Source organism: Oligella urethralis DSM 7531 (assembly GCF_000372065.1).
GTDB lineage: Bacteria > Pseudomonadota > Gammaproteobacteria > Burkholderiales > Burkholderiaceae_B > Oligella > Oligella urethralis.
Genome location: NZ_AQVB01000001.1, coordinates 1 through 115,343 on the forward strand (window position 1 = coordinate 1; position 115,343 = coordinate 115,343).

The following is a 115,343-nucleotide window of genomic DNA, read 5'->3' on the forward strand; positions in this document are numbered from 1 at the left end:
CCAGAAAAAGCAGTCGAGTTCATGGACTGGTTCGAGAAGGAGTTCCCGGATGACGTTGGTGAGCCCGCGTTTCTCTTATATGCTGCGTTGGCCTATTACCNGGTGGGGTCTCTGGGGAAAGCGCGGGGATACCTGCTGGATACGATGTTAAGCAACATTTACCTACTCCCCTATCTGTTTTCGCGACCAATGCCCAAGCAAGACATGTGGCACTCATCTAATTGGGCACAGCCAGACTACATCGAGGAGATTGAAGAACTTCTGGAAGGGCCAACGAGTCAGGAGCGGGAGTGGTTTCAAGAACAGTTCGAGAATGAACTCTTCACGAGCATTCGAAGCAAGTGCATAGAAACATTTCACGCATTACAGCATGCAAAAGAGTTGGATTCCCGCCGTCGTATTCTTGGGGAGTGGCGGGACTATGTTTCATCTTGTCGTGCAAACGAGATATAACCAGTGGCAGCACGGTGACCGCTTTTCCGCCGCGCTGCGGCTCCAAACCGGCACGTGTGCCAAGCGTTATGCCCTTTGGTCCGGGGCAGCCTCTGTCGCTAAATGCCGCCAATAAAAGTACAATACGTTTTTTATCGATAATCAGTAAGGTCGGAAATGTCAGCAGAAATAGATAAGTGGCTTGAAGCCCAAGAATTCCAAGTCCCATTAAATGAAAAAGGCCTAATAGTCGATTATTTGGAGCCAGAAAAGACTCGTGAAAATAAGCCTGAGGAACGAGTTCGTCAGAAAACTACTCATATTCTCCACGAGGAAATGGGCTACCCCAAGGAGCTAATTGCTCATGAAAGAACAATAAATATGGGGAGAGAAAAAAAACGTGCAGATATTATCATTTATGAAAATAAAAGAGCCTGTATAGAAAATGATCAAGGCCAAATTAAGCTAATTATCGAGGTTAAAGCACCGAATGAGAAAGAACCGGATGGCCAGCTTCTCGGATATATTTCTTCTACATCGGCTGACGGAGGTTTTTGGACAAACGGGGAAAAAATCGTCTACTTTAAGAAAGATAGCTCAACGAATAATGTTTTAAAGTGGATTGGGATTCCCCGTTTTGGACGAACCTGGGATAGCATCGGTCGTTTTACTAAATCTGAATTAATTGCACCTGTTGACCTTAAGTTGGCATTTAAGCGTTGCCATAATGCCATCTATAGAGCCGGCATTGATTCTGAAGATGTAGCTTTGGACATGGTTCGAATAATCCTAGCCAAACGCGAGGATGAATCTAGTGCTGAAGAAGAATGTAAATTCTATATCACGCCCGAAGAATTTGAAGATGATAAATTAAAGCGAGCCGCCTGTGCACGCGTTAGAACGCTATTTTCTTTAGTGAAAGATCAATACCCAGATGTATTCTCTGAGCATGAAAAAATTACTGCCTCGGATAGCCAGCTGGCAACAGTAATATCTTATTTGCAGCAGTATTCATTCTTGGATGCAGAACACGACGTCATTGGGACGGCGTATGAGGTATATGTTGCATCTCACCTAAAAGGAGAGAGAGGTCAATTTTTTACGAATCGTCTCGTAGTGGATATGATGGTAAAAATGCTTGACCCTGATGATAAAACAGTGCTTCTAGATCCATCTTGCGGTTCTGCTGGATTTTTAATAACCTCGATGAATTATGTCTTTAGAAAAATTGATAGCTCAAAAAGATCAGATTCAGCTAAGGAAATACTGAAGCGAAATGTAGTGCATCAGCTCTTTGGTTTGGACATATCTCCAAAGCTAGTTAAGATTGCTAAAGCAAACATGCTCATCGGAAAAGATGGCCATGGCGGTATTGAACAAGCAAATAGCTTAGATTCTGTAACTAAACTGTCAGCTAGCTTTCAAGAAAAAGCTGGGCTGGAGAAGCCTTCTATGATTCTTACTAACCCTCCATTTGGAGCAGGTCACGATTTAAGAATTAAGGAGCCAACAATTCTTGCTCAGTATGACAATGGTTATGTTTGGTCAACGAGTGAAGATGGGAAAATTGAATTTGATGACAAGCTAAACTCTAAACAGGGTTTAGCACCTGAAATATTGTTTTTGGAAAAGTGTGTTCGGTGGCTAAAGCCAGGGGGAGTTCTTGGTATAGTCATGGCAAAGGGTCAGCTTGATAATAGAGAAGCCCTAAGTATAAGAAAATGGGTTTTAGAAAAATCACAGCTACTTGCTGTAGTGAATCTGCACGAAGATACTTTTGAGCCATTTTGTGGATCAAAGGCATCCGTTATATTTCTTAAAAAGAATGATAAAAAGCCGACCAAAAGTTATAAAGTTTATATGGCTATTTCAAATAAGGTTGGTCAAACAAGCCGAGGGGAGCCGATTTTCAAGAGGGATTCTGAGGGGAAGCCAGTTGTTGTCAATGGCGGCTTTGTAATTGATCAAGATTTATCTTTGATTGCCGATGACTTCAAAGCTTTTCAAGGCGGAACCTTGGATGAAAGCGCATTTAGGTTTTCGGTTGATATAAGTGCAATAAAGACTGATAGCTACTCATTTAACCCCATACAGTATCTTCCAAAACATAGTGCTGCATTTGAGAAAGTTCTCAAGCTTGGAGATAGAGACGATTTTGAAATCCATCGATTAGCAGATTTGGGATTAGTTTTTAACGGCCCTCGTTTTAAAAGACCTTATGCGGAGGTAGGAGTAACAGAAGGACCGACTATACGGAAGTATTTTACAGGTACAGCTTTAACTCAATTAAATTCAGATAACGTTAAATATTTAGATGAGTCTGTTGCTAATAAACAAACAAAAGCACATTTAGAAAAGTTAACTATATATAAAGGTTATATCCTAATTTCCGACTCAGGTACCTTAGGTAGGGTTACATATGCGTTAAGCCAGCATGATGGCCATGTGGCAACGAACAACTTAATACGCGTTGTAATTGATGATCTTGCTCTGAGGGGCTATGTATACCAGTTTTTGAAAAGTGAAATTGGCCAAAGCCTAATGCTCAAAAGCGCTTACGGTACAAACCAAGAGCATTTAGAGCCAGATGTCATTGGAGAAATACCTATCCCTGTCCCTAAGTCGAGAAATGTAATTGACAAAATCGGTATGCAGGTAATTAGGTCCATCGACGAGCTTGAGGCTTCAATTAAGGACAATACCGAGTCGCTAAACTCCCTCCTTGATATACTTGAGTAATCTGGCATAACAAGGCGCTGCACGCGGATAAATTACTCGCTGCGCTCTCAATTTACCGGTGAACGCGGTGTTATGTCTAAAATGAGAATTCAATGTATGCGAAAGAAATAGCACTTGCCGTTTTCGATGGTGTCGTGTCCATACCTATTGATTTAGCATATGGGGTTAGAAGAACATTTGAGGACTTTGGAGGTAGTGGAAGCGCAACAAGAGTTGCCAATATGGCTGAGAATAAGAGGGTGGCTAACATTATTGAAAATGCCATCAAGTTTGCTAATACAGATGCTGGGCCTATCACTAAAATACTTAAGGTGATTTTAGAAGAATTCTATCGAGATCTCCCTGATTCTGTTATTGAAAAGGCGGCAAAAAAAGCAGGTGTCGGAGCAACCTACATGACATCTCGTGTATCTACACAAGCGGCGTTGGTAAACCTAATTGCCAAAAAATTAACTGCACAAATTACAGCGAAAGTAATCGCACGTCGACTAGCAAAAATGGGTGTGGGTTTTGCGTTGGGTGCTTTGATCATACAGGGTATGATTGAAAAGGCTTCAGAATCAGCAAAAAGACTAAGGCTAAAGCATCCTCTAATATACAACAAATTGAGGGCGCAAAATGTTGATATGGCATATTTCTTAGTAGAAGACTCGGTCATCCACATCATGGATGCAATTGCTAAAAAATCGGGAAATCCTGAGGCGTTTAAAAAACTGTTTGAAGAGATGGAAAATGAAATCCTGGGTAACTAAGTTAGCTTCAGAATTACTAGATACCATATTAATCGTTATAGGGTCGGTTGTTGTTATTGCGTCTTATATATTCGCCAGTGACGGTTTATTCGGAATTCCTGCATCACCATGGGCCGGTCTACTAGGAGTTATAGTTGCACTTATTGTTTTGCTTTTCCCATACTACCTTTTCTTAAGGCTAAGACATAACAAAAAAATGCAGCCGACGCAAAAATCGCGCGGCTGATTTTGGCGTTAGATTTTTTATAGGAGTGAATAAATGGGTTATTTTTCAATTTGGCATTGGCTTATTGTTTTAATTATGTTCTCCCCGGTCATTCTTGGCTTTGCCATAATGGGCCCCCAAAAATCTGTAATGGTCAAACATGGCGCATCCGGATTAGTAAAAAAAGGATATTTCGGCTATTGCTGGACATACCTTCTTTTCGGATGGCTTGTTCCAATAATTAGAGGAGAAATTGGTGTCGGCGTACTTCACCTCATACTAACAGCCGTCACCTTTGGTCTATTTCAAATTGTTATGCCATTTCTTTACAACAAGCAGCATATGACTAGACTTCTGACTTCCGGTTGGCAACTTAATGACGAGCCAGAAATCAACCGAATAGCACAACTAAAACTCGGCATTGCACAATAAAAATTCTAACTGAGCAGTCAAGCCGACCCTCCTTCGGCGGGCGGCTTACTTACGTTCGTTATGCTTCACAAACCGTTTTATCAACCAAGGAGAAAAAAATGGCAAGTTATGTAGAGGGTGCCCTGACGAAAGGGGAGCAAGTAGTTTATAAAGGTAAAGTCAGCATCTGGTCGCTCGCGCCGTTGTTGCTTCTAGGGTTCATATTCCTAGCGTTTTACGGGCTAGGCCTTCTGTTTTGGGCAGTCGCCGCAATCAGGTATTTGACAACAGAGTTGGCCATCACAAACAAACGTGTCATCGCCAAATTCGGCCTTATCAGTCGATCAACGATTGAGATCAACCTTCAGAAGATTGAGAGTATCCAAGTTAATCAAGGTATTCTTGGTCGCATTTTTAATTTTGGCTCCATCGTTGTTTCTGGTGCAGGTAATCCGCAAGCCCCTATTCCAGGTATATCCAGCCCCCTTCAGTTCCGTCGTGAATTTGTCGACACGCAGGAAAGCAATGGGCAACCCCAAGTCGCTGTACAATCGGCACAAGCCTAACAAGACGCTTAAGTCGTTCGCGTCGCTCACTGGGACGGGCTAAAGCCCGCCCCTTAGCTTAGCGTTAGATTTACCCAATAAACATAACAGGAGTGATATAGATGGAAGTGGCTCAAAAAAACGATCAGCAATTATTCGAAAATGCGATTAGAGCATTAGAGGCTGAGATAGCAAATATAGGTACTCATTTGACTATTGATGCAAGTGCAAGGCAGGCCTATGCAAGGCAAATACGTGCAATGTCGAATGAGCTTAGAATGATGGCTCAGACTGGAAGAATCACCTGGCTTCAAGCCGCCGAGCAGGCATCGGAAGCTAGAAACCTCATTATGAAAGTAATAAGAACAAGAAGCACTCCGGTTGGTCTGTCAATCGCGCAGAAGATTAAGCAGCAAGGAAAAACGCTCAATGAAATAGTAGCCATAAAATCCCAAAAGCTGTATGGCGCCAGTGTTTCGTTTGATAATCTCACCGCTCAGCAGCAAAACAAAGTATATCTAGAGGTCGTAAAATCGGCAGGAAAGTCTCGGCCAGAAGTCACTTCGGCTATGAAAAAGCTATCACATGCTGGAAGAGGCCTAATTCTTTTATCTATTGCTCTATCTGTCTATACAGTTGCGACAGCTGAAAATAAATTTGACGCGGCGGGCAAGGAAATTGCTATTACCGGAACCGGCATTGGTGGTGGTATAGCTGGAGGAGCATTAGCCGGATTCGCGTGTGGCCCTGGTGCTCCTGTATGCGTTACCGTTGGAGCATTCGTTGGTGGAGCTCTTGCTGCTTTTGGAGTGGGATTAGTTTGGTAGGTATAGCCATGAAAATCATTAAAAATGATGATGTTAATTTAAAAGTCATATCCGAGGCTACAGAAGCTCAATCTCCAAAAAGTGAAATTACTATCGAGGGCACCAAGCTAAAATTAATCATCAACGGAGTTGATCTCGAAGCATGCATTCAATATGACGAATGTTATCTAGTCTTCACTACTGATGATTGCCCTTTTGAAGAGTCACTCAACATCTATTTGCTAAGTGGCGAAAACGAAATTATAGATAGTGCCACTGCTTTTTGGCCATACGGTACCGGCTCATTTAAGTTGCTTGGTATTACAGATCCAGATTTGGTTCAATTCAAATTTTTTGGCGACAAAGATTGGCAGATTAAAATATTCAAAAGTAAGAGATTTCACATTCCCTATATTTCAGAACCTTCTGGTGTATGGCGTAAGTTCAAATTTTGGAGGTCTTTCGGTGTATCGGAAGTTTCTTCTCAATAGCCAACCAAAGAAATCTAACAAATTGCTGCACTCGGACACATACTGCTACGCTCGCTTTTGTGTGTCGCTACGCTCCATATTACACAAAACGCTCTCCGCAGCATGTGCCGGTGAGCAAGGCGTTAGCCAGATGGAAATACTGTAATGAAAGACACGGACATGACATACAACGAGCTTTCTGAGGCGGTGGTTGGCTTGAGCTATAGAGACAAATTCAGATTGGCGCAATTACTTATCCAGCTCGCCCGAAAAGAGGAAGAGGAGCAGTATCCACAGAAGCGAGCACCTGTTGCGTCAAATGTGGGGACCCCATCCGAGCTTACGTTGTATGTCGCAGAACGTATTAAAAAGCTGCGCCCCGCAAAAAAGTCGACGCTTCTAAATTCAATCCTAGCAGACAAGTCACCATTCACCCACACATAAATATTTATCATTCTCATTAAGAAAATGCATAAACAAGAAAAAACGCCCATCACTTTTAGCAACGGGCGCATCTTATTCCATTAAATAGAAAATATTATTTAATCGGGGTCAAACCTAAAGGATAGATACTTGGCTCCATTTGACGCGCTATATCTCGCAGTGCAGTCTGTACCAACTCCTCAACCACTGGATGATAGAAAGGCGTATCGAGCAACTGATACACATCGAGCTTTTGAGTCAAAGCCAAAGCTAAGAATTGTGCAATATGCTCTGCACGTGCACCAATCATACTCGCGCCTAATAATTTGCCATCTTTGCGATCAACATAGATGCGCAGCACACCCTGCTTTTTACTCAAAATGCGGCTACGACCATCTGTTTCAGTTAGTGCCTTACCAATAAAGATATCGTCTTCTGATAATTGATCAAAACTTGTTCCTACACTCACAATATCAGGCTGAGTAAAGGCAATAGCTAAAGGTACTTTACGCTCAAAGGCTTGAGCCTCATCACGACTTGCATTAAAACCCGCTACAGCGCCCTCAACTGCCGCTTCGTGCATTAAGGTACGGTATCCATTTGCATCACCAACCACATAAACAGGGTGATCTTTGACTTTGAGGGTCTCTTCATCGAAATGCGGCATACCTTTATCATCTAGCTCAAAGCCTGCTTCTGCTAAATTAAGCTGGTCTAAATTAGAGCGTCGACCTAAAGCCACTAAGACCTTATCAACTGTCACACGATTTTCACTACTAATTAGCTGAACGCCTTGCTCAGCAGCTTCTAAATTAGCAGCCTCACCCAAATACATTGGAAATTCATCAGCAAATGCCTCTTGAGCGTATTTAGCAACCTCAGGGTCACGAATGCCACCTACTGAATCAGCCATATCCGCACCAACCACTTCCACGCCAAGGCGTTGCATGGCTAACCCTATCTCCAGACCAATGGCACCCAAGCCTAAGACACCGAGTCGCTTTGGCAACTCTTCTAATTCAAAGAGCTCATCGGTAGTGATTAAATGATCTTTAAAAGGAACTAAAAAGCCCGGTACCACAGGACGAGAGCCCACGGCAATAATAACAGCCTTAGCTTCGATACGCTCAGTACCCTCTTTACCTAGCACCTCAATCACGGTAGGCTCAATAAATTTCGCCTCACCCATTAATAAATGCTCGCCCCCAGCTTTAACAGCGTTGCTACTAGCGCCAGCAGCGAAATCATCGCGCATGCTACGCACTTTAGCCCAAGCGGCTTGGCGGTCAATCTCAAGATTATCGGTACCTGAGATACCGTACTCTTTTTGCTCTTCACGCATCGACCAAAGCTCTGCGGCATGTAAAGCCACCTTTGATGGCATGCAACCCACTCGGGCACAAGTAGTACCTAAAGGCCCACGGTCAATTAATACAAAACTCTTTTTAGCGCGCCTAACTTCACGCAATGCATATAAACCGGCCGTACCGGCCCCAATAATAGCAACATCAACTTGGCGTTTTTTCATGATTGACCTCATTTCTGGTTGTGATTTATATATTAGACATAACTAATATATAACATAGATTAAGACTTAAACCAAGTTAAATATTGTGATAATTTATGTTTTAGGGAAAAACAGAACTAGCTGTAACGCCAGTTATCTCAAAGCTTTCTAATGCTTTTTCTAGTTGTTTTACAAAAAACAGAATATCTTGCTCAGTATTAAAACGACCTATGCCTACGCGAATTGTGCCCTCTATTTTCTCTCGACTTAAGTCCAAAGCCTTTAAAACATAAGATTGCTGAATTACCCTCGAATTACATGCAGCGCCAGTAGAAACTGCCACTTCAGGTTGAAGTTTTTGTACCAACAAATCGTTTTGATAACCAATAAAAGAAAGGCTTAAATTACCGGGGTGTCGATGCTCCATCGAACCATTAACAGAATACTCAATGCCCTTGTCGTCAAGTTTTTTAAGTAGTAACTTCCTAAGGCTTTCTAAATATGACCTTTCCTCGGCTCGCTGCTTTTGCACTTTTTTGATAGCAAAACTTATTGCCTCACAAAGATATAAAGGGATAGTCCCAGAACGAACACCAACCTGTTGTAATCCACCATGAATTAGAGGAACAGGTTTCAAATCTAGCATTGAGTCGACAATTAGAACGCCTACTCCCGTAGGGCCATAAAGCTTACCACCCGAAAGACTTAACATATCGATGTTGCTTTCGATAATATCAATATCCTCATAAGCAGATTGTCTGCGTCCATATGAAAAATTGCACCAACCTCTCTACATAAACGTCCTATCTCTGAATAAGGTTGAACTGTACCAACCTCATTACTGACAGCCATCACAGACACTAAAAGCACATCATTTGATAAATGCTGTTTTAAGACGTCCAGGTCAATCAGCCCATCAAGTTTTACAGGAATAACAATGAGCCTGTAGATAGTTTTGTGTAATTGCAACAGTAATATCCTACACTACTCTTACTTATTCAACACTATCGGCTCACCCGCTTCTGCACGCTTTAACAAGATGATAATCTGTTCTTCACTCTTACGTTTGCTCATAGTAAAACTNCTAAATATAAATTAATTGTAAAGGAAAACTCTACATTTGAGCTGTGTTAATTTAGGGGGTGGTTACCGTGCCACCTGACCAAAGCGCTGAATTGCCTTAGTGCGCAAGGTGTCCATCCCCGCTCGTAAATCTGTCGCCTCACTCACCAGGATGATTTTATCTAGTGCCAGTAGGCTAGACGCTTGCTCTTGAATTCCCACTCGTTGGGCGGTCTCGATACGCATTAAAGACGGCATTGATTTCTCCTAACATACACAAAACCTTAGTGTCGCGCAATTTAGGAGGAATGAATGCATGTGTTCACCGGACGCTTACGTTATAGGCGCCACGTTGTGAGCCTAAAACAAGAGGCCGATATCTTAAGGTATCGGCCTCTTGCTTGATAAAGCCCCTTAAATGGACTTAATGGACTGAGTGGACTTAGTCCGCAGTGCTTAGCTTAATCAGCTCGGCGCCTTCGGTGACTTGTTCGCCGACGTCAAAGAACAGCTCTTCAACCACACCGGCCTCATCTGCAGTAATGGAATGCTCCATTTTCATTGCTTCCATCACGAGCAGTACGTCACCTGCTTTAACCTCATCACCAACCTTAACTAGGATGTTAATGACTTTACCAGGCATCGGGGCTGTCAGACCGCCACCACCTACTTCTGCGCCATCAGCGGCATGCGCTAAGCTATCCGGTAGTTGTAAACGCAGTTGACCCTCTTGTGCGTAGAGATAGAGATCCTCACCATCAAAGACTGCTTTCGCTTGACTGAGCACACCATCTAAACCTAATTTAATATCAAACTGAGTCGCACTGTCTAAGGTGCTCGCTTCCCATTCTAGGCGCTGCGCAGTGCCGTCAATCATCAGTGTCCACTGATCTTTGGTCGTTTGTTGCAGCTGTAGGACGTAGTCCTGATGGCCGTCATTAATGGTGATGCTGGTGCCGTCACCCTGACGTACACGCCAGTAATCGGCGGCTGCCCATGGATCCACATAGCGAGTGGCGGTATTTTTAGCTGCACGGCTATGTTTGAGTCCGTGTTTCGCTAAATACGCCACGGCGGCGGTGGCCAAGGCTTTGCTTGAGGTTGGACGCGCCGGTGGGAAGAGCGAGGCCTGATTTTTCTCAATCAAGCCGGTATCTAAGTCGGCATTCACAAAGGCATCATTGCACATCAAACGATACAAAAAGTCAACGTTAGTGTGCAGACCGATAATATGCGTTGCTAATAAGGCTTGACGCATACGTGCAATGGCTTGCTCGCGATCGTCACCCCACACAATGAGCTTGGCAATCATCGGATCGTAGAAAGGACTGATGCTATCGCCCTCACGAATACCGCTATCTACTCGTACCGGTGCATTCACAAAGCTTTGATGTGGCGGGAAACTTAAATGGTTTAATTGACCGATGGAAGGCAGGAAGTCATTATCCGGATTTTCCGCATAAATACGTACTTCAATGGCATGCCCCTGAATCGCCAGATCCGCTTGCTGCACTGGAATTGCTTCATTATTGGCGATGCGTAGCTGCCATTCGACTAGGTCGTAGCCAGTAATCATTTCAGTCACCGGATGCTCTACCTGGAGACGGGTATTCATTTCCATAAAGTAGAAGGTGCCGTCTTGTTCGGCAATGAACTCAACCGTACCCGCACCCACATAGTTAACGGCACGTGCAGCATTAACCGCTGCTTCACCCATGGCGCGACGACGTTCCTCCGTCATGCCTGGCGCAGGCGCTTCCTCGATCACTTTCTGGTGACGGCGTTGTACCGAGCAATCACGCTCAAATAAATACACGTAATTACCATGTTCATCACCAAAGATTTGAATCTCAATATGACGCGGTTTATTGACATAGCGTTCAATCAACACATGGTCATTGCTAAAGCTGCTACGCGCTTCACGCTGACATGATTCCAACATGCTGATAAACTCATCGCTACTGTTAACAATGCGCATCCCCTTGCCGCCACCGCCAGCACTGGCTTTAATCAATACGGGGTAGCTAATGGCATCGGCTTGGGCGTGTAAAAAGGCCGGATCCTGATTGTCACCGTGATAACCGGGCACTAAAGGCACGCCGGCTTTTTCCATTAAGGCCTTGGCGGCAGACTTGGAGCCCATGGCTTCCATAGCTGCGGCAGAGGGGCCGATAAACTTAATGCCGGCTTGATTACATGCTTCTACAAAGTGACCGTTTTCTGCTAAGAAGCCATAACCTGGGTGAATGGCTTCAGCGCCTGTTTGTTTGGCGGCCTCAATAATGGCATCAATACGTAAATAGCTGTTAGCAGGCTCTGAACCGCCGATATACACAGCCTCATCACACGCTTGTACATGGGCCGCATGACGATCGGCATCTGAATAAACCGCAACCGTAGCAATCCCCATTGCTCGAGCGGTACGGGCAACGCGGCAAGCAATTTCACCGCGGTTAGCAATTAAAATCTTTTTAAACATAAAGCAACTCCGGTGTGATTAGATACGGAAGATACCGAATTTCGTATCTTCAATAGGGGCATTGAGGGCAGCCGATAAAGCTAGGGCTAATACGCGACGGGTATCCGCCGGCTTAATGATGCCGTCATCCCACATACGCGCTGTGGCGTAATAAGGGTGACCCTCATGCTCGTATTTATCACGGATCGGTGCTTTAAACGCAGCTTCCTCTTCCGCTGACCAGGTCTCGCCTTTTTGCTCAATACCGTCACGCTTAACCGTGGCTAACACACTGGCAGCCTGCTCGCCACCCATTACGGAAATGCGGGCATTAGGCCACATAAATAAAAAGCGTGGACTAAAGGCGCGACCACACATACCGTAGTTACCAGCGCCGAATGAACCGCCAATGAGGACGGTAAATTTAGGTACTTTAGCCGTTGAGACGGCAGTTACCATTTTGGCACCGTGACGGGCGATCCCTTCATTTTCATACTTACGACCGACCATAAAGCCAGTGATGTTTTGTAAGAAGACTAATGGTATGTTGCGCTGGCAGCATAACTCGATAAAGTGCGTGCCTTTTTGCGCAGACTCGGAAAATAAAATACCGTTATTAGCAATAATACCGACTGGCATGCCTTCAATATGTGCAAAGCCACATACTAAGGTCGGACCGAAGCGCGCTTTGAATTCATCGAATTCTGAACCGTCCACAATCCGAGCAATCACTTCACGTACATCAAAGGGCTTGCGCGTATCGCTCGGGATAATACCGTTTAATTCCTCACTATCGTATAAAGGGGCACGCGGTTCCACGGTTAGCAGCGGGTTAGTTTTTTTGCGATTTAAGCGTGATACGGCTTGACGTACTAATTGCAAGGCATGACTGTCATTTTGAGCTAGATGGTCAGCGACACCCGAAAGACGTGTATGCACATCACCGCCACCTAGGTCCTCAGCGGTCACCTCTTCACCCGTGGCTGCTTTAACTAAGGGTGGGCCACCAAGGAAGATCGTGCCTTGGTTATTAACAATAATGGATTCGTCTGACATCGCTGGCACATAGGCACCACCCGCTGTACAAGAGCCTAGTACGGCGGCAATCTGGGGAATGCCTTTAGAGGACATCACCGCCTGATTATAGAAAATACGACCGAAGTGATCGCGATCTGGAAATACCTCATCCTGCTTAGGTAAGAAAGCACCGCCGGAGTCGACTAAATACACACAAGGTAGGTTATTTTGCTCGGCAATTTCCTGCGCGCGGATATGCTTTTTCACCGTCATCGGGTAGTAAGTACCACCCTTGACCGTTGGGTCATTACAAACAATTAAGCACTCCACACCGCTAATACGACCAATACCAGTAATCAGACCAGCCGCTGGTGCGTCATTGTCGTACATATTTAATGCGGCGAGTGGTGAAAGCTCTAAAAAAGGACTGCCCGGATCAAGTAGTTTTTCAACGCGGTCACGCGGCAGCAATTTACCGCGCGCCAGGTGCTTTTGGCGAGAACTCTCGCTACCGCCTTTATACGCAGTCGCTAGTTTCTCATTCAGATCATCGATCTGCGCCTGCATCGCTTGGGCATTTTCCTGAAAGGATTGGCTACGAATATTAATTTGACTCTTGATAATAGGCATGTCGCTCCTCCAAAACTTAGTTGTGCCTATTTAAAAAAGCTTGCTTATAGTGAGTGCGATAAGCAAGCTTTATGATAGATTGCTGTTGGCCTTTGATTAAGCCATTAGTCGACCATCTCAACCGCTAGGGCTACGGCCTCACCACCGCCGATACAAAGGCTGGCCATACCCTTTTTACCGCCGGTTTTGCGTAAGGCGGCAATTAGGGTCACCAAGATACGAGCGCCGGAGGCACCGATAGGGTGACCTAAGGCCGTCGCACCGCCGTGAATGTTGACTTTGGCGTGGTCTAGCTCTAGATCTTTGATGGCACCCATGGTTACGCAAGCAAAGGCTTCATTAATCTCATAGAGATCCACCTCGTCTTTGGTCCAACCCGCTTTATCCAAGCATTTTTGCATGGCGCCAACGGGGGCGGTTGTAAACCATTCAGGCTCATGGGCATGCTCAGCATGGGCTACCACACGGGCGAGTGGCTTAACACCGAGCTTGTCAGCGGTGGAAGCACGCATCATCACGAGTGCAGCAGCACCGTCAGAGATGGATGAGGCATTTGCCGCTGTAACTGTACCGTCCTTTTTGAATGCGGGACGTAAGCTAGGAATACGATCTGGCTTGGCGTTACCCGGCTGTTCGTCGGTATCAACCACCACATCTCCGCGTCGAGAGCTGATAGTCACGGGGGTGATTTCCCACTCGAAGCTACCGTCTTCAATGGCTTTGAGGGCGCGGTTAAGGGATTCAATGGCGTAGTTATCCTGATCCTCACGCGTAAATTGGTACTCCTCAACCATTTGCTCGGCAAAAATACCCATGGCTTGACCACGCTGATAGGCATCCTCAAGGCCGTCTAAGGCCATATGGTCGTACACGGTGGAATGACCATAGCGATAGCCGGAACGGCCTTTTAGTAGCAAATAAGGGGCATTAGACATGCTTTCTTGACCGCCAGCAACCACGACCTCAGCGCTTTCCGCCTTGAGCATATCGGTGGCTAACATCACGGTTTTGAGACCGGAGCCGCAGACCTTATGTACGGTGGTGGCAGCTGCCGATTTAGCTAAACCGGCGCCAAGCGCGGCTTGACGAGCAGGGGCTTGACCCTGACCCGCTTGTAGGACATTACCCATCAATACTTGATCGACCAAATTAGGATCAATACCAGCGCGCTCGACTGCAGCTTTAATCGCCGTAGCACCTAATTCATAAGCAGCGGCACTGGATAAAGCGCCCATCATACCGCCCATGGGTGTACGGGCAACGGAAACAATAACAATAGGATCAGACATAAAAAACTCCTAAAAGCTTTATATATTAAGCAGTTTCATTAAATAGTTCGCGACCGATGAGCATGCGACGGATTTCGCTGGTGCCGGCACCAATTTCATAAAGCTTGGCATCACGCCATAAACGACCAGCAGGGTACTCATTGATGTAACCATTACCACCGAGAATCTGAATACCGTCACCGGCCATTTTGGTTGCCATTTCCGCCACATAAAGAATTAAGGCAGCGCAGTCTTTGCGCACGTGACGAGCATGACCCTCGCCTAAGCTGTCTAACTGCTTACCGACCGCATAGGCATAAGCACGGCTGGCTTGTATACCGGCATACATATCGGCTATCTTGCCTTGGATTAATTGGAACTCACCGATGGACTGACCAAATTGCTTACGATCGTGAATATACGGTACCACCATATCCATCACGCTTTGCATAATCCCAAGTGGACCGCCGGATAGCACAGCACGCTCATAGTCTAAGCCGCTCATTAAGACCTTCACACCACCATTTAACTGGCCGAGAATATTTTCTTCTGGTACTTCACAGTCTTGGAACACTAACTCACCTGTGTGCGAACCGCGCATACCTAATTTATCAAGCTTTTGTGCAATCGAAAAGCCCGGGAAATCCTTTTCAATGATAAAGGCAGTAATACCTTTAGGGCCGGCATCCGGCTCGGTTTTGGCGTAGACTACAAGGGTATCGGCATCGGGACCGTTAGTGATCCACATCTTGCTGCCGTTTAATACATAACGATCGCCTTTTTTCTCAGCCCGTAATTTCATGCTGACAACGTCGGAACCGGCACCTGGCTCACTCATTGCCAGGGCACCGATATGCTCACCGCTGATTAACTTCGGTAAGTACTTGGCCTTTTGCTCATCATTACCATTGCGGAATAGCTGATTCACGCAGAGGTTGGAGTGGGCGCCGTAAGAGAGGGCAACTGAAGCGGAAGCGCGCGAGATCTCCTCCATGGCGATCATATGTGCTAAGTAACCCATTGCGGTACCGCCATACTCCTCGCTTACGGTTAAACCTAATAGACCTAGTTCACCAAACTTTTCCCATAAATCCATCGGGAACTGATCGCTATGGTCAATTTCTTGCGCGCGTGGGGCAATTTCAGTTTGAGCAAAGTCACGCACTGCATCGCGCAACATGTCTAAGTCTTCACCTAAATTAAAATTAATGCCTGGAATATTCATTTCCTCTCCTTGTGGCTAATAAAGTTATTTGCTCTGCTTGGCTAATAAATCAAAGCACATTTGCTCTTGACGATCGATTTCTTCAAGCACTTCCTGAATATCTTTTTGCTGCTGGATTAGCAGTTCTTTTTGCTTTTTTAAATGGGATAAATACGATTGTAATTGGCCTGGATGACTATTAGGGCCATCGTACATATCGATTAAATTGCGAATTTCCGCCAGTGAAAAACCCAAGCGCTTGCCGCGTAGGGCCAATTTAAGGCGGGTCCGATCGCGATGATTGTAAATCCGCTTTTGACCATCACGCTGGGGGCTAATAATCCCTTGGTCCTCGTAGTAACGAAGCGTGCGTGGTGTGACCTGATATATTTCGGCCAATTCGGAAATAGACCAAAGCTCTTGTGTCATAGCAATCAAATCTAAAAATTAAGTTTACGTTTACGTAAACGTGATTATGATTTAAGATCTATCGCTTGTCAATCATTAAGGGTATGATAGTCGAAGTTTTTTACGCCTTGACTACAAATTATGCGACGCTTTGATGAGTCAAATCGTCGAAGAGGAGACAATGAATGAATGAAAATGAAAAGAAATTAAGCTATCCCTTTGCTGAGGACTTGCCAGCAGAAGGCTATGCAATCGAAGTGGCCGCGGGGGTGAAGTGGATTCGTTTACCCCTGCCATTTGCGCTTGATCATATTAATTGTTGGTTAATCGCTGACGAGTATGAGGGTCAAAAGGGCTGGACCATGGTGGATTGCGGGATTAATAAACCCGTTGTGCGTGAGGTGTGGGAACAAATCTTTGCTAATGAGTTGGACGGTTTGCCCATTGTGCGCGTGATGGTGACTCATATGCATCCGGACCATGTGGGTTTGGCGGGCTGGCACTGTAGTCGCTGGAATGTGTCTTTGTGGATGAGTATGACGGATTACTTTGTGGCCCGTTGCTGGACCATGGACACCAAGGGTGCCGGTACCGGTGGGCAGGGTGCAGTGGCGCATTTTGCGCGGCATGGCTTATTGGATAAGGACTCGCAGCAAAAGATTTTGGAGCGCGCCAATTACTATCCCGGCTTAGTCTATCCGCCCCCAAGCAGCTTTAATCGTTTAATTGATGAACGGGTGATTGATATCGGTGGGCATGCTTGGACGCTAATTAGCGGCTATGGTCATGCGCCAGAACATATTAGCTTATATTGCCCGGATTTAGCGGTGCTGATTTCAGGGGATATGTTGCTGCCACGCATTTCAACCAATGTCAGTGTGTTTGATTTTGAGCCAGAGGCCAATCCTTTGCCGTTGTACTTGAATTCCGTGGTGAAGTTTTTAGACTTACCAGATGATACCTTGGTACTACCTTCGCATGGCAGACCGTTTAAAGGGATTAAGGAGCGTGTCACCCAGCAATTAGCCCACCACGAGGATCGCTTACGGGAGGTATTGGATCTTTGTGTAGAGCCTACCTGTGCGGCTGAGGTGGTGCCAAAAATGTTCAAGCGCCCATTGGATCTGCATCAATTGACCTTTGCGATGGGTGAAGCCTTAGCGCATTTACAAGCCTTGTACTATGAGGGTAAATTAAGTCGTGCCGCCGATGACTTGGGCGTGCTACGTTATCAAAAGATTGATGAGTAAGTAGCCCGCCAGCACAAAGAGGACGCTGGCACTTATGCGATTAAAAATGATTTGAGCACGCGCCGATTGCTTTAACCAGGGGCCTAAGCGATCGGCAAACACGCTAATTGTCCCAAAGACCAGCAGTGTCGCCAAAATCATTAATATGGCGAGCTGCGCATACTGGCGGCCGAGCTTGCCATTTTCCACCTGAATAAAGGGCTGGGTAAAGGATAGAAAAAAGAGAATCACTTTGGGATTGCTGAGGTTCATCAATACGCCACGCCAATAGGCTTGTCGCGGCCTTAGCATATCGCCACCGGCTGGCGTCTGAGTCACAACACCAGCATTAAAAAGTAAATAGGCCAAATACACTAAATAGCAGGCACCGAAGACATTAATCGCTTGATACACCAGGTGATAGCGATAAATCAACTCGCTTGCGCCCACCGCCACAATTCCGGTATGCACGACTAAGCCCGAGCATAAGCCTAGAATCAACATAAAGCCAATACGCCAACCCTGACGCATGGATTGCGCCATCACATAGAGATTATCCGGTCCAGGCAAAAGTGCTAATAAAGCAGCAGCCATAAAAAACGAAAGGGCGGAGCTTAGGATCATCACACAAGGCAGATTGGTTACAAGGTCTCAAAAGTATAGAATAAAATCAATGATATCGTTTCTTAAGCCTCAGTTTTTAAATATTGGAGTATCTACCCATGAAAAAGTCTCATCATTTAGTCACTCGTTTGCAGCATCTGGGTACCCTGCCTTGTGATGCCGAGCACCCGGTTGCCGCTGTGGCGACGCCGTCGATACGCACCAGCACGGTGCGCTTCCACAGCTTGGAACAGCTGGAGCGGACGGAGTCTTTAAGAGCGCAAGGTGAGCGAGCGATGAGCTACGGTCGCATGGGTTTGCAGACGCATGCCGAATTAGAGCAGATTTTCCTTGCTTTAGAAAATGGCGATCGTTGCTTTTTGGCTTCCTCCGGTGTGGGGGCGATTAGCATGACCTTGTTGTCCTTGCTTAGTCAAGGCGATCATATGGTGTGTACGGATAATGTCTATGGTCCAGTGCGTTCGCTAGACGAGACGATTCTGCAGCGCATGGGTATCCGCAGCACCTATGTAGGCGGTCATGATTATGCGGCTTTAGAAGCGGCCATTACGCCCGATACCAAGGTTTTATACGCCGAATCCCCTGGCTCATTATTATTGGAAATGTTGGATTTTCGTGCTTTATCTGAGATTGCTAAAAAGCATAAGCTGATCTTTGTGGTAGACAATACTTGGGGTAGCGGCTTGATTTATACGCCTTTGGAATTGGGCGCAGATATTTCCATTATTGCCGGTACCAAATACATCGGCGGTCATTCAGATTTAATGCTAGGCGCAGTGGTGGTTAAAGGTGTCGAGCTAGGCGCACGCATTGATCGCAACCAATATGCCTTGGGTTACTCCATTAGTGCCGATGATGCGTGGTTAGCTATTCGTGGCGTGCGTACCATGCCTATTCGTATGCAGCAGCATGCCGCCAATGCACTTAAGGTGTGCGAGTTTTTAAGTTCATTGGATGCGACCGTCGCAATTTATCACCCCGCCTATCCGGCTGATAAGCATCATGCGCTATGGCAACGCGACTGCAAGGGTTCTAATGGTTTATTGTCAGTGGCGTTTAAAGGGAGTCGTGAGCAGGCGCGAGCCTTTGTGGATGCATTAGCGATCTTCTATATTGGTTATTCATGGGGCGGCTTTGAGAGCTTGGTGCAATGGGTGCGTCCTCAAGGCATCGCACATCATTCCTATGCCTCCGAGGCGTTGCGCACAGGGGAGCATCAATTGATTCGATTGCATGTGGGCTTAGAGGCGGTGGAAGATTTGATTGCTGATCTACAGCAGGCTTATGACAAGGCCTTTGGCGCTTAGTTTTGTTCGGAGCGGAATGTATTGAAGCTTAAAGGACTCTTGTCGTCATAGGATGGAGTCCTTTAAGCGTGTGGATTGAGGAAGAAAGGGATAGTAATTACTTCTCTGCCAGTACCTTAGCAAGTAGTTCTTGCGCTTTTTGGATGCTACTTTCATAGGTGCCGGTCATGGACGGGGAGGTTAAATAGCGACCATCAATACCAATGGAGGGGGTACCCTGAACACCGTAGCTCTCAGTGAGTTTGCGCGCATTACGTGCTTTATGAGCAACACTGAAAGAGCTCATGGCTGAGCTAATAGCCTCTTTTTCAATGCCTTGCTTAACCGCCCAATCAATTAAGGCCTCTTCAGTAAAAATACGCTGACGCTCCTTATGAATGGCGTCAAAAAGCGGCAAATGTAGATCTAAGCGTCCCAAGGCTTCAATAGCGTAGTAAAACTTCTGCGTGGGCTCCATGGCGGCATTAAACGCCACAGGTACATGTAGCATCACGGCTTTGTCATCAAGATTTTTTTCCCAATCCTGCATCATCGGTGCAATCGCCGCACAATGGCTGCAGGTATAAGAGAAAAAATCCAGTACCTCAGCTTGCTCAGCGCTCGTCGTTGCTAAAGGCTTTGAAAAAGTCACGTAGGAGGGATCCTGTTGAGCCAATGCGGCGGGTGCTGCTAAGCTTGCGCTTAATAAGGCAGAGACTAAAAGGGTATTGGATAATTTGATCATCGTTAACTAAATCCTCAGGATACGTTAATTCACGGGTTTTATTCAGTAAAGCTAATGACTCTTAGGGCCGTCAAAAGTTCCTTTACTGCACGGGATGAAGTTTTAACTTCGTCGCTTGTAGTGCTTTTTGGCTTTGATTTAAGGCACTACTGGTGGTGTAGGGGCCAATGCGCACACGATAAACCGTTTTATTATTGACTAAGGCTTTATGCACGGAGGCGCTGCTATGGCCTAATAAGAGCAACTCCGCACGCACCGCATCGGCCTCATTTTCCGAGGCATAGGCTGCTGTTTGTAGGTAAAAAGGACGCTGCTCTGTGGGCACGGGATTTAAACTAAGTTTGGACTCAGGTGTGCTCGCTGCGGGCTTAGTGGCTGCGGCGGCAGTGACAGTACGGGCGCTGGTGTTGCTCTCTGCAGGCATGGTTTTAAGTAGCGCACCAAGATGATCCGCATCTTCTTTGGGCTTGCTAGGAGCGGCTTTGGGCGCACTAGGGGAAGCCGACTTTGAAGGGCGCTCATGTTGTGCAATCAAGTTGCCGATAGGGTCTTCTGTCAGCCGTGGCTGCGGCGCTTTAGTCTCAGCAGGCGCTTTGCTAGGCGCTTTAGGTGCCGGGGCAGTGGTCACAGCGGGGCGCTCAGGTGCTGGCTTGCTAGGCGCGATGACCGGTTCAGGTGTGCGCTTAGTAGCGAGTTCTGGTGTCGGCGCTACCTCAGGGCTAGGCGTAGGGCTTGTGGTACTGAGGCGAGGCGTTGTTGCGCTAGGTTCGCTTACGGGTGCAGGGCTACTCGGCTTGCTGTCGGTGGCTACATTTGCTCCAGTCTCACGCGGTTTAGGCGGTAGCGGATTCAATATATGCGGTTGATTCGGTGTATGCGCATAATTGGGCGTGCTACCCTTGGATAAATTCGCATCTTGACGAATAAAAATCGCATAAAACAAGATGGCAACAGCCAGGCCCGCAATCATGCCCATGGCGATAAAGGAGGTACTGCTACGTCCCGAAGTCGTTGAGGCACGGCTACGTGCAGTCGTGGTTTTTCTTGCGGTGCGTTTACGAGGTGCTGCCATAATGAATCGTACGATAATCCTAAACTACATTTGCTCGGGGGCGCTGACACCGAGTAAGTCCAAGCCATTAGCAATCACTTGACGTGTGGCATCAGCTAAACTTAAACGAGCCAGCTTGAGTGCTTGATCCTCAACCATGATCCGTTCGGCATTATACCAGGCGTGAAAATCAGCGGCACAATCAATTAACCAGAAGACGAGATGGTGCGGTGCTAACTCACGAGCGGCCATTTCGACTAGATTAGGTAGTTCAGCCAAGCGCTTTAAAAGCGTTATTTCACTGGGGGCGGTCAAGTGACTGAGATCGGCCTCTGCTAAATGAGGTGTCAATTCCGCACTGTCACGCAAGAGCTTACAAATACGAGCATGGGCGTATTGTACGTAGAAAACAGGATTTTCCTCATTTTTGGATAGGGCCAGATCAATATCAAAGGTAAACTCCGTATCGGCGCGTCGTTGAATCAAGAAGAAGCGCACCGCATCCTGACCCACCCAATCAATCAGATCACGCATGGTCACGTAACTACCAGCACGTTTGGAGATTTTGACCTCTTCGCCGCCACGCATTACGCGCACCATCTTATGGAGAATATAGGCTGGGTAGTCCTTGGGAATATCCAACTTCAAGCCTTGTAAACCTGCTCGCACGCGGGCAACGGTGCCGTGATGATCGCTACCCTGAACGTTAATTGCTTGCTTGTAACCACGTTCCCACTTACTGCGGTGATAGGCGACATCCGGTAGGAAGTAGGTGTAAGAGCCATCAGATTTGCGCATGACCCGATCTTTATCATCACCGGTACCAAGTTCGGTGGTTTTTAACCAAAGGGCGCCGTCTTTTTCATAGACAAAGCCATTTTCCGTGAGGGTTTTGACCGTTTGCTCTACCTTGCCCTCGGTGTAGAGTGAGCTCTCTAAGTAGTACTCATCAAAAAATAGATTAAAGGCTTGTAGATCAAGATCTTGTTCACGACGCAAATAGGCCACGGCAAAACGGCGGATATCGTCCAGATCGTCTACATCACCACCCGCTGTCACCTCCTTAGCGTCGGCGCTTACTGTTTTTTTGGCGATAAAATCATTGGCAATATCGACAATATAATCACCGCGATAACCGTCCTCAGGATAGCGCTCATCTTCCGGCTCAATCCCACGGGCACGGGCTTGCACGCTAAGGGCAAGCGCATTAATCTGGTTACCGGCGTCGTTATAGTAGAACTCACGGTGCACCGTGGCACCATTGGCCGTAAATAAGCGACAAATACAATCACCCAAGGCTGCTTGACGCGCATGGCCAACGTGTAAGGGGCCAGTCGGGTTAGCAGAAACGAACTCAACCATCACCTTTTGCCCGGCTTGGTTTTGAGAATGGCCGTAGTGCTCCTTTTGTGCTTGGATCGTTGGAATCACCGCCCACAGTGTTTCTGGCTTAAGTCTAAAGTTGATAAAGCCTGGACCAGCAATCTCTGCACTGGCGAGTATGGCTTGCGCTTCAGGGTGAGCGATTAAGGCATCACAAATTGCTTGCGCTAATTCGCGCGGGTTACGCTTAGCTGATTTGGCTAATTGCATGGCAATATTAGTGGCAATATCGCCGTGCTCCGCTTGCTTAGGACGCTCAAGCTTGATTTGCGCTTGATTGTCTGGCACCAGTTGATTAACCGTTTCTCGGATGATATGACTTAGTTTGTGTTGAAGCTCTGGGAGCATAGAAATCTCTACCTGCAGCGCCGCCAACAATGGGCAGCGCCACAAACAATAAATAAGGGTTAAACAATTATCGTATAAAAATCAATGTGTAATGATAGCATGAAGGGCTACCTGAACGCTTATGGCTCGATGACTTTGAGTGAAGACTTCCAACCTATGGCGCCCTCTAAAAAGCTCAGGTATTGGCGCGCTTTGACTTTGGCGATGATACGCGCATTGTCGGGAAAGATCATCGCATACTCATGCAAGGGGTCAAATAAAAACTCAAGTGCTTGGTTGTGTTCCAATCTCACCCGGCCGCCGATATGTGGTTGACTGCGTTGATGACCTAAAAAGCCGCCAGTATCAGAAATCACTTCTCTATCAACAATGCGCCATCTTCTTTGCGATAGCGAATACTCGAAGGTATCGCTCATATGGGTAAGTGGGTTTTGTATCGTATCCAAGCGCCATTGAGTAAGGGCGTCTAAGTCTTTTAGTTTTACTTTTGCCTTTACTTTTGCCATATCGTAAACCCAGTTTAAAGGGATATTGGATAGGTCACCATAGGTACCCGGTTTGTCATTGCCGAATGCAGTGAGATCGCTTTCATAGAGCGCGCCTCCAATGTCCGAGTGCACACCTAAAAAACCCTGCTCCATCACATTGTCAGCGTTGTCATTATGAAATGAGGTCAGCGGAAATATCATTCTATGCTCATTCATTGCTACTGCATGCGCATAAAGTTGCCAGGCCGGGGACACAGTAAAGTTGTAGTTACTATTGGAAAAGCCCAAGGCACCAAATTGATGCACTGTATCAAATAAGCCTACAAAGCGTAAATTGAGACATGCTTGTACTTGTTGCCGTCCGCTAGGACGCCATTTGGCCGTGTAATTAAAGTAACTATCTTTGGTGTATTCGGCAATTTTATTAGCAAAAATACTGGCTAGGGCTGCGCCTCTTGAGAAACCGGATAAATCAATATTAATAAAGTTATCGATTAAGGGACCTTTTTGAGCGATTCTGGCGATTGCATCAACTAATCGCATCCATTGCATATTCAGTACATAAGGGGCCATTGAACCTAAGAGCATATCCTTGGTGGTGCCAGGTATTCGGTGCGGTACTTTCCACTCAAGCAGTTGCCGCGCTTTGAATGATCTCACGCTGGGGTGATAGTTTGCTGTATGCGTTTTGGCCATATCATCCAGGAAGGCATGCATAAACTGATACACCTTGAGATTCGCCTCTTCTGTGCCTAGCCCCTCAATGTAGTGTACCGGACCGTCATCATAGAGTTGACCAAGTTTATAGGCATTAGTTTGTGAGCTTGGGGTGTTGGTAGTGCCGTCAAACACAAACATCAGTAAGCCCAAGGGGTCAATCCATTGACGTGGGTTTTGATTGGCATAACCATAGGCATCGTTGGTAGCAACGGGGCCTAAAGGATCAGGCTCTAGGTAGTGACCGAGCTCAGGATCATAATTTCTATAGATATTTTGATGTAAGCCAGTTTCTGCATCATAGTATTGACCCGGTAGGCGTAAATTAAATTCAATCTTTTCGATGATGGGCTGACTTTTACCAAAGGCTTCATTATCCGCAAGCCAAACCGTTTGTTGATGTTCATCCGTGACTAAAAACGGTTGCCCGCTACCATCGCTATGGATATAGTAGATTTGTGTTTTGTTTGGATCGCTGTAATCAATCAATGCGACTGGCAAGTGTCCGTCATAAATGTAGCGCCGGCTAAGATAGGGTTTATCTCCCCACGAGTTGTAGATTTTTTTATCGGCCTTGGCCGCGGGTAAAAAAGCTTCAGCGACTAATTGCTGATTTAAATAGTAGTATTGGGTTTCACCTTGTGGGGTTGTTTTGCGGATACGCTGATTTAAGCCGTCATACTCATAGCTAGCTAGTATGTCTTGACCCTTGTGTACCTCCTTAAGTAAATTACTCTCATCATAAATGAGCCGTAGCTCATCCATTTGCTGTATAAAGCCAGCGCGATCTCGTTTAATGTTTTTTATAAATAAGGCCTGCTGTTGGCTTTGTTGCTGCCCCTCCTTGCGCGTGTGTAGTTGTTGACGAGCATAGGCCATCCCGCCGGCTTGCCACGCATAAAAATTGGTTTTGCTTTCAAGGCCTTGTGAAGTTTCTTGTTGTGTGTCCGAACGCATTAGTTGGCCAAGCTGATTAAATTCAAATTGGGTATATTTATTGATCTTTAACGCATCCGATAAATGATGCTCGGCAGCTAGTAAGCCATTATCACGGTAATAGCGAATTTCTCGCCAATAGGGGCTAGACTCACCCGCTTTAAGTAGCTCTAAGCGCACGCTGTTATTGTTAAAAGAGGGGTTGGGGCGCGCCTGGCTGATCAGTTGATTACCGTATTGGCGCTGATGTGTACCTAAGCGTTGATAGAGTAATTTGGGTGCTTGTTGGGGCTCGGCATCCACGGCTTGCCAGTAAATGGCGCTGAGTTCATGCGCTTTATCATAGTGGTAATACAATGTGCCTTGTTCTGGTAGGGAATGCTCAACAATTCGGTCTTGCTGATGCACATCAAACAGATCCTCTAGCAGGCTTTCAGTGCGACTACTCCATTTGCGGATGGTGCTGTGCTGAATCTGTTGTGTGAACTTTTTAATCGAGAGTGATTTATGATCCCCCTCGCCCTCTAATGAAAAGTTAGAAGCAAGGGGCTTATTGATAAAATTGCGGCGAGTGTCGAAATGTATAGAGCCTAACAAGCGACCGTAGTTAATGGCAATGCCATTGCGTTGGTAGTGCTGAGTTTTTCTCATCAAAAAATGCGTACCATTCGCATAGTTCTTGTACTTAGGGTACAAGGTGTCGGGATCGATTTCATAAAAGGTCTTACCCGTATATAAACTGCTCCATGCATAGGGCTTAGCGTCTTTATCGTAGAAAATCTTGAGGCCGGGCCAACCACGATGCGCTACCTCAATGCTTTCGATGTGATTATCTGTGGCATGGCGCTTAAGCTTGATATGATTGACGGCGGTGATATAGCCGGCCTCATTATATTGAATAGTCGTACCGGGGGCGGGGCATTTAAAGCATGGTGCACCCTCAGCCTTGGTTAAAAGGTATTGGCTCCCTAACATGGTGCTGTGAAAACGACTCAGCGTGCCAGCCGTGGTGGACTCAGCTGCCGGCTGGAGAGCACTATCGGCAGAGCGCTGATCGATATCAGGCTGGGGTATAAACTGTCTGACCTCTGTGAGCCCGGTGTCGCCGTTAAACTGAGGGACTTTGATATAGTTAAAGCGCATGCTGAGTGGATGACTTAACTCCTCATGCTGATGGAAGTGCACCTCAACGGCTTGATGGTGTGAGTTATAGCGCCATGAGATATCACGATAGGGCTTGGATTGATCCTGCTGGAAATGCGTAGCTCGTCTTAATAAATAGGGTGAAAGCTGCTCATCGAAGCCGGTGGCGTTGGCTTGGTATTGATAGTTGATTCGGGCGCCATCCGGCAGCAGAGCGCTCAGTAGTCGAGGGGACTCTTTATCCACAGGCACATCGTACTCAAACTCAATCCGTCCACTCGGTGTCTGAATATGGGAAATGCGGGCGTGCTGACCCCATGTTTGATACTCAAAGCTCATGCTTTGGTGGCTACGGTTTTGTACGAAGAGAATTGCGTCTTGCGTAGGGCCGACCTTGGTCTCACGCTCAATAAACACAGCCTCTGCGGCAGGCATTTGACTGACGATTAAACGACCCTGGCCATTAAAAATATCAATCGCACCGGAGGGGTACTGCCAAAGCCATAAATCGCCCCGCAGCGAGGCCAGAAATTGATTTGAAAAATACTCACTGAGTGGCTTTTTATCTTCCGTGGGGATGTTGCCCGCTGCGTTTAGGCGCTCCATAATGGAAGCCGAAGTGATTCTAGTTAGGCTGCCGAACTCATTATTAGGTGATTTGGCGACCTCCCCCTCAAAGGCTTCAAAGCTAATGCGGGTACTGTCATCTAGCAGGATTTGCGGTCGCTTGCCCTGTAGATATAATTGACGCTCATAGGAGTGACGCCAGCCTTGACCGATAAAAGAGGGCGTTAATTGGGTGGAATTATAATAACGGAAGAATTCCAAGCCAGAATGGGCGGCAGCGCCGAAATAGTCTCTCTCCTCTTGGAATTTATTGCCATTGCTTAAATTAACCGGATTAGCGGCGGATTTGTCCAGCGTGACATTGCTACCAGTGCCGTAGCATGGGTTACCAGCGCTTTGAGCCGTGCAGGGTGGGGCGCTGGAGGTGGCGCTGCTACTCTGTGCTTGGGCTAGCGGTAGCTGGGTGGCAGCACTGCACGCGATTAAAACGGCAACAACAGAAGTAATAAGCGTTTTCATAGCCATTCTCTAATCAATTAAGGAAATAACTAATTGTGATAGAAAGTCACACTTATAAGTGCAGAGTAGGCTAAATTTGTCCTATGGCTTTTTTGATTTTTTCAACGAGGAGCAGTCTATGTTAATTACTTTTAAATCTAAAAATAGCGGTGAGGTGATGATGTTGGCTAAGCATGCCCTGGCGGTGTTAAAGGCGGCTGGACGTGATTATGGCGATACGATGCCGGCGCAGGGTGTGTTTACCGCTGAGCAACTAACAGAGGCAATTGCCAATTTGCGTCAAGCCATTGATGAAGATAGCCATAAGGATTTGCACAGCTATGCCGTCCACGACCAGGAAGTAGAGCAGCGCGATAAGGAAAATCTTGAGGCCAAGCATCCCTTAATTGAAGGGGTGAATCTTAGTCAGCGCGCTTATCCGCTCTTGAAGATGTTTGAAAGCGCACAACAGCATGGTGATGATGTGGTGTGGAGCGGTGGTAGCGCGTGGTAATGTTTGATGCTGAGTAAGCAAAAACCGCCTTGCATCATGCTGCGAAGGCGGTTGGTACTATTTAGCGTTTTAGCTGATTAGGCGGTTGCCGTCTCAGCCTCTGCTGCGGTCTCAGTACTAAGGTTTTGTAAGTGACGGTTAATGGCACTGACAACGGCTAGGAAGGATGAGGTCACAATATCTTTATGTAGGGCAACGCCATAGCCGGATTGTGAACCATCTAAACGTAGTTCCACATAACTAGCCGCTTTGGTATTTTCACCGCTACCGATGGCATGCTCCGCGTAGTCCATAAACTCAATTGGCATATTTAAGGCATTGATAAAGGCGGAAATGGCGCCATTGCCTTTGCCCTTAAGGACTTTTTCCTCATCGTGATACTTCATCCGTACTACCACCGAGAAGCGCTCGTTTTCCTCACCATTAGGATGGCTGGTAATCTGATGTTCAATCAGGGTCCAAGGCGATGTTTGGGTTAAGTATTCCGCCTCAAAAATCTGATAAACCATCTGGGCATCCACCTCTTTACCAGTTTCATCCGTGACCCGTTTAATTGCACGGCTGAATTCGATTTGTAAGCGACGCGGCAAGCTTAATCCATGCTCTTCCTCCAGTAGGTAGGCCACACCGCCTTTGCCGGATTGGCTATTCACACGAATCACGGCATCATAACTACGGCCCAAGTCGGCAGGGTCAATCGGTAAATAAGGCACCTCCCACGGCTCATCTGCCTTTTGTACGGCAAAGCCTTTTTTAATCGCGTCTTGGTGTGAACCAGAGAAAGCGGTAAACACAAGATCGCCGGCCCAAGGGTGACGTGGGTGAATTGGTAACTGGTTGCAATATTCGGCGGTGCGACGTACTGCGTCAATATCAGAAAAGTCCAAGCCTGGGTGAATGCCTTGAGTATATAGGTTAATGGCTAAGGTCACGAGGCAGACATTACCCGTGCGCTCACCATTACCAAATAAGCAGCCTTCCACTCGATCGGCGCCGGCCATCAAGGCTAATTCGGCGGCAGCTACGGCAGTGCCACGGTCGTTATGCGGGTGTACGCTGACAATACACGCTTCACGCTGCTTAATATGATTGCAGAAGTATTCGATTTGATCTGCGTAAAGATTGGGTGTGGTGGCTTCAATGGTGGCAGGTAAGTTAAAGACAATTTTTTTGTCGACGCTGGCGCCGTAGGTCTCGGCCACTGCATTACACACCTCAACCGCTAATTCCGGCTCGGTGGTAGAGAAGACTTCCGGTGAGTACTCAAAACGCCAATTAATCTCAGGATATTTGGCTTGCTCAGCCATGACCATTTTGGTACCGGCAACCGCAAACTCACGCACTTCCTCTTTGCTCATGTTGAAGACAATCTTACGGAAAGCGGGTGCACATGCGTTATACATGTGGATCATGGCGTTTTTAGCGCCGGCACAAGACTCAGCGGTACGGGCGATTAAATCCTGACGTGCTTGTGTTAAGACAATGATCGTCACATCATCGGGGATCAGATCGTTTTCAACCAAATGGCGTACAAAATCAAAATCTGTTTGAGAAGCCGATGGGAAACCCACTTCAATTTCTTTAAAACCGATTTGCACTAGGTGCTTAAAGAAGTGTAATTTACGTTCAATACTCATCGGCTCAATAAGCGCTTGGTTACCATCACGTAAGTCGGTACTCATCCAAATCGGTGGCTTGCTAATTTGTTTAGAAGGCCACGTGCGCTCGGAGAAGTCACGTGCAAAGGGTTTGAAAGGAATGTATTTAGTCGCTGGATTCGATAACATGGTGACACCTATTTTTTGCTCAATATGGCTAGTAGCCTTAACTATCAATGGCTGGTCTTAAGAAAAAACGATATAAAAAACTGCTAAAGCGCACTCCACTCGAGGGAGTCATTTGGGTGGCTCAACGGGTCGGCTGCATAGCACCACCAAGGCTCTAGGCTAGGCAACCGATCAATAAGAGGAGTAAAGCGAGGAGTGCAGCGCTTTGCAATGTAGAGATAGAAGTAGAGTCTTGAAATGCGTGGCTAGACGCAGCAGGAAACACCGACTGAGCTGAGGCCTGTGGGCCATCAACTGAGCTCGCAAAATTTACAGCGAAGGGTTCCTTTAGAGTATCCATAAGTATTACTTCTATCATGCCTAAACTAATTAATCAAGCTTTAGGCGCATCATTCACAATAATGATGTCTTTTTCAGCAGGATGTGTGGCGTTTTCGCTAAGCTTACTGCTATCGTTTTGAGGTGCTGGCGCTACCGGTGCTGTGGGGACGGTCGCATCAGTCGTCACCGGCGCTACTCGCACTGTCGGCTCCTCTATCAGCGGCTCGTTCGTGGCTGCAGTGCCATAGAGATGCTGATTGAGCAGCTGCTCTTGGGCACGGGCATCTTCGATATACTTAAAGCGACCCTGTCTAAGCTCGCGACTTAATTGCTTAATTTGCTCGATTTTAAGTGGTTCACGTCGATCCGCCCAGACCCAAGCCAGTACCTCTAGGCTCATGGGGGATAAGTGGCTGAGTAGGTTTCTTGCCGCAGGCATCGGCACATGGCTTTGAGCGTGATGATTGAGCTGTTGCTGGATTAGGTTGTTGAGAAAAGACAACACCAGTAGGGCTAAGATAATAACAAGTGCCCACCCAAAATACATATCGTACTTTTCGACGTATTCCACCACCATCTCGATGGCCGAGCCATTTAAAAAGTCATAGTTTAGGCCGCGACCGAAGCTTAATATCTTTTGTGCGACCCAATACACTAGGGCTAAGACCAGTACTGTCACGGCGATTAGGGCAAATAAGCGGCCTTTGATTAAGTTAAAAAGGGTGCTGTCAATAAGCTTGATATCGCGTTTGTAGTCGGCTCGTTTCGGCATCATGGTAGGTTCTCAATTGCTCGTTTAATTCAATGGAAAGCTTATTTTAACGATTTTTGGCCTACCTCACCAGCGTATGGATTTAGCGCGCTGGGCAATCCGCAACCTTGCCCCAGGCCCTATTGGGGCCACAGTATTGATTACGAATACGGCTGATACATGCAGGACGCTCGTCAAAACCCAGGGTGCGGCAGTGCGCCATGGCACGATTAAAGGAGGCGACCCATGCCTGATCGCCGCCGCTATTAACCGGTGCGGTGTCCTGTCGACGGATAGGTTGGAAGCTTTGGCTGCCGCCAGTGGTGCCTTGTGTGACGACACCGCTTAAGCGCTGATTCTCTTCAGCGTACATGGCACTTTTTTCCTCATTTTTGAGGGTGGTTGCTAAGCTGTCTTGCTTCACTTGCCAATCAACCTCTGGCTTGGCGGCCGCTAAGCCCTGGGTGCCGTCTAATAAGGGCTGCATAGGCTGCGGTATCAATAAATTACCCTGAGCATCGTATTCGGCCGGCGGGTCAAGCTCGGTGACATTAGGAATATTGGCCTGTACAGGCACTCGATCGGTTAAATAGTCACCTGCTTGCAAACCTAAGGCGGTTGCAATACCGGCTAACACAATCACTGTAAAAATTAATAAACGCCAAGACATAATAAATAGGGTGCTCCCCTAAGGTTAATTAGTGACTTTCAGCAAAAATCTGACCGCCTTGCTCACGCATTACATGGAATTGTATATCGGGATGGAGCTCCTGCGCTACCCTAAGCTGAGCCTGTGAACTGACCAAAAAGGCTGGCGCATCCACTACATCGTAGGCGATATTGGAAATATTCGCATCTAAAAATTTACGTAAGGCCTGTGGATTGGAACTCGTCACCCAGCGGGCCAAATTGTAGCGCGAAGGGCCTAAAATCGCATCTACCCCGTATTCAGTCTTAAGTCGATGGGCGACTACTTCAAACTGTAATTGACCCACTGCACCCAGTAATAAAGTACCGCCCGCAATTTGTGGTTTAAATACCTGAATGGCGCCCTCCTCACCTAATTGCGTCAGGCCGGTATGCAGCTGCTTGCTACGGAGTGGATCTTTGACCTCAACCGTCTGAAAAAGTTCAGGTGCAAAAAAAGGTAATCCGGTAAAGTGTAGTTTTTCACCCTCGGTTAACACATCACCAAGGTGTAATACGCCGTGGTTTGGTATGCCAATCACATCGCCGGCATAGGCCTCATCCACTAAGTCACGCCGTTGTGATAAAAATGAGACGGGGTTGTTTGGACGAATGTCTTTGCCCGTACGTGCAACGCGTAAACGCATACCACGTTCAAATTTGCCAGAACTGACACGCACAAAGGCTACGCGGTCACGGTGCGCTGGGTCCATATTGGCCTGCACCTTAAAGACCACACCAGTAAACTTAGGCTCGGAAGGCTCAATCGTACGCTCAATGGCCTCACGGGCACCCGGCGGCGGTGCGTATTCTACTAAGGCATCGAGTAATTCTTGGACACCAAAGTTATACACTGCAGAGCCGAATAAAACGGGTGTTTGCTTTGCGTCTAAGAAGGCGGCATGATCAAAATCTGGCGTCGCGAGTTGAATTAACTCAATTTCTTCGCGTGCTTTGCCAATGGTATCTGGGCAACGCTCAGTCAATAGCGGATTGCTTAAGTCGGGAATAAATTCATCCTCTGCACTGCCGCTTTTGGACGGATTGGTACGGTTAAACATGCGCATCTGATCTTTGGTCAAATCATAAATGCCGCTGAATTGACGCCCCATGCCCACAGGCCAAGTAAAGGGAATACAATCCATTTCCAAATGGGATTCAATCTCACCGATCAGCTCAAGTGGCTCTCGTACCTCACGGTCGAGCTTATTAATAAAGGTCAAAATGGGTGTATTACGGGCGCGACAGACTTTTAATAAGCGCTCCGTTTGCGGCTCAATACCATTAGCCGCATCCACCACCATGACTGCTGCATCAACTGCGGTTAAGACGCGGTAGGTATCCTCGGAGAAGTCTTGGTGTCCCGGTGTGTCCAAAAGATTAATCACACAATCCCTGTACTCCATTTGCATCACGGAGGAGGCGACGGAAATACCGCGTTGCTTTTCAATCTCCATCCAGTCGGAGGAGGCGTGACGCTCTGCTTTGCGCGCTTTTACGCTACCGGCGATTTGAATTGCACCGGCAAAGAGTAAGAGCTTTTCGGTGAGCGTGGTTTTACCCGCATCGGGGTGAGAAATAATAGCAAAAGTGCGCCGTCTGGCGACCTCTTGGGAAATTTTACTGTTGCTTGACATGCTTTGTGTTAACTTTTCAGCCTTAAATAAATTGAATGAATTGTAGCATGAGCTAAATGATGATTATACGCTCATAAAGGCCATGGTTAATGCCGCTAGAATAAAGCATAGGCCGAAGATTTTATTAATTTTAGCGGTGGTGTGTGGGTTTTTTAAGAATTTGACTAGATTGGCCGCAAGTGCTGCATAGCCCAGCATAATCACTAAGTCCACAGCGCAGAGCGTAAACCAGATAATCACATATTGGATGAGTAAGGGCTTGCTTGTATCCACAAATTGCGGAATCACGGCCAGTAAAAAAATCGCTGCTTTGGGGTTAGTAATATCGACTAAAAAACCTTGTAAAAAGAGCTTGCCTGCGGTTGATGCAGGCATCTTGCTGACATCGACTCGCACCATACTGACGGGCGAGCGATATTGCTTGACCCCAAGGTAAACTAAATAGGTGACACCAACCCACTTAATCACGGTAAAGAGCAGCATGGAGGTTTTAATCATGGCCGCCACGCCGATAATACTGATAATAAATTGTACGCTGTACCCGCCGATCAAGCCAATCACCAAGGCGGAGCCTGGCCACATGCCATAGCGTAAGCCAGCCGCCATGGAGGCAACAGCACCGGGTCCCGGAGAAAGTGAAATAGCCCAAGCGGCAAAAAATAACGTCAACCAGACAGAAAGTAACATAACAATAGCGCAGACCAAGAAAGGGCACGGTTGATCCGTGCTAGTAGGGGATTATATGCTGTTGCTGCGGTTACAATCAGTTATCTTTAAGAGTGGTGTAATTTTTCTACGCCCGATAAAATAGCTTAAGTTTTAATTAATTAGAGTGAGTCTATTATGCGTCAATTTTTTCGAGTCTTTGTTGTCGCCTTGGTTGCGAGTTTCTTAGCCGGTTGCGGTTATAACGAGATTCAGCGTCTGGATGAGGGTGTTAAGGCGGCTTGGTCAGAGACGCTAAACCAGTATCAACGTCGTGCCGATTTAGTGCCGCAGTTGGTTGAAAGTGTTAATGCCTATATGGTGCATGAGCGTGATCTGTTAAAAGAAGTAACTGAGGCCAGAAGTCGTGTGGGTTCGATTAATGTCTCGCCCGATCGTTTACCGACCGAAGAGGAAATGGCTCAGTTCCAAGCCGCGCAGGCGCAGTTAGGCTCTGCCTTATCCCGTTTAATTGCAGTGTCAGAAAACTATCCGGAGCTGAAGTCGGATGGTTTATTTAGAGATTTAAATATTCAGTTAGAGGGTACTGAAAACCGAATTGCGACCGCCCGTGGTCGTTATATTCGTGAGGTTCAAGGCTTTAATACCTATATCCGCCAGTTCCCAACCTTAATTACAGCAAAAATTTTCGGCTACAAGGTGTTGCCTAATTTTGGTGTAGATAATCAAGACAGCATTATGCAACGACCGACTATCCGTTTTGATAGACCTCAAACTGCGCCTGCAAACTAGGGTAGTAGGGGTGGCGTATGAGGCTGCTTAACTTGTTTTTAAGTCGTTCGGCGTTGGGCTTGCTGTGGCTTTGCACAAGCTGCTTAGCGCTAGTGCTATGGTTGTCGCCGGTGCGAGCTGAGGTGCCGGTGCCGCCGTTGACGAACTACGTGGTGGATGTGAGCGGCACCTTAACAGCAGCGCAACAAAGCGAGTTGAATCAGCGTCTTGCGCAATTGGAGCGTGATAAGGGGTCGCAAATCATGGTCTTGCTAGTACCGACAGTGGCCCCAGACGACACAGTTGAGAGCTACGCCCGACGTGTGTTTGATGAGTGGCGTATTGGTCGCGCCAAAATCGATGACGGTGTATTGGTGCTGATTGCTAAAGACGATCGCCGTATGCGTATTGAGACGGGCTATGGCTTAGAAGGTGCGATTACGGATGTACAGGCCTCTTATATAATTAATCGAGATATGGCGCCCGCCTTTCGGGAGGGCGATTATTATGGCGGGATCACAAAAGCCGTGGATCAATTGAGCTTATTAATTGAGGGAGAGGAATTGCCTGAGGTTAAGCAAGCAGAGGATTCACCCTTTTTAGGTTTAGATGGTATCCCCATTGAGTTCCTACTGTTCTTTGCGATTTTTATTTTATTCTGGCCGATTTGGTTAGCGCCTATTGTCGGCGGTGTGTTTATGCTGTCGGTCACCGGCTCTATTGTGGCAGCGATTGTTGCAGCAATTTTTGCCGTCGTGTGGAATTTGATTGCCAAGTCTTTTTTCCGTTCGGGTTTGATTGAGGAAGCGAGTCGTCAAGCGGCCAAGGGTGGCGCACGAGGACGACGCAGCCGCGGTCGGGATAATTGGCCCGGCGGTTTCGGCGGCTTCGGTGGCGGTGGCTTTGGAGGCGGCTTCGGCGGAGGTTTTGGTGGCGGGGGCGGTGGCTCTAGCGGTGGTGGAGGTGCTTCAGGTGGCTGGTAATAAATTCACAAAATTAATTGGCATTGACACGCTTAAGGGGCAATATCTTGGGCGACGCTATTTTACCAAGGCCTTTTTAAGCGATTTATCTGAGCGCATTGCCGCCAGTGAAGCGCAGCATCAGGCAGAGTTGGTGGTGGCAATTGAGCGTAATTTTCCTAGTCATGTGGATTCAAGCCGCGATCGAGCGTTAGAGGTGTATGGTCGTTTGCGTGTTTGGGATACGCCTCTAAATACAGGTGTGCTCTTGTATTTATCCTTGGACCGACAGGCGATTGAAATTATTGCTGATCGGGGGATAGCGGTGGCCCATGAACGCTGGGTTGAGGTCAGCGCAGCTTTGGCGGCGTCATTCAAAGAGAAGCGATTCTGCGAGGGTTTACAGGCTGCTGTGCAGCAAATTGGCGATATTCTCAATCTTGCTTGCCCTGATACAGAGCCTAAGCCTGAGGGCAATGATGTGTTAGCTAATGAGCCGGTGATTTTATAGGGCTTTAGCCCTTAAGTTCCTCGCTTAAGCGCCGCAGCTCTTCATCTCGAGCGCGACTACCTTTAAACTCCTTATTAAGCGCCGACCACTCTGGATGTGAGCGAGCATTTTTAAGGGGTGCTGGTAGCGCCTCCTCTTGCCAAGACTTATAGCTATTGGCACTGCGTTGTATGCGATCTTGTGCGGCATGACCGCGGCGATCTAGGGCGTCGAGTAAGCTCAGTCCGCGTATTGCTAAAAGCCGCAGCACCGGATCGTCAACGGTCAGCTCACGATAGCCTTGCAGCATGCCTAAGAGGCGATTACCAACTTTTTCAGCACCTTGCCAGAGTCCGCCGACAATACCACCAACCAGGGTGCCAGCGCCTAAACTCAAACCACCAGTGATGATATCGACGGTAGCGCCCGCCATGGCACCTGCAGCAAAGCCTTTGCCTACTCGAATGCCCATATCCATCAGGGCTTCGCTGCTGAATAAGTCACTTTCCCAACGCTCACCACTAATGGGTAAACGATCCTCTTCATAATCGCTCTCATGAAAGCGATAAAGATTGAGTAAGTCACGTATAAATTGATGTTCACGCCGGCGTACCTCGTCTTGCATGGTTTCCCACACACGTAGGCTTTCATCTTCATCTGTGCTGCTTTGGCGTCTAAAGGCGCTGATATCGATGAGCATCTCCGCCAATAGCTCCTGACCTTGCTGGCGTCGTTGTTGGCGACGCTGCTGGGCTCCCTTGGCTAAGTCGTTTAAGATTTGCTGATAATCATCCAGCACCAATGCTAGCTTTTGATAAAGCTGCTGTTCACCGTCAATGGCCGGTGCCACGGTGTCAAAGTCAATCAGTAAATGCAGCCCCAGACGTGAGAGGACGGATTTCCAATCCTCGCTGTAATTGTCCGTGCTATGCAGAAAATTCAGGACTGGGATAAGGGGGCGACCGCAGCGGGCTAATACGGCTAATTCATCACGGTGCTTTGAGCGCACGGGTTCGCGTACATCGACCACATAGAGGCCAGCGTCACAGTGCAGTAATTGGCGTAATACACGGGCCTCTTGTTCAAAGCGAGCACTGCTTTCAGGGCTGTCTAAAAAGCGTTCAATACTGGCTGGTCCGTCTAAGCGGCTGCCGCTTTGCTGTTGTAGCTGATCTAAATAATCCAGTAAGGCAATGCTGTCCTCCATGCCGGGGGTGTCATACCATTGGAGCTTTAAATCGCCTAAGCGTAACAAGGCTCCCTCAACATGACGTGTGGTGGCAGGGGCGTTAGCCACCTCGCCGAAATCAGCATCGTGTAGCAAAGTGCGTAAGAGCGAAGTCTTACCCGTGTTGGTGTGACCGACCACGGCGAGTTTTAGGTAGTCCGCTTTGGACTTAAGGCCTGGTTTAAGCTTATCCATTGCTAGTGTTTATTAGTCAGTAGTTTAAGAGCCGCCTCGCTGTCAGGCAGTATGGCGTCGGCTGCCATGCCCGCATCCAGCAGTGCTTTACGCCAGAGCGCGCTTTGATCGCGTGATGGCTGATGACGATTAATTAACAGTACCCAATGCCTTTGAGCAAACTGGGCAATGGTCTGAATCAGGTTTAAATGACTCCGATCGGGGGTTTGTGCGGCGTCACAAATAAAAAGAATTTGCGCTAAGGGACTTGTTCTTTGTCCTAGCTCCGCTAACAGTGCATGGCGTTGTTCACGGCTTTCAATATTGCCCCCATCAATCACCTGCTCAGCATCACTGAGCTCAAGTAACGGCCATGGTTGGTGGGGGTCTAATTCAATCCCCACCAGTAGGGTGCCATTGCCTGACAGATCACGTGGTGCCTTAACGAAGGTCGCAGTAGGCGCCGCCGGTGCCGGTGCATCCACTCCTAGCGTGACTGCTGCGGGCTCTAAACGTGCCAATAATGGCGCATAGGCGGAGGCCTTAAGATCGATATTGGTGCGAGCAAGCCGATAGCGCGCGATAAAAAAGCTCGTGGCAAAAGCGATGAGGCGTAAAAATAGACCATAAATCAAGACTTGATTTATTAGCCAGTGCGACCAAGCTGCCTGCAAGCCGGAATCGCCTGCCGCTCCTGGCGAGATGAGTTGAGCCACATCCGGTAAACTAAAGCCCAAGCGTGAAGGGAGCCAATTTAAGGCATGAGCGATTTGCTCTAAGGTCGCTAGCGAGAGGATAGTCGTTTCCCACACAAAGCTATAACGACGGGTCGATAGTAGAAAAAATAGGCTAACTAAGGCCGTTGTCAATATCAGTAGCCAAATTAAGTGGCTAGCCGCTGCTAGCAGCCAAGTCGTCGTTCGTTGTTGGCGAGTTAAGCTGAGGAGGGCATTGGCGATGAGGCCGGTATGAGGTCCCCGTGCGAGTTTTTGGGTGAGCCAGAGCCAAGCCTGACCGAGCAGAGGATAGTCTTTGTCACTGCGTTTAGGAAGTACTAAAAAGATGAGCCAGATAATTAGGCTTAGCATATGGATCCCTAAGATAGCAATCCAAGCGCTAAGTAGATTCACCTCGCTACTGCGACTGCCAAGCGCGGCATAAGCTAAGCCGATACCGCTCATCACCGCCAATAGTAGTAGCAGCAAAAAGGCATACTTGGCATAACGCTTAAAATTGCTAATGGCTTGACTGAGACCGGAGGCATGGGCGAGCTTGTCGGCACGACGAAAGACTTTTTGCTCAGGACTGAGCGTTTGAGCACGCAGGGCATGAATATAGGCCGAATCATCCATCGGCCCGTGGTGTTGCTCCTTGAGGCGAACTGTCTCGGTTTGCCAAAGCTCGTTAAATCTCGTCATAGGCTATTGCTTGATGTGCTCTCAGGTACTGAATTTTTTGTTTGGACTTGATATTATTTCACACTTTGGCTAGCAATCGCCCCTAGCCAAACCACTGCGCCATCTTCGCTTTGGATTTAGCCTTAATTTCTGGCGAAATATAGCTAGCCACGGTGGTGAGGGCTGCGGTAATCACGCCTAAATCATCTGTAAAGCCGACCACCGGCAGATAGTCCGGAATGGTATCAATTGGCAGAATTAAATAAGCCAAGGCACCATAAATTACGCGTTTAGCCCAAGCCGGCGTGTCGGGGCTCTGGGTGGCATAAAAGAGTTGTAGGGCTTTTTCAATCACGGGCTTACCAGCAGAGAGTGCAAGCTTGCCGATCTTATTAAGTAAATTTTGACGATTGGGGTCGGTATTTTTCATGCTAGGCTCCGGGAACGTTTAAACTTAGCCCTGTTGATTAAATTGCATCATTAAAAATTGTCTGACAATGAGCTGAGTTGAGCAATTTTTTAAACAGAGAGAGTCAATTAATGTAATATCAAAGGTTTAGGTTATGGTTTCTATTTTGTGGTCGTAACACTAAAATCAAGCCTGTAATTAATTTAGTCCGAAAGGAGGAATTATGAAAAAAATAACATCACTCGTAGCCGCATCACTTGTTGCTTTAGCCTCATTTTCTGCGGCGGCACAGGATAAGGCTGAGTTACGTATCGGTGCCGAAGCAGCGTACGCACCCTTTGAGTATAAATTACCTAGTGGTGAGTTAGCGGGCTATGATATTGATATTGGTAATGCCATTTGTGAAAAATTGGCAATGCAGTGCGTGTGGATTGAGCAGCCCTTTGATAGCTTGATTCCTGGTCTATTAGCACGTAAATTTGATTTAGTGCATTCAGCCATTACAGTCACCGAAGAGCGTAAAAAGGTGATTTCTTTTACTGATCCTTTATATGAAGTTACTAGCCAATTAGTGGCCGCTAAAGACAGTGGTATTGATGGTAGCGACGAGTCACTTAAGGGTAAGACCGTCGGTGTATTACAGGGTTCGGTGCAGGAAACCTATGCGCGTAAGCGTTGGGATAGACGTTCGGGTGTGCGTGTGACCTCCTATGTTGAACAGTCACAGACCATTGCTGACCTAAAGGTTGGTCGCGTGGATGCGATTTTATTTGAATCACCTAATGCCGTTGAGGGTTTATTAAATACAGCTGAGGGTGCTGGCTTTACCTTTGTGGGTGAGCCGATTGTTAACGATCCGATCATGAATAATGAAATTGCTATCGGTATACGTAAGGAAGATACGGAGCTTAAGAGCAAAATCGACGGTGCCCTAAAAGCGCTTAAGGACGAGGGCGTATTGGACGAGCTTGCTAAGAAGTACTTCCAAGATGGTGAGATTTCAGTGATTAAGTAATCAGGGATATTGAGCTAATTGTGTTCTTAGACGGTTATTGGGAACTCATTAAAAGCGGCACTTGGGCTACGATTAAGTTAGCCCTTTTGTCCGTTTTATTGTCCTTTGTATTGGGCTTGCTTGGCGCCAGTGCCAAGCTATTTGGCGGTGCCTTGTTGCGTGGCATTGCAACGATTTATACCACGATTATCCGTGCCGTACCTGATTTGGTGCTGATGCTATTGCTGTTTTTCAGTATTCAGATGGGCCTAAATCAAATCACGGATGCCTTGGGATGGAAGGTGATTCAGATTGATCCCTTTTGGGCCGGTGTGATCGTGATTGGGATGATTTACGGCGCTTATTTTACCGAAACCTTCCGTGGTGCGTTTTTATCTGTGCCCAAGGGGCAAATTGAAGCGGGCATGGCCTATGGTATGAGTCCGCGACAGGTTTTTAGTCGGATTTTATTTCCACAAATGATGCGTTATGCCATTCCCGGCATAGGTAATAACTGGTTAGTGGTGTTAAAGGCTACCGCCTTAGTCTCTATTATTGGTCTGAGTGATTTGGTTAAGGCCAGTCAGGATGCGGGGCGCGCTACCGGCAATATGTTTAAATACATTCTGATTGCTGGTCTGATTTATTTGGTTTTAACCTCCTTATCAAATATTGTTCTATGGTATTTAGAGCGACGCTACTCAGCCGGTGCTGCTAAATTTGAAGTGGATTAAGCAGCATGGAAAGATTTTTTGAAATTTGGCAGGATTATTGGCAAGCATTCTTAATCTGGGACGGTTTCGAGTTCTCTGGACTGGCTGTTACTTTGTGGATTTTGGTGCTGTCTCTGCTATTTGGTTTTGTGCTATCAGTGCTGTTAGCGGTGGGGCGAGTTTCCAAAAACCTCTTGATTAAGGGGCCGATTTGGTTATTTACCTATGTGTTTAGAGGCACGCCCTTTTATGTGCAGTTATTGCTGATTTATAGCGGCTTAATTAGTTTGGATGTGGTGCGTGGTACACCCTTATTACGTGATTTTTTTATTAATGGTTATTACTGTGCTATTTTGGCCCTAACCTTCAATACCACCGCCTACACCACGGAAATGTTTGCCGGCTTTATCCGTACCACCGCCAAGGGGGAAATTGAGGCCGCTAGAGCCTTTGGTATGAGTAAATGGCAGCTGTATCGGCGTATTATTATTCCTTCAATGCTGCGACGGGCGATGCCCGCCTATAGCAATGAGGTGATTTTGATGCTGCATACCACCTCTTTAGCCTTTGCCGCCACGGTACCGGATATTTTAAAGGTGGCACGCGATGCCTATGCAGCGACCTATCAAGCGTTTATCGCTTATGGTATCGCCGCATTACTGTATATGGTGGTCGCCTTTGTGATTGTGGCTTTATTTAGAAAGATTGAAAAACGGGCCTTAGCGTATCTTGTGGTTAGCCCAAAAAGTGATAAACAGGTAGTTAACAATGTATAAATTAGAAGTTCTGGATATTCATAAGTCTTATGGTGACCACGAGGTATTAAAGGGCGTTACCTTACAGGCAAAAGCCGGTGATGTGGTGGCGATTATCGGTTCCAGTGGTTCCGGTAAAAGTACTTTTTTGCGCTGTATTAATTTTCTTGAACAGGCCAATGAGGGGAAAATCATCCTGAACGGTCAGGCCTTGCCTTTGGAAAAAGATACTAAGGGCTATCTTAAAGTCAGTGATAAAAAGGCGTTGCAGCAGTTTCGTACCAAATTGGCGATGGTGTTTCAGCACTTTAACTTATGGGCGCATATGACGGTGTTGGATAATATTATTCAAGCCCCGGTGCATGTGTTGGGGGTTAAAAAGGAGGATGCCATTGCCCGTGCACGCGCCTATTTGAAAAAAGTGGGTTTACCAGCTGATGCGGAGTCAAAGTATCCGTCACAGCTTTCTGGCGGTCAGCAGCAACGCGTTGCCATTGCTAGAGCGCTGGCAATGGAGCCTGAGGTGATGCTGTTTGATGAACCGACCTCGGCTTTGGACCCGGAGCTAGTGGGTGAGGTGTTGAAAGTGATGCAGGAACTGGCCGAAGAGGGTCGTACCATGATTGTGGTGACCCACGAGATGGGTTTTGCGCGTCATATTGCCACTCAAGTGATGTTTTTACATGAGGGTGTGGTGGAGGAGCAAGGACCACCTGCCGAGGTCTTAAATAATCCAAAGAGTTTACGCTTACAGCAGTTTTTGTCCGGTAATTTAAAATAGTAAGGGCCTGAGCTTGTGATGCTCAAGCTCAACAATCATTATGATGACTTTCGGTTGGGACATTGCACTGTGTTTATTAGTGCTGGGTAGTGTCGGTGGCTTTATGGCCGGTCTGCTAGGCGTGGGCGGTGGCATGATATTGGTGCCGTTTTTAACCATGCTATTTAGCTGGAAGGGGATGCCCTTGGAGTTAGTGGTGCATGCCTGTATTGCGACTTCCATGGCGATGATTTGCTTTACCTCTTTATCCAGTATGCGTGCCCACCATAAGCGTGGCGGTGTATTGTGGCCGGTGGTGGCGGCCTTGGTGCCGGGGGTGTTTTTAGGCGGTTTTTTGTCGGGAGGGGTGGTCTTTTCCTTTATTAGTACCGCTTGGCTAGCCCTGGTGTTTTCGCTTTTTATGGCTTATTCAGCCTTTAATATGGCGATCGATAAAAAGCCTAAGCCTTCGCGTCAGTTGCCCGGCTTTTTAGGCACTACTTTCGTGGGTACGATCATTGGTTTTGTCTCTGGTTTGGTTGGCGCCGGGGGCGGTTTTTTAACCGTGCCGTTTCTTGTTTGGTGTAATGTGAATATCCGCAATGCGGTTAGTACCTCTGCTGCACTTGGTTTTCCTATTGCGCTAGCAAATACCATGGGCTTTATTTATTCAGGTCTTAAGGACATTGGCTGGCAGCCGGGTATGGTGGGCTATATTTATTGGCCGGCATGGTTAACCTTAATTTCTACCAGCGTGTTAATGGCACCGGTGGGTGCGCATTTTGCCCATACTTGGCCGGTTAAACGTATTAAGAAAATCTTTGCCTTTGTACTGTCCTTTATTTGTCTTTATATGTTGAGAACATCGCTGATCGCCTTTGAGCTTATCTAGGCAAAAAAAATAGCACTGCTGGCAGTGCTATTTTTCGTTTAGTTAAAACGAACCAAACATCGTTCCCAAGGCAATCACGCTACTTAAGGCCAGGAGCGGACCGAAAATGGTGACAGCGGCAATATCCATGTAGGACTGACGGTGATTCAAGCTGCAAATGGAGAGTAAGGTGATAATCGCTCCACAATGCGGCAAGGTGTCAAAGCCACCAGCAGCAATCACCGCGACTCGGTGCAAGAGCTCGGGGCTAATATTATTTTCAAGGGCAATTTGTAGGTAATCTGCACCTAAGGTCTGCAAGGCAATACTTAAGCCACCAGAAGAAGAACCCGTGATCCCTGCCAAGGTCATCATTGCTACCGCCTCAGAAATCAGTGGATTATTTGGTGATACGTTTAAGACCAATTCTTTTAAAATGGCAAAGCCTGCAAGACCGGCAATCACTGCGCCATAGCCCACTTCCGAAGCGGTATTAAAGGCGGGTAGCATGGAGCCGAGGGTGCCCTTATTGATGGTGTCGCGCAAGTGATGAAAACGCGCAAAGGCAATGATAATCAGCCACAGTGAGGCCAGCACCAATGAAATAATAATGGCCCAAATGCCTAGTTTCTTCGTCGGATCAATGGCCTCAAAGGCTTGATTGATGGCAGAGAAGTCCATCGCCGGGAAAATCACATAGGTAAATAAAGCGTTGAGCGCAATCACCAAGAGTAGCGGTGAAAAGGCCAACAGCACCGGCATCTGTGCTTGCGTGTTGAGATGCTCATCGGCTACGCCGTCATTATGTTCACCATAGCCTTCGCCCGCTGCTTGGGCGGCCTGGGCGCGTCGATTAAGCCAGAGCCAACCCACAAAAAACATGATTGCTGCAGCGATAATCCCTAAACCCGGTGCGGCAAAGACATTGGTACCGTAGTAAGGGATAGGAATGGCGTTTTGAATGGCTGGCGTGCCGGGTAAGGCCGTCATGGTAAAGGTAAAAGCACCCAGGGCAATCGCCCCGGGAATCAGGCGTTTAGGAATATTGGCCTGATAGAACATCACCTTAGCAATAGGGAAAATCGCAAATGCCACCACAAATAAAGAAACGCCACCATAGGTTAAGGCGCCGCACGCAAGCACCACGGTAAGAATGGCATGCTTAGGTCCCAAGACTTTGGTAAACCACGTGGCAATACTAGAAGCCGCACCGGAATCGGCAATAAGCTGCCCAAAAATGGCGCCTAAGAGGAAAATGGGAAAGAAATTCAGTAAATAATTACCCAAGGCACCCATAAAGGTTTCAGTGTAGATGGGTAGCATTAAGCTGATATCACCCGATAATAAAACGGCTAAGGCTGCCAAGACGGGCGCTAGTATAAGCACTGAAATACCTCGATAAGCAAGGTACATCAGTAGAAAGAGGGAGATTAAAATGGCTAGAGTACTCACACAAGGGCTCCAATGTTGAGATGGTTTCTTAGGTGTCAAAAGCTTAACATCTTAGTGATGAAGGGCTGATGGCATTTGGCGTGCCATGAAAAAAATGAGCACCAACGAGGTGGTGCTCCTGATGAAGTGAGTGAGTCTAGGACTGTACTAAGCAGTCGCGATTGATTTCTGATATCTGACAATTAGAGGTTAGGGTCATGGCGACACGCATTTCTTTTTCTAAGAGATTCAGTAAATTACTGACGCCTTGTCCACCGGCAGCGGCTAAGGCATAAATATAGGCACGCCCGATCATGGTTGCATCGGCCCCTAAGGCGAGCATGCGTACGATATCTAAACCGTTACGAATGCCTGAGTCGACGAGGATTTTTAATTCGCCTTTGACAGCATCGGCAATGCTCGGTAGGGCTTTGGTGGTGGACAGCACACCGTCTAATTGGCGACCGCCGTGGTTAGACACGACGATACCATCGGCCCCAAAGCGCACCGCATCCTTGGCATCATCAGCATCAAGAATGCCTTTAATCACCATGGGACCGTCCCAGAATTCATGAATCCATTCGAGGTCTTGCCATGAGATCGAAGGGTCGAAGTTTGCTCCCAACCAACCCATATAGTCTTCTAGGGCCACGGGCTGACCACGATAACGGGAGATATTACCCAAGTCATGAGGGCGACCGTGTAAGCCGACATCCCACGACCAGAGAGGATGTAATGCGGCTTGTAAATAGCGACGCCATTCGGCATAGGGGCCACTCATACCCGAATGGGCATCACGATAACGGGCACCGGGCACGGGCATATCCACCGTAAACACGAGGGTGGAGCAGCCAGCTGCTTTGGCGCGCTCAAGCACATTTTTCATAAAACCGCGGTCTTTTAGCACATACAGCTGGAACCACATCGGTCGTGAGAGCGCCGGCGCCACTTCTTCAATGGGGCACACGGACACGGTTGACATGGTAAAGGGGATGCCATAGTCGGCTGCGGCTTTGGCTGCTTGTAGCTCACCGCGGCGAGCATACATACCCGTCAGGCCCACTGGCGACAGAATTAAGGGGATACGGAGCTTTTCTCCGAAGAGCTCCATGCTTGTGTCCAGGGCTGACATATCGCGGAGCACACGCTGTTTTAATGCGACCTTCGCCAGATCGTTGACATTATCGTCAAGGGTGCGCTCGGCATAAGCGCCGCCATCAATGTAATGAAATAAAAAGGGCGGTAAGCGTCGCTTAGCTGCCTTACGGTAATCGGTAGATGAAGCAATAATCATGGCTCTGATAGTAAGGAATGTTGAGGGATTGTTTTATTATAAACTAATAAGTGGTAGGACCACTTTATATAAAACATAAGAATACATGAGATTTTAAGTAAAATAATTCAGGGTTTCTCCTTATATACGGATATTTGGTACTACCAGTATGATCGAACACATTCAAAAATAGTCAAATTGTATTCCCTAGAGGAGTGTGGAGATGCTTTATACCTTATTAGCCTTAGCGCCCATTGCTGTCGTTTTTTTACTGATGGTGGTGTTAAGGTATCCTGCCAAATTGTCAATGGGCGTGGCCTATGTGGTCACCGCTGCATTGGCCTTCTTTGTTTGGCACACGGAGGCGGCGGTGATTGCTGCGGCCACGGTGAACGGTGTGGTTACGGCGTTGACCGTGTTGTTTATTGTGTTCGGCGCCATTTTATTGTTGAATACCTTAAAAGTCAGTGGTGCCTTAGTGGCCATTCGCCAAGGTTTTATGGGGATTTCTCCAGACCGCCGGGTGCAAGTGATTATCGTGGCTTGGTTATTTGGCTCGTTGATTGAGGGTTCTTCCGGTTGGGGGACGCCGTCAGCGGTGGTTGCGCCCTTGCTGTTGGCGCTAGGTTTTCCAGCGATGGCCGCTGTGATGTCAGTCTTAGTGATTCAATCCACACCGGTGTCGTATGGTGCGGTTGGTACGCCCATGTTGGTTGGTGTGCTGTCAGGGATTGATAATAAGGCGGATGTGGCTGCCATCATTGCACCGATGCAGCCACTGGAGTATTTGCAGCATATTGTGCAAAATGTGGCCTTAATCCATGGTTTGATTGGGGTGGCTATTCCGCTGATTTTATGTGGTTTATTAACGCGTTTCTTTGGCGCTAAGCGCTCCTTTGTGGAAGGGCTGAAGGCGTGGAAGTTTGCGCTCTTTGCAGGGGTGGTCTTTACGGTGCCGTATTATTTTATTGCGGCGTTGTTTGGGCCGGAGTTTCCCTCTTTGCTAGCTGCGCTTATTGGTTTGATGATTGCCGTGCCAGTCGCTAAAAAGGGTTGGTTGCTCCCTAAAGAGAATTTTGATTTTCCACCACGTGAGCAATGGGAAAGTGCATGGTTAGGTAGTTTATCTTTGGATCAACAGCAAAGTGGCAGTAGTTTCTCTGTTTGGCGTGCGTTTTCACCCTATGTGATTGTGGTTGGCTTGCTCGTGTTGACGCGTACCGTGCCGAGTATTAAAGCTTTCTTGGTATCGCCAGAGTTAACGATCAGATTCAGTAATCTGTTTGGTACCTCTATCAGCACTTCAGCGCAGTTCTTATATTCACCAGGTTCGGTGTTACTGCTCGCCTCCTTAGCGTGTATTGTGATTTTCGGTGTGAGTGTGCGTCAGTATGCGCATGGTGTCAAAGAGTCAATGATGACCATGGTTAGTGCAGCACCCGCCTTATTATTAGCGGTGCCAATGGTGCAGGTATTTATTAATTCGGTTTCAGCCGATGGCTCAATTAGCAGCATGCCTTTGATTTTGGCGCACAGTGCCGCCGCCATCGCAGGTGATGCATGGCCGTATTTTTCACCGTGGATCGGTGCCTTGGGTGCCTTTGCAGCGGGCTCAAATACCATTAGTAATATGATGTTTGCTTACTTCCAGTTTTCTACTGCACAAGAGATTGGTTTAACGCTTGATCAGTCGGCGATTGTGGTGGCTCAACAGGCAGTGGGTGGTGCCGCCGGTAATATGGTGTGTGTGCATAATGTCGTGGCGGCGAGTGCCGTGGTCGGTATGCTTAACCGTGAGGGTGAGATTATCCGTAAAACCCTGGTGCCTTTATTCTATTATGTGGTTCAGGCCGGTCTAATCGGACAATGGTTGATTAGTGCCAATTGGGTTTGGGGCGTAGTCGCACTGTTGTGGTTGGGCGCATTTTTACTCAGTCTGTCACTGCATCAAGGCAAAGCGGTGGTGGCGCTGCCAGCTAAGGCGTAGCCTAATTAGGCAGTGTGGTACTCAAAGGGGCGTTAGCCCCTTTTTTGTGTCCGTTATTTTTATTCTTGCTTGCTGATTGGTTAAAGATTAGGGTTTACCCTCTAATAAAAGATATAAACATATAGATGATTAGATGATAAGATGTTCATGTTCTTAGAGGAGTCATCATGACCTTAATTATTATTCTTGCCATTATCCTTGCGATAGCAATTGGTTATATCACCAAAATTAATATTGGTTTATTTGCTATTGTTTTTGCCTATTTAATTGGTTGCTACGGTTTGGATTTAACTGCCTCACAAGTAGTCAGTTTTTGGCCGATCAAAATCTTTTTTATTATTTTTGCTGTAACTCTGTTCTACAACGTCGCGATGGTTAACGGTACGTTGGAAAAATTAGCGAATCATTTACTTTATGCTTGCAGGAATTTTCCACTGTTATTGCCACTGGCTATTTTCGCCTCAGCCACGATTATCGCTGCATTGGGTGCTGGTTTTTATACGGTATTGGCATTTATGGCGCCTATGACTTTATTGCTTTGCCAGAAAACCGGGATGAGTAAAATCATTGGTGGTATGGCGGTTAATTACGGAGCATTGGCTGGTGCTAACTTTATGACATCGCAAAGTGGGGTGATTTTCCGTGGGATCATGGAAGGTGTAGGGATCAGTCCTGCACAAGCCTTTAGCAATTCTACGGCTATTTTTATTGCTACTTTAATTATTCCTATTGTTGTTATCACTAGTTATTTGATTTTTAATCATAAAAAATTAAGTATTAATATTGCAGTGGAAAGGCCTGCGCCTTTTGAAACCAAACAAAAACAGTCATTAATGCTAGTGATTACTTTGATGGCATTGGTGCTAGTAATTCCGATTTTGAATCTTATTTTTCCGCAAAATCACAGTATCAGTTTTTTAAATTCCAAGGTGGATATCGGTTTTATGGCCATAATTTTTGCTGTGATTAGCTTATTAATGAAATTAGCTGATGAGAAGAAGGTCATTGCGATGGTACCGTGGGGCACGCTTATCATGATTTGTGGTGTAGGGATGTTGATTGAGGTGGCCATAAAGGCTGGTGTTATTAACATTCTTTCTGATTGGGTTTCAACCACGATCCCTTATTGGATTATTCCTTTGACTATGTGCCTCATTGGTGCTGTGATGTCTTTATTTGCCAGTACCTTAGGTGTTGTAACACCGGCTTTATTCCCTATAGTGCCGGCTATCGCAGCAGCTACTGGTCATAATCCTATCGTGTTATTTGTTTGTATCGTGGTAGGAGCACAAGCCTCGGCGATTTCTCCTTTTTCTTCAGGAGGTAGTTTGATTTTAGGCTCGACTCCACAGGGGGTAAATCAGTCCGAATTATTTAATGATTTACTGTTCCGTGCCGTGCCAATCGGTCTTATTGCAGCTTTAATGGCAGCTTTGATTGCTCAGGGAGTACTCTAAATGAAACAAGTTGATACGCATGCGCATATATTTGATGCTAATGTCCCGGTAGTTGAAGGGGCGCGTTATAGTCCCGCTAAAAGTGCTTCGGTAGAAAGCTATATAGATAATTTAGATCAATATGGTTTTGACTATGGTGTTTTAATTCAGCCGAGTTTTTTAGGTTACGATAACAGCCAAATGTTGGCGGCGATTGCTGCCTATCCTGATCGTCTCAAGGGCATTGCTGTGGTGCCAGTAGATAGTGAGTTGGCTTATTTGCAGTCTCTTAAGGAGCAAGGTATTGAAGGGGTACGGTTGAATTTATTTGCTAAAGAAATTCCTGACCTAACAGAGCCACAATGGCAAGTGTTTTTAGAGCATTTAAACTCGCTTAACTGGCAATTGGAATTGCATTGTCCGCCTTCTTATTTATCGACTATGATGCCGGTCTTAAAGAATTTTTCAGGGCCTATTGTATTGGATCATTTTGCTCGTGTAGATCCGGATAAAGGGGTAGAGGACCCGCATTATCAGACGATGTTAGATCACTTAGATCCGCAGCGTTATTGGGTAAAAGTATCTGCATTTTATCGCTTAGGAGTGGGTGAGCGGGGTGCGGAAAATGCAAATAAAGCCTTGCACTTACTACTGGATTGCGGCATGGAGGATCGATTGGTTTGGGGTAGTGATTGGCCTCACACACAGCATGAAGAGCTAAGCTATAATTTAAACTATGAGTTTTTGCATGCATTACTTAAAAATCCTATTTTAAGACAAAAGGTTTTGAGTCAAAATGCGCTTTCCCTGTTTAAACTAGACGCTTAATTTATTTACCGCATGGCGCTTCATTTACCCATCTCAACAGCTACATTGCCGCAACTAAATTTGCCGCTCTACGAACGTATTCGTATCGATATACAAGCTCGTTTAGTAGAGCAGGGGTGGGATCCTGACCTACCCATCCCAACTGAACAGATGTTAGCTCAAGAGTATCAAGTGTCTATAGGTACGATTCGAAAAGCAATCGATCGATTAGTTCAAGAGGGTATGCTATACAAGGCGCAAGGGCGAGGCACATTTATTAAGCAGCCAGATTTCAAGAATTCTTTATTACGTTTTTTTCGATTTCGTAATCATGAGGGTAAACAAGCTGTGCCAACTGGCATGGTGAAATCTATACGTAAAGTGCCTCCTACACCTGCAATCAATAAGCACTTGCTGATTGACGAGGGAATGGCGTTAATTGAGTTGCAACGTTTGCGTATCGTAGAAAATAAAGTGGTTTTAAGCGAGCAAATTTGGTTGCCAGAGCATCTGTTTAGCGATTTGTTGCACTTTGAACCATTAGAATTCGGGAATTTACTTTACCCTTTTTATTACCAGCATTGTGGGCAGTTTATCTCAACAGCTAAAGAAACCTTATCTTTTACTTCCGAGGTAGAAGATACTGACTTAAATGCCCGTAAAGGTGACATGCTGATTCAAATTGAGCGCTTGGCATATAACCTTGAAAATCGTCCAGTAGAATATCGTATTTCATTAGGTCGACCAGAAAATTTTAAGTATGAAGTAAAAATATCCTAGTCTTTACTTGGTGCAAAGATAGGGCTTTGGATGTGCCAGCTCACTAGACTTAGCCTATAATATGCCCCTACCTTTGCCGCTTTATTATCACTACGCCCTGCGATGGGAGCGCTCATGACAAATAATTTTACTCGTGTTGCTGACAAAATAAAGGATCAAATTAAGCAGTTGATCCAAGCACGCCAATTGGCGGTTGGTGACCGCTTGCCATCAGAGCGCGATCTGGCTGAGTTGTTTGAGGTTTCACGTTCGGCTGTGCGCGAGGCGATTCGGGCCTTAAATAGTCAGGGCTTAGTGGTGACTAGACCCGGGGGTGGTACCTTTGTGCAGACCGATATTATGACCTGGCCCTCACAGAGTTTTGCTACGCTCACCACACTCTTAAGCGATGATCCGCATTATCGTTATGATGTACTTGAGGCGAGGCATGCCTTGGAAATCAGTACGGCTTGGTATGCGGCGCAACGCGCAACCCCTGAGGATAAGCGCAAAATTCAAACATGCCTTGATATTATGTTAAAGCACCAGCAACGCGGTGAAATGGAGGAGGCGGCGCAGGCGGATGCGCGCTTTCATTTAGCGATTGCTGAGGCATCGCATAATTTGGTGCTGCTACAGATTATGCGCGGTCTATTTGATTTAGTCTTTTCAACCGTTAAAGAAAATCGTCGTTTAATGTTCACCATGGATGATGTTAAAAATCATCGCCATTTAACTGAACAGCATGAGGCCGTGATGCAAGCCATTGTTAACCATGATCCTGAGCGCGCTAAAACGGTGATGGGTGAGCATCTAGACTTTGTGAGTCACTCCATTCGTAGTGGTGAGGAAGATGCGGCACGGATTCAGCGGATGCATCGCCTATCCGAGGTGGACAGTCTTTTTTAGCGAATACGCGGTGGTCTGAAGACCGTCTTATCTTCATAAAAACCTGCTGCTTGCTGCAGCGGGTGCCAACCCGGGATGCCGAAAATTGGTACCGGGATATAGGGTTTGGTGGCTAGCTTGTCAGCACTCAGAAAAGCGCTAAGCCAGCGATCGACGACATTTAAATCTAATGTCCCCATTGGTTGTGGGATGCGAATGACATGGGCGCAAATGCCTTTGTAGGGCTTGAGTAGCTTTTCCATCAAGGCATGCCCGAAAATCACCGCCTGACTGTACTGCCACTCCTCTCTCAGCTCTACAAAAGCGCGTTGCCATTGCTTTTGCGCTAAGGCCTCCCATAAGCTATCAGAACAGGCTAATAACAGACCGTTTTCATCAATAATGGTAATCGCATCACGTACGGCACCGCGTTGTTGATAGACCCCATCCTGGCGTATTTGTGCGGCTTGCGCACGATTAAGCTGGCTTTTTGACTGAGTAAATAAAAACCAACATAAGGCATTAAAGTAGTCGTGTGGTCCGTCCCGTGTGGGTATGCCATCGGTGTCATAAATAAAGCTTTCATAGGCAACGCCCACTGGTAAGGCAGCTTGAGGCACAAAGTGTTTAGTAAAGTCGCTGGCCTTAAGATGGTTGAGCAGCTCACTTACTGAGTCGAACTTAGCCATTTCGAGTAAAGTGGTCTCAATGAATGCACGCCAATGATCATAATAAGGGGGCGATAAATCTAAGTCACGAAGTTCGGGCAACAGCATGGCAGTAACATGAGATGAAATGATGCGCCTTGCTATTGTAATATAGACTAAGAAGCAATGCTTTTTTGGAGAGTTCAAAGGGTATGGAAGCTGAGAAAGTGCGTATTGATAAGTGGCTATGGGCGGCCCGTTTTTTTAAGACCCGTTCCATCGCGGTGGATAATATTAATAAGGATCGCGTCCAAATTAATGGGCAAAATATTAAACCAGCGCGTGAAGTTAAAATCGGCGATACGGTGTTGATTAAAATGCCACGCGAGTATAAAACAGTGGTCGTTAAGGGCTTAAGTCAGGTACGTGGTCCGGCACCTGTCGCACAGCAATTGTATGAAGAAACAGCAGCGAGTATTGCCGAGCGTGAACGTCGCGCCGAGCAACGCCGCTTTGCACCCGAACCGGCGCAACAGTTGCGTGGTGGCCGACCGACTAAGCGCCAACGGCGAGATATAGAGCGCTTTACCAAGATGGGTGGTGATTGGTAAGTTTTTGTAATATCACAAGCTTAGTCTTTTATATGACTAAATTTTTATTCATTATTTATTATGATATGCCCGTATTATCATCATGCACATGATGAGATAACTCGTTAAAACGGACAGAATTTATTTAGGGGAGATAGATGACTTTACTAAGCTATGTACATGGTGCAGTCGAGACGCCTTTATTGGGTCAGACCATTGGTCAAAACTTCGATGAGGCAAGCACGAAGTATGCTGATCAGTTGGCAATGGTATCGCGCCATCAAGGCATTCGTTACACCTACCAGGAGTTACGCGATCAGGTGGACCGTGTGGCCTGCAGCTTACGTCGTTTGGGTTTTCGTCGAGGTGACCGCTTAGCTTTGTGGGCGACTAACTCAGCCGAGTGGACTGTGATTCAATACGCTACGGCAAAGGCAGGAATTATTCTGGTTACCTTGAACCCTTCTTATCGTCGTAAGGAGTTGGAGTACTCGCTTAATAAGGTCTCATGTGCTGGTCTAGTGTTGATTTCCTCGTTTAAAGACAGTGATTATGAGTCCATGGTCTACGATGTGGTACCTGAGCTTAAGGACTCTCCACTGGGCGAATTGCGCTCGGCTAATGTGCCTAGCTTGCGTTATGTGATTAAGCTGGAGGATGATCCGAGTACTGGTATCCTCAACTATAAGGATCTGTTGGTGGAGCCGACTGCGGCCGAGTTAGAGGCCTTGCAGGAGGTTGGTAAAGAGCTGCAGTTTGATGATCCGATTAATATTCAATTTACCTCTGGTACGACTGGCTCACCAAAGGGTACGACCTTAACGCACCATAATATTTTAAATAACGGTTATTTTATTGGTGAAAAAATCAAATTAAGTCCAGCAGATAGAGTTTCTATTGCGGTGCCGTTATTTCATTGCTTTGGTATGGTGATTGGTAATCTAGCGTGTGTCACCCATGGTGCGGCGATGATTTATCATGGTCCCGTGTTTAATCCTACGGATAACCTAAAGGTTATTGAAGAGGAAAAATGTACCGCCGCCTATGGTGTGCCGACCATGTTTATTGCCATGTTGGAGCATCCAGAGTTTAAGTCCTTTGATCTCAGCTCCTTACGTACGGGGGTGATGGCAGGTTCGGTATGCCCGATGGAGGTGATGCGTCGTGTGGTCGACGAGATGAATATGCGTGAAGTGACCATTTGTTATGGCATGACTGAGACTTCACCCGTGAGTATGCAGTCGGATGTGGATGATCCATTAGATAAGCGCGTCAGTACTGTGGGTCGCATTCACCCGCATGTGGAAGTTAAAATTATTGATGAATTAGGTCGGATTGTGCCGCGTGGTGTCTCGGGTGAGCTGTGTACACGTGGTTATTCTGTGATGCAGGGTTATTGGGGTGAGCCTGAGCTAACGGCTGAAGTGATTGATAAGGCACGTTGGATGCACACGGGTGACTTAGCCGTGATGGACGAAGACGGTTATTGCAATATCGTGGGTCGAATTAAGGACCTCGTGATTCGCGGTGGTGAAAACTTATTCCCACGTGAAATTGAGGAGTTTTTATACACCCATCCGGCGATTCAAGATGTGCAGGTGGTAGGTGTGCCTGATGAGGTCTATGGTGAGGAGCTATGTGCTTGGATTATGCTCAAAGAAAACGCCAGCCTGACCGAGGAAGAGGTGAAGGAGTTTTGTGCCGGACAAATTTCTCGTCAGAAAATCCCACGCTACATTCGCTTTGCCGAAGAGTTTCCGATGACGGCCAGCGGTAAGATTCAGAAATTCAAAATTCGTGAAATCATGATCGAGGAACTGGAAGCGGCAAAGGCGCAAGCCGACGCTTAGCTTTGCCTAGTGCATTAAGCTCTGGCTATAGGGGCCAGAGTCCGAGGGAGCGCTGCTGAGGCGCTCCTTTTTTAGGCCTTGCCTTGACGAGCCTCATAATCAATAATTAATTCCTCAAAGTGCCCGCGCTCTGGGTTACGCTGACCTAAAAAGCTCTCTAAGCCCAAACGACCACCTTGACCTAGGCGTAGCCCTTGAATCTCATCTTTATCCAATAATAAACGTGCATCCCACGCTAGCTCAATGCCAATGTATTGACGTACCCAACTGACTAGCTCCTTGGATTGTTGTGCTTGAGGAAAAAAACGACGGTATTGCGCCAAGGACAAGGGACCCAGTTCTAAACGAAATTTATGCTGTGCATCTTTGACTTTACTGCCTAAAATCGTATCCTTACCAAGGGCGACCGGGTTTTGACCTAGTTGAATTTGGTGTTCGGGATGAAGTTCAATCCATTGTGGAATAAACTCTTTAAGCGCTACCTCTATGCCAAAAAAGCGCTTAAGTATGGAGACTAGGCCCTCGGGATTGCGGCTTTGGCGCGCTAAATGACCAGCAAAATAAAATTTCACATGATCATAAATGGCATCGCGCTCCAACAGGGAGTCCATGCCCATGCTGATTAAACTAGCAACATGGCGACTAAAGGCGGAGTTTTTGCGGTCCAAGCTAACAGTGGTTTGTGAGTCGGCCCAGGCCCGGTAAAACAAGGTGATTAAGCGATGATGAAAAATATCCGCAAAGGCTGACAGCGTATGATCTTTATGATGATGGATACGCTCATGTACATATTCAGTAATATGTAAAGGCAGCGGACCGTTGGGACCGAAGAGACCAAAGCCTAAAATCGAGATGGTGCTAGGACGACCGGGTTTGCGCTCCACCTTGGTGAGGTTAGAGGGCGCAAACGACATGGACGGCTCTTGGCGCAGCCTAACCGGTTCATGCTTAGGCAGGCTGTTGCGGCCGATAGGTTTTAATAAATCACTACGTGCGTCAATAAAACGCAGTACTTGATAAAAACTATGGGCGTAGGGATCGGCTTCGAGTGTGTGCCAATAGTCATTTAGCGCAACGAGATCCTTGGGGGTGGTGACAGTACGATTTTTGCTCATATGCAACAACACAGTGAAGCGTGCAGTTTAGCGAATAATTATTGCAATTTGATGAATCTAAGAACTGTCATCAAAGTGCAAGATTGGGGCTTTAAAATCAGCTTCATTATTGTGCTTTTGTATCAAGTTTGTTAAGAGTTTAAGATGTCAGAAATTAATCGTGCTGATCTGTTTGCCAAATTAAATCCTACCCTCTATCGAGCGCTTGAGGGGGCAACTGCTTTTTGTAAATTACGTGGCAATCCCTATGTGGAATTAGTGCATTGGTTGCACCAATTAATGCATGAGCATGATACTGATATACAAAAAATCTTACGCTATTTTGAAATCCGCCCTGAGGATGTAGAGCAGGGGATTATCGTTGCGCTTGAGGAGCTGCCACAGGGTGCTAGCTCAATATCCGATTTGTCCGAACATATTGATAACGCCACTGAGCGGGCATGGGTCTACGGCTCCTTAAAATATGGCGATGCACGGATTCGCAGTGCTTATTTAATGCTCGGTATTTTAAAAAGTAATTCCTCACGCAATGTACTGTATGGGATTAGTCCCGCCTTTAAAAAAATTATCCCCGATGTGTTGGCGGATAAGTTAAATCAAATTGTTAAAGGCTCTGCCGAGGATCATCAAACGGCGGCTTTGCGAACAGACGAAATCGGTACTGCTGCAGCCAGTACGGGCGGGGGCGGGCAGCCATCAGCGTTGGCGCAATATGCGGTCGATATGACCGAGCGTGCACGCAACAATGAAATTGACCCCGTTTCTGGACGTGATGAAGAAATCCGTCAAATGGTGGATATTCTGATGCGCCGTCGTCAAAATAACCCCTTATTAACGGGTGAAGCGGGGGTGGGTAAAACGGCTGTGGTCGAGGGCTTTGCCTTACGTTTGGCCAAGGGCGATGTGCCTGAATCATTACGTGATATGTCGCTGTATCTCTTAGATATTGGTTTACTGCAAGCAGGCGCCAGCATGAAAGGTGAGTTTGAGTCCCGTTTGCGTGCCGTGATTGATGAGGTGCAAGCCAGTGAAAAGCCCATTGTCTTATTTATTGATGAGATTCATACCTTGATCGGTGCGGGTGGTGCTGCCGGTACTGGTGATGCCGCCAATCTACTGAAGCCTGCCTTGGCGCGGGGTGAGTTGCGCACCATTGGTGCCACCACCTGGGCGGAGTACAAAAAATACATTGAAAAGGATCCTGCCTTAACGCGCCGTTTCCAAACCATCCAAGTGCATGAGCCAGATGAGAAAAAAGCACTGATTATGTTGCGTGGCTTAGTCGATAAATTAGAAGCACATCACCAAGTGCTGCTGTTGGATGAAGCGGTAGAAGCAGCGGTTAAGCTATCGCATCGTTATATTCCAGCACGTCAGCTACCGGATAAAGCCGTTGCTTTACTAGATACGGCATGTGCGCGGGTTGCGGTGAGCCAATATGCACAGCCTGCTGCTTTGGAGGATTTGAATCGCAAGATTGAGCATTTGACGGTAGAAAAAGGCATTGCTGAACGAGAATTAGCCTTGGGCCTGGGTGAGGCAGCACGCATTGAAGCAATTGAGCAGGAGCTTAAGGAGGCCGAGACCCAACAGCTTGCTTTACAGGCGGCATGGGAGGCTGAGCAGCGCTTGGCATCGGAGCTGTTTGAGCTACGTCGTAGCCTACGAGAGGCCTCGGAGTTAAGTGAGGAAGCGCGTGCGGAGATGTTGCAGCGGGTGCAGCAATTGCAAGAGGAGTTATTAAGTCAGCAGGGTGAGCAGCCATTGATTTTCCCGGCAGTCGATGGTGCTGCCGTAGCCGCAGTGGTGGCTGATTGGACAGGCATCCCGGTCGGTCGCATGGTCAAAGATCAAGCGAACTCGATTTTGCATTTAGCCACGACCTTGGAGCAACGTGTGATTGGCCAATCACATGCCCTAACAGCGATTGCCGAACGTATTCAAACCTCGCGTGCTAAATTAACTGATCCGAACAAGCCGGTCGCTGTCTTTATGCTTTGTGGCCCTAGCGGTGTAGGTAAAACGGAAACCGCCTTAGCGCTGGCAGAAACGCTGTATGGTGGTGAGCAGAATTTAATCACGATTAATATGAGCGAGTTTCAAGAAGCGCACACTGTTTCTACCTTAAAAGGCGCCCCTCCGGGCTATGTGGGTTACGGTGAGGGTGGTGTTCTAACGGAGGCGGTACGTCGTCGTCCGTATAGTGTGGTGCTCTTAGATGAAGTGGAAAAAGCGCATGCAGATGTGCATGAAATGTTCTTCCAAGTCTTTGATAAAGGCTGGATGGAAGATGGCGAGGGGCGCTACATCGACTTTAAAAACACGGTGATTATCTTAACCTCCAATGTGGGCACAGAGCGCATTATGGAGGTGTGTAAAGACCCTGAATTGATGCCGGATGCCGAAGGACTGGCAGCCGTCTTGCGTGAGCCCTTACTGAACGTCTTTCCGGCCGCCTTGTTGGGGCGTTTGGCAGTGGTGCCCTACTTCCCACTATCTGATGATATGCTGGCTAAAATTGTGGACTTGCAGTTGGCGCGTGTTCAGAAGCGCCTGACTGAGCACCATGGGATTGAGTTAGTGGTGGCGCCGGAAGCAGTGCAGTTAATTGTGGATCGGTGTACCGAAGTGGAGTCAGGCGGTCGTATGGTTGATGCGATTTTAAATAGCTCTGTCTTGCCTAAAGTCAGTCGTCGTATCTTAGAAGCGGCGATGGCGGGTGATGCAATTCAGCGTTTAAGCTTAAGTGCTGAAGATAGTGAGTTTGTCTTTCATTACAGTTGAACTTAAAACAAAAGGCTGTGGTGAGTGGCGTCGAGGCGCAGCTCGGTATACACTGATGGGATACTAATCTTTCAAATTTTTTGTGGAGCAGAATCATGTCCTATGTTGTTGAAGTGGCTGAGCGTGTAGCCGTACCAGTGGTTGGTGAGGAGGCTAAGTACCCCGTACGTCGGGTCTATTGCGTTGGTCGTAATTACGCCAGTCATGCCCGTGAGATGGGTGCCGATCCGGATAAGGAACCACCTTTTTTCTTTAGCAAAGCAAATGATCAGGAGTCCTTTGTGATTGCTAAAGAGGGTATTATCGCCACGATTCAGTATCCGAGCAAAACCTCAAATTTGCATTATGAATTTGAGTTGGTGGTGGCGATTGGCAAGCAAGGCAAACATATCCCCGTGGCGCAGGCAGAAGACTATATTTACGGTTTTGCTGCCGGTTTGGATATGACGCGGCGTGATTTACAAAATGACTTCAAAAAGGGTGGTAAGCCGTGGGAGATGGCCAAAGCCTTTGACCAGGCTGCGGTTATCGGGGAGATTAGTCCTAAAGCCCTTGCTGGCAGTAAAAACGCAGGCAAAATCGAGCTCCAACTTAATGGCGATACCGTACAAGAGGCTGATTTAAATGAGCTTATTTGGAGCCTGTCTGAGGTGATTTCACGCCTCTCCGAGTACGTCGAGTTACACCCAGGTGATTTGATTTATACCGGTACCCCAGAGGGTGTGGGTGCGGTCAAGCCGGGTGATGTGATGGTCGGCAGCATAGAGGGCTTAAAAGGTATTCAGGTTAAGGTGCTGTAAACTAGCTGTACACCATTTCTTCTATGATGTGACTCGGGAAATAGCTATTTCCCGAGTCGTTTTTGTTGAGCTAGCTCAAGTAGAATCGTGTCCAAATGATCGAGCGTGGCATGATTGCTTTTTAGCTCTTGCTCATTCGCATGTAGTAGGGTGCTGGGGCGCTGGTCTTGCAAAATATCTTTTTTCTGATGCTCAATGCCGTCGCGGCTGAGGCGCTCTAGCGGGTCCTTACTAAGATTATCGTCTAAGGCAATGCCCTGTAATTCAGCCAGGGGATCATGGCTATTACGGACAGTACCTGAAGTCATATCAAAGGGGTGGATATCATAATTGATGTCGCTTGCTCCTACGGGTACAACACCAGCGCCATCAAATAAGCTATCAAAAATGGAGGCGCTGTTGTCGGCAGCGGATTCAGATGCTAGCTGAGTCGCCGTGCCGAGTTCGGTGAACGGCGGGGGTGATGGCTCGATATCACTCCTTAGTTCAGTAGTTGCCTCAACTAAGGGCTCAAACACGGTATTTTGTTCAGGCGCTGGCTGCTGGGGGCTCAGATTAATGATTTCCGCAAGCGGCGCCACTGCGACGGGATTTGGAGCAAGGTGGTGCGTCGCCGTCGGCATCTCGACAGTACCCGGCATCGGCATCACCGTCGGTGCTTTGAGCGGGCGTTGAGTGGCTTGCTGTGCAGGGGGCACTTGTGGCGCCAAGCTATTGCTTTCAGTTACGCTAATATTAAAATAAAAATCACCGCAACTAAACTCACTGTCGCTTTTTAAGACCATAGTCTCACCTACTTTGAGGCTGTGGTTGCCAACTAGAATTGGTGTCAGCGCCAAATTACGAATGCTAATCTGAGCCGCATCATCTATTGTGATCGCCGCTTGAAACAGGCTGATAGAGAGGGAGGGATCCGCTAGGGCAATATGATTTTCCGGGCTTCTGCCGATGGTTAAGCCCGGGCTGACTAGGTCAAAACTTCGCTCAAATGACTTAGATTGATTGTGAACCGTAATTTTCATGGTACCAGTAAATGAGTAGCGTCTGCGTTGCTGCGTCCTGCATTAATTGCTTTTGGCATTGGTGTTAGGACGCTGGCGTGGACCGACCCGAATTTCTGAGCGCGGCATCGTGGTCGCTTTTTCTAAAGCGCCGTTCTTTTGTGCTTTAGCCATCGCGGCATCAGCGCGTTTCTTTTCAGCGGTATAGACTTTACCCCATTGCGGATGATTGACCTCAGCTGGACTTAGCTCAAAGCTAGGATCCAATTCTAATAGCTGTCTAAAGCTGTTGCGGCAGTTGCGTGGCTGACGACTGACGCATTCACTAAAGGCTTTGTATTTTAAAGCCTCCGTACGAAAAGCCTGACCGCCTAGGCTAGTTTCAGGCGCTTGCTTGATGGTTGCAATGACTTTTTTGTAATCGCCCTCGTGGAATTGCGTTTCAATTTGTTCTAACAAAATGGTTTCCGCTGGCGTCATTTTAGGGGCTTCAGGTGCCTTTGAAGTGCCTGCACAAGCGCTTAATAAGACGCTGAGGGCAGCGCCGCTAATCATCAGTGTAAGTCTTTTTTGCATAAACATCATGATCTTGTACTAGAAATGTTCTTGTAATAATTCTTGTTGATAATAGAAAACCAACAAGTGGGATAGCTTAATCGCTTAACCATTCTAAAGTCCGATTGTTACGGTTTTATTTAATAGTCATGAATGTTTTACAAGACAGAGTGCTTGTGAAGAAGGTGCAATGATGCAGATGATGTGTAGAAAAAGTTTGGCTGTGGCGGCCTTGACCAGTACGGTGTTGTTGGCGGGTTGTGCAGCCACAGAGTCTAAGTTGGCGGTGCCGTATGTGGTTGAGTTAAGCGCAGCAAAGAATGTGAATTCCGGTGGTCGTCATCAGCCTTCACCCATTAAAGTCACGGTGTATGAGCTAAAAACAACAAATGCCTTTGAGTTAAGTGACTTTTTTTCCTTACAGAAAGATGCGCGTGCCGCCCTCGGTGATCAGCTGCTCAATGTGAATTCCGTGATTTTGACCCCGGGTAAAACGGAGCGCATTACGGCTCATGGCAATGTCGACGCTAAGGTGTTGGGCATTGTGGCGGCCTATCGTGATCTGGACAACAGTCAATGGCGTATGACGGTTGAACTGCCTGCTGCTAAAAGCACCAATATCTATAAGTTTTGGCAGTTTTCACCAAGTGCCGCTGTGATTAAAGTCGATGTCGAGCGTAATGCCTTGCAAATCAGACCAGCAGAACAAAAATAAAGACAAAGATAGTAGTTTAAATTTAAATTAAATATGAATAGTTTTGATAAAGTGATTTGGTCTGAAGGCATGTTTTTGCGGCCTCAGCATTTCCAACAACAAGAGCGATATTTAGAGCGTCAATTGGTGGCTCGCTCACAGCAGGCAGATCATTATTTTTGGGGCTTTAGTGAGTTGCAGTTAGATACGGAGGGTTTTGCTCAAGGTCGTGTGGGGCTGACACGGGCTAAAGGCTTTTTTAAAGATGGCACTAGCTTTGTGGTCGATGAGTCCACACCGTCCGTGTCCTTAGCTGTGCCACAGGCGGTTAGTAATGAATTGGTCGGTGTGGCCATTCCTACACGTCAAGCCTCTAGACAGCAGGTTGCCTTTGAAGAAGGTGAGGATTTGCTGGCACGATATGCAGTGACGGAGCAGGAGATTGTGGATACGACCGATACTACCTTGGGTGCGGTTAATTTGCAGTTGGGGCGTTTACAAATTCGTTTGCTATTAGCCAGTCAAGTGGACGCCAATTATGAGTTTTTGCCGATTGCGCGAATCAAAGGGCGCGATAGTAAAAATGCCTTAGTCATTGATACAGCTTATATTCCACCGACTTTAAATTTTATTGAAGTTAAAAATAATCTGTTGAGTTTTCTGGTCACGGCGGTGGATTTATTAAACGAGCAGGTTAAGCGTTTATCCCGTCGCTTATCCGCTTCAGCCATACAAAATGGCAGTAGTTCATTGACCCAAATGATGATGTTAAGTGTGATTAATCGTTATCACGCCTATTTTCATCATTTACTTAGCTCGAATTATCATCACCCCGAAGGCTTTTTTTGCAACTTACAAATGCTATTAAATGAAATGGCGGTGTTTTTAAGTGAGCAGCGCGCCATGGAGCAGTTCGCACACTATGACCATGATGATTTGCAGGCCTCTTTTGCGCCGTTGATGGGACAGTTAAATGCGGCCTTGAATATTGTCTTGGATGATCCTTATGAGGTCATTGAGTTTGTGGATAAAGGGCATGGTTTACGGGTGGCTCAATTAACGGATCTGAACTTAATTAAGCAAGCGGAATTTATTCTCGGGGTCAAAGCGGATATGCCCATGGATAGTTTACGTAAGCACTTCCCAGCACAAGCAAAATTCGGTCCGGTTGAGCGGATTCGTGATCTGGTGCATTTGCAATTGCCGGGTGTGAATGTACAAAGTGTGGAGCAAATTCCACCGCAATTACCGTATCACTCCGGTTATGTTTATTTTACATTCCAACAAAGCGGTGATTTATGGCAGCAGTTTGCCAGATCAGGTGTGTTAGCTTTGCATTTGGCGGGCGAGTTTCCAGGGTTAGAAATGGAGTTCTGGGCCGTACGTAATAAAAATAGGTAGGCAAAATGTCTTCTTCAGACTATAGCGATTCTAAAATGGGGCCGTGGGGAGCGGCCGGTGTTTTTCAGTCCGCACAGGCGAATGAGCTACGCCCGGACGATTATGTTATCAGTGGTTCTAACCCTTTAGTGGCTGCCGCCAATCCCTTATTGGTGTTGATTCCTCAGCTTAGAAACTCCAAATCGCATGAGAATTTGGACTTGTTACGTGAGCGACTGGTCGATGAGATTCGACAGTTTGAGCTAAGAGCGCAGCATGCCGGGGTGCCAAATGAAACCATTCTGGGGGCGCGTTATTGTCTTTGTACCGCGCTGGATGAGGCATGTGCCTTGACCCCATGGGGTGGTCACGGGCAATGGTCAGGCAAGAGCTTATTGGTCACCTTTCATAATGAGACCTGGGGCGGAGAGAAGTTTTTCCAGTTATTGGCTAAGCTGTCACAAAATCCTAGTACCCACATTGATTTATTAGAGTTACTGTATTTCTGCTTAATGCTGGGTTTTGAAGGGCGTTATCGGGTGATGGATAACGGCCGCACGCAGCTAGAAACCTTAAAGCAACGCCTGCTCTTAACCCTCAAAAATGTACGCGGGCAGTATCCACATGCCTTATCACCCCATTGGCAAGCTGAGGCTATCTTAAATCAGGTCAAACGCTTACCCATCCCGCTTTGGGTGGTGGCCCTGGCGGTGGTGTTTTTTGGCATCTTGGCGTATCTCGGCTTTTCTTGGTTATTGGGTAGCTCATCCGATAAGTTATTTTCTCAGATTGTCCGTGTGCAGCCACCACGTATGCAAATACAGGCGCCAGTAGAGCGACGTACGGTACCGGTGCCCGATCGTTTGGCCACTTTTTTAGCTCCTGAAATTCGTGAGAATTTATTGACCGTGCGTGATGAAGCGGATCGAAGTGTGGTGGTGCTCCGAGGTGATGGCTTGTTTGAGTCCGGCTCAGTGCAGGTAAGACAACAGTTCTTACCGGTGTTAAGCCGCGTGGCGGATGCCTTAAATGGCACGGTCGGTGCGATTTTGGTCACGGGTTATAGCGATAATGTGCCGATTAGAACGCTGCAGTTTCCATCGAACTGGGAGCTATCGCAAGCGCGTGCGGATTCGGTCAAGGCCTTATTAGAATCCCGTTTGCGTGAGCCGAATCGAGTGCGCGCCGAGGGTCGGGGTGAGGCAGAGCCGGTGGCGCCGAATGACTCGCCTGAAAACCGTGCTAAAAATCGTCGAGTTGAAATTACCTTATTAGTCTCACCCGTGAGTGAACAAAGTCAGTTAAGAGAGCCGCAGCGATGAGTTGGTTACTTGATTTACCCAGTCGAATATTAAGTTTTATTTTTAGCCGCGGCTTATGGACTTTTGTGGGTTTATTTATCTTGGCGTGGCTGATCTGGTATATTGGCCCATCGATTGCGGTGGGGCAATGGTATCCCTTAGAGGATAGGCAAGTACGCATTTATTTGATCGGGGCAATTTTCGGGATTTGGCTACTTAGACTGATCTGGCGTAAATGGCGTGAAGGACGCTTAAATGCACAGCTGTTAGGCAAAATTCGTCAACCTAAAAATGACGCTGCGATTAAAGACTTACCGGCAGAAGAGCAGGAAGAGATTAAGATTCTTGCCGAGCGGTTTAATGAGGCCGTCACCTTATTAAAGCATGCACGCTTTGAACAGGGTGCTGAGCGCTCGCCGTTGGCGCGTTTTTCTAAGCAATATCTGTATCAATTGCCTTGGTATGTGTTTATCGGTGCACCTGGTTCGGGTAAAACCACGGCCTTAATTAATTCAGGCTTAAACTTTCCCTTGGCCGAAAAGTTCGGTAAGGTGGCGCTCAAAGGGGTTGGCGGTACGCGTAACTGTGACTGGTGGTTTACCGATGAAGCGGTGTTATTGGATACGGCAGGACGGTATACCACGCATGAAAGTGATCCGACAGGCGATGAAAAAGAGTGGAAGGGCTTTCTTAATCTACTGACCAAGTACCGTGGCCGTCAACCGATTAACGGCGTGATGTTAACCGTGAGTGTTGCCGATCTGCTCAGTGCTAATGCGACGGATAGAGCACAGCATGCCTTAGTGTTAAAGCAGCGCTTACAAGAATTACGGAATGAATTAGGGATTGAGTTTCCAGTCTATGTGCTGGTCACCAAAGTGGACTTGCTCAACGGCTTCGAGTCTTATTTCAATGACTTGAGTATGGAGGAAATGCAGCAGGTATGGGGCTTTACCATTCCCTATGAGCAGTCGCAAGCTAAAGGCTTTGAGCTGCTACCCGCCTTTGATAAAGAGTATTTGCTGCTGCAGGAGCGCCTGTTTGACTCATTGCCCGATGTGATGATGCGTACGGGCGATGAAAAGCATAGAGCGCTAGCGTATGCCCTACCACAACAGTTTGCTAATTTGCGAATGATCTTAGGCAGCTTTTTAAATGATGTCTTTTCAAATTCCAAATTCGAGCAACGAGTCATTCCGCGCGGGGTGTATTTCACCAGTGGTACCCAAGGTGGCTTAGGTTTTGATAAGGTCACGGCGCAGTTAAAACGCTATATGCGGCTTGACGGTATGCAGCAACAGCAGGGCCTGTCAACGACTGAGGGCGGTAAAAGTTTCTTCCTAAGAAAGCTGCTACAAGAGGTGGTGTTCCAAGAGGCTGGTTTAGCTGGCTTGAATCTTAAGTGGGAGCGCCGTAAGCGCAAGATTCAATGGACAGCCTACGCTGTGATGGCCTCTGTCTTTGCGGTAGCGCTATTGGTGTGGGGTAATAGTTATTTTAAAAATAAAAGCTATCTGGCACAGGTTGAAGACAAACTACCACCACTACAAAAGCTGTCGGAGGATATTAAGATCACTCAAACTGGGGATGTGCTGACGGTTTTACCTTTTTTAAATAGTACCTTGTTATTGCCGGATGGCGCTGATTTTAAAGTCGATGACAGTCCCTGGGGCTACCATTTTGGCCTTTATCAAGGTAATAAAATCCAGGCGGCTGCCAATAGTGTTTATCAGGATGCGTTGAAAAATGTCTTATTGCCGCAAGTGGCAAAACGGGTTGAGGCTTCTTTGCGTCAAGCCAGTCCTGCGGATTTGGAATTATCGTATGAGGCATTGCGGGCGTATTTGATGATGTATGAGCCTGAGCACTACGATGCCTCGTATATGAAGACCTGGATTTTGGCGGATTTGAATGCGGTATTACCCAGCAATTTCACGACCGAGCAGTATCGTTTGCTAGAACAGCATATTGATAATCTGGTGGGTGGCGGTGTTTTGGTTTCGCCCTTTCCTAAGGATGAGGCGTTGATTGCGGAGGTGCGCGATAACTTAAACCGGGTGTCGATGGCACGCCGTGCCTATAGTCGGATTGAGCGTATTCTCACCGCCGAAGCCGGTACGCCGATGAGTGTGATTAGTTTGGGCGGTTCGCAGGCGGCCTCTGTCTTTAAAAGAGAAAGTGGTAAACCCTTAAATCAAGGGGTGCCGGCTTTTTTCTCTTTTAATGGTTACTGGAATGTCTTTGATAAGCGGGTTGAGCGTGAAACCATTCGTTTGCGAGAAGATGATGTATGGGTCTTAGATGCTGAAGCTAAGCAGCTCGCTGACGGTAGTGATAAGAAATTAGTCGACGATGTGCGCGTCATCTACTTTAATGAGTACGTTAAGCATTGGGATGCTTTTTTAGCCGATGTGGCCGTGGTAGTACCTGATAGCTTGGTCGGCGCGATTGAATTGGCACGTACCTTATCTTCTTCCAATTCGCCCTTAACCCGTTTTGTGCAGTCCGTGGCAAATGAAACTACCTTATTACGAAGCGATGATAAGAATGAGCGCTCCATCGTCGATCGTGCCCGTGAACGAGCTACGAGCACCACCTCCTCATTGACCAGTATTATTGGTCCGGTCGGTGCCGGTAATTTAGTGCGCACTGATGCGGGACCAGAGCGTTTAGAAGAATTGGTGGATCGTCACTTTGTACAATACCGCGAATTGGCGACCAGCGTGGGTCAAAATAGCGCCCCGCCAATTGATTCAACCGTGAGCTTATTAAGTGAGCTATATACCTACTTAACGGCAGCGGATACGGCGCTCAGAACGAAAACACCTTTACCCACAGCCGACGTAATTTCTAAATTACAGGCCGAGTCAGGTCGTTTGCCACCTGCGGTTGGTTCGATGCTCAATGATTTATCCGTGCAGGCGGCAGCCTCAGTGAATTCGGTGCAGCAAAAAAATGTAGGCGAAGATGTGGATGCGATTTTGGGCAATTTTTGTCGGCAGGCGATTGCGGGACGCTATCCCTTTAGTCAGTCGACACGTGATATTGCACCTAATGACTTTGCCCGTTTCTTTGGCCATGGGCAGATGATGGATGAGTTTTTTCAGAAAAATATCAGTCATTTAGTCGATATGAGTACACGTCCATGGCGCTTTAAACCGGGCGTTGATGGTAGCAAAGGTGATATTGCCCGTTTCTTGTCCTCCTTTGAAAAAGCCAGTGTGATTCGGGATGTGTATTTTTCAGCAGGTAATCCTGCGCCCTCCTACAAGGTGTCCATTCGTCCGCTAGATATGGACCCCGGCATTATGCAATTTATTTTGGATGTGGACGGTCAGGTGTTGACTTATGAGCATGGTCCACAAGTTGGGGTGACCATGGATTGGCCAGGGCAACGTGGTAGTAATCAGGTGTCGATGAGTGCCAGTACGCAGCAGGGTAGCTCCGGTTTATCAACCTCTGGCCCGTGGGCCTTAAATCGTCTACTCGATCGTGCGTCTCTACGTCAAGGGCGCTCTTCCGAGGTAACCATTGCTACTTTTTCCTTAGGGGGTAGAAGTGTCACCTTGGAATTTACGGCCTATTCGGCTAAAAGTCCTTTCCGTTTAAATGAAATGCGTAGCTTTGTCTGTCCGGGGAGAAACTAGGGATGTCATCTTCAGCTTATACGCCGAGTATTGATGATCTGAGTCGTGCCTTAGGCTGGTACGGCAAACTGCCTGCTGCCGGTGATTTTGTGCGGCGACGTCTTAGTTCAGAATTAGTGAATTGGTGGCATCGCTGGTTGGAGTTGGGTTTGCCTAGTGTTAAAGAGAGTGCTGCTAAGCAAAGCCTGTTTTTTCATGCACCGATTTGGAATTTTGCGCTGCCTGCCAGTCATGGTTGTGATGTGGTGCAGCTTGGTTGTGTTGCGCCTAGTCGCGATCGGGTCGGCAGACTCTATCCTTTATTAGTTAGCTTATATGTGCCACCGAGCTATTTTGAGCCACAGCTTATTGCAGGTTCTGCACGATTTTATCAGCAAATTGGTAAGTCCTTATTACAAGCTGTGTCCTTGGGCTGTTCGGTGGAGCAATTTGATCGTAGTCTGGCGGATATCAGTTTAACCATGACGGCCATGCTGAAGCGTCATAGCGCAATAGCTACCCCATCCTGTGGTGATGATATTTTGTCCATTTTAAATGAGGGGCATAGCACAGCGCCGACTGAGCAGCTAGAGGAAGAGGGTTCTTCCTGGCCCAATTTAGCGAACTTTTTCGAGCCCCAAGGTAGCAACAGTTATTGGTGGACCAATCAGGCAACGGGTGCGGCTTTGCGTGCACAAGTGCATGGTGGTGCACCGAATGCCGCCTTATTTAAAACGCTTTTTCTTGCTTAACTAGTTTAATTTTAAAAGATTGAAATTATGTTGATTAATGTACAAGTGTCCCAAGCCCTTAGTCAGGTGCCTGCGACTTGGAAACCCTTACGGCAAACCGCATTGTGGACTGATAAGGTCAGTCTTGGAGACTTGCAAGACTTACTGGCAGATTTACGCTTAGGGCTGAGTCAACTGCATCAGCAAAATCGCTATTATGGGCTATGGTCTTTAGATACGATCTTTCAAGATGGAAGTGGGCGCTTTCATCTATTGCCGGGGGTTAGTCAGCAGCTAAGCAAAGAGCTTGATCAGCAACCCTTATTACCCGTGTGTGCAGCGTTTGAGCAATTTACCGAGGATGCGGCTTGGCCTTTAGGTGAACATACGGATGTGTATGGCTTGGCGACCTTAATGCGTTTTTTAATTTTAAAAACGCAACCGCTAAGTGCGATTAATCGCTTAGTTAATGAGCAAGAACGTTTGACCAACTTGGGCTTGGAAGATCGCTTTAATCGACAATATTTACGTGCCATTGATATGGCGACGGCGATTGAAATTAAGGATCGTATCAGCACCATTGATGAGTTTAGTGAGTTACTTGGTTTGCCACCGCTGCAACATGCCCCGGGATTACGCACACAAGTAATCACAGAAGCGCCGCTGTCCGCTACTACTGCCTCAGTGGTGGCGAGGCCAACGCCAGTGCAGGAGGTTGCAGTTGCCCCGCTGGGTGATCTAAGGTCAGATGAGACCGTAAGCGATGTGCCGGCGGCAGCGCTAACACAAGACAGCGCATCAGAGCAAGCAACCGTGCTTGAGCCAAGCGCTCGACAGGAAGCGGACACTGCTCAGGCGCAGCCGCTTGAGGAGGCGCCGCTGATGGAGCAGACTCAGTCTGCCGATCTAGTCACAAGCGCAGCAGAGGCAGAGGATGCCTCCATCGGTCTAGAGGAATTAGGTATGGGAGGGGCTCCGCTAACTGCTGTGCCACCCGCTGAAGTAGCAACGCATCAGCCCACGACAGATGAGGAGCCTAGCTCAGCAGAGCCAAGAGAAAGCAGTGCGATGGCGAGTGAGGCAGCCACAGTCACCACGGCGACGGCGAGCAGTGTGCCACCGTCAAAGGCAACATCAGCCACGACCCCAGCAGAGGAAGTGGGCACCAGTGCGGATGCTGAGGGATCAACAACAGCACCGGATGAGCCATTTGACTCCTTAAAAGCGCAGAAGCAATCATTGCAAAAACGCCCTCAAAAATCCTCAAAACTATTGATCTATCCGGCGGCGGCGATTGCCTTAGTTGTGATTCTAAGTACGCTCTTTTACTTATTGTTTAGTAAAGATAGTGAGCAACAACAAGAGGCGATAGAGGCGCAAATTGCACAAATGCAAGAAGCAGCTGAAGCTCAGGCAGAGCAAGCAAGACAAGCGGCATTAGCCCAAGCTGAAGCAGTTAGCGGCGCTGTAAACATCCAAGTAGCACAAACCGAACAGAGCATGCAAGGCACCATGGAGTCGCTATCGACGGCAGCCCCTACGCCGCAGGTGGGGCAAGCAAATCAAGCGCCGGCTCATAACGTAGAAACCGCAGCACAGGAGGAAGCGCTTAGTGATAGCGAGGAGCCGTCGCCAGCGTCTTCGGATGCCACCTTGTTAAGCAGTTTGGTGACAGCGCCCGCGGAGGAAAAGGAGACGACAGAAGCTACAGCGAGCGAATCAGAATCGACAGTGGCAGGTGTAGAGCAGACGCCATCTGAAGCTGTCTCCGAGGATGCGCTTGTGCGGGACGAAGCCGCCGCAAGCGCCACCACCGCCACATCAAGCTTGACAGAAGCACAAAATCAGCCAACGGAGTCACCTGCAACAAGCACGCTGGGCAACGATAATGCAATGACCGCACAGGATGCTGAGCGTCAGCAGCAGCAAGCCTTGGAACGTGAGGCTGAGGAGCGTCGTCTGGCGGCTGAAAAAGAACGTGAAGAACGACAAGAGCGGCTGCGTTTAGAACAAGAGGAAAAAGAACGTCAGCGCCTACAGGCACAAGTGCAGGCGGATAAGGAAAGACGTGAGCGTCAACAGGCTATGGGCACCTTAAACTTAGATATTCGCCCTTGGGGTAATGTCAGTATTAATGGTCGCGGCTATGGTGCTAGTCCACCGCGTAATAGCATACGCCTAGCGCCAGGTACTTATAGCGTGGTCGTGACCAATGGTGATTTACCGGCATATCGTACCAGCGTCACGATTCAAACGGGTGGCCGTACTACCATCAGCCATCATTTTGAATAGCGGACTGTCATGTCAATGTCATATGGTCGTCATATTAAGTTAATAATCAAAAGTTAAGATCGTCGATTATGGTAACGTTTGAAGAAATTGCCGGTTCTTTTAGTAATGAAAATTGCGGTGAGAACTTAGAGTATAGCCAAGAGTTTTTGGCATTGACGCGCTCCTTGGAGTATAAGCCTGAGCAGCAGTTCGGTGACACCATTATTGAAGCGGAGTCACCCGAGTGGAATCAAGCAGAGCGCCAAGCCTTAGCACTATGCGCCAAAACATGTGATGTACGGGTATTGGAGATGCTGGTACGCACATGGGCGGCACAACATGGTTTGCCCGGCTATGCCAATGGCTTGGAAATCGTGTTTAAGGCCATTCGTGCGTTTTGGGATGGCATCCACCCGCCCTTGGTTGAGGATGACGGTTATGAGGATCCATTGCCCAGAATTAATGCGCTTAATGCCTTGGTGACCGTTGATGGTGTGTTAGGTATTTTACGCTCTGCACCGATTTTAAGTGGCACCTATGGTCAGCTCAGCTTGCGCGAGGCGGAGCAGGTTATTGATGGCTCAAAAACGGATTTTCCGGGTGGTCGCGGTCGTTTAGCAGAGATGCTGAGCCAAGCCAAAATTACTGATGAGGCTGAGATCAATGCCCTTTATCAGGCGCACAGCTGGTTGCGGCAGATTGAGGAGCTGGTGCTTGAAAAGCTAGGCCATGAATGGCGTCCCGAATTTAATCAAGCCCTTCAGTTGTTCGACGTCATTATGAACGTCGTCGGCAATCCACAGCCCGCCGGCACTGAAGCTAGCTCAGCGCCTGAGGAATCGAGCAGTGCGCAACATGCGGGCGAGTCGAGCCATCAAGCTAGCCAACTTAGCAAAGTAGAAGCAATTAAGGAGGTGTCTTGGAAAGAGCTCAGTATCAGTACGCGAGCCGATGCCATCTTAGCTTTGGAAAAGGTCTGTAGCTACTTTGAAGTGCATGAGCCCAGTCATCCAGCGCCTTTTTTAATCCGTCGAGTCCAACAAACCATACCGTTGAACTTTTACGACATGATTAAAAACTTGGTGCCAGGCAGTCATGAGCAGTTCGATATTTGGTTAGCAAAAACAGAGGATAACGACGAATAACTATCGTCATCATAGCAACATCGTTTAGGTTTAAAGATTAGTTTTTTGGAGGATTTACATGCAACGTAAAAAAACCGCAAGCGGTCAGAAGTTTATCTCACGTAACCGCGCCCCACGAGTACAAATTGAGTATGACGTTGAAATTTACGGGGCTGAACGTACTATCCAATTGCCTTTTGTTATGGCGGTAATGGCTGACTTGGCAGGTAAATCAGAAGTACCTAAGACCGATGTGAGTGAGCGTCAATTTATGGAGATTAGCATCGATAACTTTGACGATCGCATGAAATCCATTAAACCACGTGTTGCGATGCAGGTTGAAAACACCTTAACTGGTGATGGTATTTTAAATGTGGATATGACCTTTGAAAGCATGGAGGACTTTAATCCAGCCAATGTGGCGCGTAAGATTGAGCCCCTAGCAGAGCTACTCGAAGCGCGTACGGAATTAGCTAATTTACTGACCTATATGGACGGTAAAATCGGTGCTGAAGAGCTGATTAATCAGGTTTTACAAAATCCGGCCTTATTAAAATCATTAGCCGCTGCACCAAATACAACAGCAGAAAAAACCACCACGGATGATGAGAACTAGGAGATAGTGGGATGAGTACAAGTTCTTTAAAAGATGTTGAAATGCAACAACAGCTTGGTGCAGAGGATGGTCTGGCATCGCTGTTACAAAAAGAGTTTAAACCTAAAACCGATGAGGCGCGTGACGCTGTACAAAATGCGGTTAAAACCCTAGCTCAGCAGGCCTTGGAAAATACGGTCACGCTAACATCTGACGCCTATTCGACCATTCAAGAAATTATTGCTGAAATTGATAGAAAGCTTAGCGAGCAGATTAATAAAATCCTGCATCATCAAGAGTTTCAGGCGCTCGAAGGTGCTTGGCGTGGTTTACATTATTTGGTCAATAATACAGAGACCGATGAGCTCTTGAAAATCCGCTTTATGGATATTTCTAAAAAGGAGTTAGGCCGTACCTTAAAGCGTTATAAGGGTGCTGCTTGGGACCAAAGCCCAATCTTCAAGCGTATTTATGAGGAGGAGTACGGTCAATTTGGTGGTGAGCCTATTGGTTGTATTGTCGGTGATTACCATTTTGATCACAGCCCACAAGATGTTGAACTATTGGGTGAAATGGCTAAGATCGGTGCGGCGGCGCATTGTCCCTTTATTTCTGGGGCTGCACCCTCGGTGATGCAAATGGACTCATGGCAAGAGCTCTCTAATCCGCGCGACCTAAGCAAGATTTTCAGTAATACCGAGTATGCCGCTTGGCGTAGTTTAAGAGAATCTGACGATGCGCGTTATCTTGGTTTAACCATGCCACGCTTTTTGGCGCGCCTACCCTATGGTGCACGTACGAACCCAGTGGATGAGTTTGATTTTGAAGAAGCGGTGGATGGTGCCAATCACGACCACTACACGTGGGCTAACTCCGCTTATGCGATGGCTGCCAATATCAACCGCTCATTTAAGGAATACGGTTGGTGTACTTCTATCCGCGGGGTTGAGTCCGGTGGTGCGGTAGATGGTTTACCGGCACACACCTTCCCGACCGATGATGGCGGCGTGGATATGAAATGTCCTACTGAAATTGCCATTAGTGACCGTCGTGAAGCAGAATTGGCTAAAAACGGTTTTATGCCATTAGTACATCGTAAAAACTCGGATTTTGCTGCCTTTATCGGTGCCCAATCGCTACAAAAGCCAGCCGAGTACGATGATCAGGATGCAACAGCCAATGCCCGTTTAGCGGCTCGTTTACCGTATTTATTTGCTTGCTGCCGTTTTGCTCACTATTTGAAGTGCATTGTGCGCGATAAGGTGGGTTCATTTACCGACCGTGACGATATGGAGCGTTGGTTAAATAACTGGATTATGAACTATGTGGATGGTGATCCGGTTAACTCCTCACAAGAGACCAAGGCGCGTAAGCCATTAGCGGCGGCTGAGGTGCAAGTGACTGAGCTACCCGATAATCCCGGTTACTATGCAGCTAAGTTCTTCTTGCGCCCACACTATCAACTAGAGGGTTTAACGGTGTCCTTGCGCTTAGTGTCTAAGTTACCTTCGTTAAAAGACAGTGAGAAGTAATTAGGAAATCATGATGAAAGCAGCCTTAAGCACTCAGCTTTTTAAGACACATTCCATTGATGAGGTGCTTGCAGAGATCAAAAATGCGGTGCGTAAAAAGCCGGATAATGCGGATCTACGTGCCCAGTTGTTTCAAGTATTAGCCCTCAAAGGCGACTGGCAACGGGCCGTTGATCAGCTCAAACTCAGTGCCGAAATGAATCCGCAGGCGCAACCGGTAGCGATGATTTATATCAATGCCATGAATGCGGAGAGCGAAAGAGCAAAGGTATTTGCAGGCGAGGCGATGCCAGCGGTTTTTGGCACGCCGCCTGAGTGGTTTGCTTTATTGACCCAAGCATTACAAGAAGACAATCCGGACCAAGCGGCTGCCTTTAGGCAACAAGCCTTAGAAATGGCGCCCATGATTGGCGGTGTGCTAACAAGGCATGATAATAGCGAGCAGACGCAGGCGTTTGAGTGGTTGTGCGATGGGGATGGGCGCTTAGGTCCCTTACTTGAATTTATGAGTAATGGCCGTTATGGTTGGATTCCGTTTGAGGCGATTGCCAGTCTGCGCTTGATTCAAGCACAAGGGCTTAGCGATTTGCTGTGGGTGCAAACTGAGGTATTGATGCTGGATGGCCGCTCACATGTGGGTCTGGTGCCTGCTCGCTATCCTGCTCAGCTCGATTATGCTAGTCAGACCGATGCCTTAAACTTAGTAGCGCGTACTGAGTGGATTGCCTTATCTGAAACTATTTATCAGGGTCTGGGCCAAAAAATGCTGATGAGTGATAGCAACGAGTACGGTCTATTGGAAATTGCTGAGATTCGTTTTGATGCAGGCAATTAAGTGTTAAGCGCCCATGGATAGTGAGTTTTTAGAATACTATAATCGCGAATTGAATTATATTCGCGAGGCTGGCAGGGAGTTTGCCGCGCAATATCCCAAAATCGCTGGTCGGCTAGGGATGCAGGGCATTGAGGTTTCTGACCCCTATGTTGAACGGCTATTGGAGGGTTTTAGCTTTTTAACTGCACGCATTCATATGAAAATGGATGCCGAGTTTCCGCAGTTTACGCAAAATCTATTAGAGGTGCTACACCCACATTATGTGGCACCTACGCCCTCCATGTCGGTAGTGCAATTTCATCCAGACACTAAGCGGGGTAATCTAAATCAAGGCTTTAAGGTCAAACGGGGTACGGTGTTACGCGCACGCCTGAGCGATGATAAGGAGCTTCGTTTTACGGTGGGGCAAGCGCAAGAATTGCGTCCGCTCACTTTGGAAGAAGCAGAAATCAGTGGTGTGCCGGTTGATTTACCGCTTAAGCGCATGGGTTTTAACGGGCGCAATCAGCCGGTGGTGATGAGCTCCTTGCGTATGCGCTTTAAGGTGGAGGGTGGCGCCACCCTGAGTGGCTTGCAGGACTTTGATAAGCTGAGCTTTTTTCTAAATGGCAATGATATGATTACCCATCAATTGCTGGAATTGATCATGGCGCATACCCTTGCGGTAGTGTGTCATGATGATGCACGACCAATGCGATGGATGAATCGTTTGGATAAAAGCGCAGTGAAGCATGAAGGCTTTGACTCAGAGCAGTCGATGCTGCCATTAGATCCGCGCGTGTTTCACGGTTATCGTATTTTGCATGAGTACTTTGCCTTTCCTCAACGCTTTATGTTTTTCAGTATTAATAACTTACTAAAAGGCCTAAAGCTACCAGAGGAGTTGATTCAAGACAAGGATAATAAGCACTTTGAAATCACATTTTTGTTTGATCAGAGTTTTTATGATTTAGAGGCTAATGTTTCAGCTGAAAACTTTTTGCTGAATTGTGCACCTATTATCAATTTATTTCCTTATAAAGCAAATCGCATTGCTGTGACGCCGAATTTGCATGAGTATCATGTGGTGCCAGAGCGCGCCAAGCCCATGGATTATGAGGTCTATAGTGTGGATCGGGTGGAGGCTATGCGTGCGGGTCAACGTGGTAGTCAGCCATTTAAAGAGATGTTTAGAGCTTTAGGTGCTGATAGTGATGAGCAGCATGGCTATTTCTCGGTGCGACGAGAAGAGCGCCAACTATCGGATACGGCGCAGCGCTCCGGTACCCGTACTTCGTATATCGGCAGCGAGGTTTTTATCAGCCTATCTGACCCCAAACAGCCACCCTTTGACCAAGAGATTGAGGCCTTGTCGCTGAACTTAAGTTGTACCAATCGCGATTTGCCCTTGTTATTAAGAGCGGGTGATAAGATTGATTTTCGCTTTAGCGAGTTTATGCCTACACAGGGCCTGAGTTTATTACGTGATCCTTCTAAACCGCGACCGGCCTTGGCGCGTGGCGCCTATGCATGGCGCTTGCTTAGTCATTTAAATTTAAATTATTCCAGCTTGATGGATTTAGATGAGGAACAAGGTGCGGCAGCCTTGCGTGAATTGCTGCGTATTTATGCCAATGTGGCTGATAGCGGTATTAGCAAGCAGATTAACGGTATTCGTAAGGTCTCGATTACGCCAATGCACCACCGTATACCAATGCCAGGGCCGATATTATATGGGCGCGGCGTCAAAATTGAGCTTGAAATAGATGAGCTGGCTTTTTCAGGTATCAGTCCGTATTTATTAGGCGCTGTGTTAGAGCAGTTTTTTGCTCGTCATGTCTCAATTAATTTAATGACGGAGTTGGTTTTAAAAACCCTGCAGCGTGGTGAAATTGCTCGTTGGCAACCGCGCATGGGTGCTAGACCAGTGGCCTAAGTGCTGGCGCCACGATGCTTAAAATATGCTAGGACAAATTAAGGGATTTTTGTGCGTTGATGCCTGATTTGTTTATATACTAGCTAAATGGATAATGCAAAGCACAAATTAGTCATGCTATGGCGTTTTAGCGTCTTACTGCTGTTAGTACTTAATCTCTTATTGGCCTGTCAAAACCAAAGCGCAATCCGCTCGCTGTATCAAGCAAGCGAGGCGACGGCTGAGTCGGTGGAGGTGAGGGAGGCCGCAGCGCAGTCCGTATTAACGGGACGTGTGGTTAAAGTCTCAGATGGGGATAGCATCACCTTGCTAGACATGAATCATAAGCAGCATCGGGTGCGTTTATCACAAATTGATGCGCCGGAGCAGAAACAGCCCTTTTCCCGTGTGGCCAAGGAGGCCTTAGCTGATTTGATTGCGACGAAGGAAGTGCGGCTGCAGATTGAGGGTAAGGATCGCTATCAACGCTTGTTAGCCGAGGTTTTTATCGGTGGTACTAATGTCAATTTGTATATGGTCAGGCAGGGCTATGCTTGGGCCTATACCCAGTATATGACGGATAATCAGTACCTTGAAGCACAGCAAGCTGCGCAGCGCGAAAGACTCGGGCTGTGGCGTGATGCTAATCCTTTGGCCCCTTGGGAGTACAGGCGGCAACAGCGTAAGTAGCATGATCCTTTAAGTTTAAATTTTTTTAAGAGAGGTGAGTAATGGCTAAGTCAACAATTAAAAAACCCGTCATCATCCTGGTGATACTGGCGCTGATTGCCGTGGGCGCTTGGTTCTTTATACAAAAAACTGCCACTAATCGAGTCGAAGAGGAGGTGCAGCAATTTTTAGTGCAGCATGAGCTACAAGATAGACTGAGCTACACCAAGTTAGAGGCCAGTCCTAGTGGCACGGTCACGCTGCACAAGGTAACTTTATTGGACGATGAGGGTGAGCTGTTACTCAGTGCGGATGAGGTCAAGTTAAATCGTTTCAAGGAGGAGCAAGATTTTCAGGAAGTCGATTTTACGATTAAAAACATCGTGGATGTGAGTGGTGAGCTGTTCCGGGAGGAGTTAAATGCGCTGTTCGCAGAAATTGATAAGCCCGCACCACGGCATCTTGATGTGGCTTCTTACTATAAATTGGACGGCGCAGCTGGGGAGGTGACGCTTAAATCAAGTGTGCTGATTCCGGATTTTCTAGAAGTGGGGGGCATGTTAAATTTGGCTAATCCTGCCGCTGTGTTAGATCTATCAAACTACTTAGCGGCTAATCCTGATGTAGAGGAAATGACCCCTGAATTGATGAGCTTATTAGCTAAAATCACGCTTAAGGATATGAGCTTAGAGTTGAAGGATAAAGGCGGTGTACCGTCGCTGATGCAGCTCGTTGAAAAGCAGCAATTAGCTGATGAGCAAGCGGCACTGACAGCATCAGAGCGCGAGCAAATGTTGCAAATGAAGCTGGCGCAGGCTAAGCAGGAGTGTATTAATACAGATGGCCTTGCGATGGTGGTCGATGATCTTGAAAGTGCATGCACTAAGTTATTCGATTTTTTAAGCAATCAACGTTCTGATATCAAATTCAAGGCGAGCGTGGTGAAGCCAATCAGCGTTGAAGAGTTTATGATGTTGTCCTTGATGGGGGCGATGCGTCCTGAGCAATTCTTTAATGAGTATCAACCAAGCATTGTGATTGAGTAATTCATCACTGCTGCTTGAGCTTTGTGCTCAGGTCGCAAGGTAGGCGGTTGAACTTTAAGATGGCATACGGTCTAACTAGCATCGCTGTTATTGATAGGGATCGTCGTGATGAGCAGATTGACTTGTTATCGTATGTACGCTGCCTTAGCATTTAGCACATTGATCGTGCTAGCTGCTTTGAGCTCCTTGGTGTTTGCCGCCACAGCAGAGGAGCCGCCCTCACTGACTGATGGGGCTGCCCAGCGCGAGACTCAAGCGCAAGCACCGGATTACGCCGTGTTGCAGGAGTTACGAGATTTTGATCCGGACATTGTGGATGTGAGTCCTGCCTCGGCAAGGAGTTATCAGCAGGTTTTCAAAGATGAGGTCTTAGCCTATTGCATCAGTACGGCTTATCATGAGAGTGCAGAGGTAGCAGCCGATGCGCTGTATACGGCCGCTGCATTGCATAGTTGGAGTCGCTATGAGTTGGCAGCGATGTTGAGCCAGGTGCCACCCCTAGTTAGCCGCTATTTAGAAAGGCCGTATCGCGCGGCTAGTCGTGCCTCAGACGAGCCAGAGATGGGGGCTGAGAGCGAGCAGCTAATGCCTCAAGCGTCGAGTGAGCAAGCGAAATTACAGCTACTCAAGTGCCTCGATCTCTACCATAGTGCGGAGTTGGAGGAGCTGGCTCTGGCCCATGTGATTGATCCCAGCCGTAGCTACGCCGAAGATCATGCGGTCATACCGTAGCTCAAGCGGTCGAGGTGCTGATAACGCACTATCCATCACCGCTTGCTTGCTCGCCCTCACCGGGTGAGCGCTGGCTATTTAGCGACAATGGCACCCTGTGCTTGATTGGCATCTAATATTTGCTGTACTTCACCACTGGCTTTCACTAGCTGTACGAATTGATTGAGATAGTCCGCCGCTAAATCACCGCGTTGTTTAGCGACCCCCATCGCCTGAGGAATTTCCATAAAATGACCGGGTAAAATGCGTACTGCGCTACCAACACGTGCCGCATCTAATTCCAGCTGTTGCTTTACGCCGGCGGCGACTTCGTAGCCATGAGCCAAGAAATGATCAACCACCTCTTGAGAACTGGCGGCACGGATGATTTCAGCATGCTTTAAGCTTCGGCTTAGATGTAAATCATAGGCACTACCTTGGCCGACCACCACCCGGTTGCCTTTATGATCGACCTCCTCAATGCTTTGAATCGATGAGTGTTGAGGCACCATATAGCCACCCTGAATCACAACATAGGGTTGGGTGAAGCTAACTAACTCGGCACGCTCCGGATCAATGGCAAAAAAACCGATATCGGCATTGCCGGTGGCGATATAGTTAACCGCCTCCGCGGCCTTTTTAACCGGAATTAATTTCAACGGTAGACCTAATTGCAAGGCAAATTTCTTTGCCAAATCAACCGACACCCCACGCACTACTTCATGCTCCGTGCCGGGCTTTGCGAGAATGGCATTGCCCAGATTAATCACGGCGCGAAGTTCACCGGTGGGAGCGAACACCTTTTTTAAATCGAGTTGGTCCTGCATTATCCTCTCCTCTAAAGATTAAATTTAAGCGATAGTTTAGCAGCACGTTAGCTTAGCGTCTTAGCCAAGCCTTAGCGGGGTACATAGGCTTTAGTGTATACGAATTAACTGACCGTTTGTTAGTTGATAAATTTTATCCACCGCGCTTGGCGGTAGTGCTGCATGGGTCAACAAAATCACCGAACGACCTTGTGTGGCATGGATTAAATCATGCAAAAAGGCTTGCTCTGCTGCCCGGTCTAAGCTTTGTGTCGGTTCATCTAAGGCTAGAATTTGAGCCGGTGATAGCAGGGCTCTAGCTAAGCATAAACGGCGTGCCTGACCGGCTGAGAGGGTACGACCGCCTTCACCGGTCCAGGTATCTAAACCCTCAGGCAACTGACGCACAAAATCGCCTAAGCGGGCGTTGTCCAAGGCCTGCCATAAGCTGTTGTCATCGGCGTCTGGCTTGGCAATTAATAAATTACTGCGGATGGTACCTAAAAATACCGGTGCATCTTGACTTAAAAATGCAATGCGTTGATGTAGTTGCGCAAGTGGTGCTTGACGAATATCAAGGCCACCGTAACTGATACTACCGGCATCTGGGTCATCAAAGCGCAGGAGTAGATTTAAAAGGGTTGATTTACCAGCGCCGCTTTTACCGATAATCGCGATACGCTCAGCCTTTGCTAGTGTGAAGGAAATGCCTTTTAAAACCTCTGGTCCTTTGCTAAGACCATCAGCCGCGGGATAAGCATAGTGCACCGCATTAAAAAGCAAGCTACCTGTCACCGGCAAATCCTGTGTCTGCTCACTATCGACGATGTTGGCTTGGCTTTGGCTTAAGGCATCAATACGTTTGGCAGCGGCAGCCGCACTACCTAGGCGCGAAGCCCCTCGCATAATGGGCGCAAAGACCTCAAACACACCCAAGACGGCTAAAACCAAGCCAGCCCAAACGGGTCCTGTCAGCTGTCCTTGACGTAGTCCGTCAATCCCGAAGTACAGCATGCCTACAAGGCTTAGGCCGGCGAGTAATTGCACCACGGCTTTGCCATTGGCTGCTAAAAACGATTGCTGTTGACGCGCTAGTGCCACCGCGAGACATTGCTTGGCAAAGGCTTGTTGCGCTTGTTGGTGGGCACCAAGCGCAATTAAGTCGGCGTGAGCCGTGACTGTGTGTACGCTGGTATCACGTAGCGCAGCGACATTTTCTTGTACGATTGCACCAGGTTGCTGGGCTTTTTTGGCCAAGTAAAGTGGCACGATAACAGTGCCTAGCAATAAACAAAGCGCCAGTAAGATGGCTGCTGCTGGTAGATAGGCAGCGACAACGATGGATAAAATAAAGCCGATCACTAAGCCCGTAATAATCGGTGCCACGGCAAATAAATACACGGTATCAAGTGCGTCCACATCACCGGTCAGACGAGCAATGAGATCGCCGTCTTTATACTTAGCTAATTGTGCCGCATCCAGGGTTAATAAACGTCTAAATACACTACCGCGCAAATCAGCCAGGAGGCGTAGGGTGGCATCATGGCCTATGACGCGTTCCACATAGCGACTTAAAATACGTATAAAGGAGAGACCGCGCACCAAGGCTGAAGGCGCAAATAAATTAAAGGTCTGCCAAGCGGCCACCAGTGCAGCACCGGTTAAGAACCAACCGGCCACACCGAGTAAGCCTACGCCCGCAGCCAGCGTCACCATGCTTAGCAGTAGCGCTAATACGAGTGCGCCAGCTCGTTGCTTATATAAGGGGGCTAGTACACGCCAAATGGCTTTCATAGTTGCATCTCCTGCAAGAGCCTGCGTTTATCTAGCGGCACCAGTGTTTGATCTTGTAGACAGAAGACGCTGTCAGCCCTCAGTGCCACCACCGGGTCATGCGTTACCATTAAGAGACTGCGGCCCTTGGCAAAATGCATTAAATTATCCAAGACCGTATCACGCGTGCTCGCATCCAAATTGGAGGTCGGTTCATCTAATAAAATCACTGAGGGATTCGCGAGAAATAAGCGCGCTAAGGCCAAGCGTTGTAATTGACCGCCAGAGAGACCATAGCCGCGGGTGGCGATGGTTGAATTGAGCCCGGCGGGTAGCTCAGCGATGACATCCTCCATTGCTGCTAGCTGCACTGCCTGTGCTAAGGCCTTAGCATCAGCTTGCGCTGAGGCTAAGCGTAGATTGTCGGCAATGCTGCCAGCAAAAACATAGGGGTGTTGGCCGATTAGCATTAAATGCTGCCGTAGTTGTGCCTTCGACCAGGAGGATAGCGGTAGCCCAGCTAAATTAATGCTGCCGTCAGCCGGACGGAGGACAGCCAGTGTTTCGAGAAGCGAGCTTTTGCCGATGCCACTCGCGCCCATAATGGCAATGGATTGGCCCTTTTTTAGGGTAAAGGATAAATCCTTAATCAGTAACTGTTCACGTCCTGGTATGGGAATATTTAAGGCCGTTGCGCTTAAGGCAATATCATGGTCGGCTGAGTCAGGTGCTGTTCTTAGCGCATCAGCCTCAATCGTTGTGCACTCAGTGGTCTCCCTGTGCGCTGCCGTGGGGGCTGTAAAATCTGCGCTTAAGCGACCAAATAACTGATGCATTTCAGCCACGGCAGCACGGGCATTGGCTCGATCGTGATAATGTGCGGCAAACTGCCGGAGGGGGTTATAGACTTCGGGTGCCATTAATAGGCAAAACATCCCAGCCTGTAGCGTTAAGACACTTGCGCCACGCAAGTTAATAAATTCTAAATACGTTAGACCGATATATAAAGCGGTACCCGCAACCCCGAGGGCAGCAAAAAACTCTAAGGTGGCAGAAGATAAAAAGGCCAAGCGTAGTACAGCCATGGTTTTATTGCGTAACAGCTCGCTTGCTTCAACGACACGATTTGCTTCGGCCTCGGCCTGACCATATAGTTTGAAGGTGGAAAGACCACGTAGCCGATCCGCAAAAAAACCGGACAGGCGCGTAAAAGCCTCTAAATGTCGTCGACTTGCCGCCTCTGCACCCCAGCCCACTAAGGCCATAAACAAAGGAATTAAAGGGGCGGTAAGTAATAATAACAAGCCTGCAACCCAGTCCACAGGCAAGACAAAGAGGGCAAAAACGATGGGCAAAAAAGTGCCAGCAATCAGTGCTGGCAGGTACTGTGCAAAATAGCCGTCAAAGGCCTCGACCTGCTCCACCAACACACCGGCGATAGCACCAGAGGCTTGTTGGCGACTCCATGCGGGACTGCGACTTAGGATATCGGCAAAGAGTGATTGACGGACTAGGGCTTTGATTTTTTCTGAGGCTTTGATGCCAGCACGCTCACCTTGCCAAGTGATGAAAGTGCGCGTGACTAGCAATAGCAGAATCAACGCAATATCAAATAGTAGCGCTTCTTTAGCCAAGCCTTGCACGATGGCTTTATCTAACACACCAGCTAAAAGCCAGGCTTGAATTAGCAACAAAAGACCGGATAGAACTGGCGCCACAATGGCAAGGCTTAAATAGCCCTTGGCTTGTTTTGCCAGTCCCCCTAAGTAACGTGATTGCTCACGTGGTAATTTTAATAGGGTTGCGGCCGGATCGTGCTCGGCTTTTGCCATACTTAGTTGCGCTTATCTAGTGAGGAAGCCGGCATGGGATCATCCATTTTGTCCTCATGCAGCTCATACCATAACCCCACTGCCACAGCAATGCCACACGCCAGTGAGGTACCAAGCATCCAAGTTAAATACCACATAATTAACTCCTAAATTAATAGCTGTTATGCGTTTCGTTCAGTGTCTCTTCCGTGATCGGACCGCGCATTACGCGATAAACATACGAGGTGTAGGATAAGACGATCGGTAAGAAGATAAAGGTCACAATCAGCATCACCCACAGCGTTAAATGACTGGAAGACGCATCCCACACCGTCAGACCTTGGTTTGGATTAGCTGAGGAAGGTAGGATAAAGGGGAATAAAGCAAAACCAACGCTTAGAATCACGCCCGCAATGCTGAGTGATGAGCTGATAAAGGCCGCAATCGGGCGCTGCATCGCTAAGCAGACACCGGTCAGCAAAGCCGCTACTACACCCAGGGCAGGCGCAGCCCACATCCAAGGGTACTTAGCGAAATTAGCTAACCAAGCGCCATTAACCACATCCACGCTTTTATTGAGCGGATTAGATGGGGCGCTAGGATCGATGGCCGAGGTAATGAGCTGACCGTCTAAGGCATTGAGCCAAAAACCGCCTGCTGCAAATAATACAGCGACTAAGAGTGCGGTGATGATGCCGAGTTTACGCGCCCGATGATTGACGGGCTCAACCACACGCCAAGCGATCAGGGTAGCACCGTGCGTTACCAGCATGAGTAAGCTTAAGACACCGCAAAAGAGGGTAAATGGTGTAAATAGGCCGAAGAAAGTGCCATGGAAGAGGGGGCGCATGCTCGGCGTTTCTACCTCAAAGGGGATGCCTAGGATCACATTACCAAAGGCTACGCCAAACACCACAGGTGCCACCACCCCGGCAAAGGTGAGGATACCGTCAAAGACATTACGCCAGGTTGTACCCTCGTATTTGCTGCGGTACTTAAAGCCCACGGGACGCAAAATTAGGGTCACTAACAACAGCATCATGGCCAGGTAAAAACTGGAAAATGAGGTGGCGTATAAGGCGGGCCAAGCCGCAAAAATCGCCCCACCAGCGGTAATTAACCAGACCTGATTACCCTCCCAAACTGGACCAACTAAGTTAATCATCAGGCGGCGCTCAGTGTCGCTACGACCGATGACTGGCAATAAGGCAGCAACGCCCAAATCAAAACCATCCATGATGGCAAAGCCGATAAGCAGCACGCCCATCAACAGCCACCAGATAATACGTAGGGTTTCGTAATCTAATAAAATCAATGAGTTCGTCATAATTTTTTCCTTTCTTAGTGGCTTTGCACTGCCTCGGTCGCTACCTTAGCGCTAAGCATTGAAGCGTTGTCGCTAGGGGTGTAATACTCAGGCCCCTTTTTAATTGCGCTTAACATCACTTTGGTACCGACAATAAAAATCGTTAAGTACAAGGTGAAGTAAATGGCTAAGCTAATGAGGAGTGAGGTTACGGATAGATGCGAGACCGCATAGTGGGTCGGTAAAATACCGTCAATAACCCAAGGCTGACGACCGTATTCAGCCACAAACCAACCGCATTCAATCGCTATCCATGGCGTTACAATTGTCCACATGGCTAGTTTTAAGGTTTTGCTGCTTTGAGCAATACGACCTTTCACCGTTAACCAGAACACTAAAGCAAAGAAGAACACAAAGTAAAAGCTAAGTGCCACCATAATGCGGAAGGTATAGAATAAGGAGGTGACATCCGGTACGGTATCAATGGCGGCCATGCGAATTTCTTCAGGCGTGGCATTAGCAATATCGTCACGATACTTTTTAAGCAATAAGCCATAGCCTAAATCCTGCCAGTTATCCGCAAAAAACTGCTTGGACTCTGCGTCATTGCCATCAGCCTTGCTGCGTTGTAGGGCCTCGTATACATCAATGCCTTTGATGATGCGCTCTTCATTACGCTCCACCAGTTCCTTAATACCTGGCATCACTTGGTCAAAAGAGCGTGTACCAATTAAACCCATGACCCAAGGGATGTCGATGGCAAAGTCATTTGCCATGGCCTCTTGGTTAGGAATGGCCACCACGTTAAAGGAGGCCGGTGCGGCTTGCGTTTCCCACATCGCCTCAAGGGCGGCAATTTTCATTTTCTGGTTCTCACCAGCTAAGTAACCGCTCTCGTCGCCAAGGGTAATGGCACCGATAGAAACCATAAAACCAAAGGCAGAAGCAATCGCAATTGAGCGCTTAGCTAAGCCGATATTGCGTCCACGTAGTAAATACCAAGCACTTACCGCAATAATAAACACGGCACCAGTAATATAGCCAGCAATCACGGTATGTAGGAATTTCGCTTGGGCCACTGGATTTAAAATAACGTCAAAAAAGCTCGTCATCTCCATGCGCATCGTGTCCGGATTAAAGACCGCACCGACGGGGTATTGCATCCAGCCATTGGCAATAAGAATCCATAAGGCGGAGAAGTTAGTGCCTAAGGCGACTAACCAGGTGACGGTTAAATGTGCCTTTTTAGACATGCGATTCCAGCCGAAGAAGAAGAGACCAATAAAGGTTGCTTCGAGGAAGAAAGCCATTAATCCTTCAATGGCTAAAGGGGCACCGAAAATATCGCCCACATAGTGACTGTAATAGGACCAGTTCATACCAAACTGGAACTCCATCACGATACCGGAGCCCACCCCGATGGCAAAGTTAATGCCAAAAAGGGTACCCCAGAATAGGGTCATGCGGCGCCAAATATCACGTCCGCTAATCACATAAATTGTTTCCATAACCGCTAGCAAAAAGGATAGACCCAAGGTCAGCGGCACGAAAATAAAGTGGAACATGGCGGTCGCCGCAAACTGCAAACGCGACAAGCCGACGACATCAAGTTCAAACATTAGAGCTCTCCAAAAATACGGTTCGCTAAGAGATAGGGTTGCGGGATTAGATTAAACTCACCCTGATCTTAAGTTGTTACTGTGTTGTAAAAAAATGAATTAAGCATTGAATAACGATAATGCCTTGTTATACACCGATGTTGTGATGCTCAGATAGGATGGGCGGCGCCAACGGCCGGTGTGGTAACCACTGATCATGGGGTGTGGGAAAGGCGACAAAGGATGGTATTGCTTGCGGTTTGCTGCGTGCGATCGGCTGAGTTCCTTGTAGCAAGGGCTGTGTGTTGAGGATGGCTTCAGCCATGCTCGGCAGCAAACAGGAGAGGCAATATGCACTACGGCTAGGCGATACTGGGGCTTCATCATTACTGGCTAGGGTGATGGTGTAGCTGATGAGCTGCCCCTGAGCGCCGCACAGCGCCATGGTAATCACACTGGGCGCAGCGTCGTCACTGCCATCAGTCACCATCGTAGTGGCTAATGGCATAGATAGCGCTGCTACTAGAATAGCTAGTGCGCTCCACCATATAAGAAGACGACGCTTAATACAGGACATGGGGAAATATTTTGTTACGCTAATATGTTTAATTCTAACCCATTGTTAATGAGCGCGCATCAAAATAATAGTAAAAACCCTAGATCCTCTGATTAGCTATGAGTGGCGACTGGATAAAATTAAGCCGAAGGCAATCAAGGCAATCCCGATTAGATGGTATGCATGAATACTTTCTTTGGCAAAAACGGCAGCCAAAATCACCCCAAACACTGGCATCAGGTGAATAAATAGCCCTGTCAGCATGGGGCCGACCCGACTGATGGCTAAACTGTAGCAAACATAGGCAATCACCGAGGGGAAGATGCCCACATAGAGTAAGGCTAATTTTGCATTGCTATTGAGATAAATCGGTAATTGAGCGCCCGATTCCCATAGCCATAAGGGGAAGAGCGCAACCACGGCAATGGCAATTTGGACCGAGGTCAGTGCGGTGCGGTTCATCCCTTGAGGTGTGCTTTTCATCCACAGCGTGTAAATGGTCCAACAGATCATCGCCACAAAAACAATGATATCGCCTGGGTTAAAGCTGAAATTAATCAGGGTTTGCAGATTGCCATTACTAATAATCGTCGCCACCCCAATGAGAGATAAAACTAAACCAATCGTGGGCAAGGTATAAAGACGCTGCTTATAAAACAGTAAGCCGAATAAAATAATCAGCACCGGCACGGTTGAGTTAAGCAGCAGGGCATTGGTTGCTGTGGTCCCGTGTAAGCCCAAATAGACCAAGGTGTTAAAAGCAGTGACCCCGACAATGGCGGTTTTAAGCACAAAGAATTTATGTTGCTTATAGAGCGGCCAGTCGTTTTTAATATGCTTATAGGTAAAGGGTAAAAGAAAGCAAAACGCAATCAACCAACGCCAAAAGGATAGGCTCATGGGGCCGATATCATCGCGGACGATACGCCCGATGACAAAGTTACCCGCCCAAAACAGCGGGGGCGCAATTAATAATAAGAGTGTGGTGAGATTGAGTTTTTTAAACACGTCAAGGACTGGTAAACATCGCATAAAGTTTTACTTTAAAGCATTATGCAACAGAAGAATGGTCGGCGCATGCTTAATTACAATACTGACAAGATACTGAATTACGACAAAATAAAAGCCACCGCCAATTTTATGGGGTGGCTTTTGAGTCAGGATCAACCTGTTCAAAGGCAGTTACACCGCGTCCAGCGCTTGCTCTAAATCAGCGATCAGATCATCAATATGCTCAATTCCCACCGATAGACGCACCATATCCTTACTCACACCAGCGGCGGCTAATTCCTCATCGCTTAATTGACGATGTGTGGTGGTGGCCGGATGGCAAGCCAAACTGCGGGTATCACCGATATTGACTAGGCGAATAAAGAGCTGTAAGGCATCAATAAAGCGCGCACCTGCTTCACGACCGCCTTTGACGCCAAAGGATAAGATGCCAGAGGGCTTGCCTTTCACATATTTTTTAGCTAATTCATGCTCCGGGTGATCGGGCAGACCAGCATAATTGACCCAAGCGACTTTATCATGCTGCTGTAGATACTCGGCAATTTTTAGCGCATTGTCTGTATGACGTTCCATACGCAAGCTGAGCGTCTCCAAACCCTGTAATAGCAAGAAAGTACTGAGCGGACTGATGGCAGCACCCATATTCCGTAAAGGCACCACCCGAGCACGCGTGATATAGGCCGCTTTACCCACATCCTGCACATAATTCACGCCGTGATAGCTAGGGTCCGGGTTGTTTAGTAGTGGGAAGCGCTCAGGATAGTCGCCCCAGGGGAAATTACCGCTGTCGACAATGATACCGCCCAAGCTATTGCCGTGACCGCCAATGTACTTGGTTAAAGAATGCACCACAATATCAGCGCCAAATTCAAAGGATTTTTGTAATACCGGCGTGGCGACGGTATTGTCTACCACCACTGGGACACCGTACTCATGCGCAATCTTGGACACCGCTTCTAAATCGACAATATTACCCAAGGGGTTACCGATGGACTCCACAAAAACCAGCTTGGTGCGTTCATCGACTAAGTCACGTATCGCTTCAGGGTTTTTATGATCAAAGAATCTGACCTCAATCCCTTGGCGCGGCATGGTATGGGCAAAAAGATTATAGGTGCCACCATATAAGGCGGAGACGGAGATGATATTGTCACCCGCTTCGGCAATGGTTTGAATGGCATAAGTGATGGCTGCCATACCGGAGGCCAAGGCTAGGGCACCCACGCCACCTTCAAGCGCTGCTACCCGCGCTTCGATAATGGCATTGGTCGGGTTGGTAATGCGGGTGTAGATATTACCCGCTACTTTTAGATCAAATAGATCCGCCCCGTGCTGTGTATTATCAAAGGCATAGGAGGTGGTTTGATAAATCGGTACTGCCACCGCTTTGGTCGTGGCTTCTGGTTCATAACCGGTATGAACGGCAATGGTCTCGTCTCTATAAGTCATTGTCTTCCTCTCTTTGTTATGCTGCGAATCGCAAATAGCCATAGTATAACGGCATCGTTGCGCTAGTTTCCATGAAATATTAGAAATATATTAATAAGCGTCCGTGATATGTTCTATTATTTGCTGGCGCGACGGTGGCGGATGATTTCTAGCAGACCGGGCAACAAGGATAAGATAATAATTGCCACCAACACCAGGCTTAAATTATTTTTCACAACTGGGATATTGGCAAAGAAATAACCTAGGTAGGAGAATATCGGTACCCACAGCAAGGCGCCAATGACATTAAAGCGATAAAAATGGCCGTAGTGCATTTTGCTCATGCCAGCGACAAAAGGCGCGAAAGTACGTACAATCGGCACAAAGCGCGCCAAGATAATGGTCTTACCACCATGCTTCTGATAAAAGGCATGGGTTTTTTCTAAATACACTCGGCGGAAAATCTTGGAATTTGGATTGGCAAACAGCCGATGACCGAAGTACTTGCCGATATGAAAGTTTACCGCATCGCCTAGGATCGCAGCGATTACCAATAACAGCACCATCAGATGGACATTCATTTCACCAATGGCCGCTAAACCACCGGCCGCAAAGAGCAGCGAGTCGCCCGGTAAGAGCGGCGTCACCACTAAGCCTGTTTCACAGAAAATAATTAAAAATAAAATGGCATAAATCCAGAGACCATAATCATTTGCCAAGACCTGTAAATGCTGATCAATATGGAGAATAAAGTCAATTATCGCAGCGAGCATAGAAAATACCTAACATGGCTAGTTAACATCACTGCTACAACAGGTATCAGTGAACAGATAAAGTATGCCGCAGCGCATAGCCGTCGCCGCAGCATAGCAAGTTATCAAGCTTGCGTGATAAGCTTAGTCACTAAGTAAGCGTTAAAAGTTTCCTGGCCACCCTCACTGCCTATGCCGCTATCCTTAATGCCGCCAAAAGGCGCTTCCGGCAAGGCAGAGCCTAAGTGATTAAGATGTACCATCCCCGCTTCGATGTCATTTGATAGCTTAACCGATGCCTGTAAGTTGTTAGTAAAGGCATAGGCCGCTAAGCCGTAGGGGAGACGATTCGCTTCGGCAATGGCTTCTTCCAACTCGCTAAAAGCCGTCACAGTAGCCACGGGGCCAAAGGGCTCTTGGTTCATTATTTTACAAGCATGATGGGTGTTAGTGAGTACGGTCGGCGCATAGAAAAAGCCCTCACGCTGCAGGCGTTCACCGCCTAACTCAATGGTGGCGCCCTGTTGACGCGCATCCGCTATTAAACCACCCATGGCCGCAAGCCGTCGCTCATGTGCAAGTGGCCCCATCTCCACCGTCTCATCTAAGCCATTGCCAATATGAATATTGCTAAGCTGGCTAGTAAATTCGGATAAAAACTGATCGTAAGCCTTTTGCTGCACGTAAATACGGGTCGGCGAGACACAGGTTTGACCCGCATTGCGAATTTTACTGCGAGCCAGGGAACGAGCGATTTTGACAATATCTGCGTCATCCAGAATCAGCACCGGTGAATGTCCACCCAGTTCCATGGTCACCGGCTTCATATGCGCTCCGGCTAAGGCGGCCAATTGCTTACCCACCGGAACGGAACCGGTAAAGGAAATTTTTCGCACAATGGGTGAGCGAATTAAGTAGTCAGACACAAAGGGCGGATCGCCCCAGACAATATTTAAGACCCCCTTGGGTAGTCCGGCATCTCTAAATAGCTCGGCAATGGCCATAATGGCACTGGGTGAATCCTCCGGCCCTTTTAAAATGATGGTACAGCCGGCACCGATGGCGGCGCTGATTTTGCGAATGGCTTGATTAAATGGAAAGTTCCACGGGGTAAAGGCTGCGCATACGCCGATAGGCTCTTGTATCACGTATTGGCGAAAATTGGCTCGGCGGGGCGGAATAATACGCCCATAAATGCGCCGACATTCCTCCGCGTGCCAATCACAGTGATCGGCACAACTGACGATCTCAGCTATGGCTTGAGACAATGGCTTACCCTGATCGAGCGTGAGATTGCGGCCGATTTGCGGTGCTCGTGCACGCGCCAACTCAGCTGCTTTACGCAAAATCGCTGAGCGTTCCATAGGTGAGCTGTGTTTCCATGTTTTAAAGGCTGCTGCCGCCGCGGCGAGTGCATCATCCAAGTCCGCTTGCGTTGCCAAGGGCAATTGCCCTAACACCTCCTCGGTGGCTGGATTAATCACCGCTTGTGTTGGGCGATTGCCCGCATTGATAAATTCCCCGTTAATAAAAAAACCCAACGACGGGTATGACTCGATCATGACTGTCCTTAAGAAAATGCAATGCGCTAAGCATTAAATATTACCGCTGCTGCGGGTCTTATTCAAGGAGGAGGGTGGTACGGATAAGGAAAATTGATCGCACTGCAGCTGATTGCTAATGCAAGCATAAAATAAAATTAGCTGCAGCTAAATAATAGTTTATTAGGGTAATCCTAGGTTTTAGATTTTGATAAAAGCTTTAAAATTCACACACAGATTTCTTACTTTGTCTTTTGGAGACTGATTATGGCTTTAAAAAAGTGGCTTATTGGTGTTGCGACTTCAGCAATGTTGGTAGTCTCAGGTAGTGCTTTGGCTCAAAAAGCTCAATTTGTTACTGTGTTAACTGGTGGTCAAAGTGGCGTTTATTATCCGGTAGGTGTGGCCTTAGCGCAGCATTATGCTGAAAATATTCCCAATGTGCGCGCTACTGCACAGGTAACAAAGGCTTCCGCAGAAAATATGAACTTATTACAAGCAGGTCGCGGAGAAATAGGTTTTTCTTTGGCGGATACGGTGGAGGATGCCTGGAATGGTCGTGAGGAAGCCGGCTTTAAAGCTAAGTTAGACAAGCTGCGTGGCGTGAGTCGTTTGTACAATAACTATGTACATATTATTGTGAATGCAGAAAGTGGTATTGATTCATTAGACGATCTCAAGGGTAAGCGTATCTCCGTTGGTGCAGCGCGTTCGGGTACGGAGTTAAATGCACGTGCTATTTTTAAGGCTGCCGGTCTTGAATATGGCGATTTCTCCAAGGTTGAGTATTTATCCTTTGGGGAATCGGTGGAGTTAATGAAAAACCGTCAAATTGATGCCACCCTACAATCTGCCGGTTTGGGCGTGGCCTCCATTCGTGACTTAGCCAGTGCGGTCAAGATTAAAGTGATTCCTATTAGTAAAGAGGTGTTGGCTAAGATTGATTCACAGGCCTATGTAGCAGATGTGATTCCTGCGAATACCTATGATGGTCAAAGCGAGGATGTGCCAACCGCAGCCATTCCTAATTACTTAGTGACGCATTCGGGTGTCTCCGATGACTTAGCCTATGAGATGACTAAGGTACTCTATGAGAAGTTGGATAATCTTAAAAATGCACACAATGCCATTAATGCCATGGACATTAAGCAGGCCGTGACTGGTATGCCAGTGCCACTACACCCAGGCGCCGAAAAGTTCTACAAAGAAAAAGGCATTATTGAGTAACGATCCTTTGTTGTCTTAAGACTTACCCCACAAAGCCTGACGATTCTAGGCTGTGGGGCAGTTTTTTTTAACACCTCGTATTCATCGTATTAACATTGATGGCATCAGCGGAATCAATCATGAGTTTAAATGAAACTGATAAGCAACCCATGGTTCAATTTGGACGAGCAATTTTTTGGGTGGCAGTACTTTTTTCAAGTTTCCAAATTTATACAGCGGCTTTTAGCCCTATTTCCAGTCAAGTAACCCGCGCTATCCACGTGGGTTTTGTGATTTTAATGGTCTATACCATTGCGCCTCGTTTTTTTGGGCAGCGTGTGCCGGTATTAGGCTGGGTGCTAGGCTTACTCGGTTTTGTCTTAAGTCTTTATCACTGGGTGTTTGAAGCGGATTTGACCGCACGGGCGGGTGAAATGACGCAGGCTGATATGGTGGTCGGCATTTTGACCATTATATTGGTCTTTGATGTGACCCGTCGTATGATGGGCTGGGCCTTGCCGATTGTGTGCGCTGTATTTTTAGCTTATGGCTTATTCGGTGAGTATTTACCGGGTGCCCTGATGCACCGAGGCTATGGTTTTGACCAAATCGTGGGGACCTTAGCCTTTGGCACGGAGGGGATTTATGGTACCCCTACCTATGTATCATCAAGCTATATTTTCTTATTTATTTTGTTTGGTGCGTTTTTAGAGCGTGCTGGCATGATTGATTTGTTTAGTGATTTTGCGATGGGTACCGTTGGTCACCATCGAGGTGGTCCGGCAAAGGTCTCCGTAGTCAGTTCAGGGCTCATGGGCACGATTAATGGTTCCGGCGTGGCCAATGTGGTGACCACTGGTCAGTTTACTATTCCATTGATGAAGCGTTTTGGTTATTCAGCGCCCTTTGCAGGTGGTGTCGAAGCAACCTCTAGTATGGGTGGGCAGATTATGCCGCCGGTGATGGGGGCGGTAGCCTTTATTATGGCCGAAACGATTAACGTGCCCTATGTGGAAATTGTGAAGGCGGCCATTATCCCGGCCATTCTGTATTTCTTCACCGTGTTTATGTCAGTGCATTTTGAGGCGGGCAGAAAGGGCTTGCATGGTTTGCCTAAGGAGGAATGCCCTAACCCTTGGACTGCCTTAGCTAAAAAGTGGTATTTATTAATTCCTCTTATTGGCTTAGTGTATTTGCTGTTCTCAGGTTATACACCGCTCTTCTCTGGCACGGTTGGTTTGGGTTTAACGACGATCCTGATTTTTGGTGCAACCGCTATCCAAGGTGTCTCGAATACTGCCCTACGATATATTTTCTGGATCCTATTGGGCATTGCGTGTTTAGGTTTTAGAGAGTTTGGTGTTAGCGCCTTTTTCGCAATTATTGCTTTTTTAGTCGTGGTGTTAAAGCTTAAACGCGATGGTAGCGGTAGTGCGGTTAGTGAGGCGTTGCAGTCAATGGCAGAGGGCGCACGTCATGCTTTACCGGTGGCGGTAGCGTGTGCCTTAGTTGGCGTGATTATCGGTATCATTAATTTAACCGGTGTGGCTGCTGAGTTTGGTGGGCAGGTGATTGCGGTGGGGCGCGATAATTTATTTGTTGCCTTATTTTTAACCATGATCACGTGTTTAGTTTTGGGCATGGGGATTCCAACCATACCAAACTACATTATTACCAGCTCCTTGGCAGCGCCAATCTTATTGGAATTGGGTGTGCCGCTGATTGTGTCTCATATGTTTGTGTTTTACTTTGGGATTATGGCTGACTTAACCCCACCGGTGGCATTGGCGTGTTTTGCTGCTGCCCCTATTGCTAGGGCCTCGGGTTTTACTATTAGTCTGCAGGCAGTGCGGGTGGCCATTGCAGGTTTTGTGGTGCCTTATATGGCAGTTTATACACCGGCCTTAATGCTCCAAGAATACAGCCATTTTTATGAAGTCGTGATCGTGGTGCTGAAGGCGGCCATTGCCATTGTGTGTTGGGCTGGCGGGGCGACAGGCTTTATTTTTACGCGTTTAAATCCTTTTGAACGAGTCTATGTCATCCTTACTGCCGCTTTACTGGTCTGGGCCAATCCTTACTCTGATATCGCAGGCTTTGGCTTAGTTGCTGTCTTTGCCGTATGGCATTTGCTCAAGTACCGGCGTGATAAAGCAGCCGGTCTGTTGACAGTTAAGGGATCGAGCTCAAGCGCTGCAGTGCTCGCCACAGAGTTAGGGGCTTCACCAAATCAGAATCAGGGCTAATCAGCTGATGTCCATATCGACTGCCTTGGCTCAGTTGTCCTTGGGGGTGTGCTTGCAATTAGCGGCAAGCGCTGAGGTGCCTGCTTATGCGAGGGTCGAGTTTGTGCCGGCGCAAGAATTTACCCTGGCTTGGGTGCATAGTATTGAAAAGGTGCGCTGGGAAGAGGATTATGAGGTGATGCTCAGTGCTCACTCAGAAGATGCGTTAAGAGCGGATTTTGGTGGGGCTGCGCAGCCTCATCCTGCCTTGCCTCAGCCCGTGCTAGTGGCCAAGGCGGCACGGATCCGAGGTTCTGCTGCTGGTATGGAACCGCCTGAGGGCGCCATTTTTAAAGATGGTTGGTATCATTACACGCCCATGATCACTGAGCATCAAGAAATTCGCTTAACCCGTTCCGAGTTTGTGCCGGATTATGAGTGGTGTGATCCTCATGGCTGTCGTTCATTGGCGGCCATATTGCCAAGTGATGGTGGGGTTACGCTGATGCGCGCTTGTACTCAGCCCGAGTAATTGTCAACATCCGCTAATCCCGCTTAAAAGACCTCAACTTCTTTCATCGCTTGCTTAAATTTACTTGTTATCCCTTGTGCCAAGTGCTAGTTTATAGCTAGTTTCCAGCCTTTAAATAAGATATAAATGATGCACTTAACGGATGATTTCGATCGCCAACATCTTTGGCACCCCTATGCCTCCATGACTGAGCCTTTGCCGAGCTTTAAAGTAGATGCGGCAAAGGGGGTTTATTTACATATGGCCGACGGTCGGCAGTTAATTGACGGCATGTCTTCGTGGTGGTGTGTGATCCACGGTTATAGTCATTCAGAGCTCAATCAGGCGGCCATTGAGCAAATTCATCACATGTCGCACGTGATGTTCGGTGGTTTAACCCATGCGCCAGCCATTGATTTAGGCCGTGCACTGCTAGATATTTTGCCGGCACACTTAGACAAAATTTTTTATGCCGATTCAGGTTCGGTTGCGGTTGAAGTGGCGTTGAAAATGGCAGTGCAATATTGGGCGGCACGAGGACAAAGTCACAAGCAAAATATCATTACCACCCGTTCGGGCTACCACGGTGATACGTGGAATGCGATGTCGGTGTGCGATCCGGTTACTGGCATGCATAGTCTCTTTGGCTCAGCCTTACCGCAGCGCCTATTTGTGCCAGCGCCACAAACTGCCTTTGATCAGCCTTGGGATGCCAGTGAGATTGAGCCTTTGCGCCAAGCCTTGGAGCAGCATCATCACAGCCTCGCTGCCATGATCATTGAGCCGATTGTGCAGGGGGCGGGCGGTATGCGTATCTACCACCCCCAGTATTTGCGTGAAGCAGCGGCGCTTTGTAAAGCCTACGATGTGTTATTGATATTAGATGAAATAGCAACCGGCTTTGGTCGCACGGCGAAGCTTTTTGCGTGTGAATATGCGGATGTGGCTGCTGATATCATGTGTTTGGGTAAGGCCTTAACGGGCGGTTATATGAGCTTAGCGACCACCGTGACCACAGCACACATTGCCGACACGATCAGTAACGTAGAGCCTAAGGCCTTTATGCATGGTCCTACCTTTATGGCGAACCCTTTAGCCTGTGCGGTGGCGACTAAGTCCATTGAGTTGCTACTTAAATCCGATTGGCAACATCAGGTGTCGCGTATTGAGGCGCAACTGCTAGCGGGGCTGAGCGAGTTAAAAGCCTTGCCGCAGGTAGCGGATGTGCGGGTGCTTGGTGCCATTGGGGTGGTTGAGATGAAGCAGCCGGTGCGGATGCGAGAGATACAGGCGCAATGCTTAGCCCATGGTATTTGGTTGCGACCTTTCGGTAAATTAATTTATACCATGCCGCCTTACGTGATTAATGAGCAGCAACTACAGCAATTAATTCAAGGAATACAAGCCATTGTTAAAGGGGAGCAGTAATCGATGGACGCTTATCAGCATTATGCAGAGCAATTAGCAGAGCTTCAGGCGCAAAATAACTACCGTCGCTTTAAAGCCATTGAGCGTGAGGATAGTGGCTATATCAAGCTGTCGCCACAAGCGCCAAGGGCCATGCTGGATCTAAGTTCAAATGATTATTTAGGACTCTCCTTTGATAAAGCGCTATTAGAAGAGTTTAAAGCCACCTATGGTTTGCCGATGCATGCCTTAGGTAGCGCCTCCTCGCGTCTGTTAACCGGTCAGTTTGAAGAGCATGCCCAACTGGAAGGCTTGTTGGCTGAGTCCTTTGCTCGAGCGGCACTGGTATTTAATAGCGGCTATCATGCCAATATCGGCATCTTGCCGGCCTTGGCTGATGAGCAATCGCTGATCATTTCAGATGAATTAATCCATGCCAGTATTATTGATGGCATTCGTCTCAGCAAAGCGCAGCGTCGACGCTTTAAGCATCAGGATTTGGCGCAGCTGGAGCAGCTACTGCTTGAGGCAGAAGCCGATCCTAAGCTTAATAAAGTCTTTGTGGTGCTAGAGAGTGTGTATAGCATGGATGGGGATGTGGCGGATTTGCAGGCTGTGGTTGCACTAAAGCAAAAGTATCCCAAGGTAATGCTGTATGTGGATGAAGCGCATGGGATTGGTGTCTACGGTGAGCGAGGACTGGGGGTGGCTGAGGCGCAGGGTGTGCTGCCGCAGATTGACTTTCTGGTTGGCGCCTTTGGTAAGGCGATTGCCTCGGTGGGTGGCTATTTAATCTGTGCGCCGGTGATTCGAGAGTATTTAATTAATAAAATGCGACCCTTGATATTTTCTACGAATTTGCCACCGGTGAATGCGGCTTGGACTTACTTCGCCTTTAAAAAGATGCTTGGCATGCAGCAAGAGCGAGCGCATTTACAAGGTCTTAGTCGTGATTTAAGGCAAGCGATTTTAGCCAAAGGGCTGGATTGTCACAGTCAGTCACATATTGTGCCTATAATCTATGGGGCTAATCAATTAGCGATTGAAAAGGCAGCGACTATGCAAGCAGCCGGGTTTTATGCGTTACCCATACGCTATCCGACCGTGCCACAAGGGCAAGCGCGGGTGCGTTTGTCATTACATGCGGCATTGGATTGGCAACAGCTGGAGCCCTTGTTAGCGTACTGCTAGCGTAGCATTATGAATTGTCATCTAAATGAAATTTTATTTGTTATGTTGCGCTGTGTCATTTTTTCATCGCAAAAAAAGTTCTATAATTTTAAATTCCATTTTTTAAAAAAGAAACTATCGTGTCACACTCACAAGAATATCGTATTGAAGAAGATCTCCTCGGTCAGCTAGAAGTGCCGGCTGATGTTTATTATGGCGTACAAACCTTACGCGCAGTGAATAACTTTGATCTCTCCGGGATCACCTTGTCGCATTTTCCAAATTTTGTTAATGCCTTAGTCGTGGTTAAGCAAGCTGCGGCGGATGCTAATTATGAATTAGGTGGCCTGACTAAGGAAAAGCACGAGGCGATTACTCACGCTTGTCAGCGCATTCTCGCTGGTGAATATCATGAGCAGTTTGTGGTTGATATGATTCAAGGGGGTGCTGGTACCTCCACCAATATGAATGCTAACGAGGTGATTGCTAACGTTGCCTTAGAGCATATGGGTTATCAAAAGGGCGAGTACCAACACTTGCACCCAAATAACGACGTCAATATGGCTCAATCGACCAATGACGCCTATCCTACCGCAATTCGTTTAGGCTTATTATTAGGTCATAAACGCCTGTTAGAGAGCCTTGCTTGCACGATTGAGGCATTTAAAGCCAAGAGTAAGGAGTTTGATCATATCCTGAAGATGGGTCGTACGCAGTTGCAAGATGCTGTGCCGATGACTTTAGGGCAGGAGTTTTTTGCTTTTGCGACTAATTTAGAAGAGGATTTGGAGCGTTTCGAAAGCTGGGCCCCTGAGCTGTTGTTAGATGTGAACTTAGGTGGTACGGCAATTGGTACCGGCATTAATGCGGATCCTAAGTATCAAGGCATTGCGGTGCGTCGCTTGGCTGAAATCAGCGGTCATCCGGTGCGTGCTGCCAGGGATTTGATTGAAGCCACCTCGGATATGGGTGACTTTGTATTATTTTCTGGCATGTTAAAGCGCACCGCCACCAAGCTATCCAAGATTTGTAATGACTTGCGTTTATTGTCTAGCGGTCCGCGTACGGGTATTCAGGAAATTAACTTACCACCGCGCCAACCGGGTAGTTCGATTATGCCGGGCAAGGTGAATCCTGTGATTCCTGAAGCGGTGAATCAGGTAGTGTTTGAGATTATTGGTAATGATTTAGCCGTTACCCTAGCGGCTGAAGCTGGTCAATTACAGTTAAATGTGATGGAGCCTTTAATTGCCTATAAGCTCTTTGATTCTACTCGTTTATTGCAGCGCGCCTTAGATATGCTGTGCAGCCTATGTATTGAGGGTATTACGGCCAACGAAGCGCATTGTAAGCACTTAGTAGAAAACTCTATCGGACTGGTGACGGCGCTTAACCCCTATATCGGTTATCAAAACTCAAGTCGTATCGCTAAAAAGGCCTTTGCGAGTGGGCGCGCTGTGTTGGAGCTAGTGCGTGAAGAGGGTCTGCTGGAGGAGGATGTGTTACAGGAAATCCTCCGTCCTGAAAATATGATTACCCCACGTATGCTGACGGTAGAGCGTTAATCTAAGTTACTACGATAGCGGTCTAGTGAGCAAGGAGTGACGCATTCCTTGCTCATTATTTTTTGCGGCTCAAAAGCTCATGGGGATAGTCACTGGGCCGTCATTGATAAGCTGCACTTGCATGTCTGCGCCAAAAGCGCCGCTTGCTACCGTTGGGTGTAGGCTGTTGGCATAAGCGAGGAAGGCATCATAGAGTGCTTTAGCTAATACGGGCTCGGCGGCATTGATAAAACTTGGTCGATTGCCGCGACGAGTATCGGCTGCCAAGGTAAATTGACTCACTACCAGCAGACCGCCATTGATTTGCTGTAGCGATAAATTCATCTTCGCCTCAGTATCGCTGAAAATACGTAAATTGAGTAGCTTGTCAACGGCCTTTTTAACAGTTGCTTCGGTGTCCTGAGGCTCAGCACAGACAAACACCAACAGCCCTTGATCGATTTGAGCGTGAACTTTATTATCAATGAGTACCTGGGCTTCTTTGACCCGTTGGATTAAGCATTTCATTTCAATCTCTTTAGGATGAAGTTATCAGCATCATAACGCACAAAGAAATTTTAATTGCAAAAGGCGCAGAGCATCACATCATGAAACTAGAAAAAGGCATTTATTTTATTAGCGGTATTGATACGGATATTGGTAAGACCGTTGGTACTGGTATTTTGGCGCGTGAGCTGATGGCTCAAGGTCGAGCCGTGATCACGCAAAAAATGGTACAAACGGGTTGTGAGTTTTTATCCGAAGATATTGAAGAGCATCGCCGATGGATGGGTTTGGCCGAAGATGAGCGCTTTTTGGAGGATAAAGAGGGGCTGACGGCGCCGCAAATCTTTGCTTATCCCGCATCACCCCATTTAGCGACGAAATTGGAAAATAAAAGCCTGGATTTGGCTTTGATTGAGCAAGCAACTCAGGTGTTAGCTGAGCGTTATGAGGTGGTGCTATTGGAGGGGGCGGGCGGTTTGATGGTGCCACTGACTGAGGAATTGCTCTGTATCGACTATATCGCCACTAAAGGCTATCCCTGTATTTTAGTGACTAGCGGTCGCTTAGGAAGTATTAATCACACCTTGTTGAGCTTGCATGCCTTAAGACAGTATCAAATAACCTTACATGGGCTGATCTATAATGCGCATCATGATTCAGAAGATTCATTAATTGCCATGGATACGCAACGCTATTTGCAAGATTATCTGCAAAAGCATTTTCCAGCAGCGCAGTTTTATGTGGTACCAATTCAAAAAGCTTAAATAAAACAACACTTTTTGGCGATAAAGGCTACAAGTCCTTGATCTATCAATTTAAAGGGCGTATAATCATAGATTCACTTAATAAAGTGGAAGTTTATCCAGAGATTTCAACCCAGGGTGATGTAGCAACTTAGCGCATTATCTGACGGGGCCAATACTGGTTATATTCAAGATGGCTTACTCATCATCATGGCGTGTCTTTTGCGCTACTTGCCGTAAGTCTCTTAAATGGGATCGGTGCTGTGTATTTATAAAAATAAGACGCACACCGTATATGTAACTAAGTTGGAACAGGAACTATCATGATCCAAATGCAAACCACGTTAGACGTGGCTGACAATACTGGTGCGCGTAAAGTACAGTGCATCAAGGTGTTGGGCGGCTCTAAGCGCCGTTACGCTGAAATCGGTGACATTATTAAAGTCACTGTAAAGGAAGCAGCACCACGCGGTCGCGTTAAAAAAGGCGAAATTTACAACGCAGTCGTTGTTCGCACCGCAAAGGGTGTTCGTCGTAGAGATGGCTCATTAATCCGCTTCGGTGGTAATGCAGCCGTATTGTTAAATACAAAGTTAGAACCAATCGGAACTCGTATCTTTGGTCCAGTAACTCGTGAGTTACGTGGCGATCGTTTTATGAAGATCGTTTCATTGGCTCCGGAAGTTATCTAGGGAGGCCACGATGCAACGTATTCGTAAAGGTGATGAAGTTATCGTACTGGCAGGTCGTGACAAAAAGCGTCGCGGTGTTGTGTTAGCGCGTGTTGGTGAGGACAAGGTCATTGTCGAGGGTGTTAATGTGGCTAAAAAGCACACTAAGCCTAATCCAATGCTTAACAACCCTGGTGGTATCGTTAATAAGACAATGCCTATTCATATTTCGAATGTGGCTATCATTAACCCGGAAACCGGTAAAGCTGACAAGGTTCGCATCAAGGAAGTGGACGGTCGCAAGGTTCGTGTTTTCCGCTCTAACGACAAAGTCGTTGGCGAGAAGTAATAAGGGGTAGATGAATGTCTCGTTTACAAGATTTATATAACAGCAAAATCGCTGCTGATTTGAAGGAAGAATTCAAATACAACAGCTTGATGGAAGTGCCTCGCATTAGCAAAATCACTCTTAACATGGGTGTTTCTGAGGCGGTAGCAGATCGTAAGGTCATTGAGCATGCGGTATCTGATTTAGGTAAGATTGCTGGTCAAAAGCCAGTCATTACTAAGAGCCGTAAAGCGATTGCGGGCTTTAAAATCCGCGAAGATTACCCAATCGGTTGTATGGTTACTTTGCGTGGTCGTCGTATGTATGAGTTCTTGGATCGTTTGATTCACGTTGCTCTACCACGCGTGCGTGACTTCCGTGGTGTGTCCGGTCGTTCATTTGACGGTCGCGGTAACTACAATATCGGTGTAAAAGAACAAATTATTTTCCCCGAAATTGAGTACGACAAAATCGACGCATTACGTGGTTTGAATATCAGCATCACGACCACTGCTAAAACCGACGAGGAAGCAAAGGCTTTATTAAAAGCTTTCAGTTTCCCATTCCGTAATTAATTAGGGGCAACGTTGTGGCTAAATTATCACTTATCAACCGCGATCTTAAGCGTGCTAAGTTAGTTGAAAAATACTCAGCTAAACGTGCAGCATTAAAAGCGGTCATTAATGACACCTCAAAAACAGACGAAGAGCGCTATTTAGCTCGTCTGGAATTACAACAGTTACCTCGCAACGCTAATCCAACTCGTTTGCGTAACCGTTGTGCAATTACTGGTCGCCCGCGTGGTGTGCTCAGTAAGTTCGGTTTAAGTCGTCACAAAGTACGTGAGCTTGGTAATAAGGGTGAGATCCCTGGTTTAACCAAGTCTAGCTGGTAGGGAGAAGAATTATGAGCATGAGCGATCCAATCGCCGACATGTTAACTCGCATCCGCAATGCGCAGATGGTCGAGAAAGTATCGGTTTCTATGCCTTCCTCAAAGCTTAAAGTAGCGATTGCTACCGTGCTTAGAGATGAGGGTTATATCGAAAGTTTTGAAGTAAAAGGCGAAAAAGCTAAACCTGAGCTTGAGATTGCCTTGAGATATTACGCAGGTCGTCCTGTAATCGAGCGCATTGAGCGCGTATCCCGTCCTGGTCTTCGTGTATACAAAGCCAGCGGAGATATTCCTCAAGTGATGAACGGTTTAGGTGTGACCATTGTTTCAACATCGCGCGGCGTGATGACTGATCGTAAAGCACGTTCAGAAGGCGTTGGTGGCGAAGTTCTTTGCTACGTAGCATAAGGAGTATTACTATGTCTATGTCACGTATTGCTAAGAATCCCGTCGCTGTACCTAGCGGCGTTGAGGTAAAAATCAGCGATGATAATATCTTCGTTAAGGGTCCTTTAGGTGAGTTAAACCAGGCCTTAAGCGGTGACGTTATTGTTAAACTTGAAAATAACGAATTAACGTTCGAAGTGGCTAACGAGACCCGCTTTGCTAAAGCCATGTCAGGTACCTTACGTGCCTTATTGAATAACATGGTGACTGGCGTGAGCAAGGGTTTTGAGCGTCGTTTGACCTTATTGGGTGTGGGTTACCGTGCTCAAGTTCAAGGTAATGTGATCAAGATGGATCTAGGCTTCTCGCATGATGTATTGCATGAGTTGCCTGCGGGTGTGACGGCTGAGACGCCTTCACCAACCGAGATCGTTCTTAAGGGTTACGATAAGCAAGTCGTTGGTCAGCAAGCTGCCAAGATTCGCGGCTATCGTCCGCCTGAGCCATATAAAGGTAAGGGTGTTCGTTACGCTGATGAATACGTTCAGCTTAAAGAAGTTAAGAAGAAATAATAGCGCAAACAAGGATTTATCATGGATAAGAAAGTATCTCGTTTGCGTCGTGCAGCAGCGACTCGTCGCAAAATTGCTCAGTTACAGACAGCTCGTTTGTCTGTTTACCGCAGTAACTCGCACATCTACGCAAACATTATTTCGCCTGAAGGCGACAAAGTATTGGTTTCTGCTTCTACGCTTGAGCCAGAAGTGCGCCAAGAGTTAAGCAACAACAATGCTAAAAGTGGCAATGTTTCTGCTGCTGCCATCGTTGGTAAGCGCATTGCCGAAAAGGCGAAAGCCGCTCAGATCGAATCGGTTGCATTCGACCGTTCGGGTTTCCGTTATCACGGCCGCGTAAAAGCATTGGCAGAAGCTGCTCGCGAAGCCGGTCTTAAGTTCTAAGGGAGTAGTCAAATGGCAAAAGCACAAGGTAGACAAGCTACTGACGAACGCGATGACGGCTTACGCGAAAAAATGATCGCCGTTAACCGTGTTAGCAAAACAGTAAAGGGTGGTCGCACCATGAGTTTTGCTGCCTTAACCGTCGTTGGTGATGGTGACGGTGGTGTCGGTATGGGTAAGGGTAAAGCACGTGAAGTACCAGTTTCTGTACAAAAAGCGATGGAAGCAGGTCGTCGTGGTATGGTTAAAATCCCTTTAAATAATGGTACCTTACACCACACCGTGATCGGTAAGCATGGCGCTTCAACTGTATTGATTTCACCAGCCGCTGAGGGTACTGGTGTGATCGCAGGCGGTCCAATGCGTGCAATTTTTGAAGTAATGGGCGTACGTAACGTGGTTGCTAAGAGCTATGGCTCACGTAACCCTTACAACTTAGTACGCGCCACTCTTAACGGTCTTGAATCGTGCATGACGCCAAGCGATGTGGCAGCTAAGCGCGGCAAGACGGTAGAAGAGATTTTGGAGTAAGCCATGTCAGAGAAAAAAATTAAAGTTACTCTAGTACGCTCTGTTATCGGCACTAAACAAGACCATCGTGCCACCGTGCGCGGCTTAGGTCTGGGCAAGGTTAACAGCAGTCGTGTATTAGTCGATACGCCTGAAGTACGCGGTATGATCCGTAAAGTGGATTATTTAGTATCCGTGTCTGAGGCTTAATCGTAAAAAGGAATAGAGATGTCAGTAACACAACTGAATACATTATCGCCTGCTGAGGGTAGTAAAACAGCACGTCGCCGCGTAGGTCGTGGTGTTGGTTCTGGTTTTGGTAAAACATGTGGCCGCGGTCACAAGGGTCAAAAATCACGTTCCGGCGGTTTCCACAAGGTCGGTTTTGAAGGTGGTCAAATGCCACTTCACCGTCGCTTACCTAAGCGTGGCTTTACCTCAATGTCTAAGCATTTAAATGCTGAAGTTCGTTTATCTGAATTGCAATTAATGCAAGCAGATGAAATCGATTTAGCAACGCTTAAGCAAGAGGGTGTCATCGGCCAGGGCGTGCGTTTTGTTAAAGTTATCAGCTCCGGCGAGTTATCCCGCAAGGTTAACTTAAAAGGCATTAAAGCCACTGCAGGCGCTAAAGCAGCGATTGAGGCTGCCGGCGGTTCATTAGCTGAGTAAAGGGGTTAAAGTTGGCTAAAGCACAGAGAAGGAATCAAGAAAGCGGCGCTAAATATGGCGACTTAATGAAGCGCATCCTGTTCTTGGTTACCGCTTTGGTAGTTTTCCGTTTAGGAACACATATTCCTGTCCCCGGAATTAATCCGAATGTGATGAAGGATTTGTTCGCTACCCAAGCTGATGGTATCTTAGGCTTTTTCAACATGTTCTCGGGTGGTGCATTATCACGTTTCTCCGTGTTTGCACTAGGGATTATGCCGTACATTTCATCATCAATTATTATGCAATTGATGACGGCCGTAGTCCCCTCCCTTGAGGCCCTTAAAAAAGAGGGTGAATCGGGTCGTCGTAAGATTACTCAATACACCCGCTACGGCACTGTGCTGTTAGCATTATTCCAGTCATTTGGTATTGCTTCCTTCATTCAAAACTTTGAAGGCTTGGTCTTTACACCGGGTGCAATGTTTGTATTTACGACCGTTGTTTCCTTGGTTACTGGTACCGTGTTTTTAATGTGGTTGGGTGAGCAAATTACTGAGCGTGGTTTGGGTAATGGTATTTCCATCCTGATTTTCGCTGGTATTGTGGCTGAAATGCCGACGGCGGTGTCTAATATGTTTGATTTGGTTAGTAATAATCAGATCAGTACCATCGCAGCCTTAGCAATTTTTGCGATTGTGGTGGTGATCACAGCCTTTGTGGTCTTCGTTGAAAGAGCTCAGCGTCGTATCACAGTGAACTATGCAAAACGCCAAGTTGGTAATAAAATCTACGGTGGTCAGAGTTCACACTTACCGTTAAAATTAAATATGGCAGGTGTGATTCCGGCGATTTTCGCCTCCTCCATTATTTTATTCCCGGCGACGATTGCCAGCTTTTTTTCGCAGGCAAATGAAATTCGTTGGTTGAGTGACTTATCTGCGGCTTTGCAACCTGGTCAACCTTTATACATTACCGTGTTTACAGCGTTGATCATTTTCTTCTGCTTTTTCTATACCGCTTTAGTGTTTAATAGCCGAGAAACAGCAGACAATCTAAAGAGAAGTGGTGCGTTTATTCCGGGTATCCGTCCGGGACGTCAAACGAGCCAGTATATCGATAAGATTCTGATGCGTTTAACCTTAGTTGGCGCAATCTACATCACCTTAGTGTGTTTAGTGCCAGAATTCTTACGGATGCAATGGCAGAATATCCCCTTCTACTTTGGGGGTACCTCGTTATTGATTATTGTTGTGGTGAGCATGGATTTCATGGCTCAGGTACAAACCTACTTAATGTCACAACAATACGATTCACTACTTAAAAAGTCTAGCTTTCGCGGCTCGACCATGATTAGATAGGAAGTTTAGGTAAAAGCATGGCAAAAGATGACGTCATTCAAATGCAAGGTGAGGTAATTGAAAACCTCCCCAATGCAACATTCCGCATCAAGCTGGAAAATGACCATGTGGTATTAGGTCACATCTCCGGTAAAATGCGTATGCACTATATTAGGATTCTGCCCGGTGATAAAGTCACTGTGGAGCTCACGCCCTACGATTTGTCTCGTGGAAGAATCGTTTTCCGTTCTAAATAAACGGCACAATTAAGGAGTCAACCATGAAGGTAATGGCATCGGTAAAACGGATCTGCCGCAACTGCAAGATTATTAAACGTCATGGAGTTGTGCGTGTAATTTGTACAGATCCACGTCATAAGCAACGTCAGGGTTAATCCTGCGTAGACATAAGTAAGAGGAACAGTCATGGCCCGTATTGCAGGCATTAACATTCCGCCGCATCAACATGCAGAAATTGGTCTTACCGCTATTTACGGTATCGGTCGCAGCCGCTCTCGTCAGATTTGCGAGGCAGTTGGTATCGAATACTCCAAAAAGGTAAAAGACTTAACAGATGCAGAGCTCGAAGCGATTCGTGAGCAATTAGCTCAGTTCACTATCGAGGGTGATTTGCGACGTGAAGTTCAGTTATCAATTAAACGTTTAATGGACTTAGGCACCTATCGTGGCATGCGCCATCGTAGAGGTCTGCCGGTTCGTGGACAGCGTACTCGCACTAATGCTCGTACTCGCAAGGGTCCGCGTCGTGCAGCTATGTCCTTGAAAAAATAATTTGGGGTAGCAAATTATGGCGAAAGCTTCTAGCGCAGGTCGTGCGCGTAAAAAAATCAGAAAGGTAGTAACGGACGGTATCGCACACGTTCAAGCTACTTTTAATAACACAATCATCACAATTACTGACCGTCAAGGTAATACCTTGTCATGGGCGACGTCGGGTGGCGCGGGCTTTAAAGGCTCTCGTAAATCGACGCCTTTTGCAGCGCAGGTTGCAGCCGAGTCAGCGGGACGTGAAGCTTTAGAATATGGTATTAAAAACCTAGAGGTACGTGTAAAAGGTCCTGGCCCTGGCCGTGAATCTTCTATCCGTTCACTAAATGCACTAGGTATCAAAATTACTAGTATTACTGACGTAACACCACTTCCCCACAACGGTTGCCGTCCGCCAAAACGCCGTCGCATCTAATATAGGATTAAGGGAATAAAATGGCACGTTATACTGGTCCAAAATGTAAACTTTCACGTCGTGAAGGTATCGATTTAAACTTAAAGAGCGCTCGTCGCCCAATCGATTCTAAGTGTAAATTTGATTCTAAGCCTGGTCAGCACGGTCGTACTTCAGGTCAACGTACCTCTGACTACGGTGTACAGTTACGCGAAAAACAAAAACTTAAGCGTATGTACGGTGTACTAGAGAAGCAATTCCGTAAGTACTTCAAAGAAGCTGAACGCCGCCGTGGTAATACCGGTGAGACTTTGATTCAATTACTTGAGTCACGTTTAGATAACGTTGTATATCGCATGGGCTTTGGCTCAACACGTGCAGAAGCACGTCAGTTAGTGGCCCACGGTGCGATTGAGCTTAACGGACATAAAGCTGATATTCCATCCATGCTGATTAAAGCTGGTGATGTGATTTCTGTCCGTGAAAAGTCACAAAAGCAATTGCGCATCAAAGAAGCAATGGATTTAGCTTCTGGTATCGGCCTACCTCAGTGGGTTGAGGTTGATGCTGCTAAGTTCTCAGGTGTCTTTAAGCAAGCGCCTGAGCGTAGTGATGTGGCACAGGATATTGACGAGTCACTCGTAGTTGAGTTGTACTCTCGTTAATATACAATCAATACAGCACGAATTTTTTATTCGTGCTGTATTAAGCTTGTAGAACGCTTCTTAGTCTACAATATCATCGCATTCTCTTGATTCGAAGGGTTCCCTTCAGCACACTTGTTTATTATCCATCAGCCTTATCGGTGTAACGAGCCGAGGGTATTGAAAAGGAATATTTCACATGGTACAACCATTTTTAAAGCCTCGTTCTATCGAGGTTAAAGCCGAATCAGACTTTAAAGCCAAAGTGATTATGGAGCCGTTTGAGCGCGGTTTCGGTCACACCTTAGGTAATGCCTTACGTCGCATCTTATTATCTTCCATGAACGGTGTTGCCGTGACTGAAGTACAGATTAATGGCGTGGTACATGAGTACTCCACTATTTTAGGTGTGGGCGAGGATGTGGTTGATATCCTGCTTAACCTTAAAGGCGTGGTATTTAAATTGCACGACCGTGAGGAAGTCAATTTAGTGCTTAATAAGACTGGTGAAGGCCCAGTGACTGCAGCGGATATTGAGTTACCGCATGATGTAGAGATTCTTAACCCTGATCACTTAATTGCGACGCTGACTGAAAAGGCCGAGCTAAAAATGCAGATTAAGGTAGAAAAGGGCCGCGGTTATGTGCCGGGTAATGTGCGCACTTTAAAAGAAGATCGTCAGCATACCTTAGGTCGTATCGTGTTAGATGCCTCTTACAGCCCGATCCGTCGTGTTAGTTATGCGGTAGAAAACGCGCGGGTTGAGCAGCGTACTGACTTAGACCGTTTAATTCTCGATATTGAGACTAATGGCGTTATTTCTGCTGAAGAAGCCGTGCGCGAAGCGGCTCGTATTTTGATGGATCAAATCTCTGTCTTTGCCGCACTTGAAAGTGATCCTCAAGAGATTGAAGCACCAGCTCGTGGTACGCCGCAGATTGATCCGGTATTACTACGTCCGGTTGATGAGTTAGAGCTTACCGTACGTTCTGCTAACTGCTTGAAGGCAGAGAGCATTTACTACATTGGTGATCTGATTCAGCGCACTGAAAATGAGCTACTTAAAACGCCTAACTTGGGTCGTAAGTCGCTTAATGAGATCAAAGAGGTCTTGGCCGCACGTGGCTTAACCCTTGGTCAGAAGCTTGAAAATTGGCCGCCCATTGGTTTAGAGCGTCCTTAATATTTTTATAAAAAGAGCAGGCGCCATACACTTATGGCCTGCTTTTTATTGTAAAATAATCGATTCGCTTTTATGGCGAATATTGATACCAACCCGGTCCGCTGCCTTGCAGATAGAAGAACCGGTCTAGCGAGTTTTAGTGCTTAGGCACTCAAAGCTATTAATAAGATTTAATTTTTAGGAATGTATTATGCGTCATCGTAAAGGTTTACGTAAACTTAACCGCACTTCAGCTCACCGTACCGCCATGTTCCGTAACATGTCTGTTTCTTTAATCGAGCATGAAGCGATTAAAACCACCCTGCCTAAGGCTAAGGAATTGCGTCGTGTGATTGAGCCTTTAATCACACTAGCCAAAAACCCTACAGTTGCTAACCGCCGTTTGGCTTTTGCGCGCTTACGCGATCGTGATGCCGTTACCAAGTTATTCAATGACTTAGGTCCTCGTTTCCAAGACCGTCCAGGCGGTTACACTCGTATTCTTAAGATGGGCTTCCGTCAAGGTGATAATGCGCCGATGGCTTATATGGAGCTAGTTGATTACGCTGAGCAGCAGGAAGCTGAGGTAGCAGCAGACGAGGAGTAATTCTTTACTCTGCGTTAAGGTCGTGAGATCGTATGTAGCCCCGAGGTAGTTGATACGTCGGGGCTATTTTTATGTCACCTTATTGTGTTCAATAAATTCATCAGTGCACTTGAAAAAACTAAGTGAGAGGGTTTTAGGTTAAGCTCTCTAGTGATTCTAGGTAAAATATAGTTTACAGTGTTCATACTTGGGTTGTTACGTAGCTTGCGTGAGGGCGGTGTATTAAAAGAGCTTCGAGCAGCTAGCGGCAACAGACCTGCTGTACTATGTTTCCCTGAGCTGTTAAGTATAGCTGAAGGACGAAAAGTGGTGTAGTTCCTTTGAGGAGCCTCTGTGCGCATCAAATATATTTGTGGAGCCTAAAATGCAAAACAGGCTCCACAAATTTAAAATTTAACTTAAGCGACCCAGTCACCGACCCAGTAGTTGAGCTCGATGCCGTAGATCGTTGAAGCGTCTTGCTGCAGTATCAAGCTAGAAATGACCCTGGCAGACAAAGCAACTAGCCCCAAGCAAACCTATCAGTTGAGCAAGTTTGGAAAACGTAGTTAAGGCAGTTATTAAACAAGGGTAAGGGATAATAAATCATGAAAGTTAAATTCAAAGTTCAGCACTAAGCGACTGCTTGGCGCTGGACTCATAATAACAAACGCCAACATAGCATTAGGTGGCATCACACCGAGGCAAAAATTACATCAACAAAAATTAACTAATTCTACTGCCAACGGCTATTAAAAAAGGGGGATCACCATAAATCTAATATACTGATAAATTATTCCTAGGTCCTAGAGTAAAAATGAACTTTCAACTTGCGCAAGCGCAATATCGTCGCTATTTTGAGGAGCATCAGGCTTGGGTGCTGCTGCGTGCCGATAATGCGCCTTATATTTTTGCTTTTATTGAGACGCTTTTTAGTGATAATGCTGAGGTCACCTATGGACAGGCGCGTCAGTTATTAGATGCGGAACTGGTGCAGAGCCGTGATCTGGGCGTCTGGGAGAGTAACACGCCTGCCACTACCTATTTAAATCAATGGATTCAGCAAGGGTATTTGCGTGAGTTAAATGATCAACTGAGTACCACCGATGCTTTTCAGAGCGCATTGCGTTTTGTTAAGGCCCTGGATGAGCGTTCTGCCGGTACCACAGCCTCACACTTGCGGATTGTGCAGGAGGCGGTGCGGGATTGTGTGGTGGCGCTCAGTACGGAGCCAGAGGATAAGTTAGCCCATCTGCAGCAGAAAAAAGCCGAGATTCAGGCTGAAATTGATGCCATTGAAGCAGGGGTGATTATTGAGCTAGATGAGGCCACCAAACGTGAGCGTATGCGTGAGGTATATCATCTTGCCTTTCAGTTAAGCGGAGATTTTCGTCATTTGGAGGAGGAGATTCGCCTACTTGACAAGGATATTCGCACGCAAATGATCACGGATGATGCCACCCGTGGCGAAATTCTACAAAAGCTGATGGATCAGGAAGCGGAATTGCTTAAAACCGAGGCGGGTAGTGCCTTTGATGGTTTTTTTCAATTGTTATGTGATCCGCATCGGCAGCAGGAGTTTCGTGAGCAATTGCGGTTCTTGGCAGAAAGTGATGCGGCAGGGTATTTGACTGCATCACAGCAATATTATTTGGCAGAGTTGTTGACGGTGCTTTCTAAAGAAAGCGATCAAGTGATTCGTATGCGTCGTCGTACTGAGCAGGAGCTACGTCAATATATTGAGAGTGGTCAGGCCACGGAAAATCATCAGGTTAATCGCCTGATGATTGAGTTGGAAAAGGCAGCCATTGCGCTGGATATCGACCCCGCTATGTTGCGTCAAAAAACCGCACTTAGTTTAGCCATTGAACCCATTTCTTTTTTCTCCTTAGATTCATGGCGCTTACGAGCACCGGCAGAACGCCTAGAAATTAATACCGATGAAGAGGAGAATTTGCAGCATTTGGATGCTCATGTATTGGCCGAATTAGAAACTGTGAATACGATGGCGGTGGTCAGTGAGCTCCATCAAATTCTGCAACAAGATGGGGTGAGAACCATCCAGGAATTAGCAGAGCGCCGAGTGATTCATTTGGGTTTGGAGGAGTTAATGGTCTATGTGCGCTTGGCTAAGGCCATTGATGCCGTGGAATTGACGGGTCGTGAAAGCTTTGTGATTTACGATAGAAAGCAGCCGCTTCGAGTGTCGGTGCCGAAGCTTTTACTAAGCGCAGAGAGTTTTCCGCCGTCTTTGGATAGTCTAGTGATTTAGCGCAGGGTAGAACATGAGCGAGGAGATTCAAGATACAGAACAAACACAAGGCACTGAGCCCGTGCAAAATCTGCCGGCTGAGCTGCGTCGTGCATTAGTCTATTTGTTAAAAAACAGTATTGTGTTGCATGCCGATAATCCGCAGTTGTTTAGTAGCTTATGTCATTATCAGCAGCAGATTCGTGATTATTTGCAGCAAATCTATATTTATTTGGTGCTGGATGAGATTGAGGGCGTGGCGTTTATCGCTAGAGAGCCGACGGAGCAGGATCTAATCAGTGAAGAAGAAAATGATGTGCCTTCGCTGATTTCTCCACGCTCATTAAGCGTGCTGGATACCTTATTGTTGTTGATTCTACGTAAGCATTATCAGGAGCGACAGACGGCGGGTGAGCAGAAAGTGATGATTGATATTGAGCGTATTGAGGCGCAATTGACGCCCTTTACTGCATTGGTTCAGCATGCAAGTAAGGATCGACGGCGCCTTGTCAGTAGTCTTAAAAACTTTGTGGAACGTAAGCTCTTATTGAGCGTAAGTAGTGGTGAGCGTTATGAAATTACCCCGATTATTCGCTACGTTGTGAACGCACAGTTTTTGGAGACGATGTTAGCGGAGTACCGTCAATTAGCACAAGTTGATGCTGGAGTAGTAGATGAGTAATTCACAATTGGATTTGTACGGTGACTATGCCGCGGCAGGTATCGAAACCGGCGGCAGAAAAGGGCAGGTACGTTTAGCGGAAATCTCGGTCTACAATTGGGGTTCTTTTTCTGAGCGCATACATACGGCACCCATTGATAGAGAGGGTACGCTCATCACCGGGGATAATGGCTCGGGTAAATCCACTTTAATTGACGGTTTAATGGCCTTATTACAAGCGCCAGGTCGTGCCAGTTTTAATATCGCCGCGGCCCAGGGCGATAAGCGTGATAGAAATCTAGTGTCCTATATGCGGGGTAGCTACGGCACCTCGCATGACGGCGCCGGTACCCGTGTCTTAAATAAACGTCCTAAGGCGGTGGTGACTGGTTTGCGGGCGCAGTATCAGTTCGACGGTGGCAGTGTCGTGAGTTTGATGGCGATATTTTTTATTAAAGATGCCAGTAACAGCTACAGTGATGTTAATAAACTGTATTTTATTGCCGATGAGGATATTAGTCTTAAAACGCTGTTAGACGCTTTTTCTAAGTCAACCATGCGTGAGTTTAAGCGTTGGGTTGAGCAACAGGTCAATTTACGTTGTTTTGACGATCGTTTCAGCGAATATCAGACGGTTTATCGACAAAAACTCACCATGGGGAATGAAAATGCCCCCGCCTTGTTGGCTCGTGCCTTGGGTTTAAAAAAAATTGATGACTTAACCAAACTGATTCGGGAATTGGTATTGGAACCCGGTAATATCCGGGAATTAGCACGTGATATTGTGCATGAGTTTGCCGATCTTTTAGCCACGCATGAGCGTTTGGTGGATACGCGCGAGCGAGTTAAGCATTTGCAGCGATTACTGCCCCTTCATCAAGCATTGCAGGAGGTTGAAAAGCTGCTAGCGCAGTTGGAGCAAGATAAGGTCGGTTTACCCATTTTTGAAGCAAAGCAACAAGTTATCGCTTTAGCTGAGCGCATTCATCGCTTAGAGGAAGAAATGGCGGCACTTAAAGAGGCGATGGAGCGATTAAGTGCAGAAGAGCAAAGGGCAGATGCTTATACGGATCAATGCTACGCCGCTTATCTGCAGTTGGGCGGCAGTCAAATTGAGCCTTTGCGTCAACAGCTGAGTGCCTTGCAGGAGCGCCTGGGACGTATGGTGCGTGACAGTCAGCGCTATCAGAAGCTATGTCGTGATTTACAGTTAGGGCATGACTTAGTAGGCAGCGTGTTTCGCGATAATCAGCGTGTGGCCAATGAACAGCTGCGGCAAGCGGAGTTTGAATTGCCGCGCCTTGAAGAAGCCTTTTTTGCCAACAAACAAAAGCTAATTGAGCTTGATGCTGAGTACCGGGAATTAAGTTCGCTGATTCATGAGATGCAACAGCGTCCTAACTCCAATATTGATATTAAATATCAACAGCTGCGCGATCGTATGGTGGAAGAGCTGGGGATTGCCGATGAAAAGTTGGTCTTTATTGGCGAATTGATTGATGTGGCAGAACTCGAGTTGCCCTGGAAAGGGGCAATTGAGCGTGCCTTGGGTCAGCGTAAATTGAATTTATTGGTACCGGAAGCGGATGCTAAGCGTGTTACGCGCTGGTTGAATCAACGTCATTTAGGTTTAAACCTAAGCGTGGAGCTA

The 115,343-nt window shown here is 47.3% G+C and carries 109 protein-coding genes (1 of these 109 running past the window's edge); 69 read left to right on the plus strand and 40 right to left on the minus strand.

Annotation, left to right across the window (positions count from 1 at the left end):
• Positions 1–609 precede the first annotated feature (609 nt).
• From A3GA_RS0100010 to A3GA_RS0100045, 7 genes are all read left to right on the plus strand, one after another.
• Positions 610–3,171: an N-6 DNA methylase gene (locus tag A3GA_RS0100010; RefSeq protein ID WP_018025322.1), complete on the plus strand. Its 2,562-nt coding sequence runs from the start codon at positions 610–612 to the stop codon at positions 3,169–3,171.
• Positions 3,172–3,263: 92 nt separating this feature from the next.
• Positions 3,264–3,923 carry a hypothetical protein gene (locus A3GA_RS0100015; RefSeq protein ID WP_018025323.1) on the plus strand — a complete coding sequence of 220 codons (660 nt, stop codon included), beginning with the start codon at positions 3,264–3,266 and terminating at the stop codon, positions 3,921–3,923.
• Positions 3,924–4,182: 259 nt separating this feature from the next.
• Positions 4,183–4,560 carry a Sec-independent protein translocase family protein gene (locus A3GA_RS0100025; RefSeq protein WP_018025325.1) on the plus strand — a complete coding sequence of 126 codons (378 nt, stop codon included), beginning with the start codon at positions 4,183–4,185 and terminating at the stop codon, positions 4,558–4,560.
• 98 nt (positions 4,561–4,658) lie between these two features.
• The gene (locus tag A3GA_RS0100030; protein WP_018025326.1) at positions 4,659–5,105 is read left to right on the plus strand and encodes a PH domain-containing protein; all 447 of its coding nucleotides are present in this window, start codon (positions 4,659–4,661) and stop codon (positions 5,103–5,105) included.
• 101 nt (positions 5,106–5,206) lie between these two features.
• The gene (locus A3GA_RS0100035; RefSeq protein WP_018025327.1) at positions 5,207–5,911 is read left to right on the plus strand and encodes a hypothetical protein; all 705 of its coding nucleotides are present in this window, start codon (positions 5,207–5,209) and stop codon (positions 5,909–5,911) included.
• 8 nt (positions 5,912–5,919) lie between these two features.
• On the plus strand, positions 5,920–6,381 hold the full coding sequence (locus A3GA_RS0100040) for a hypothetical protein (protein ID WP_036560860.1): 462 nt from the start codon (positions 5,920–5,922) through the stop codon (positions 6,379–6,381).
• Between the two features lie 144 nt (positions 6,382–6,525).
• On the plus strand, positions 6,526–6,804 hold the full coding sequence (locus tag A3GA_RS0100045) for a hypothetical protein (protein WP_018025329.1): 279 nt from the start codon (positions 6,526–6,528) through the stop codon (positions 6,802–6,804).
• A gap of 94 nt (positions 6,805–6,898) precedes the next feature.
• Here the strand turns inward: A3GA_RS0100045 and A3GA_RS0100050 are convergent, their stop codons facing one another.
• The 9 genes from A3GA_RS0100050 to A3GA_RS0100095 all read right to left on the minus strand — a co-directional run bounded on the left by A3GA_RS0100050 (position 6,899) and on the right by A3GA_RS0100095 (position 16,358).
• Positions 6,899–8,311, minus strand: a complete 1,413-nt coding sequence (locus A3GA_RS0100050) for a dihydrolipoyl dehydrogenase (RefSeq protein ID WP_018025330.1) — start codon at positions 8,309–8,311, stop codon at positions 6,899–6,901.
• A 100-nt stretch (positions 8,312–8,411) separates the two neighbouring features.
• The gene (locus tag A3GA_RS11095) at positions 8,412–9,002 is read right to left on the minus strand and encodes an aminotransferase class V-fold PLP-dependent enzyme (RefSeq protein ID WP_018025331.1); all 591 of its coding nucleotides are present in this window, start codon (positions 9,000–9,002) and stop codon (positions 8,412–8,414) included.
• The gene (locus tag A3GA_RS12435; protein ID WP_026156704.1) at positions 8,996–9,259 is read right to left on the minus strand and encodes an aminotransferase class V-fold PLP-dependent enzyme; all 264 of its coding nucleotides are present in this window, start codon (positions 9,257–9,259) and stop codon (positions 8,996–8,998) included. The genes A3GA_RS11095 and A3GA_RS12435 overlap by 7 nt, the downstream gene beginning before the upstream one ends.
• A 177-nt stretch (positions 9,260–9,436) precedes the next feature.
• Positions 9,437–9,610 carry a hypothetical protein gene (locus tag A3GA_RS12280; RefSeq protein ID WP_018025332.1) on the minus strand — a complete coding sequence of 58 codons (174 nt, stop codon included), beginning with the start codon at positions 9,608–9,610 and terminating at the stop codon, positions 9,437–9,439.
• Between the two features lie 184 nt (positions 9,611–9,794).
• Entirely contained in the window at positions 9,795–11,831 is a 2,037-nt protein-coding gene (locus A3GA_RS0100075) for an acetyl-CoA carboxylase biotin carboxylase subunit (RefSeq protein WP_018025333.1), read from the minus strand.
• 18 nt (positions 11,832–11,849) lie between these two features.
• Positions 11,850–13,457, minus strand: a complete 1,608-nt coding sequence (locus A3GA_RS0100080) for a carboxyl transferase domain-containing protein (protein WP_018025334.1) — start codon at positions 13,455–13,457, stop codon at positions 11,850–11,852.
• Positions 13,458–13,561: 104 nt separating this feature from the next.
• Positions 13,562–14,746, minus strand: a complete 1,185-nt coding sequence (locus A3GA_RS0100085; RefSeq protein ID WP_018025335.1) for an acetyl-CoA C-acyltransferase — start codon at positions 14,744–14,746, stop codon at positions 13,562–13,564.
• Between the two features lie 25 nt (positions 14,747–14,771).
• On the minus strand, positions 14,772–15,950 hold the full coding sequence (locus A3GA_RS0100090; protein ID WP_018025336.1) for an isovaleryl-CoA dehydrogenase: 1,179 nt from the start codon (positions 15,948–15,950) through the stop codon (positions 14,772–14,774).
• Positions 15,951–15,974: 24 nt separating this feature from the next.
• On the minus strand, positions 15,975–16,358 hold the full coding sequence (locus A3GA_RS0100095; RefSeq protein WP_018025337.1) for a MerR family transcriptional regulator: 384 nt from the start codon (positions 16,356–16,358) through the stop codon (positions 15,975–15,977).
• Between the two features lie 164 nt (positions 16,359–16,522).
• Between A3GA_RS0100095 and A3GA_RS0100100 the strand changes: the two genes are divergently transcribed.
• Positions 16,523–17,587 carry an MBL fold metallo-hydrolase gene (locus A3GA_RS0100100; RefSeq protein WP_018025338.1) on the plus strand — a complete coding sequence of 355 codons (1,065 nt, stop codon included), beginning with the start codon at positions 16,523–16,525 and terminating at the stop codon, positions 17,585–17,587.
• On the opposite strand, the gene A3GA_RS0100105 is transcribed toward A3GA_RS0100100, so the two are convergent.
• Positions 17,561–18,160: a LysE family translocator gene (locus A3GA_RS0100105; protein ID WP_018025339.1), complete on the minus strand. Its 600-nt coding sequence runs from the start codon at positions 18,158–18,160 to the stop codon at positions 17,561–17,563. The two genes, A3GA_RS0100100 and A3GA_RS0100105, sit on opposite strands and share 27 nt — an antisense overlap.
• A gap of 128 nt (positions 18,161–18,288) precedes the next feature.
• Between A3GA_RS0100105 and A3GA_RS0100110 the strand changes: the two genes are divergently transcribed.
• On the plus strand, positions 18,289–19,497 hold the full coding sequence (locus A3GA_RS0100110; RefSeq protein ID WP_018025340.1) for a trans-sulfuration enzyme family protein: 1,209 nt from the start codon (positions 18,289–18,291) through the stop codon (positions 19,495–19,497).
• A 97-nt stretch (positions 19,498–19,594) separates the two neighbouring features.
• Here the strand turns inward: A3GA_RS0100110 and A3GA_RS0100115 are convergent, their stop codons facing one another.
• The 4 genes from A3GA_RS0100115 to A3GA_RS0100130 all read right to left on the minus strand — a co-directional run bounded on the left by A3GA_RS0100115 (position 19,595) and on the right by A3GA_RS0100130 (position 27,373).
• Positions 19,595–20,221: a thiol:disulfide interchange protein DsbA/DsbL gene (locus A3GA_RS0100115; protein WP_018025341.1), complete on the minus strand. Its 627-nt coding sequence runs from the start codon at positions 20,219–20,221 to the stop codon at positions 19,595–19,597.
• Between the two features lie 82 nt (positions 20,222–20,303).
• Positions 20,304–21,293 carry an SPOR domain-containing protein gene (locus A3GA_RS0100120; RefSeq protein WP_018025342.1) on the minus strand — a complete coding sequence of 330 codons (990 nt, stop codon included), beginning with the start codon at positions 21,291–21,293 and terminating at the stop codon, positions 20,304–20,306.
• Positions 21,294–21,317: 24 nt separating this feature from the next.
• Positions 21,318–23,003: an arginine--tRNA ligase gene (argS, locus tag A3GA_RS0100125; protein ID WP_026156706.1), complete on the minus strand. Its 1,686-nt coding sequence runs from the start codon at positions 23,001–23,003 to the stop codon at positions 21,318–21,320.
• Positions 23,004–23,122: 119 nt separating this feature from the next.
• Entirely contained in the window at positions 23,123–27,373 is a 4,251-nt protein-coding gene (locus tag A3GA_RS0100130; protein WP_018025344.1) for an RHS repeat-associated core domain-containing protein, read from the minus strand.
• A 118-nt stretch (positions 27,374–27,491) separates the two neighbouring features.
• Between A3GA_RS0100130 and A3GA_RS0100135 the strand changes: the two genes are divergently transcribed.
• A complete protein-coding gene (locus tag A3GA_RS0100135) occupies positions 27,492–27,866 on the plus strand; it encodes a DUF1840 domain-containing protein (protein ID WP_018025345.1) in 375 nt (124 codons plus the stop codon).
• Between the two features lie 77 nt (positions 27,867–27,943).
• On the opposite strand, the gene leuA is transcribed toward A3GA_RS0100135, so the two are convergent.
• The 5 genes from leuA to A3GA_RS0100160 form a co-directional block, all read right to left on the minus strand.
• Positions 27,944–29,653, minus strand: a complete 1,710-nt coding sequence (leuA, locus tag A3GA_RS0100140; RefSeq protein WP_018025346.1) for a 2-isopropylmalate synthase — start codon at positions 29,651–29,653, stop codon at positions 27,944–27,946.
• 373 nt (positions 29,654–30,026) lie between these two features.
• Positions 30,027–30,749 (minus strand): hypothetical protein, encoded by a 723-nt coding sequence (locus tag A3GA_RS0100145; RefSeq protein WP_018025347.1) that lies wholly within the window; start codon positions 30,747–30,749, stop codon positions 30,027–30,029.
• 79 nt (positions 30,750–30,828) lie between these two features.
• On the minus strand, positions 30,829–31,395 hold the full coding sequence (locus A3GA_RS0100150) for a hypothetical protein (protein WP_018025348.1): 567 nt from the start codon (positions 31,393–31,395) through the stop codon (positions 30,829–30,831).
• A 28-nt stretch (positions 31,396–31,423) separates the two neighbouring features.
• On the minus strand, positions 31,424–33,049 hold the full coding sequence (locus A3GA_RS0100155; protein ID WP_018025349.1) for a peptide chain release factor 3: 1,626 nt from the start codon (positions 33,047–33,049) through the stop codon (positions 31,424–31,426).
• 63 nt (positions 33,050–33,112) lie between these two features.
• Positions 33,113–33,736, minus strand: a complete 624-nt coding sequence (locus A3GA_RS0100160; RefSeq protein WP_018025350.1) for a LysE family transporter — start codon at positions 33,734–33,736, stop codon at positions 33,113–33,115.
• A 156-nt stretch (positions 33,737–33,892) separates the two neighbouring features.
• On the opposite strand from A3GA_RS0100160, the gene A3GA_RS0100165 reads away from it, so the two are divergent.
• Genes A3GA_RS0100165 through A3GA_RS0100175 form a run of 3 tightly spaced genes read left to right on the plus strand, consistent with a single transcriptional unit; the run spans position 33,893 to position 35,959 of the window.
• Positions 33,893–34,507: a LemA family protein gene (locus tag A3GA_RS0100165; protein WP_018025351.1), complete on the plus strand. Its 615-nt coding sequence runs from the start codon at positions 33,893–33,895 to the stop codon at positions 34,505–34,507.
• 17 nt (positions 34,508–34,524) lie between these two features.
• Positions 34,525–35,469 (plus strand): TPM domain-containing protein, encoded by a 945-nt coding sequence (locus A3GA_RS0100170; RefSeq protein ID WP_018025352.1) that lies wholly within the window; start codon positions 34,525–34,527, stop codon positions 35,467–35,469.
• Positions 35,378–35,959: a TPM domain-containing protein gene (locus A3GA_RS0100175; protein ID WP_244264027.1), complete on the plus strand. Its 582-nt coding sequence runs from the start codon at positions 35,378–35,380 to the stop codon at positions 35,957–35,959. The genes A3GA_RS0100170 and A3GA_RS0100175 overlap by 92 nt, the downstream gene beginning before the upstream one ends.
• A gap of 4 nt (positions 35,960–35,963) precedes the next feature.
• Here A3GA_RS0100175 and A3GA_RS0100180 read toward each other — a convergent pair whose 3' ends face one another.
• The 3 genes from A3GA_RS0100180 to A3GA_RS0100190 all read right to left on the minus strand — a co-directional run bounded on the left by A3GA_RS0100180 (position 35,964) and on the right by A3GA_RS0100190 (position 39,167).
• Entirely contained in the window at positions 35,964–37,361 is a 1,398-nt protein-coding gene (locus A3GA_RS0100180; RefSeq protein ID WP_018025354.1) for a GTPase/DUF3482 domain-containing protein, read from the minus strand.
• 2 nt (positions 37,362–37,363) lie between these two features.
• Positions 37,364–38,758 (minus strand): DUF2868 domain-containing protein, encoded by a 1,395-nt coding sequence (locus A3GA_RS0100185; RefSeq protein WP_040613902.1) that lies wholly within the window; start codon positions 38,756–38,758, stop codon positions 37,364–37,366.
• A gap of 82 nt (positions 38,759–38,840) precedes the next feature.
• Entirely contained in the window at positions 38,841–39,167 is a 327-nt protein-coding gene (locus A3GA_RS0100190) for a YkvA family protein (protein WP_018025356.1), read from the minus strand.
• 202 nt (positions 39,168–39,369) lie between these two features.
• Between A3GA_RS0100190 and A3GA_RS0100195 the strand changes: the two genes are divergently transcribed.
• The 5 genes from A3GA_RS0100195 to A3GA_RS0100215 are packed head-to-tail and all read left to right on the plus strand — an operon-like array spanning position 39,370 to position 43,260.
• A complete protein-coding gene (locus A3GA_RS0100195) occupies positions 39,370–40,161 on the plus strand; it encodes a transporter substrate-binding domain-containing protein (protein WP_018025357.1) in 792 nt (263 codons plus the stop codon).
• 20 nt (positions 40,162–40,181) lie between these two features.
• The gene (locus A3GA_RS0100200) at positions 40,182–40,874 is read left to right on the plus strand and encodes an ABC transporter permease (protein WP_018025358.1); all 693 of its coding nucleotides are present in this window, start codon (positions 40,182–40,184) and stop codon (positions 40,872–40,874) included.
• A gap of 5 nt (positions 40,875–40,879) precedes the next feature.
• Positions 40,880–41,629 carry a histidine ABC transporter permease HisM gene (gene hisM / locus A3GA_RS0100205; protein ID WP_018025359.1) on the plus strand — a complete coding sequence of 250 codons (750 nt, stop codon included), beginning with the start codon at positions 40,880–40,882 and terminating at the stop codon, positions 41,627–41,629.
• Positions 41,622–42,389, plus strand: coding sequence for an ABC transporter ATP-binding protein (locus A3GA_RS0100210; RefSeq protein ID WP_018025360.1), 768 nt, complete (start codon positions 41,622–41,624; stop codon positions 42,387–42,389). The genes hisM and A3GA_RS0100210 overlap by 8 nt, the downstream gene beginning before the upstream one ends.
• Positions 42,390–42,429: 40 nt before the next feature.
• The gene (locus A3GA_RS0100215; protein WP_018025361.1) at positions 42,430–43,260 is read left to right on the plus strand and encodes a sulfite exporter TauE/SafE family protein; all 831 of its coding nucleotides are present in this window, start codon (positions 42,430–42,432) and stop codon (positions 43,258–43,260) included.
• A gap of 42 nt (positions 43,261–43,302) precedes the next feature.
• Here the strand turns inward: A3GA_RS0100215 and A3GA_RS0100220 are convergent, their stop codons facing one another.
• Complete coding sequence (locus tag A3GA_RS0100220; protein WP_018025362.1) at positions 43,303–44,691, minus strand: GntP family permease; 1,389 nt, start codon at positions 44,689–44,691, stop codon at positions 43,303–43,305.
• 136 nt (positions 44,692–44,827) lie between these two features.
• Complete coding sequence (gene lldD / locus A3GA_RS0100225) at positions 44,828–45,964, minus strand: FMN-dependent L-lactate dehydrogenase LldD (protein ID WP_018025363.1); 1,137 nt, start codon at positions 45,962–45,964, stop codon at positions 44,828–44,830.
• A gap of 202 nt (positions 45,965–46,166) precedes the next feature.
• Here lldD and A3GA_RS0100230 point away from each other — a divergent pair, with 202 nt between their 5' ends.
• The 5 genes from A3GA_RS0100230 to lldR all read left to right on the plus strand — a co-directional run bounded on the left by A3GA_RS0100230 (position 46,167) and on the right by lldR (position 51,841).
• Positions 46,167–47,930, plus strand: coding sequence for an L-lactate permease (locus tag A3GA_RS0100230; protein ID WP_018025364.1), 1,764 nt, complete (start codon positions 46,167–46,169; stop codon positions 47,928–47,930).
• A gap of 167 nt (positions 47,931–48,097) precedes the next feature.
• Complete coding sequence (locus A3GA_RS0100235; protein ID WP_018025365.1) at positions 48,098–49,387, plus strand: SLC13 family permease; 1,290 nt, start codon at positions 48,098–48,100, stop codon at positions 49,385–49,387.
• Positions 49,388–50,194: an amidohydrolase family protein gene (locus A3GA_RS0100240; protein WP_018025366.1), complete on the plus strand. Its 807-nt coding sequence runs from the start codon at positions 49,388–49,390 to the stop codon at positions 50,192–50,194.
• 12 nt (positions 50,195–50,206) lie between these two features.
• Positions 50,207–50,953 carry a GntR family transcriptional regulator gene (locus tag A3GA_RS0100245; protein ID WP_048767432.1) on the plus strand — a complete coding sequence of 249 codons (747 nt, stop codon included), beginning with the start codon at positions 50,207–50,209 and terminating at the stop codon, positions 50,951–50,953.
• Positions 50,954–51,067: 114 nt separating this feature from the next.
• Entirely contained in the window at positions 51,068–51,841 is a 774-nt protein-coding gene (gene lldR / locus A3GA_RS0100250; RefSeq protein WP_018025368.1) for a transcriptional regulator LldR, read from the plus strand.
• Here lldR and A3GA_RS0100255 read toward each other — a convergent pair.
• Positions 51,838–52,596, minus strand: coding sequence for a DUF3025 domain-containing protein (locus A3GA_RS0100255; protein ID WP_018025369.1), 759 nt, complete (start codon positions 52,594–52,596; stop codon positions 51,838–51,840). The two genes, lldR and A3GA_RS0100255, sit on opposite strands and share 4 nt — an antisense overlap.
• Before the next feature lie 83 nt (positions 52,597–52,679).
• Here A3GA_RS0100255 and A3GA_RS0100260 point away from each other — a divergent pair, with 83 nt between their 5' ends.
• The gene (locus tag A3GA_RS0100260) at positions 52,680–53,078 is read left to right on the plus strand and encodes an RNA-binding S4 domain-containing protein (protein ID WP_018025370.1); all 399 of its coding nucleotides are present in this window, start codon (positions 52,680–52,682) and stop codon (positions 53,076–53,078) included.
• Between the two features lie 137 nt (positions 53,079–53,215).
• Positions 53,216–54,907, plus strand: a complete 1,692-nt coding sequence (locus tag A3GA_RS0100265) for an AMP-binding protein (protein WP_018025371.1) — start codon at positions 53,216–53,218, stop codon at positions 54,905–54,907.
• Between the two features lie 71 nt (positions 54,908–54,978).
• Here the strand turns inward: A3GA_RS0100265 and tssG are convergent, their stop codons facing one another.
• On the minus strand, positions 54,979–56,022 hold the full coding sequence (tssG, locus tag A3GA_RS0100270) for a type VI secretion system baseplate subunit TssG (RefSeq protein ID WP_018025372.1): 1,044 nt from the start codon (positions 56,020–56,022) through the stop codon (positions 54,979–54,981).
• Between the two features lie 144 nt (positions 56,023–56,166).
• Between tssG and tssH the strand changes: the two genes are divergently transcribed.
• Positions 56,167–58,806 carry a type VI secretion system ATPase TssH gene (tssH, locus tag A3GA_RS0100275; RefSeq protein ID WP_018025373.1) on the plus strand — a complete coding sequence of 880 codons (2,640 nt, stop codon included), beginning with the start codon at positions 56,167–56,169 and terminating at the stop codon, positions 58,804–58,806.
• Positions 58,807–58,901: 95 nt separating this feature from the next.
• Positions 58,902–59,606, plus strand: a complete 705-nt coding sequence (locus A3GA_RS0100280) for a fumarylacetoacetate hydrolase family protein (protein ID WP_018025374.1) — start codon at positions 58,902–58,904, stop codon at positions 59,604–59,606.
• A 44-nt stretch (positions 59,607–59,650) separates the two neighbouring features.
• Here A3GA_RS0100280 and A3GA_RS0100285 read toward each other — a convergent pair whose 3' ends face one another.
• Positions 59,651–60,628 (minus strand): FHA domain-containing protein, encoded by a 978-nt coding sequence (locus tag A3GA_RS0100285; protein ID WP_018025375.1) that lies wholly within the window; start codon positions 60,626–60,628, stop codon positions 59,651–59,653.
• Positions 60,629–60,670: 42 nt separating this feature from the next.
• On the minus strand, positions 60,671–61,183 hold the full coding sequence (locus A3GA_RS11100) for a TssQ family T6SS-associated lipoprotein (RefSeq protein ID WP_146741189.1): 513 nt from the start codon (positions 61,181–61,183) through the stop codon (positions 60,671–60,673).
• Positions 61,184–61,361: 178 nt separating this feature from the next.
• Between A3GA_RS11100 and tssJ the strand changes: the two genes are divergently transcribed.
• The 14 genes from tssJ to A3GA_RS11785 all read left to right on the plus strand — a co-directional run bounded on the left by tssJ (position 61,362) and on the right by A3GA_RS11785 (position 79,592).
• On the plus strand, positions 61,362–61,877 hold the full coding sequence (tssJ, locus tag A3GA_RS0100295) for a type VI secretion system lipoprotein TssJ (RefSeq protein ID WP_026156710.1): 516 nt from the start codon (positions 61,362–61,364) through the stop codon (positions 61,875–61,877).
• Positions 61,878–61,910: 33 nt separating this feature from the next.
• Positions 61,911–63,257: a type VI secretion system baseplate subunit TssK gene (gene tssK / locus A3GA_RS0100300; protein WP_018025378.1), complete on the plus strand. Its 1,347-nt coding sequence runs from the start codon at positions 61,911–61,913 to the stop codon at positions 63,255–63,257.
• A gap of 5 nt (positions 63,258–63,262) precedes the next feature.
• Positions 63,263–64,558 (plus strand): DotU family type VI secretion system protein, encoded by a 1,296-nt coding sequence (locus tag A3GA_RS0100305; RefSeq protein ID WP_018025379.1) that lies wholly within the window; start codon positions 63,263–63,265, stop codon positions 64,556–64,558.
• Positions 64,555–68,184 carry a type VI secretion system membrane subunit TssM gene (gene tssM / locus A3GA_RS0100310; RefSeq protein ID WP_018025380.1) on the plus strand — a complete coding sequence of 1,210 codons (3,630 nt, stop codon included), beginning with the start codon at positions 64,555–64,557 and terminating at the stop codon, positions 68,182–68,184. Before A3GA_RS0100305 ends, tssM begins: the two co-directional genes overlap by 4 nt.
• A 2-nt stretch (positions 68,185–68,186) precedes the next feature.
• Positions 68,187–68,915, plus strand: coding sequence for a type VI secretion system-associated protein TagF (gene tagF, locus A3GA_RS0100315; RefSeq protein WP_018025381.1), 729 nt, complete (start codon positions 68,187–68,189; stop codon positions 68,913–68,915).
• 27 nt (positions 68,916–68,942) lie between these two features.
• Positions 68,943–71,186 (plus strand): hypothetical protein, encoded by a 2,244-nt coding sequence (locus tag A3GA_RS0100320; RefSeq protein ID WP_018025382.1) that lies wholly within the window; start codon positions 68,943–68,945, stop codon positions 71,184–71,186.
• A gap of 68 nt (positions 71,187–71,254) precedes the next feature.
• Positions 71,255–72,310, plus strand: coding sequence for a type VI secretion system protein TssA (gene tssA / locus A3GA_RS0100325; RefSeq protein WP_018025383.1), 1,056 nt, complete (start codon positions 71,255–71,257; stop codon positions 72,308–72,310).
• 58 nt (positions 72,311–72,368) lie between these two features.
• On the plus strand, positions 72,369–72,905 hold the full coding sequence (gene tssB, locus A3GA_RS0100330) for a type VI secretion system contractile sheath small subunit (RefSeq protein WP_018025384.1): 537 nt from the start codon (positions 72,369–72,371) through the stop codon (positions 72,903–72,905).
• An 11-nt stretch (positions 72,906–72,916) separates the two neighbouring features.
• The gene (tssC, locus tag A3GA_RS0100335; RefSeq protein WP_018025385.1) at positions 72,917–74,416 is read left to right on the plus strand and encodes a type VI secretion system contractile sheath large subunit; all 1,500 of its coding nucleotides are present in this window, start codon (positions 72,917–72,919) and stop codon (positions 74,414–74,416) included.
• Between the two features lie 10 nt (positions 74,417–74,426).
• Positions 74,427–75,251: a type VI secretion system accessory protein TagJ gene (locus A3GA_RS0100340; RefSeq protein ID WP_225792227.1), complete on the plus strand. Its 825-nt coding sequence runs from the start codon at positions 74,427–74,429 to the stop codon at positions 75,249–75,251.
• 13 nt (positions 75,252–75,264) lie between these two features.
• On the plus strand, positions 75,265–77,166 hold the full coding sequence (gene tssF, locus A3GA_RS0100345; RefSeq protein WP_018025387.1) for a type VI secretion system baseplate subunit TssF: 1,902 nt from the start codon (positions 75,265–75,267) through the stop codon (positions 77,164–77,166).
• Positions 77,167–77,253: 87 nt separating this feature from the next.
• Positions 77,254–77,835 (plus strand): thermonuclease family protein, encoded by a 582-nt coding sequence (locus A3GA_RS11105; protein WP_018025388.1) that lies wholly within the window; start codon positions 77,254–77,256, stop codon positions 77,833–77,835.
• A gap of 41 nt (positions 77,836–77,876) precedes the next feature.
• On the plus strand, positions 77,877–78,860 hold the full coding sequence (locus tag A3GA_RS0100355; protein WP_018025389.1) for a hypothetical protein: 984 nt from the start codon (positions 77,877–77,879) through the stop codon (positions 78,858–78,860).
• 108 nt (positions 78,861–78,968) lie between these two features.
• A complete protein-coding gene (locus A3GA_RS11785) occupies positions 78,969–79,592 on the plus strand; it encodes a T6SS amidase immunity protein Tai4 family protein (RefSeq protein ID WP_081606580.1) in 624 nt (207 codons plus the stop codon).
• 74 nt (positions 79,593–79,666) lie between these two features.
• On the opposite strand, the gene A3GA_RS0100365 is transcribed toward A3GA_RS11785, so the two are convergent.
• The 11 genes from A3GA_RS0100365 to A3GA_RS0100415 form a co-directional block, all read right to left on the minus strand.
• Positions 79,667–80,398, minus strand: a complete 732-nt coding sequence (locus A3GA_RS0100365) for a transporter substrate-binding domain-containing protein (RefSeq protein WP_018025391.1) — start codon at positions 80,396–80,398, stop codon at positions 79,667–79,669.
• Positions 80,399–80,488: 90 nt separating this feature from the next.
• Positions 80,489–82,171, minus strand: coding sequence for a thiol reductant ABC exporter subunit CydC (gene cydC / locus A3GA_RS0100370; RefSeq protein ID WP_018025392.1), 1,683 nt, complete (start codon positions 82,169–82,171; stop codon positions 80,489–80,491).
• Positions 82,168–83,982 (minus strand): thiol reductant ABC exporter subunit CydD, encoded by a 1,815-nt coding sequence (gene cydD, locus A3GA_RS0100375; protein ID WP_018025393.1) that lies wholly within the window; start codon positions 83,980–83,982, stop codon positions 82,168–82,170. Before cydD ends, cydC begins: the two co-directional genes overlap by 4 nt.
• Before the next feature lie 2 nt (positions 83,983–83,984).
• A complete protein-coding gene (gene cydX, locus A3GA_RS11905; RefSeq protein ID WP_018025394.1) occupies positions 83,985–84,119 on the minus strand; it encodes a cytochrome bd-I oxidase subunit CydX in 135 nt (44 codons plus the stop codon).
• A 14-nt stretch (positions 84,120–84,133) separates the two neighbouring features.
• Entirely contained in the window at positions 84,134–85,288 is a 1,155-nt protein-coding gene (gene cydB / locus A3GA_RS0100385) for a cytochrome d ubiquinol oxidase subunit II (RefSeq protein ID WP_018025395.1), read from the minus strand.
• Between the two features lie 14 nt (positions 85,289–85,302).
• Positions 85,303–86,886 (minus strand): cytochrome ubiquinol oxidase subunit I, encoded by a 1,584-nt coding sequence (locus A3GA_RS0100390; protein WP_018025396.1) that lies wholly within the window; start codon positions 86,884–86,886, stop codon positions 85,303–85,305.
• A 127-nt stretch (positions 86,887–87,013) separates the two neighbouring features.
• Positions 87,014–87,373 carry a hypothetical protein gene (locus A3GA_RS0100395; RefSeq protein WP_018025397.1) on the minus strand — a complete coding sequence of 120 codons (360 nt, stop codon included), beginning with the start codon at positions 87,371–87,373 and terminating at the stop codon, positions 87,014–87,016.
• A gap of 165 nt (positions 87,374–87,538) precedes the next feature.
• Positions 87,539–88,453, minus strand: a complete 915-nt coding sequence (locus A3GA_RS0100400) for a DMT family transporter (RefSeq protein WP_018025398.1) — start codon at positions 88,451–88,453, stop codon at positions 87,539–87,541.
• Positions 88,454–88,603: 150 nt separating this feature from the next.
• Entirely contained in the window at positions 88,604–89,881 is a 1,278-nt protein-coding gene (locus A3GA_RS0100405) for an O-acetylhomoserine aminocarboxypropyltransferase/cysteine synthase family protein (RefSeq protein WP_018025399.1), read from the minus strand.
• Positions 89,882–89,997: 116 nt separating this feature from the next.
• Positions 89,998–90,633 carry a DedA family protein gene (locus A3GA_RS0100410; RefSeq protein ID WP_018025400.1) on the minus strand — a complete coding sequence of 212 codons (636 nt, stop codon included), beginning with the start codon at positions 90,631–90,633 and terminating at the stop codon, positions 89,998–90,000.
• Between the two features lie 104 nt (positions 90,634–90,737).
• Complete coding sequence (locus A3GA_RS0100415) at positions 90,738–92,174, minus strand: NAD-dependent succinate-semialdehyde dehydrogenase (protein ID WP_018025401.1); 1,437 nt, start codon at positions 92,172–92,174, stop codon at positions 90,738–90,740.
• A gap of 246 nt (positions 92,175–92,420) precedes the next feature.
• On the opposite strand from A3GA_RS0100415, the gene A3GA_RS0100420 reads away from it, so the two are divergent.
• From A3GA_RS0100420 to A3GA_RS0100445, 6 genes are all read left to right on the plus strand, one after another.
• On the plus strand, positions 92,421–93,380 hold the full coding sequence (locus A3GA_RS0100420; RefSeq protein ID WP_018025402.1) for a TAXI family TRAP transporter solute-binding subunit: 960 nt from the start codon (positions 92,421–92,423) through the stop codon (positions 93,378–93,380).
• A 119-nt stretch (positions 93,381–93,499) separates the two neighbouring features.
• On the plus strand, positions 93,500–95,605 hold the full coding sequence (locus A3GA_RS11115; RefSeq protein WP_018025403.1) for a TRAP transporter permease: 2,106 nt from the start codon (positions 93,500–93,502) through the stop codon (positions 95,603–95,605).
• A 7-nt stretch (positions 95,606–95,612) separates the two neighbouring features.
• Positions 95,613–96,116: a DUF1850 domain-containing protein gene (locus tag A3GA_RS0100430; protein ID WP_018025404.1), complete on the plus strand. Its 504-nt coding sequence runs from the start codon at positions 95,613–95,615 to the stop codon at positions 96,114–96,116.
• Positions 96,117–96,242: 126 nt separating this feature from the next.
• The gene (gene bioA, locus A3GA_RS0100435) at positions 96,243–97,523 is read left to right on the plus strand and encodes an adenosylmethionine--8-amino-7-oxononanoate transaminase (RefSeq protein ID WP_244264028.1); all 1,281 of its coding nucleotides are present in this window, start codon (positions 96,243–96,245) and stop codon (positions 97,521–97,523) included.
• A 3-nt stretch (positions 97,524–97,526) separates the two neighbouring features.
• Positions 97,527–98,693 carry an aminotransferase class I/II-fold pyridoxal phosphate-dependent enzyme gene (locus A3GA_RS0100440; RefSeq protein WP_018025406.1) on the plus strand — a complete coding sequence of 389 codons (1,167 nt, stop codon included), beginning with the start codon at positions 97,527–97,529 and terminating at the stop codon, positions 98,691–98,693.
• A gap of 119 nt (positions 98,694–98,812) precedes the next feature.
• Positions 98,813–100,237 (plus strand): aspartate ammonia-lyase, encoded by a 1,425-nt coding sequence (locus A3GA_RS0100445; RefSeq protein ID WP_018025407.1) that lies wholly within the window; start codon positions 98,813–98,815, stop codon positions 100,235–100,237.
• 69 nt (positions 100,238–100,306) lie between these two features.
• Here A3GA_RS0100445 and dtd read toward each other — a convergent pair whose 3' ends face one another.
• Positions 100,307–100,744, minus strand: a complete 438-nt coding sequence (dtd, locus tag A3GA_RS0100450) for a D-aminoacyl-tRNA deacylase (protein WP_018025408.1) — start codon at positions 100,742–100,744, stop codon at positions 100,307–100,309.
• Positions 100,745–100,824: 80 nt separating this feature from the next.
• Here dtd and bioD point away from each other — a divergent pair, with 80 nt between their 5' ends.
• The 22 genes from bioD to A3GA_RS0100555 form a co-directional block, all read left to right on the plus strand.
• Positions 100,825–101,487, plus strand: coding sequence for a dethiobiotin synthase (gene bioD, locus A3GA_RS0100455; RefSeq protein ID WP_018025409.1), 663 nt, complete (start codon positions 100,825–100,827; stop codon positions 101,485–101,487).
• A 302-nt stretch (positions 101,488–101,789) separates the two neighbouring features.
• A complete protein-coding gene (gene rplN / locus A3GA_RS0100460) occupies positions 101,790–102,158 on the plus strand; it encodes a 50S ribosomal protein L14 (protein WP_018025410.1) in 369 nt (122 codons plus the stop codon).
• A gap of 10 nt (positions 102,159–102,168) precedes the next feature.
• On the plus strand, positions 102,169–102,486 hold the full coding sequence (gene rplX / locus A3GA_RS0100465) for a 50S ribosomal protein L24 (protein WP_018025411.1): 318 nt from the start codon (positions 102,169–102,171) through the stop codon (positions 102,484–102,486).
• Between the two features lie 14 nt (positions 102,487–102,500).
• On the plus strand, positions 102,501–103,040 hold the full coding sequence (gene rplE, locus A3GA_RS0100470) for a 50S ribosomal protein L5 (protein WP_018025412.1): 540 nt from the start codon (positions 102,501–102,503) through the stop codon (positions 103,038–103,040).
• Between the two features lie 14 nt (positions 103,041–103,054).
• A complete protein-coding gene (rpsN, locus tag A3GA_RS0100475) occupies positions 103,055–103,360 on the plus strand; it encodes a 30S ribosomal protein S14 (protein ID WP_018025413.1) in 306 nt (101 codons plus the stop codon).
• Positions 103,361–103,371: 11 nt separating this feature from the next.
• Positions 103,372–103,767, plus strand: coding sequence for a 30S ribosomal protein S8 (gene rpsH, locus A3GA_RS0100480; RefSeq protein ID WP_018025414.1), 396 nt, complete (start codon positions 103,372–103,374; stop codon positions 103,765–103,767).
• A gap of 17 nt (positions 103,768–103,784) precedes the next feature.
• Entirely contained in the window at positions 103,785–104,318 is a 534-nt protein-coding gene (rplF, locus tag A3GA_RS0100485) for a 50S ribosomal protein L6 (RefSeq protein WP_026156715.1), read from the plus strand.
• 21 nt (positions 104,319–104,339) lie between these two features.
• Positions 104,340–104,705, plus strand: a complete 366-nt coding sequence (rplR, locus tag A3GA_RS0100490) for a 50S ribosomal protein L18 (RefSeq protein WP_018025416.1) — start codon at positions 104,340–104,342, stop codon at positions 104,703–104,705.
• Positions 104,706–104,717: 12 nt separating this feature from the next.
• Positions 104,718–105,236: a 30S ribosomal protein S5 gene (gene rpsE / locus A3GA_RS0100495; protein WP_018025417.1), complete on the plus strand. Its 519-nt coding sequence runs from the start codon at positions 104,718–104,720 to the stop codon at positions 105,234–105,236.
• A 3-nt stretch (positions 105,237–105,239) separates the two neighbouring features.
• On the plus strand, positions 105,240–105,425 hold the full coding sequence (gene rpmD / locus A3GA_RS0100500) for a 50S ribosomal protein L30 (protein ID WP_018025418.1): 186 nt from the start codon (positions 105,240–105,242) through the stop codon (positions 105,423–105,425).
• A gap of 18 nt (positions 105,426–105,443) precedes the next feature.
• On the plus strand, positions 105,444–105,887 hold the full coding sequence (gene rplO / locus A3GA_RS0100505) for a 50S ribosomal protein L15 (RefSeq protein WP_018025419.1): 444 nt from the start codon (positions 105,444–105,446) through the stop codon (positions 105,885–105,887).
• Between the two features lie 11 nt (positions 105,888–105,898).
• Complete coding sequence (gene secY, locus A3GA_RS0100510) at positions 105,899–107,227, plus strand: preprotein translocase subunit SecY (protein WP_026156716.1); 1,329 nt, start codon at positions 105,899–105,901, stop codon at positions 107,225–107,227.
• Positions 107,228–107,244: 17 nt separating this feature from the next.
• On the plus strand, positions 107,245–107,463 hold the full coding sequence (gene infA, locus A3GA_RS0100515) for a translation initiation factor IF-1 (RefSeq protein ID WP_018025421.1): 219 nt from the start codon (positions 107,245–107,247) through the stop codon (positions 107,461–107,463).
• 23 nt (positions 107,464–107,486) lie between these two features.
• Positions 107,487–107,600, plus strand: a complete 114-nt coding sequence (gene rpmJ, locus A3GA_RS11910; RefSeq protein ID WP_003805360.1) for a 50S ribosomal protein L36 — start codon at positions 107,487–107,489, stop codon at positions 107,598–107,600.
• 31 nt (positions 107,601–107,631) lie between these two features.
• Positions 107,632–107,997, plus strand: a complete 366-nt coding sequence (gene rpsM, locus A3GA_RS0100520) for a 30S ribosomal protein S13 (protein ID WP_018025422.1) — start codon at positions 107,632–107,634, stop codon at positions 107,995–107,997.
• A gap of 16 nt (positions 107,998–108,013) precedes the next feature.
• Complete coding sequence (gene rpsK, locus A3GA_RS0100525; protein WP_018025423.1) at positions 108,014–108,409, plus strand: 30S ribosomal protein S11; 396 nt, start codon at positions 108,014–108,016, stop codon at positions 108,407–108,409.
• Positions 108,410–108,429: 20 nt separating this feature from the next.
• Complete coding sequence (gene rpsD, locus A3GA_RS0100530; RefSeq protein ID WP_018025424.1) at positions 108,430–109,053, plus strand: 30S ribosomal protein S4; 624 nt, start codon at positions 108,430–108,432, stop codon at positions 109,051–109,053.
• 178 nt (positions 109,054–109,231) lie between these two features.
• Positions 109,232–110,215, plus strand: a complete 984-nt coding sequence (locus tag A3GA_RS0100535; RefSeq protein ID WP_018025425.1) for a DNA-directed RNA polymerase subunit alpha — start codon at positions 109,232–109,234, stop codon at positions 110,213–110,215.
• A 190-nt stretch (positions 110,216–110,405) separates the two neighbouring features.
• Positions 110,406–110,801 (plus strand): 50S ribosomal protein L17, encoded by a 396-nt coding sequence (rplQ, locus tag A3GA_RS0100540; RefSeq protein ID WP_018025426.1) that lies wholly within the window; start codon positions 110,406–110,408, stop codon positions 110,799–110,801.
• 796 nt (positions 110,802–111,597) lie between these two features.
• Positions 111,598–113,052 carry a DUF3375 domain-containing protein gene (locus A3GA_RS0100545; protein WP_018025427.1) on the plus strand — a complete coding sequence of 485 codons (1,455 nt, stop codon included), beginning with the start codon at positions 111,598–111,600 and terminating at the stop codon, positions 113,050–113,052.
• A 13-nt stretch (positions 113,053–113,065) separates the two neighbouring features.
• Positions 113,066–113,713 carry a DUF4194 domain-containing protein gene (locus A3GA_RS11120; protein WP_018025428.1) on the plus strand — a complete coding sequence of 216 codons (648 nt, stop codon included), beginning with the start codon at positions 113,066–113,068 and terminating at the stop codon, positions 113,711–113,713.
• A protein-coding gene (locus A3GA_RS0100555; RefSeq protein ID WP_018025429.1) for an ATP-binding protein crosses the window boundary here: on the plus strand, positions 113,706–115,343 show its start. The gene runs 1,755 nt beyond the window's last position; 1,638 of the gene's 3,393 nt are visible here — the first part of the coding sequence; its start codon is at positions 113,706–113,708; its stop codon lies beyond the right edge, outside the window. Before A3GA_RS11120 ends, A3GA_RS0100555 begins: the two co-directional genes overlap by 8 nt.

What these genes read in the sequence shown, in the direction of transcription:
- A3GA_RS0100535 (WP_018025425.1), top strand. Translation starts at nt 109,232, where the DNA reads ATGGTACAACCATTTTTAAAGCCTCGTTCTATCGAGGTTAAAGCCGAA.
- A3GA_RS0100170 (WP_018025352.1), top strand. Translation starts at nt 34,525, where the DNA reads ATGAGGCTGCTTAACTTGTTTTTAAGTCGTTCGGCGTTGGGCTTGCTG.
- A3GA_RS0100105 (WP_018025339.1), bottom strand. Translation starts at nt 18,160, where the DNA reads ATGGCTGCTGCTTTATTAGCACTTTTGCCTGGACCGGATAATCTCTAT.
- A3GA_RS0100190 (WP_018025356.1), bottom strand. Translation starts at nt 39,167, where the DNA reads ATGAAAAATACCGACCCCAATCGTCAAAATTTACTTAATAAGATCGGC.
- A3GA_RS0100215 (WP_018025361.1), top strand. Translation starts at nt 42,430, where the DNA reads ATGATGACTTTCGGTTGGGACATTGCACTGTGTTTATTAGTGCTGGGT.
- A3GA_RS0100145 (WP_018025347.1), bottom strand. Translation starts at nt 30,749, where the DNA reads ATGATGCCGAAACGAGCCGACTACAAACGCGATATCAAGCTTATTGAC.
- cydD (WP_018025393.1), bottom strand. Translation starts at nt 83,982, where the DNA reads ATGGCAAAAGCCGAGCACGATCCGGCCGCAACCCTATTAAAATTACCA.
- rpsK (WP_018025423.1), top strand. Translation starts at nt 108,014, where the DNA reads ATGGCGAAAGCTTCTAGCGCAGGTCGTGCGCGTAAAAAAATCAGAAAG.
- rpsD (WP_018025424.1), top strand. Translation starts at nt 108,430, where the DNA reads ATGGCACGTTATACTGGTCCAAAATGTAAACTTTCACGTCGTGAAGGT.
- A3GA_RS0100230 (WP_018025364.1), top strand. Translation starts at nt 46,167, where the DNA reads ATGCTTTATACCTTATTAGCCTTAGCGCCCATTGCTGTCGTTTTTTTA.
- tssG (WP_018025372.1), bottom strand. Translation starts at nt 56,022, where the DNA reads ATGAGCAAAAATCGTACTGTCACCACCCCCAAGGATCTCGTTGCGCTA.
- rplX (WP_018025411.1), top strand. Translation starts at nt 102,169, where the DNA reads ATGCAACGTATTCGTAAAGGTGATGAAGTTATCGTACTGGCAGGTCGT.
- cydX (WP_018025394.1), bottom strand. Translation starts at nt 84,119, where the DNA reads ATGTGGTATTTAACTTGGATGCTTGGTACCTCACTGGCGTGTGGCATT.
- A3GA_RS0100135 (WP_018025345.1), top strand. Translation starts at nt 27,492, where the DNA reads ATGTTAATTACTTTTAAATCTAAAAATAGCGGTGAGGTGATGATGTTG.
- cydC (WP_018025392.1), bottom strand. Translation starts at nt 82,171, where the DNA reads ATGAAAGCCATTTGGCGTGTACTAGCCCCCTTATATAAGCAACGAGCT.
- A3GA_RS0100280 (WP_018025374.1), top strand. Translation starts at nt 58,902, where the DNA reads ATGTCCTATGTTGTTGAAGTGGCTGAGCGTGTAGCCGTACCAGTGGTT.
- dtd (WP_018025408.1), bottom strand. Translation starts at nt 100,744, where the DNA reads ATGAAATGCTTAATCCAACGGGTCAAAGAAGCCCAGGTACTCATTGAT.
- A3GA_RS11100 (WP_146741189.1), bottom strand. Translation starts at nt 61,183, where the DNA reads ATGCAAAAAAGACTTACACTGATGATTAGCGGCGCTGCCCTCAGCGTC.
- tssM (WP_018025380.1), top strand. Translation starts at nt 64,555, where the DNA reads ATGAGTTGGTTACTTGATTTACCCAGTCGAATATTAAGTTTTATTTTT.
- A3GA_RS0100160 (WP_018025350.1), bottom strand. Translation starts at nt 33,736, where the DNA reads ATGTTACTTTCTGTCTGGTTGACGTTATTTTTTGCCGCTTGGGCTATT.
- A3GA_RS0100025 (WP_018025325.1), top strand. Translation starts at nt 4,183, where the DNA reads ATGGGTTATTTTTCAATTTGGCATTGGCTTATTGTTTTAATTATGTTC.
- A3GA_RS0100095 (WP_018025337.1), bottom strand. Translation starts at nt 16,358, where the DNA reads ATGACACAAGAGCTTTGGTCTATTTCCGAATTGGCCGAAATATATCAG.
- rplE (WP_018025412.1), top strand. Translation starts at nt 102,501, where the DNA reads ATGTCTCGTTTACAAGATTTATATAACAGCAAAATCGCTGCTGATTTG.
- rplO (WP_018025419.1), top strand. Translation starts at nt 105,444, where the DNA reads ATGTCAGTAACACAACTGAATACATTATCGCCTGCTGAGGGTAGTAAA.
- rplF (WP_026156715.1), top strand. Translation starts at nt 103,785, where the DNA reads ATGTCACGTATTGCTAAGAATCCCGTCGCTGTACCTAGCGGCGTTGAG.
- A3GA_RS0100195 (WP_018025357.1), top strand. Translation starts at nt 39,370, where the DNA reads ATGAAAAAAATAACATCACTCGTAGCCGCATCACTTGTTGCTTTAGCC.
- A3GA_RS0100090 (WP_018025336.1), bottom strand. Translation starts at nt 15,950, where the DNA reads ATGAATATTCCAGGCATTAATTTTAATTTAGGTGAAGACTTAGACATG.
- tssF (WP_018025387.1), top strand. Translation starts at nt 75,265, where the DNA reads ATGGATAGTGAGTTTTTAGAATACTATAATCGCGAATTGAATTATATT.
- A3GA_RS0100545 (WP_018025427.1), top strand. Translation starts at nt 111,598, where the DNA reads ATGAACTTTCAACTTGCGCAAGCGCAATATCGTCGCTATTTTGAGGAG.
- A3GA_RS0100045 (WP_018025329.1), top strand. Translation starts at nt 6,526, where the DNA reads ATGAAAGACACGGACATGACATACAACGAGCTTTCTGAGGCGGTGGTT.
- A3GA_RS0100050 (WP_018025330.1), bottom strand. Translation starts at nt 8,311, where the DNA reads ATGAAAAAACGCCAAGTTGATGTTGCTATTATTGGGGCCGGTACGGCC.
- tssJ (WP_026156710.1), top strand. Translation starts at nt 61,362, where the DNA reads ATGATGTGTAGAAAAAGTTTGGCTGTGGCGGCCTTGACCAGTACGGTG.
- cydB (WP_018025395.1), bottom strand. Translation starts at nt 85,288, where the DNA reads ATGACGAACTCATTGATTTTATTAGATTACGAAACCCTACGTATTATC.
- A3GA_RS0100185 (WP_040613902.1), bottom strand. Translation starts at nt 38,758, where the DNA reads ATGACGAGATTTAACGAGCTTTGGCAAACCGAGACAGTTCGCCTCAAG.
- A3GA_RS0100155 (WP_018025349.1), bottom strand. Translation starts at nt 33,049, where the DNA reads ATGTCAAGCAACAGTAAAATTTCCCAAGAGGTCGCCAGACGGCGCACT.
- A3GA_RS0100035 (WP_018025327.1), top strand. Translation starts at nt 5,207, where the DNA reads ATGGAAGTGGCTCAAAAAAACGATCAGCAATTATTCGAAAATGCGATT.
- tagF (WP_018025381.1), top strand. Translation starts at nt 68,187, where the DNA reads ATGTCATCTTCAGCTTATACGCCGAGTATTGATGATCTGAGTCGTGCC.
- A3GA_RS0100115 (WP_018025341.1), bottom strand. Translation starts at nt 20,221, where the DNA reads ATGATCAAATTATCCAATACCCTTTTAGTCTCTGCCTTATTAAGCGCA.
- A3GA_RS0100415 (WP_018025401.1), bottom strand. Translation starts at nt 92,174, where the DNA reads ATGATCGAGTCATACCCGTCGTTGGGTTTTTTTATTAACGGGGAATTT.
- tssA (WP_018025383.1), top strand. Translation starts at nt 71,255, where the DNA reads ATGGTAACGTTTGAAGAAATTGCCGGTTCTTTTAGTAATGAAAATTGC.
- bioD (WP_018025409.1), top strand. Translation starts at nt 100,825, where the DNA reads ATGAAACTAGAAAAAGGCATTTATTTTATTAGCGGTATTGATACGGAT.
- lldR (WP_018025368.1), top strand. Translation starts at nt 51,068, where the DNA reads ATGACAAATAATTTTACTCGTGTTGCTGACAAAATAAAGGATCAAATT.
- A3GA_RS0100395 (WP_018025397.1), bottom strand. Translation starts at nt 87,373, where the DNA reads ATGCCATTAGCCACTACGATGGTGACTGATGGCAGTGACGACGCTGCG.
- A3GA_RS0100265 (WP_018025371.1), top strand. Translation starts at nt 53,216, where the DNA reads ATGACTTTACTAAGCTATGTACATGGTGCAGTCGAGACGCCTTTATTG.
- A3GA_RS0100245 (WP_048767432.1), top strand. Translation starts at nt 50,207, where the DNA reads ATGGCGCTTCATTTACCCATCTCAACAGCTACATTGCCGCAACTAAAT.
- rpsM (WP_018025422.1), top strand. Translation starts at nt 107,632, where the DNA reads ATGGCCCGTATTGCAGGCATTAACATTCCGCCGCATCAACATGCAGAA.
- A3GA_RS0100400 (WP_018025398.1), bottom strand. Translation starts at nt 88,453, where the DNA reads ATGCGATGTTTACCAGTCCTTGACGTGTTTAAAAAACTCAATCTCACC.
- hisM (WP_018025359.1), top strand. Translation starts at nt 40,880, where the DNA reads ATGGAAAGATTTTTTGAAATTTGGCAGGATTATTGGCAAGCATTCTTA.
- A3GA_RS11120 (WP_018025428.1), top strand. Translation starts at nt 113,066, where the DNA reads ATGAGCGAGGAGATTCAAGATACAGAACAAACACAAGGCACTGAGCCC.
- A3GA_RS0100080 (WP_018025334.1), bottom strand. Translation starts at nt 13,457, where the DNA reads ATGCCTATTATCAAGAGTCAAATTAATATTCGTAGCCAATCCTTTCAG.
- A3GA_RS0100355 (WP_018025389.1), top strand. Translation starts at nt 77,877, where the DNA reads ATGGCTAAGTCAACAATTAAAAAACCCGTCATCATCCTGGTGATACTG.
- tssK (WP_018025378.1), top strand. Translation starts at nt 61,911, where the DNA reads ATGAATAGTTTTGATAAAGTGATTTGGTCTGAAGGCATGTTTTTGCGG.
- infA (WP_018025421.1), top strand. Translation starts at nt 107,245, where the DNA reads ATGGCAAAAGATGACGTCATTCAAATGCAAGGTGAGGTAATTGAAAAC.
- lldD (WP_018025363.1), bottom strand. Translation starts at nt 45,964, where the DNA reads ATGATTATTGCTTCATCTACCGATTACCGTAAGGCAGCTAAGCGACGC.
- A3GA_RS11115 (WP_018025403.1), top strand. Translation starts at nt 93,500, where the DNA reads ATGAGTTTAAATGAAACTGATAAGCAACCCATGGTTCAATTTGGACGA.
- A3GA_RS0100165 (WP_018025351.1), top strand. Translation starts at nt 33,893, where the DNA reads ATGCGTCAATTTTTTCGAGTCTTTGTTGTCGCCTTGGTTGCGAGTTTC.
- A3GA_RS0100075 (WP_018025333.1), bottom strand. Translation starts at nt 11,831, where the DNA reads ATGTTTAAAAAGATTTTAATTGCTAACCGCGGTGAAATTGCTTGCCGC.
- A3GA_RS0100305 (WP_018025379.1), top strand. Translation starts at nt 63,263, where the DNA reads ATGTCTTCTTCAGACTATAGCGATTCTAAAATGGGGCCGTGGGGAGCG.
- A3GA_RS0100340 (WP_225792227.1), top strand. Translation starts at nt 74,427, where the DNA reads ATGATGAAAGCAGCCTTAAGCACTCAGCTTTTTAAGACACATTCCATT.
- A3GA_RS0100285 (WP_018025375.1), bottom strand. Translation starts at nt 60,628, where the DNA reads ATGAAAATTACGGTTCACAATCAATCTAAGTCATTTGAGCGAAGTTTT.
- rpsE (WP_018025417.1), top strand. Translation starts at nt 104,718, where the DNA reads ATGGCAAAAGCACAAGGTAGACAAGCTACTGACGAACGCGATGACGGC.
- A3GA_RS0100180 (WP_018025354.1), bottom strand. Translation starts at nt 37,361, where the DNA reads ATGGATAAGCTTAAACCAGGCCTTAAGTCCAAAGCGGACTACCTAAAA.
- rpsH (WP_018025414.1), top strand. Translation starts at nt 103,372, where the DNA reads ATGAGCATGAGCGATCCAATCGCCGACATGTTAACTCGCATCCGCAAT.
- A3GA_RS0100240 (WP_018025366.1), top strand. Translation starts at nt 49,388, where the DNA reads ATGAAACAAGTTGATACGCATGCGCATATATTTGATGCTAATGTCCCG.
- tssH (WP_018025373.1), top strand. Translation starts at nt 56,167, where the DNA reads ATGTCAGAAATTAATCGTGCTGATCTGTTTGCCAAATTAAATCCTACC.
- A3GA_RS0100015 (WP_018025323.1), top strand. Translation starts at nt 3,264, where the DNA reads ATGTATGCGAAAGAAATAGCACTTGCCGTTTTCGATGGTGTCGTGTCC.
- A3GA_RS0100130 (WP_018025344.1), bottom strand. Translation starts at nt 27,373, where the DNA reads ATGAAAACGCTTATTACTTCTGTTGTTGCCGTTTTAATCGCGTGCAGT.
- A3GA_RS0100100 (WP_018025338.1), top strand. Translation starts at nt 16,523, where the DNA reads ATGAATGAAAATGAAAAGAAATTAAGCTATCCCTTTGCTGAGGACTTG.
- A3GA_RS0100210 (WP_018025360.1), top strand. Translation starts at nt 41,622, where the DNA reads ATGTATAAATTAGAAGTTCTGGATATTCATAAGTCTTATGGTGACCAC.
- A3GA_RS0100365 (WP_018025391.1), bottom strand. Translation starts at nt 80,398, where the DNA reads ATGCAGGACCAACTCGATTTAAAAAAGGTGTTCGCTCCCACCGGTGAA.
- rpmJ (WP_003805360.1), top strand. Translation starts at nt 107,487, where the DNA reads ATGAAGGTAATGGCATCGGTAAAACGGATCTGCCGCAACTGCAAGATT.
- A3GA_RS11105 (WP_018025388.1), top strand. Translation starts at nt 77,254, where the DNA reads ATGGATAATGCAAAGCACAAATTAGTCATGCTATGGCGTTTTAGCGTC.
- A3GA_RS0100405 (WP_018025399.1), bottom strand. Translation starts at nt 89,881, where the DNA reads ATGACTTATAGAGACGAGACCATTGCCGTTCATACCGGTTATGAACCA.
- A3GA_RS0100260 (WP_018025370.1), top strand. Translation starts at nt 52,680, where the DNA reads ATGGAAGCTGAGAAAGTGCGTATTGATAAGTGGCTATGGGCGGCCCGT.
- A3GA_RS0100010 (WP_018025322.1), top strand. Translation starts at nt 610, where the DNA reads ATGTCAGCAGAAATAGATAAGTGGCTTGAAGCCCAAGAATTCCAAGTC.
- rplQ (WP_018025426.1), top strand. Translation starts at nt 110,406, where the DNA reads ATGCGTCATCGTAAAGGTTTACGTAAACTTAACCGCACTTCAGCTCAC.
- A3GA_RS0100150 (WP_018025348.1), bottom strand. Translation starts at nt 31,395, where the DNA reads ATGTCTTGGCGTTTATTAATTTTTACAGTGATTGTGTTAGCCGGTATT.
- tssB (WP_018025384.1), top strand. Translation starts at nt 72,369, where the DNA reads ATGCAACGTAAAAAAACCGCAAGCGGTCAGAAGTTTATCTCACGTAAC.
- A3GA_RS0100110 (WP_018025340.1), top strand. Translation starts at nt 18,289, where the DNA reads ATGAAAAAGTCTCATCATTTAGTCACTCGTTTGCAGCATCTGGGTACC.
- A3GA_RS0100235 (WP_018025365.1), top strand. Translation starts at nt 48,098, where the DNA reads ATGACCTTAATTATTATTCTTGCCATTATCCTTGCGATAGCAATTGGT.
- A3GA_RS0100120 (WP_018025342.1), bottom strand. Translation starts at nt 21,293, where the DNA reads ATGGCAGCACCTCGTAAACGCACCGCAAGAAAAACCACGACTGCACGT.
- A3GA_RS0100440 (WP_018025406.1), top strand. Translation starts at nt 97,527, where the DNA reads ATGGACGCTTATCAGCATTATGCAGAGCAATTAGCAGAGCTTCAGGCG.
- A3GA_RS0100255 (WP_018025369.1), bottom strand. Translation starts at nt 52,596, where the DNA reads ATGCTGTTGCCCGAACTTCGTGACTTAGATTTATCGCCCCCTTATTAT.
- A3GA_RS12280 (WP_018025332.1), bottom strand. Translation starts at nt 9,610, where the DNA reads ATGCCGTCTTTAATGCGTATCGAGACCGCCCAACGAGTGGGAATTCAA.
- leuA (WP_018025346.1), bottom strand. Translation starts at nt 29,653, where the DNA reads ATGTTATCGAATCCAGCGACTAAATACATTCCTTTCAAACCCTTTGCA.
- A3GA_RS0100085 (WP_018025335.1), bottom strand. Translation starts at nt 14,746, where the DNA reads ATGTCTGATCCTATTGTTATTGTTTCCGTTGCCCGTACACCCATGGGC.
- argS (WP_026156706.1), bottom strand. Translation starts at nt 23,003, where the DNA reads ATGCTCCCAGAGCTTCAACACAAACTAAGTCATATCATCCGAGAAACG.
- rplR (WP_018025416.1), top strand. Translation starts at nt 104,340, where the DNA reads ATGGATAAGAAAGTATCTCGTTTGCGTCGTGCAGCAGCGACTCGTCGC.
- A3GA_RS11785 (WP_081606580.1), top strand. Translation starts at nt 78,969, where the DNA reads ATGAGCAGATTGACTTGTTATCGTATGTACGCTGCCTTAGCATTTAGC.
- rplN (WP_018025410.1), top strand. Translation starts at nt 101,790, where the DNA reads ATGATCCAAATGCAAACCACGTTAGACGTGGCTGACAATACTGGTGCG.
- A3GA_RS0100390 (WP_018025396.1), bottom strand. Translation starts at nt 86,886, where the DNA reads ATGTTTGAACTTGATGTCGTCGGCTTGTCGCGTTTGCAGTTTGCGGCG.
- bioA (WP_244264028.1), top strand. Translation starts at nt 96,243, where the DNA reads ATGATGCACTTAACGGATGATTTCGATCGCCAACATCTTTGGCACCCC.
- A3GA_RS0100430 (WP_018025404.1), top strand. Translation starts at nt 95,613, where the DNA reads ATGTCCATATCGACTGCCTTGGCTCAGTTGTCCTTGGGGGTGTGCTTG.
- A3GA_RS0100410 (WP_018025400.1), bottom strand. Translation starts at nt 90,633, where the DNA reads ATGCTCGCTGCGATAATTGACTTTATTCTCCATATTGATCAGCATTTA.
- A3GA_RS0100040 (WP_036560860.1), top strand. Translation starts at nt 5,920, where the DNA reads ATGAAAATCATTAAAAATGATGATGTTAATTTAAAAGTCATATCCGAG.
- A3GA_RS0100030 (WP_018025326.1), top strand. Translation starts at nt 4,659, where the DNA reads ATGGCAAGTTATGTAGAGGGTGCCCTGACGAAAGGGGAGCAAGTAGTT.
- rpmD (WP_018025418.1), top strand. Translation starts at nt 105,240, where the DNA reads ATGTCAGAGAAAAAAATTAAAGTTACTCTAGTACGCTCTGTTATCGGC.
- A3GA_RS0100320 (WP_018025382.1), top strand. Translation starts at nt 68,943, where the DNA reads ATGTTGATTAATGTACAAGTGTCCCAAGCCCTTAGTCAGGTGCCTGCG.
- tssC (WP_018025385.1), top strand. Translation starts at nt 72,917, where the DNA reads ATGAGTACAAGTTCTTTAAAAGATGTTGAAATGCAACAACAGCTTGGT.
- A3GA_RS11095 (WP_018025331.1), bottom strand. Translation starts at nt 9,002, where the DNA reads ATGTTAAGTCTTTCGGGTGGTAAGCTTTATGGCCCTACGGGAGTAGGC.
- A3GA_RS0100420 (WP_018025402.1), top strand. Translation starts at nt 92,421, where the DNA reads ATGGCTTTAAAAAAGTGGCTTATTGGTGTTGCGACTTCAGCAATGTTG.